General features: G+C 52.1%; 120 protein-coding genes, 1 other RNA gene and 1 other annotated feature (2 of these 122 cut by a window edge). Of the genes, 30 read left to right on the top strand and 91 right to left on the bottom strand.

Translation table 11 applies throughout. The features are described 5' to 3' along the window. Positions 1 to 304 carry the end of a tRNA(Met) cytidine acetate ligase gene (locus KNP60_RS05245; RefSeq protein WP_214797047.1) on the top strand. The gene continues 827 nt to the left of window position 1, outside the view, so only the last 304 of its 1,131 coding nucleotides appear in the window; its start codon lies beyond the left edge, outside the window; it ends in the stop codon at positions 302 to 304. Here KNP60_RS05245 and KNP60_RS05250 read toward each other — a convergent pair. From KNP60_RS05250 to KNP60_RS05270, 5 genes are read right to left on the bottom strand one after another with little or no spacing between them, the layout of a single operon-like run. After that, positions 283 to 1,275 (bottom strand): SepM family pheromone-processing serine protease, encoded by a 993-nt coding sequence (locus tag KNP60_RS05250; RefSeq protein ID WP_214797048.1) that lies wholly within the window; start codon positions 1,273 to 1,275, stop codon positions 283 to 285. The genes KNP60_RS05245 and KNP60_RS05250 overlap by 22 nt on opposite strands. Next, entirely contained in the window at positions 1,272 to 1,769 is a 498-nt protein-coding gene (gene coaD, locus KNP60_RS05255) for a pantetheine-phosphate adenylyltransferase (protein WP_034777061.1), read from the bottom strand. Before coaD ends, KNP60_RS05250 begins: the two co-directional genes overlap by 4 nt. Before the next feature lie 4 nt (positions 1,770 to 1,773). Next, complete coding sequence (gene rsmD / locus KNP60_RS05260; RefSeq protein WP_034777060.1) at positions 1,774 to 2,340, bottom strand: 16S rRNA (guanine(966)-N(2))-methyltransferase RsmD; 567 nt, start codon at positions 2,338 to 2,340, stop codon at positions 1,774 to 1,776. Between the two features lie 53 nt (positions 2,341 to 2,393). Then, positions 2,394 to 2,657, bottom strand: a complete 264-nt coding sequence (locus KNP60_RS05265) for a DUF2129 domain-containing protein (RefSeq protein ID WP_021067029.1) — start codon at positions 2,655 to 2,657, stop codon at positions 2,394 to 2,396. Continuing rightward, entirely contained in the window at positions 2,641 to 3,087 is a 447-nt protein-coding gene (locus tag KNP60_RS05270; protein ID WP_034777059.1) for a YlbF/YmcA family competence regulator, read from the bottom strand. The genes KNP60_RS05265 and KNP60_RS05270 overlap by 17 nt, the downstream gene beginning before the upstream one ends. Before the next feature lie 130 nt (positions 3,088 to 3,217). On the opposite strand from KNP60_RS05270, the gene KNP60_RS05275 reads away from it, so the two are divergent. Next, positions 3,218 to 3,973: an ATP-grasp domain-containing protein gene (locus KNP60_RS05275; RefSeq protein ID WP_214797049.1), complete on the top strand. Its 756-nt coding sequence runs from the start codon at positions 3,218 to 3,220 to the stop codon at positions 3,971 to 3,973. A 103-nt stretch (positions 3,974 to 4,076) separates the two neighbouring features. Continuing rightward, positions 4,077 to 4,439, top strand: coding sequence for a YugN family protein (locus tag KNP60_RS05280; protein ID WP_021067026.1), 363 nt, complete (start codon positions 4,077 to 4,079; stop codon positions 4,437 to 4,439). Positions 4,440 to 4,502: 63 nt separating this feature from the next. On the opposite strand, the gene KNP60_RS05285 is transcribed toward KNP60_RS05280, so the two are convergent. The 9 genes from KNP60_RS05285 to cyoE all read right to left on the bottom strand — a co-directional run bounded on the left by KNP60_RS05285 (position 4,503) and on the right by cyoE (position 11,821). Beyond that, the gene (locus tag KNP60_RS05285) at positions 4,503 to 4,775 is read right to left on the bottom strand and encodes a hypothetical protein (RefSeq protein ID WP_128122992.1); all 273 of its coding nucleotides are present in this window, start codon (positions 4,773 to 4,775) and stop codon (positions 4,503 to 4,505) included. Positions 4,776 to 4,780: 5 nt separating this feature from the next. Further along, positions 4,781 to 5,395 (bottom strand): SCO family protein, encoded by a 615-nt coding sequence (locus KNP60_RS05290; protein ID WP_214797050.1) that lies wholly within the window; start codon positions 5,393 to 5,395, stop codon positions 4,781 to 4,783. Positions 5,396 to 5,415: 20 nt separating this feature from the next. Then, on the bottom strand, positions 5,416 to 5,877 hold the full coding sequence (locus KNP60_RS05295) for a DUF420 domain-containing protein (protein ID WP_034777049.1): 462 nt from the start codon (positions 5,875 to 5,877) through the stop codon (positions 5,416 to 5,418). A gap of 23 nt (positions 5,878 to 5,900) precedes the next feature. Continuing rightward, positions 5,901 to 6,824 carry a cytochrome c oxidase assembly protein gene (locus tag KNP60_RS05300; RefSeq protein ID WP_034777047.1) on the bottom strand — a complete coding sequence of 308 codons (924 nt, stop codon included), beginning with the start codon at positions 6,822 to 6,824 and terminating at the stop codon, positions 5,901 to 5,903. Between the two features lie 134 nt (positions 6,825 to 6,958). After that, positions 6,959 to 7,288, bottom strand: a complete 330-nt coding sequence (locus KNP60_RS05305; RefSeq protein WP_034777045.1) for a cytochrome C oxidase subunit IV family protein — start codon at positions 7,286 to 7,288, stop codon at positions 6,959 to 6,961. Between the two features lies 1 nt (position 7,289). Next, positions 7,290 to 7,916, bottom strand: coding sequence for a cytochrome (ubi)quinol oxidase subunit III (locus KNP60_RS05310; RefSeq protein WP_034777044.1), 627 nt, complete (start codon positions 7,914 to 7,916; stop codon positions 7,290 to 7,292). Beyond that, a complete protein-coding gene (ctaD, locus tag KNP60_RS05315; protein ID WP_034777043.1) occupies positions 7,917 to 9,785 on the bottom strand; it encodes a cytochrome c oxidase subunit I in 1,869 nt (622 codons plus the stop codon). A gap of 38 nt (positions 9,786 to 9,823) precedes the next feature. Beyond that, positions 9,824 to 10,840, bottom strand: coding sequence for a cytochrome c oxidase subunit II (coxB, locus tag KNP60_RS05320; protein WP_214791563.1), 1,017 nt, complete (start codon positions 10,838 to 10,840; stop codon positions 9,824 to 9,826). Between the two features lie 60 nt (positions 10,841 to 10,900). Then, positions 10,901 to 11,821, bottom strand: a complete 921-nt coding sequence (cyoE, locus tag KNP60_RS05325; RefSeq protein WP_034777042.1) for a heme o synthase — start codon at positions 11,819 to 11,821, stop codon at positions 10,901 to 10,903. Between the two features lie 331 nt (positions 11,822 to 12,152). On the opposite strand from cyoE, the gene KNP60_RS05330 reads away from it, so the two are divergent. Next, on the top strand, positions 12,153 to 13,055 hold the full coding sequence (locus tag KNP60_RS05330; RefSeq protein ID WP_034777041.1) for a COX15/CtaA family protein: 903 nt from the start codon (positions 12,153 to 12,155) through the stop codon (positions 13,053 to 13,055). Positions 13,056 to 13,106: 51 nt separating this feature from the next. Here KNP60_RS05330 and KNP60_RS05335 read toward each other — a convergent pair whose 3' ends face one another. The 4 genes from KNP60_RS05335 to KNP60_RS05350 all read right to left on the bottom strand — a co-directional run bounded on the left by KNP60_RS05335 (position 13,107) and on the right by KNP60_RS05350 (position 19,584). After that, positions 13,107 to 14,462, bottom strand: a complete 1,356-nt coding sequence (locus tag KNP60_RS05335; protein ID WP_214797051.1) for a cryptochrome/photolyase family protein — start codon at positions 14,460 to 14,462, stop codon at positions 13,107 to 13,109. Positions 14,463 to 14,514: 52 nt separating this feature from the next. Further along, a complete protein-coding gene (locus KNP60_RS05340) occupies positions 14,515 to 17,952 on the bottom strand; it encodes a pyruvate carboxylase (protein ID WP_214797052.1) in 3,438 nt (1,145 codons plus the stop codon). A gap of 31 nt (positions 17,953 to 17,983) precedes the next feature. Then, the gene (locus KNP60_RS05345) at positions 17,984 to 19,219 is read right to left on the bottom strand and encodes an FtsW/RodA/SpoVE family cell cycle protein (RefSeq protein ID WP_214797053.1); all 1,236 of its coding nucleotides are present in this window, start codon (positions 19,217 to 19,219) and stop codon (positions 17,984 to 17,986) included. 86 nt (positions 19,220 to 19,305) lie between these two features. Next, complete coding sequence (locus KNP60_RS05350; RefSeq protein WP_021067011.1) at positions 19,306 to 19,584, bottom strand: Fpa/YlaN family protein; 279 nt, start codon at positions 19,582 to 19,584, stop codon at positions 19,306 to 19,308. A 172-nt stretch (positions 19,585 to 19,756) separates the two neighbouring features. On the opposite strand from KNP60_RS05350, the gene KNP60_RS05355 reads away from it, so the two are divergent. Continuing rightward, positions 19,757 to 20,224 carry a hypothetical protein gene (locus KNP60_RS05355; RefSeq protein ID WP_214797054.1) on the top strand — a complete coding sequence of 156 codons (468 nt, stop codon included), beginning with the start codon at positions 19,757 to 19,759 and terminating at the stop codon, positions 20,222 to 20,224. A 94-nt stretch (positions 20,225 to 20,318) separates the two neighbouring features. Continuing rightward, positions 20,319 to 21,530 (top strand): multidrug efflux MFS transporter, encoded by a 1,212-nt coding sequence (locus tag KNP60_RS05360; RefSeq protein ID WP_353048141.1) that lies wholly within the window; start codon positions 20,319 to 20,321, stop codon positions 21,528 to 21,530. Positions 21,531 to 21,558: 28 nt separating this feature from the next. Here KNP60_RS05360 and KNP60_RS05365 read toward each other — a convergent pair whose 3' ends face one another. Then, on the bottom strand, positions 21,559 to 22,875 hold the full coding sequence (locus tag KNP60_RS05365) for a PhoH family protein (RefSeq protein ID WP_214797055.1): 1,317 nt from the start codon (positions 22,873 to 22,875) through the stop codon (positions 21,559 to 21,561). 33 nt (positions 22,876 to 22,908) lie between these two features. Then, a complete protein-coding gene (locus KNP60_RS05370) occupies positions 22,909 to 23,358 on the bottom strand; it encodes a PNPOx family protein (protein ID WP_034777031.1) in 450 nt (149 codons plus the stop codon). 112 nt (positions 23,359 to 23,470) lie between these two features. Between KNP60_RS05370 and KNP60_RS05375 the strand changes: the two genes are divergently transcribed. Next, entirely contained in the window at positions 23,471 to 23,671 is a 201-nt protein-coding gene (locus KNP60_RS05375; protein WP_021067006.1) for a YlaI family protein, read from the top strand. A 42-nt stretch (positions 23,672 to 23,713) separates the two neighbouring features. Here the strand turns inward: KNP60_RS05375 and KNP60_RS05380 are convergent, their stop codons facing one another. After that, positions 23,714 to 24,058, bottom strand: coding sequence for a YlaH-like family protein (locus tag KNP60_RS05380; RefSeq protein ID WP_232939276.1), 345 nt, complete (start codon positions 24,056 to 24,058; stop codon positions 23,714 to 23,716). An 87-nt stretch (positions 24,059 to 24,145) separates the two neighbouring features. Next, complete coding sequence (typA, locus tag KNP60_RS05385; RefSeq protein ID WP_034777027.1) at positions 24,146 to 25,990, bottom strand: translational GTPase TypA; 1,845 nt, start codon at positions 25,988 to 25,990, stop codon at positions 24,146 to 24,148. 163 nt (positions 25,991 to 26,153) lie between these two features. Between typA and KNP60_RS05390 the strand changes: the two genes are divergently transcribed. Continuing rightward, a complete protein-coding gene (locus KNP60_RS05390; protein ID WP_034777025.1) occupies positions 26,154 to 26,330 on the top strand; it encodes a hypothetical protein in 177 nt (58 codons plus the stop codon). A 61-nt stretch (positions 26,331 to 26,391) separates the two neighbouring features. Here KNP60_RS05390 and KNP60_RS05395 read toward each other — a convergent pair whose 3' ends face one another. The 3 genes from KNP60_RS05395 to KNP60_RS05405 form a co-directional block, all read right to left on the bottom strand. Beyond that, a complete protein-coding gene (locus tag KNP60_RS05395) occupies positions 26,392 to 27,648 on the bottom strand; it encodes an inositol monophosphatase family protein (RefSeq protein ID WP_214797056.1) in 1,257 nt (418 codons plus the stop codon). Positions 27,649 to 27,727: 79 nt separating this feature from the next. Then, entirely contained in the window at positions 27,728 to 27,916 is a 189-nt protein-coding gene (locus tag KNP60_RS05400; RefSeq protein WP_015881266.1) for a hypothetical protein, read from the bottom strand. A 246-nt stretch (positions 27,917 to 28,162) separates the two neighbouring features. After that, entirely contained in the window at positions 28,163 to 28,429 is a 267-nt protein-coding gene (locus KNP60_RS05405) for a UPF0223 family protein (RefSeq protein ID WP_034777021.1), read from the bottom strand. Positions 28,430 to 28,601: 172 nt separating this feature from the next. Here KNP60_RS05405 and KNP60_RS05410 point away from each other — a divergent pair, with 172 nt between their 5' ends. After that, on the top strand, positions 28,602 to 30,083 hold the full coding sequence (locus KNP60_RS05410) for an aminotransferase class I/II-fold pyridoxal phosphate-dependent enzyme (RefSeq protein WP_214752632.1): 1,482 nt from the start codon (positions 28,602 to 28,604) through the stop codon (positions 30,081 to 30,083). 107 nt (positions 30,084 to 30,190) lie between these two features. On the opposite strand, the gene KNP60_RS05415 is transcribed toward KNP60_RS05410, so the two are convergent. Further along, positions 30,191 to 30,514, bottom strand: coding sequence for a DUF3055 domain-containing protein (locus tag KNP60_RS05415; RefSeq protein WP_052090094.1), 324 nt, complete (start codon positions 30,512 to 30,514; stop codon positions 30,191 to 30,193). 75 nt (positions 30,515 to 30,589) lie between these two features. Here KNP60_RS05415 and aac(6') point away from each other — a divergent pair, with 75 nt between their 5' ends. Beyond that, entirely contained in the window at positions 30,590 to 31,033 is a 444-nt protein-coding gene (gene aac(6') / locus KNP60_RS05420; protein WP_138859670.1) for an aminoglycoside 6'-N-acetyltransferase, read from the top strand. Between the two features lie 17 nt (positions 31,034 to 31,050). On the opposite strand, the gene lpdA is transcribed toward aac(6'), so the two are convergent. From lpdA to pdhA, 4 genes are all read right to left on the bottom strand, one after another. Continuing rightward, on the bottom strand, positions 31,051 to 32,463 hold the full coding sequence (gene lpdA / locus KNP60_RS05425; RefSeq protein ID WP_034777014.1) for a dihydrolipoyl dehydrogenase: 1,413 nt from the start codon (positions 32,461 to 32,463) through the stop codon (positions 31,051 to 31,053). A gap of 4 nt (positions 32,464 to 32,467) precedes the next feature. Continuing rightward, on the bottom strand, positions 32,468 to 33,772 hold the full coding sequence (locus tag KNP60_RS05430; protein WP_214797057.1) for a dihydrolipoamide acetyltransferase family protein: 1,305 nt from the start codon (positions 33,770 to 33,772) through the stop codon (positions 32,468 to 32,470). Between the two features lie 76 nt (positions 33,773 to 33,848). Continuing rightward, complete coding sequence (locus KNP60_RS05435) at positions 33,849 to 34,826, bottom strand: alpha-ketoacid dehydrogenase subunit beta (RefSeq protein ID WP_034777010.1); 978 nt, start codon at positions 34,824 to 34,826, stop codon at positions 33,849 to 33,851. A gap of 3 nt (positions 34,827 to 34,829) precedes the next feature. Then, a complete protein-coding gene (gene pdhA / locus KNP60_RS05440; protein WP_034777009.1) occupies positions 34,830 to 35,915 on the bottom strand; it encodes a pyruvate dehydrogenase (acetyl-transferring) E1 component subunit alpha in 1,086 nt (361 codons plus the stop codon). 330 nt (positions 35,916 to 36,245) lie between these two features. Here pdhA and def point away from each other — a divergent pair, with 330 nt between their 5' ends. Genes def through KNP60_RS05455 form a run of 3 tightly spaced genes read left to right on the top strand, consistent with a single transcriptional unit; the run spans position 36,246 to position 38,625 of the window. After that, complete coding sequence (gene def / locus KNP60_RS05445) at positions 36,246 to 36,785, top strand: peptide deformylase (protein ID WP_034777007.1); 540 nt, start codon at positions 36,246 to 36,248, stop codon at positions 36,783 to 36,785. 1 nt (position 36,786) lies between these two features. Next, positions 36,787 to 38,412, top strand: coding sequence for an alpha/beta hydrolase (locus tag KNP60_RS05450; RefSeq protein WP_214797203.1), 1,626 nt, complete (start codon positions 36,787 to 36,789; stop codon positions 38,410 to 38,412). Positions 38,413 to 38,442: 30 nt separating this feature from the next. Beyond that, positions 38,443 to 38,625, top strand: coding sequence for a hypothetical protein (locus KNP60_RS05455; protein WP_138859672.1), 183 nt, complete (start codon positions 38,443 to 38,445; stop codon positions 38,623 to 38,625). Here KNP60_RS05455 and KNP60_RS05460 read toward each other — a convergent pair. Beyond that, positions 38,622 to 40,079, bottom strand: a complete 1,458-nt coding sequence (locus KNP60_RS05460) for a phospholipase D family protein (RefSeq protein WP_214797058.1) — start codon at positions 40,077 to 40,079, stop codon at positions 38,622 to 38,624. The two genes, KNP60_RS05455 and KNP60_RS05460, sit on opposite strands and share 4 nt — an antisense overlap. A gap of 66 nt (positions 40,080 to 40,145) precedes the next feature. Next, positions 40,146 to 41,813 carry a ribonuclease J1 gene (gene rnjA, locus KNP60_RS05465; RefSeq protein ID WP_034777003.1) on the bottom strand — a complete coding sequence of 556 codons (1,668 nt, stop codon included), beginning with the start codon at positions 41,811 to 41,813 and terminating at the stop codon, positions 40,146 to 40,148. Positions 41,814 to 42,034: 221 nt separating this feature from the next. On the opposite strand from rnjA, the gene KNP60_RS05470 reads away from it, so the two are divergent. Further along, the gene (locus KNP60_RS05470) at positions 42,035 to 42,811 is read left to right on the top strand and encodes a Cof-type HAD-IIB family hydrolase (protein WP_034777002.1); all 777 of its coding nucleotides are present in this window, start codon (positions 42,035 to 42,037) and stop codon (positions 42,809 to 42,811) included. A 28-nt stretch (positions 42,812 to 42,839) separates the two neighbouring features. Here KNP60_RS05470 and KNP60_RS05475 read toward each other — a convergent pair whose 3' ends face one another. From KNP60_RS05475 to KNP60_RS05495, 5 genes are all read right to left on the bottom strand, one after another. Next, positions 42,840 to 43,502 carry a potassium channel family protein gene (locus tag KNP60_RS05475; RefSeq protein WP_034779811.1) on the bottom strand — a complete coding sequence of 221 codons (663 nt, stop codon included), beginning with the start codon at positions 43,500 to 43,502 and terminating at the stop codon, positions 42,840 to 42,842. A gap of 107 nt (positions 43,503 to 43,609) precedes the next feature. Then, the gene (locus tag KNP60_RS05480) at positions 43,610 to 44,641 is read right to left on the bottom strand and encodes a cytochrome d ubiquinol oxidase subunit II (protein ID WP_214797059.1); all 1,032 of its coding nucleotides are present in this window, start codon (positions 44,639 to 44,641) and stop codon (positions 43,610 to 43,612) included. 14 nt (positions 44,642 to 44,655) lie between these two features. After that, entirely contained in the window at positions 44,656 to 46,044 is a 1,389-nt protein-coding gene (locus KNP60_RS05485) for a cytochrome ubiquinol oxidase subunit I (protein ID WP_034777000.1), read from the bottom strand. Between the two features lie 268 nt (positions 46,045 to 46,312). After that, complete coding sequence (locus KNP60_RS05490) at positions 46,313 to 47,434, bottom strand: N-acetyldiaminopimelate deacetylase (protein ID WP_214752628.1); 1,122 nt, start codon at positions 47,432 to 47,434, stop codon at positions 46,313 to 46,315. Further along, complete coding sequence (locus KNP60_RS05495; protein ID WP_034776997.1) at positions 47,431 to 48,309, bottom strand: transcriptional regulator CcpC; 879 nt, start codon at positions 48,307 to 48,309, stop codon at positions 47,431 to 47,433. Before KNP60_RS05495 ends, KNP60_RS05490 begins: the two co-directional genes overlap by 4 nt. 110 nt (positions 48,310 to 48,419) lie before the next feature. Between KNP60_RS05495 and KNP60_RS05500 the strand changes: the two genes are divergently transcribed. Further along, complete coding sequence (locus KNP60_RS05500) at positions 48,420 to 48,809, top strand: disulfide bond formation protein B (protein ID WP_214797060.1); 390 nt, start codon at positions 48,420 to 48,422, stop codon at positions 48,807 to 48,809. Between the two features lie 304 nt (positions 48,810 to 49,113). Here KNP60_RS05500 and nadE read toward each other — a convergent pair whose 3' ends face one another. From nadE to KNP60_RS05540, 8 genes are all read right to left on the bottom strand, one after another. Then, complete coding sequence (nadE, locus tag KNP60_RS05505) at positions 49,114 to 49,929, bottom strand: ammonia-dependent NAD(+) synthetase (protein WP_214797061.1); 816 nt, start codon at positions 49,927 to 49,929, stop codon at positions 49,114 to 49,116. 117 nt (positions 49,930 to 50,046) lie between these two features. Beyond that, positions 50,047 to 50,856, bottom strand: a complete 810-nt coding sequence (locus KNP60_RS05510) for a BsuPI-related putative proteinase inhibitor (RefSeq protein ID WP_235420157.1) — start codon at positions 50,854 to 50,856, stop codon at positions 50,047 to 50,049. A gap of 100 nt (positions 50,857 to 50,956) precedes the next feature. Next, positions 50,957 to 51,151, bottom strand: coding sequence for a hypothetical protein (locus tag KNP60_RS05515; protein ID WP_021066980.1), 195 nt, complete (start codon positions 51,149 to 51,151; stop codon positions 50,957 to 50,959). 243 nt (positions 51,152 to 51,394) lie between these two features. Then, positions 51,395 to 52,486, bottom strand: coding sequence for a virulence factor (locus KNP60_RS05520; RefSeq protein ID WP_214797062.1), 1,092 nt, complete (start codon positions 52,484 to 52,486; stop codon positions 51,395 to 51,397). A 71-nt stretch (positions 52,487 to 52,557) separates the two neighbouring features. Further along, complete coding sequence (locus KNP60_RS05525; protein WP_034776991.1) at positions 52,558 to 52,797, bottom strand: hypothetical protein; 240 nt, start codon at positions 52,795 to 52,797, stop codon at positions 52,558 to 52,560. A gap of 69 nt (positions 52,798 to 52,866) precedes the next feature. Next, complete coding sequence (locus KNP60_RS05530; RefSeq protein ID WP_214797063.1) at positions 52,867 to 53,427, bottom strand: NADPH-dependent FMN reductase; 561 nt, start codon at positions 53,425 to 53,427, stop codon at positions 52,867 to 52,869. Further along, positions 53,420 to 54,133 carry an alpha/beta fold hydrolase gene (locus KNP60_RS05535; RefSeq protein ID WP_214752622.1) on the bottom strand — a complete coding sequence of 238 codons (714 nt, stop codon included), beginning with the start codon at positions 54,131 to 54,133 and terminating at the stop codon, positions 53,420 to 53,422. Before KNP60_RS05535 ends, KNP60_RS05530 begins: the two co-directional genes overlap by 8 nt. Beyond that, positions 54,133 to 54,702: a GNAT family N-acetyltransferase gene (locus KNP60_RS05540; RefSeq protein WP_034776985.1), complete on the bottom strand. Its 570-nt coding sequence runs from the start codon at positions 54,700 to 54,702 to the stop codon at positions 54,133 to 54,135. Before KNP60_RS05540 ends, KNP60_RS05535 begins: the two co-directional genes overlap by 1 nt. A 151-nt stretch (positions 54,703 to 54,853) precedes the next feature. Between KNP60_RS05540 and KNP60_RS05545 the strand changes: the two genes are divergently transcribed. Continuing rightward, complete coding sequence (locus KNP60_RS05545) at positions 54,854 to 55,585, top strand: hypothetical protein (RefSeq protein WP_034776983.1); 732 nt, start codon at positions 54,854 to 54,856, stop codon at positions 55,583 to 55,585. 273 nt (positions 55,586 to 55,858) lie between these two features. Then, positions 55,859 to 56,146 (top strand): FHA domain-containing protein, encoded by a 288-nt coding sequence (locus KNP60_RS05550; RefSeq protein ID WP_029595769.1) that lies wholly within the window; start codon positions 55,859 to 55,861, stop codon positions 56,144 to 56,146. Between the two features lie 53 nt (positions 56,147 to 56,199). Here the strand turns inward: KNP60_RS05550 and KNP60_RS05555 are convergent, their stop codons facing one another. The 7 genes from KNP60_RS05555 to KNP60_RS05585 all read right to left on the bottom strand — a co-directional run bounded on the left by KNP60_RS05555 (position 56,200) and on the right by KNP60_RS05585 (position 61,800). Next, positions 56,200 to 57,462, bottom strand: a complete 1,263-nt coding sequence (locus KNP60_RS05555; protein ID WP_214797064.1) for a PTS ascorbate transporter subunit IIC — start codon at positions 57,460 to 57,462, stop codon at positions 56,200 to 56,202. 32 nt (positions 57,463 to 57,494) lie between these two features. Then, complete coding sequence (locus KNP60_RS05560) at positions 57,495 to 57,761, bottom strand: PTS sugar transporter subunit IIB (RefSeq protein ID WP_034776979.1); 267 nt, start codon at positions 57,759 to 57,761, stop codon at positions 57,495 to 57,497. Next, positions 57,758 to 59,782, bottom strand: coding sequence for a BglG family transcription antiterminator (locus tag KNP60_RS05565; RefSeq protein ID WP_214797065.1), 2,025 nt, complete (start codon positions 59,780 to 59,782; stop codon positions 57,758 to 57,760). The genes KNP60_RS05560 and KNP60_RS05565 overlap by 4 nt, the downstream gene beginning before the upstream one ends. Before the next feature lie 170 nt (positions 59,783 to 59,952). Further along, positions 59,953 to 60,144: a hypothetical protein gene (locus KNP60_RS05570; protein ID WP_034776975.1), complete on the bottom strand. Its 192-nt coding sequence runs from the start codon at positions 60,142 to 60,144 to the stop codon at positions 59,953 to 59,955. Further along, positions 60,141 to 60,674, bottom strand: coding sequence for a hypothetical protein (locus KNP60_RS05575; protein ID WP_214763841.1), 534 nt, complete (start codon positions 60,672 to 60,674; stop codon positions 60,141 to 60,143). The genes KNP60_RS05570 and KNP60_RS05575 overlap by 4 nt, the downstream gene beginning before the upstream one ends. Beyond that, positions 60,671 to 61,255, bottom strand: a complete 585-nt coding sequence (locus KNP60_RS05580; RefSeq protein ID WP_214752615.1) for a phosphatase PAP2 family protein — start codon at positions 61,253 to 61,255, stop codon at positions 60,671 to 60,673. The genes KNP60_RS05575 and KNP60_RS05580 overlap by 4 nt, the downstream gene beginning before the upstream one ends. Further along, the gene (locus KNP60_RS05585; RefSeq protein ID WP_034779805.1) at positions 61,255 to 61,800 is read right to left on the bottom strand and encodes a phosphatidylglycerophosphatase A family protein; all 546 of its coding nucleotides are present in this window, start codon (positions 61,798 to 61,800) and stop codon (positions 61,255 to 61,257) included. Before KNP60_RS05585 ends, KNP60_RS05580 begins: the two co-directional genes overlap by 1 nt. Positions 61,801 to 61,973: 173 nt before the next feature. Between KNP60_RS05585 and KNP60_RS05590 the strand changes: the two genes are divergently transcribed. Then, a complete protein-coding gene (locus tag KNP60_RS05590; protein ID WP_034776969.1) occupies positions 61,974 to 62,483 on the top strand; it encodes a YjcG family protein in 510 nt (169 codons plus the stop codon). 2 nt (positions 62,484 to 62,485) lie between these two features. Here the strand turns inward: KNP60_RS05590 and KNP60_RS05595 are convergent, their stop codons facing one another. Continuing rightward, the gene (locus tag KNP60_RS05595) at positions 62,486 to 62,674 is read right to left on the bottom strand and encodes a hypothetical protein (RefSeq protein WP_021066964.1); all 189 of its coding nucleotides are present in this window, start codon (positions 62,672 to 62,674) and stop codon (positions 62,486 to 62,488) included. Between the two features lie 85 nt (positions 62,675 to 62,759). Further along, positions 62,760 to 63,533: an enoyl-ACP reductase FabI gene (fabI, locus tag KNP60_RS05600; RefSeq protein WP_131433674.1), complete on the bottom strand. Its 774-nt coding sequence runs from the start codon at positions 63,531 to 63,533 to the stop codon at positions 62,760 to 62,762. 149 nt (positions 63,534 to 63,682) lie between these two features. On the opposite strand from fabI, the gene KNP60_RS05605 reads away from it, so the two are divergent. Continuing rightward, a complete protein-coding gene (locus KNP60_RS05605) occupies positions 63,683 to 64,849 on the top strand; it encodes an FtsW/RodA/SpoVE family cell cycle protein (RefSeq protein WP_034776964.1) in 1,167 nt (388 codons plus the stop codon). Between the two features lie 40 nt (positions 64,850 to 64,889). Here the strand turns inward: KNP60_RS05605 and KNP60_RS05610 are convergent, their stop codons facing one another. Genes KNP60_RS05610 through yjbM form a run of 3 tightly spaced genes read right to left on the bottom strand, consistent with a single transcriptional unit; the run spans position 64,890 to position 67,213 of the window. Continuing rightward, the gene (locus KNP60_RS05610; protein ID WP_214797066.1) at positions 64,890 to 65,756 is read right to left on the bottom strand and encodes an RluA family pseudouridine synthase; all 867 of its coding nucleotides are present in this window, start codon (positions 65,754 to 65,756) and stop codon (positions 64,890 to 64,892) included. Between the two features lie 3 nt (positions 65,757 to 65,759). Further along, positions 65,760 to 66,557 carry an NAD kinase gene (locus tag KNP60_RS05615; protein ID WP_034776962.1) on the bottom strand — a complete coding sequence of 266 codons (798 nt, stop codon included), beginning with the start codon at positions 66,555 to 66,557 and terminating at the stop codon, positions 65,760 to 65,762. An 11-nt stretch (positions 66,558 to 66,568) separates the two neighbouring features. Next, the gene (gene yjbM / locus KNP60_RS05620; protein ID WP_034776960.1) at positions 66,569 to 67,213 is read right to left on the bottom strand and encodes a GTP diphosphokinase; all 645 of its coding nucleotides are present in this window, start codon (positions 67,211 to 67,213) and stop codon (positions 66,569 to 66,571) included. A 107-nt stretch (positions 67,214 to 67,320) separates the two neighbouring features. On the opposite strand from yjbM, the gene KNP60_RS05625 reads away from it, so the two are divergent. After that, on the top strand, positions 67,321 to 67,902 hold the full coding sequence (locus KNP60_RS05625; RefSeq protein WP_200881479.1) for a CYTH domain-containing protein: 582 nt from the start codon (positions 67,321 to 67,323) through the stop codon (positions 67,900 to 67,902). A gap of 85 nt (positions 67,903 to 67,987) precedes the next feature. After that, complete coding sequence (locus KNP60_RS05630) at positions 67,988 to 68,761, top strand: DsbA family protein (RefSeq protein ID WP_214797067.1); 774 nt, start codon at positions 67,988 to 67,990, stop codon at positions 68,759 to 68,761. 221 nt (positions 68,762 to 68,982) lie between these two features. Here KNP60_RS05630 and pepF read toward each other — a convergent pair whose 3' ends face one another. Genes pepF through cls form a run of 3 tightly spaced genes read right to left on the bottom strand, consistent with a single transcriptional unit; the run spans position 68,983 to position 73,388 of the window. After that, positions 68,983 to 70,785, bottom strand: coding sequence for an oligoendopeptidase F (gene pepF, locus KNP60_RS05635; RefSeq protein WP_214797068.1), 1,803 nt, complete (start codon positions 70,783 to 70,785; stop codon positions 68,983 to 68,985). A gap of 17 nt (positions 70,786 to 70,802) precedes the next feature. Further along, positions 70,803 to 71,864, bottom strand: a complete 1,062-nt coding sequence (locus tag KNP60_RS05640; RefSeq protein ID WP_214797069.1) for a competence protein CoiA — start codon at positions 71,862 to 71,864, stop codon at positions 70,803 to 70,805. 12 nt (positions 71,865 to 71,876) lie between these two features. Beyond that, positions 71,877 to 73,388: a cardiolipin synthase gene (cls, locus tag KNP60_RS05645; RefSeq protein ID WP_034776952.1), complete on the bottom strand. Its 1,512-nt coding sequence runs from the start codon at positions 73,386 to 73,388 to the stop codon at positions 71,877 to 71,879. A gap of 81 nt (positions 73,389 to 73,469) precedes the next feature. Here cls and KNP60_RS05650 point away from each other — a divergent pair, with 81 nt between their 5' ends. Further along, positions 73,470 to 74,192, top strand: coding sequence for an SDR family NAD(P)-dependent oxidoreductase (locus KNP60_RS05650; protein ID WP_034776950.1), 723 nt, complete (start codon positions 73,470 to 73,472; stop codon positions 74,190 to 74,192). A gap of 43 nt (positions 74,193 to 74,235) precedes the next feature. On the opposite strand, the gene KNP60_RS05655 is transcribed toward KNP60_RS05650, so the two are convergent. The 3 genes from KNP60_RS05655 to spxA form a co-directional block, all read right to left on the bottom strand. After that, positions 74,236 to 75,468 (bottom strand): DUF2254 domain-containing protein, encoded by a 1,233-nt coding sequence (locus tag KNP60_RS05655; RefSeq protein WP_034776948.1) that lies wholly within the window; start codon positions 75,466 to 75,468, stop codon positions 74,236 to 74,238. 68 nt (positions 75,469 to 75,536) lie between these two features. Beyond that, positions 75,537 to 76,193, bottom strand: a complete 657-nt coding sequence (gene mecA, locus KNP60_RS05660) for an adaptor protein MecA (RefSeq protein WP_034776946.1) — start codon at positions 76,191 to 76,193, stop codon at positions 75,537 to 75,539. 180 nt (positions 76,194 to 76,373) lie between these two features. Further along, positions 76,374 to 76,772 (bottom strand): transcriptional regulator SpxA, encoded by a 399-nt coding sequence (gene spxA / locus KNP60_RS05665; RefSeq protein WP_015881217.1) that lies wholly within the window; start codon positions 76,770 to 76,772, stop codon positions 76,374 to 76,376. A gap of 544 nt (positions 76,773 to 77,316) precedes the next feature. On the opposite strand from spxA, the gene KNP60_RS05670 reads away from it, so the two are divergent. Then, entirely contained in the window at positions 77,317 to 77,847 is a 531-nt protein-coding gene (locus KNP60_RS05670; RefSeq protein WP_034776944.1) for an HD domain-containing protein, read from the top strand. A 72-nt stretch (positions 77,848 to 77,919) separates the two neighbouring features. On the opposite strand, the gene KNP60_RS05675 is transcribed toward KNP60_RS05670, so the two are convergent. The 5 genes from KNP60_RS05675 to KNP60_RS05695 all read right to left on the bottom strand — a co-directional run bounded on the left by KNP60_RS05675 (position 77,920) and on the right by KNP60_RS05695 (position 83,838). Continuing rightward, on the bottom strand, positions 77,920 to 78,870 hold the full coding sequence (locus KNP60_RS05675) for an ABC transporter ATP-binding protein (RefSeq protein ID WP_034776942.1): 951 nt from the start codon (positions 78,868 to 78,870) through the stop codon (positions 77,920 to 77,922). Next, positions 78,870 to 79,943 (bottom strand): ABC transporter ATP-binding protein, encoded by a 1,074-nt coding sequence (locus KNP60_RS05680; RefSeq protein WP_034776940.1) that lies wholly within the window; start codon positions 79,941 to 79,943, stop codon positions 78,870 to 78,872. The genes KNP60_RS05675 and KNP60_RS05680 overlap by 1 nt, the downstream gene beginning before the upstream one ends. A 24-nt stretch (positions 79,944 to 79,967) precedes the next feature. Then, complete coding sequence (opp3C, locus tag KNP60_RS05685) at positions 79,968 to 80,993, bottom strand: oligopeptide ABC transporter permease (RefSeq protein ID WP_034776938.1); 1,026 nt, start codon at positions 80,991 to 80,993, stop codon at positions 79,968 to 79,970. Beyond that, positions 80,993 to 81,919, bottom strand: coding sequence for an oligopeptide ABC transporter permease (opp3b, locus tag KNP60_RS05690; protein WP_034776936.1), 927 nt, complete (start codon positions 81,917 to 81,919; stop codon positions 80,993 to 80,995). The genes opp3C and opp3b overlap by 1 nt, the downstream gene beginning before the upstream one ends. Before the next feature lie 302 nt (positions 81,920 to 82,221). Next, on the bottom strand, positions 82,222 to 83,838 hold the full coding sequence (locus KNP60_RS05695; RefSeq protein WP_214797070.1) for a peptide ABC transporter substrate-binding protein: 1,617 nt from the start codon (positions 83,836 to 83,838) through the stop codon (positions 82,222 to 82,224). 272 nt (positions 83,839 to 84,110) lie between these two features. Between KNP60_RS05695 and KNP60_RS05700 the strand changes: the two genes are divergently transcribed. Both KNP60_RS05700 and trpS read left to right on the top strand, forming a co-directional pair. Further along, entirely contained in the window at positions 84,111 to 84,479 is a 369-nt protein-coding gene (locus KNP60_RS05700; protein WP_214797071.1) for a DUF3899 domain-containing protein, read from the top strand. 46 nt (positions 84,480 to 84,525) lie between these two features. Beyond that, positions 84,526 to 84,733, top strand: a binding site (T-box leader). Positions 84,734 to 84,782: 49 nt separating this feature from the next. Further along, positions 84,783 to 85,784, top strand: a complete 1,002-nt coding sequence (gene trpS, locus KNP60_RS05705; RefSeq protein ID WP_034776932.1) for a tryptophan--tRNA ligase — start codon at positions 84,783 to 84,785, stop codon at positions 85,782 to 85,784. 120 nt (positions 85,785 to 85,904) lie between these two features. Here trpS and KNP60_RS05710 read toward each other — a convergent pair whose 3' ends face one another. From KNP60_RS05710 to KNP60_RS05780, 15 genes are all read right to left on the bottom strand, one after another. Further along, positions 85,905 to 87,560: a peptide ABC transporter substrate-binding protein gene (locus tag KNP60_RS05710; protein WP_214797072.1), complete on the bottom strand. Its 1,656-nt coding sequence runs from the start codon at positions 87,558 to 87,560 to the stop codon at positions 85,905 to 85,907. Between the two features lie 203 nt (positions 87,561 to 87,763). Then, positions 87,764 to 89,296: a peptide ABC transporter substrate-binding protein gene (locus KNP60_RS05715; protein ID WP_214797073.1), complete on the bottom strand. Its 1,533-nt coding sequence runs from the start codon at positions 89,294 to 89,296 to the stop codon at positions 87,764 to 87,766. A 66-nt stretch (positions 89,297 to 89,362) separates the two neighbouring features. Next, a complete protein-coding gene (gene fabF, locus KNP60_RS05720; protein WP_029595790.1) occupies positions 89,363 to 90,595 on the bottom strand; it encodes a beta-ketoacyl-ACP synthase II in 1,233 nt (410 codons plus the stop codon). Continuing rightward, positions 90,592 to 91,551: a beta-ketoacyl-ACP synthase III gene (locus KNP60_RS05725; RefSeq protein ID WP_214763829.1), complete on the bottom strand. Its 960-nt coding sequence runs from the start codon at positions 91,549 to 91,551 to the stop codon at positions 90,592 to 90,594. Before KNP60_RS05725 ends, fabF begins: the two co-directional genes overlap by 4 nt. 75 nt (positions 91,552 to 91,626) lie before the next feature. Then, positions 91,627 to 92,331: a 5'-methylthioadenosine/S-adenosylhomocysteine nucleosidase gene (gene mtnN, locus KNP60_RS05730; protein ID WP_029595792.1), complete on the bottom strand. Its 705-nt coding sequence runs from the start codon at positions 92,329 to 92,331 to the stop codon at positions 91,627 to 91,629. Positions 92,332 to 92,386: 55 nt separating this feature from the next. After that, a complete protein-coding gene (greA, locus tag KNP60_RS05735; protein WP_029595793.1) occupies positions 92,387 to 92,860 on the bottom strand; it encodes a transcription elongation factor GreA in 474 nt (157 codons plus the stop codon). Between the two features lie 66 nt (positions 92,861 to 92,926). Further along, the gene (udk, locus tag KNP60_RS05740) at positions 92,927 to 93,562 is read right to left on the bottom strand and encodes a uridine kinase (protein WP_034776924.1); all 636 of its coding nucleotides are present in this window, start codon (positions 93,560 to 93,562) and stop codon (positions 92,927 to 92,929) included. Between the two features lie 16 nt (positions 93,563 to 93,578). Further along, complete coding sequence (locus KNP60_RS05745) at positions 93,579 to 94,220, bottom strand: O-methyltransferase (RefSeq protein WP_138859710.1); 642 nt, start codon at positions 94,218 to 94,220, stop codon at positions 93,579 to 93,581. A 66-nt stretch (positions 94,221 to 94,286) separates the two neighbouring features. Beyond that, a complete protein-coding gene (mltG, locus tag KNP60_RS05750; RefSeq protein WP_138859711.1) occupies positions 94,287 to 95,429 on the bottom strand; it encodes an endolytic transglycosylase MltG in 1,143 nt (380 codons plus the stop codon). 71 nt (positions 95,430 to 95,500) lie between these two features. Then, a complete protein-coding gene (locus KNP60_RS05755) occupies positions 95,501 to 95,803 on the bottom strand; it encodes a DUF1292 domain-containing protein (RefSeq protein WP_034776918.1) in 303 nt (100 codons plus the stop codon). A 13-nt stretch (positions 95,804 to 95,816) separates the two neighbouring features. Beyond that, positions 95,817 to 96,239, bottom strand: a complete 423-nt coding sequence (gene ruvX / locus KNP60_RS05760; RefSeq protein ID WP_034776916.1) for a Holliday junction resolvase RuvX — start codon at positions 96,237 to 96,239, stop codon at positions 95,817 to 95,819. A 1-nt stretch (position 96,240) separates the two neighbouring features. Beyond that, on the bottom strand, positions 96,241 to 96,507 hold the full coding sequence (locus KNP60_RS05765; protein ID WP_029595797.1) for an IreB family regulatory phosphoprotein: 267 nt from the start codon (positions 96,505 to 96,507) through the stop codon (positions 96,241 to 96,243). 37 nt (positions 96,508 to 96,544) lie between these two features. Further along, a complete protein-coding gene (alaS, locus tag KNP60_RS05770) occupies positions 96,545 to 99,184 on the bottom strand; it encodes an alanine--tRNA ligase (protein ID WP_214787909.1) in 2,640 nt (879 codons plus the stop codon). Positions 99,185 to 99,494: 310 nt separating this feature from the next. Next, positions 99,495 to 101,702 (bottom strand): SF1B family DNA helicase RecD2, encoded by a 2,208-nt coding sequence (recD2, locus tag KNP60_RS05775; RefSeq protein WP_034779798.1) that lies wholly within the window; start codon positions 101,700 to 101,702, stop codon positions 99,495 to 99,497. A 70-nt stretch (positions 101,703 to 101,772) separates the two neighbouring features. Continuing rightward, entirely contained in the window at positions 101,773 to 102,459 is a 687-nt protein-coding gene (locus KNP60_RS05780; RefSeq protein ID WP_214797074.1) for a magnesium and cobalt transport protein CorA, read from the bottom strand. 118 nt (positions 102,460 to 102,577) lie between these two features. Here KNP60_RS05780 and KNP60_RS05785 point away from each other — a divergent pair, with 118 nt between their 5' ends. From KNP60_RS05785 to KNP60_RS05795, 3 genes are all read left to right on the top strand, one after another. Next, the gene (locus KNP60_RS05785) at positions 102,578 to 103,126 is read left to right on the top strand and encodes a VOC family protein (RefSeq protein WP_214797075.1); all 549 of its coding nucleotides are present in this window, start codon (positions 102,578 to 102,580) and stop codon (positions 103,124 to 103,126) included. 62 nt (positions 103,127 to 103,188) lie between these two features. Continuing rightward, positions 103,189 to 103,464: a hypothetical protein gene (locus KNP60_RS05790; protein WP_214797076.1), complete on the top strand. Its 276-nt coding sequence runs from the start codon at positions 103,189 to 103,191 to the stop codon at positions 103,462 to 103,464. Next, positions 103,461 to 103,907 (top strand): hypothetical protein, encoded by a 447-nt coding sequence (locus KNP60_RS05795; protein WP_214797077.1) that lies wholly within the window; start codon positions 103,461 to 103,463, stop codon positions 103,905 to 103,907. Before KNP60_RS05790 ends, KNP60_RS05795 begins: the two co-directional genes overlap by 4 nt. A gap of 44 nt (positions 103,908 to 103,951) precedes the next feature. Here KNP60_RS05795 and KNP60_RS05800 read toward each other — a convergent pair whose 3' ends face one another. From KNP60_RS05800 to cymR, 4 genes are read right to left on the bottom strand one after another with little or no spacing between them, the layout of a single operon-like run. Further along, positions 103,952 to 104,617 carry a tetratricopeptide repeat protein gene (locus tag KNP60_RS05800; protein WP_214797078.1) on the bottom strand — a complete coding sequence of 222 codons (666 nt, stop codon included), beginning with the start codon at positions 104,615 to 104,617 and terminating at the stop codon, positions 103,952 to 103,954. Between the two features lie 4 nt (positions 104,618 to 104,621). Then, on the bottom strand, positions 104,622 to 105,743 hold the full coding sequence (gene mnmA, locus KNP60_RS05805; RefSeq protein ID WP_214797079.1) for a tRNA 2-thiouridine(34) synthase MnmA: 1,122 nt from the start codon (positions 105,741 to 105,743) through the stop codon (positions 104,622 to 104,624). Positions 105,744 to 105,746: 3 nt separating this feature from the next. Continuing rightward, a complete protein-coding gene (locus tag KNP60_RS05810) occupies positions 105,747 to 106,883 on the bottom strand; it encodes a cysteine desulfurase family protein (protein WP_138859718.1) in 1,137 nt (378 codons plus the stop codon). A gap of 17 nt (positions 106,884 to 106,900) precedes the next feature. Beyond that, positions 106,901 to 107,308 (bottom strand): cysteine metabolism transcriptional regulator CymR, encoded by a 408-nt coding sequence (cymR, locus tag KNP60_RS05815; protein ID WP_021066920.1) that lies wholly within the window; start codon positions 107,306 to 107,308, stop codon positions 106,901 to 106,903. A gap of 60 nt (positions 107,309 to 107,368) precedes the next feature. On the opposite strand from cymR, the gene KNP60_RS05820 reads away from it, so the two are divergent. Then, positions 107,369 to 108,676 carry a replication-associated recombination protein A gene (locus KNP60_RS05820; protein ID WP_034776901.1) on the top strand — a complete coding sequence of 436 codons (1,308 nt, stop codon included), beginning with the start codon at positions 107,369 to 107,371 and terminating at the stop codon, positions 108,674 to 108,676. A gap of 23 nt (positions 108,677 to 108,699) precedes the next feature. Here the strand turns inward: KNP60_RS05820 and KNP60_RS05825 are convergent, their stop codons facing one another. The 3 genes from KNP60_RS05825 to KNP60_RS05835 form a co-directional block, all read right to left on the bottom strand. Beyond that, entirely contained in the window at positions 108,700 to 109,467 is a 768-nt protein-coding gene (locus tag KNP60_RS05825; protein ID WP_034776899.1) for a tRNA threonylcarbamoyladenosine dehydratase, read from the bottom strand. 94 nt (positions 109,468 to 109,561) lie between these two features. Then, positions 109,562 to 109,748, bottom strand: a non-coding RNA gene (gene ssrS, locus KNP60_RS05830) — 6S RNA. A gap of 75 nt (positions 109,749 to 109,823) precedes the next feature. Continuing rightward, positions 109,824 to 111,038 carry a DASH family cryptochrome gene (locus tag KNP60_RS05835; protein ID WP_214797080.1) on the bottom strand — a complete coding sequence of 405 codons (1,215 nt, stop codon included), beginning with the start codon at positions 111,036 to 111,038 and terminating at the stop codon, positions 109,824 to 109,826. Positions 111,039 to 111,383: 345 nt separating this feature from the next. Here KNP60_RS05835 and KNP60_RS05840 point away from each other — a divergent pair, with 345 nt between their 5' ends. Then, complete coding sequence (locus KNP60_RS05840) at positions 111,384 to 112,028, top strand: YczE/YyaS/YitT family protein (RefSeq protein WP_214797081.1); 645 nt, start codon at positions 111,384 to 111,386, stop codon at positions 112,026 to 112,028. Positions 112,029 to 112,075: 47 nt separating this feature from the next. Here KNP60_RS05840 and KNP60_RS05845 read toward each other — a convergent pair whose 3' ends face one another. Then, on the bottom strand, positions 112,076 to 113,096 hold the 3' portion of the coding sequence (locus KNP60_RS05845) for a zinc-binding dehydrogenase (protein WP_214797204.1). The gene runs 14 nt beyond the window's last position; only the last 1,021 of its 1,035 coding nucleotides appear in the window; its start codon lies off the right edge, out of view — the gene reads right to left on this strand; the stop codon is at positions 112,076 to 112,078.

The following is a 113,096-nucleotide window of genomic DNA, read 5'->3' on the forward strand; positions in this document are numbered from 1 at the left end:
TCGACTGTTGACGAGACGCTACACTCGGACCGCCATTCAACGTGCTCTCGTCTCTGTGCTCGTCCATTGGCGCCGCGATGAGCTGCCAGAGAGTTTCGATGAGGTGCCTTACGTCCGCCCGCTCGCGTTCAACGCGATTGGACGAACCGTGTTGAAAGGCATAAAAAAAGACGTACCGCTCATGAGCAAGTACCATCCTGACCTTGCGTTCGAGGCTCGAGTGACCGAGGCGTATCGCCTTCCTCTCGGAAATCGGTCACTCGTCGAACACGTACAAACCCCTCAATTCATTGACTCCAAATAATCGATGGCCTCCTCGACCGTCTTGACCGGAACGACTTTGATGTCACTGTCTAGGCGATCGAGCGATTCCATCGCCTCATCGTAATTTGATCCGTCCGGCACGAAGAAAACCGACGCACCGGCCCGGTCGGCGGCGACGATTTTTTGCCACGCCCCGCCGATTGGTCCCACGGTCCCGGTCTCATCGACCGTGCCGGTACCGGCGATCACAGCCCCGTCCGTCAAATCACCCGGTGTCAACTGATCAAAGATTTCAAGCGTGAACATAAGACCGGCCGAAGGTCCTCCGACGTTCGTCAGTTCGAACGAGACTTCTGGGACTGTGCGCACGTCTTGAATCGGTAACGGTTCATAAATCCCGAGACCGACCCGGTCGCCGGTCCGGTCGAGCGGCTGGATAAGCGTATCGACCTCCAGCTCCCGTTCATCCCGTTCGAGCGTGACGGACACTTCATCGCCGGCTTCGAACGAAGCGACACGTTCGATGAAGTCGAGACGCGACGCGAACGACTGGCCGTCGATGGCGGTGATCACGTCACCCGGTTTCAAGACGTTCGCCGCGAGCGACCCGCTGATCGGGGCGGAGACATACATCCCTTCGAACGAAACCGTCACGTCGGCGTCCGCCAACTCATAGGCGTATTGAATCGCCGCCTGCTGGGACGATGCCATCAACAGTTCTTGTCTTCGCTCGTAGTCTGCCTCCCCTTCTCCCTCATACAAGTATCGACTGGCCGGGCTGGCATCGGTGAACGGCGTGAACCAACTGCCGACGAGCCAAAGCGGAGTCGCCCGACGTTGCGAGATGGTCACCATCTGTAGCTCGCCGGGTTCTTTATACCCGCCTTCGACCGTCATGAATTCTTCAATCGTCGTTGCTTCCCCCGGGTAGGTGATGTAATACGGGAGCGGCACAAACAAGAAAATCAAGACGGCCACGAGCAACCCGAAGCCGATTTTGAGCGACTTCATTGTCCTTGGCTCACTTTATACTTTTGACGCAAGGCGTGCTCGACTTGTTCAGGGACGAGTTCAGCGACGGACGCCCCGTATTTGGCGACTTCTTTCACGATTGACGAACTTAGGAACGAATATTGGCTGTTTGTCATCATAAAGAGCGTCTCCACGTTCTCATTCAACTTTTTATTGATGGATGCGATTTGAAGTTCATATTCAAAATCAGAGACGGCCCGCAGCCCACGGACGATCGTTGCCGCCTCACGCTTCGCTGCATATTCGACGAGCAATCCCCCAAATGCGTCGGCGGTGACGTTCGGCAAATGGGTCGTCACTTCACGGATGAGCGACAGGCGCTCTTCTACATTAAACAATGGTGCCTTGCTCGAATTTTCGAGCACGGCGACGATGACTTCGTCGAAGATGGCTGCCGCCCGCTCGATGATATCTAAATGACCGTTCGTAATCGGGTCAAAGCTCCCCGGGCAAATCGCGATACGTTTTGACATGTTCTCACTCCTCGGTCGCCGCATACTCGTAGAAGCTGATCGTGATCACGTCCGAGTAGCGCTGCACCTTGATTTTTTCCAACTGCCCGACCTGATCCGGTAACGTCACATCGCTGCCATGTTCGCAGACGACGACCCCGTTGTCCGTCAATAGTCGGTTCGACTCAATGATGTGTAAAAACGGCACATGTTCTTCCGCATGATATGGCGGATCCATAAAAATCAATTTAAACGGCTGTCCTTTTAAGACGAGTTGGTCGAGGACCGACCGGGCGTCTTGTTGCAACACCGTCGCTTTTGACTCATAGTGTGTCGTCTTTAAATTGTCTGTGACCGTCTGGATCGCCTTTCGTTGCTTGTCGACGAACACGGCATGGTCACATCCCCGTGACAATGCCTCAATCCCTAACCCACCGCTCCCGGCGTATAGGTCAAGCGCATCTCCCCCGGCGAAATAAGGGCCGATGATGTTGAATAATGATTCTTTCACTTTATCTGTCGTCGGTCGTGTCGCCGACCCCGGGACCGCCTTGAGTCGGGTCCCTTTTCGTTCTCCTGAAATCACTCGCATCTCCGTTCTCCTTCACCACAAAAGATGAAGGCGGCACCGCCTTCATCTTTGTGTTATTTCTGCTTCGATTCGTACGTCTCCGCGACGAACGGCCGCTCACTGCGGACGACCGCTTCGACGAACGGCAACGCGCTCACTTGTTCGAGAATCGCCTCATGTCCATCGAGGTCGGTATACAAGAAGGCGTACTTCTCCCGCTTTGACACGTAATACAGGTTCGCATAGCGACGCAACGCCTTCACTTGCTTCAACGATTGGACGTAGACGACGAACCCGATTCGACCATTCAACTCAAACGTCTCAGATGGCACATCCACAGCTTCCGCCTCCACAACTTCCTCCGCCTGAACATCCGCCTTCATCGAAGAACGGGTTTCCGGTCGGGACTTTGATTTTTGGAGAAACCGAGAAGGCCAACAGCTCACTCACTTCCCCGAGCAGTTTATCTAAACTGCGTTCCGCTTTTTTAAATGCGGCCACTTCTGGCTGGACATCGAGACGCCGTTTGACGAGATGCATCTCTTTTTTAATGCGGTCGTGGTCCGGGTGATGTTTCCCGAACCGCTGTACGTACTCGTAATCTTCTTTCATCCGCAAGAACTCACGTTCCACGAGGCGCGCTTCCTCCGATTGGGCTCGCGCTTGTTTCGTGGCGATATATGTTTGGAACGACTCGCTCGCTTCAATCAAATCGGCTAACGATTCCGTTTGATCGAGCAGGGCGATCGTCTGTTCAGTAATAATCATGGCTTTCACCCTTTCTGCCATGATTTTAACACATTTGATTCCCTCTGTAAGCAATCGGCTTTATAATTGAACGTGACTGTCAAGCGTCCAACCAGAAAGGAAGTGAACAGGTGCATCCGTGTACCTCGCTATGAAAAAAGTCTCATTTAACATGATTCGTTCGGCCGGCATCAAGACCGACTATGCGAAACCTGAATATTATTACGACCAGCTCGATAAAGTAAGAGCGGCCGACCTCGTCTTGTTCCCTGAATATTGGATGGTCAACTCGATCATCTACGGACTGAATAAACCGATTTTCCCGTCCCCGGCCACGTATCACCTCGGGCACGATAAGATTGAGATGACGCGCGCCTTCAAGGCGACGTTCCCGCACCGCATCCCGAAGACGCTCATCTACGGGAAAAACCCTTACACGATTGAGCGCGTCTTGGAAGAGTTCGAGTACCCGTTCGTCGCCAAGACGGCCAAGTCGTCGATGGGACAAGGCGTCTGGCTCATCAAGCATGAACAGGACTGGCTCGAATACGTCGACAAGCACGAGACGTTCTACGTCCAGCAATACATCCCGAATGACCGCGACCTGCGGATCATCGTCATCGGTGAAGAAGTCGTCGGTTCGTACTGGCGCGTCAGCGAAGCGTTCTTGAACAACGTCGCCCAAGGTGCCCACTTCTCGTATGACGACATCCCGGAAGACGTCGTCGCGGAAGTGCTCGACATCGCCAAGACGCTTCACATCAATCACGCTGCCTTCGACGTCATCGTCACGGACGGTGAATTTTACATTTTAGAGTTCAACGTCTTCTTCGGTTCGGAAGGGCTCCTGCCGCTCGGTGTGAGGCTTACAGACAAGATTGCCCACTACCTCGACACCCAGGCTTGAGGCGTTCATCTTTTTTTCACAATTTGAACACACGTTATTCCAAGAACGTTTTCGAATATGATATGATGACATATGAGGTTTATTAGGGAAAAGGGGGATTATGATGAAATTTGAGCAGTTCCACATCGAGGGAAAAGAGATCCGCTTCGGTTTGCTCGAGACGATCATGGATCATCATCATTTCATCCGTGAAGGCGCTTGGGACTATGAGCGTGCAACGTATGACATGAAGTACGAGAAACAATCGACAGGCGAGACGTTCTACCTTCGCTTACCGGTATATGCGATTGAAGGACAAATCGAGGACCGTCATGCGGTCGTTAAAATGTTGACACCGATTCTCGGAAAACATTACTACCCGCACGGCGTCGAGTACGACGAAGAGTTCCCGGAAGAAATCGTCCGTGATTGCGAGCGTCGTCTTGCCGCACTCGCTGAGACACTCGAAGTAAAACCCCTTGCATAAGCGAAGGGGTTTTTCTTTTGTGCGCTCAAAAAAATGGAGAACCCGGCTGGGGTTCTCCATTTTTTATACTCCGATGACGTTGAGCGTCACATCGACCTGTCCGAGCAACAAGTCGAACTGATCGCGCACATACCGATACAAGCGTTCAGCCTCGACGAGCGAGACGGGTGCGATGATTTGATAATCGTATTGCTCTTTCGACAGAGACACGACTTTCACTTCACGCAATCCGAATTCGATCGCGCTGCAAGCGATCAAGTCCTCGATCGCCCGTTCGGCAATCGTCACATCTCCGTAGGAATAATCATTTCCGATGACAGCCATCGTATCATTCATCTTCTTCACTCCTTTTCTGCCGCGAGTACTAACACGTCCTCCATAATGGTTTCGATGTCGACAGGTTTTTCTCCTGCCGTCGCCATTTGGGCGACCGCGCGCACGTCATGCTTGCGATCGATGATATACATCGTCGTCGCATGCGTGACGAGGCCACTGTTCGCTTTCGAATAGTAGAACTGAAGCTGACGCGTGATACGGTCGATATCGGCTTTGTCTCCGGTCAACATCTTCCAGCCTGTCGGTTCGGCTTGGAACGCCGCCCCGTAGTTCTCTAAGACGGGGACCGTATCGACTTCCGGGTCGACCGTGATGGCGACGAGTTCAACGTCCGTCCCGTATAGATCGTTCGCTTTCAGCTCTTGCTCGAGCTTCATGAAGTCGCGCAACGTGAGCGGACAAATGTCCGGGCAGTTCGTGTAAAAGAACGTGACGATTTTAACTTTACCGTTGTCCGAATTGTACGACTGACCGTCGAGCGCGTTCGTCAGCGTGAACGGGGTCGGCTCTTGGATGACGGGCAAGTCCTCTTCTTTAAAGAATAAGAAGTACGAGGCCATGCCGATTGCCACCAAAATGGCGACCGTCAAACCGACCGTCATATAGCTATTCCGTTTCATCCTCTTCCCCCTCTCTCGATTCACCCACCGATAATGGCACGGAAGACGTTCGTCGTCTCACCTGGGTCATAGGCGACGTAGAGGAGGACGTATACCGTCACCCCTGTGATCGCCGTGAAGAACCAGACGACCGAAGCTTTCGGTCCGATTTTCCGGTGTTTCTCGACTTTGTTTTTATAGCCGAGGTAAAGCGTGATCAAGCCGAGGACCCCGCCTGTCGTCGCGAGTAAGATATGAAAGATCATGAACGCCAAATAGTATGGCTTCACTGAATCAGGTCCGCCGAAAGCGGTATTGCCGACAAAAATCGTACGCGAGACGTAAAGAATGAAGAATGTTGTCGCGGCAATCGCGGCAGCCGTCATGACTTTTTTATGTTTGTCGACGTTGCGACGATCACGCGCGATGATCGTCCATCCGATCGCGACTAAAATAGCACTGATGACAATGAATGTCACACTGATCAAGGCAAGATAGTTCATCGTAGTTTCCCCTTTGACTTAGTTCATTTTTTCTCTTTTGGTTCTTGTGGTGTGAACGACATGCCTTCATCGAGCGCAAGCGATTTTGTCCGGCGCACCCAGCCGAAGAACGTCCAGCCGAAGAAGAAACCGTAGACAACTTCTTGACCGAGCTTCATCAATACCCCACCGAAGCGTTGGTCTTCAAGGGCGCTGTTCGTCGCGCCCATGAGCGCGTTCAAATCAAGGCCGGATACGTCCCCGTTCGGCATACAGTAGCCGAGCACGGTCGCAAACGTTTCTGCGTCTGTATAGGCGTCATACAAGATGCCTTGGCTGAAGATGATGAACGCACACGCCGGCGTCAACAACACCCCGTTCGCGATGATGTATACCATCCGCTTCAAATCAGACATGCCTTCCTCTTCTTCCGAGAGGAATGGTGCAATGACCGGATACCACATCGTCAAACTGAAGACGACGAGAGCGCCGTGGAAGATGCGATGCACACCATAGTTCGTCAACACGTAGTCAAAAATGAATGGCATATGGTAGAACGTGAATAATGCATTGAACAAAACGAGTGCGATCAAAGGTTTTGTCATAAATTTGAGCGTCGGCCCAATCACCTTATAGCTAAATAATTTTTCAAACACCCAATATGGCATCCCGTACACGACGAGCGCCGGTGCGAGCACGTAGACGAGCACCATCTGTAACATATGCACCGAGAAGATGATATGCGCGAGCACATCGACCGGGCTACCGAAACCGATGTAATACAATAAAATAGCGGATAACATGCTGAACTTTTGTAGCAACGTGGTCGACTCGTACCCTCGCTTCGCCATGCTCTCTGTGACGACCGCATAGAGGACGTACAACCCTACCATCAACAATCCGAACCATGGACTCCAAAGCGTCGTCCAATCGAACTGTTTGAGTAGCTCTGATGTATTCCAGAGCATCCCTTCACCCCTTTTCTTTCTCTCCCAAACCGATGAAACCGTTCACTTCAAGATTACTATTCCTTTATTTTTGAAGTAAAGCAAAAAGGACTGAATCATCTATGTTTCCACAGATGTTCAATCCTTTGTCACATTTACCAAATGAGCAAGCGAAGGGCCGCGACCGTGATGATGGCGACAAAGATGCCGAGCCACATCATTCCGACGATCCACGTGTTGCCACGGTTGTTCATATGCATGAAGATATAAAGCTGCAAGAACACTTGGATGATGGCGAGGATGATCAAGAAGCCACCTGCCGCCCACACCGGCATGAGTTCAGCGTATACGGCGCCGAACGCGACGAATGTGAGCAAAATCATCATCGCGAAGCTAATCAACTGAAGTTGATACTCGCGTCTTGATTCGGCTTTTACTTCAAGCTCTAACTGTTTGTGCGTTTCGTTCATTGGTTGTTTTTCCATATTAGCTCACCATCCCTAAGAGGTAGACGATTGAGAAGATGAAAACCCATACGACGTCGATGAAGTGCCAGTACAGGCTCGACACGTAGAACTTCGGTGCGTTGTACACATCGATTGGACGGTTCCAGTTGCGAATCAAAAGCGTCGTGATCCAAAGGAGACCGAACGTGACGTGTGCGCCGTGGAATCCGACGAGCGTATAGAACGCAGATCCGAACGCGCTCGATGTGAACGTGTGACCGATGTGGTAGTAGTGGATGAACTCATAAATCTCTGCTCCAAGGAATCCAGCCCCGAGGAGAAGCGTGACGACCAACCAAAACTTCATGCGGCCTGGATTGTTCGCTTTCATGTTCATCATGGCGAGAACGCTTGTGAGCGAACTTGTGAGGAGGAGCATCGTCATCAAGAAGACGAGCCCCATCTCAAAGATATTGTACGAACGAAGTTCCTCTGGCGCACCAGAGTTCAGTAGACCGACGTACGTTCCGAATAGCGAGGCGAAGAGAACAGTCTCTCCACCGAGGAAGAACCAGAAGGCCACATATTTATTTTTCCCTTCCAGCGTGGCTTTCTCTGGATTGGCCGGAATACCGGTCACCGGGTGTTTTTCGACTGCATGTGCCATTTATTGGTCTCCTTTCTCACGAATCGCTTTCAAATCCGCTTCAATCTGTGATTTTGGAATATAGAAGCCATGGTCGTCGATCCATGAACGGAGGAACATCGACACGAATGTGATGAGTAATCCGATCACGATGAGTGACCAACCGACAACCGCGTTATCCATTTGGAAGATCGCTCCAAGTCCGGCGATGAAAAGACCGAGTGACATGAAGAATGGAATCAACGAGTTGTTCGGCATGTGGATATCTGCTACTGGTTCAGCAACAGAGACCCGTTTGTTGCCCGCCATTTTCTCGAGCCAGAACGTATCGAGACCTTTGACGAGCGGTGTTTGTGCAAAGTTGTACTCTGGTGTCGGTACAGGAAGCGTCCACTCCAATGTACGTCCATCTTCCCAGTGGTCTGGCTTGACGCGTTGTTTCGACAAGAATGCCTTGACAACAGCGACGAGCAAGATGATTGTCGATACACCCATGAAGAAGGCACCGATCGTCGACAGTAAGTTCATCGTCTCAAACCCTTGGTTAGGAAGGTATGTGAAGACGCGGCGTGGCATCCCGAACAATCCGAGGAAGTGTTGCGGGAAGAACGTCAAGTGGAACCCGATGAAGAACAACCAGAACTGCCAGTAGCCAAGCTTCTCAGAGAGCGCTTTGCCGAACATGAGCGGGAACCAGTAGTAAAGTCCTGCGAATAGACCATAGACAACCCCACCTACGATAACGTAGTGGAAGTGAGCGACAACAAAGTAACTATCGTGATACTGATAGTCGGCCGGTGCGACCGAAAGCATGACCCCTGTCATCCCCCCGACGAGGAACGATGGAATGAATGCGACCGAGTAGAGCATCGCGACGTTGAACTTGATTTGTCCGCCCCATAGCGTGAACAACCAGTTGAAGATCTTGACCCCTGTCGGAACGGCGATGGCCATTGTCGCGACAGCGAAGATCGAGTTGGCGACCGGTCCGAGACCGACCGTGAACATGTGGTGGACCCAAACCATGAATCCGAGGAAACCGATGAGCATCGTTGCGAAGACCATCGTTGTGTAACCGAACAGACGTTTACGAGCGAATGTCGGAATGATTTCCGAGAAAATACCGAACGCAGGGAGTATCAAGATGTATACTTCCGGGTGTCCGAAGATCCAGAAAAGGTGTTCCCAGATGACGACGTTACCGCCGGCTGCCGGATCAAAGTAGACGGCACCGAACAAGCGCTCGAACATCAACATGAACAAGCCGACTGTGAGCGGCGGGAACGCGAAGACGATCAACGCCGAAGCGACGAACGTCGTCCACGTGAAGAGCGGCATCCGCATGAGTTTCATGCCTGGTGCACGCATGTTCAAAATCGTGACGAGGAAGTTAATCCCGGCCATGAGTGAACCGAAACCTGAGATTTGAAGACCGAGGGCGTAGAAGTCGACCCCTGATGCTTCAGGTTGTGTCGAGAGCGGCGCGTACGCCGTCCACCCTGCGTTCGGTGCAGCGCCGAAGAACCAGCTAAGGTTCAGCATGACACCACCGAAGAAGAACAACCAGAAACCAAGTGAGTTAATGAACGGGAACGCGACGTCGCGTGCCCCGATTTGTAGCGGTACGACGGCGTTCATAAATCCGAATAGCATCGGCATGGCCGCTAGGAAGATCATCGTCGTCCCGTGCATCGTGATCAATTGGTTGAACGTTTCGCCGCTGACGAAGTCGTTCATCGGACGAACGAGTTGCCAGCGAATAAGTAAAGCTTCAATTCCACCGAGAAGGAGGAAGAAGATTCCTGAGAACAAATACAAAATACCGATTTTTTTGTGGTCAACCGTCGTAACCCAATCCATGATGCCATTGTATTTACGCGGTTGCTGCATAGCAGTGGTCTGTGCCACGTGAAATCCCCCTTTTCCCGTTAGTCAATCTTCTGATCGTACAAGAAGTCAACGAGTGCATCTAACTCTTCATCACTGATTTGGCCTTCACCGAAGCCAGGCATGAGCGCGCCTTGTTTCAATTCTTGTGGGTCGCGAATCCATTCTTTCAACTTCTCTTCGTTGTTTTCGAGGTAGCCCGCCAACCATTCGCGATCACCAAAGTTCGTCAAGCTCGGCGCGACTTTCCCGCCACCGTGACAGCTCAAGCAGCTCTCGACGTACACGGCTTCGCCTGTCGTCAAGTTTTGGTTATCTGCAACGAGGTTTTCTGTGTTTGCGTCCTGCTGTGCTTTCATGTCTTCGAGCCATTGGTCGTACTCTTCTTGCTCGAGTGCGATGACTTTGAAGTCCATGAGTGCGTGTGAAGGTCCGCAAAGCTCGGCACATTTCCCGTAGAACGTACCTGGTTCATTTGCATGCAACCACATTTCGTTATCAAGGCCTGGGTTCGTATCCGTCTTACCTGACAAGGCCGGTACCCAGAACGAGTGAATGACGTCTTTCGATGTCAAGTTGATGCCGACACGCTTACCGACTGGGATGACGAGTTCTTGACCCGTGACCACGCCTGCGTTCGGATATTCAAATTCCCACCAGTAAAGGTTGGCCGTGACATTGATTTCTTCTTCTTTTTTCGCTTCTTTCGCTTTCGCGAGCTCGACTGTCGTCGTGATCGTCGGAACAGCGAGAATGATCAATAAAATGATTGGAACGACTGTCCAAATCATCTCAAGCGTGCTGCTTCCTTCGACTTGCTTCGGAATCGATTCATCTTTCCGACGGAATTTCATGAGCACGTACACGTAAATAATCGTTACGATGACAAGTACAAAGAGCATGATTGCCAAACTGATGAGAATGATGCGAAGCTGAATCTCAGCTCCCTCTCCCATCGGCTTCAATGCAGACAATCCCTCTACGCCGCACCCTGATAACAGTAGTGCGAACATCATCATCGGGACGATGCCAAACAGAAGCTTCTTAAATGATTTCACAACAATCCCCACTTTCTCCCAAAATGATGTGCAATGGTTTCTATATAGTGAGTGCGACTATCAAAGTGCCGTCAATACCAGCGTGACAATCCACACGACTAAATAAATCAATGAATAAAAGAACATTTTGTTTGCCCACTTGATCTCATCTTCGGCCTTGAAACCTTTCAAGCCGAGATATAACCAGTAGCCCCCAAGACCGGCCGCGACGATCACGTAGATCAAACCGTAATGCAAGAACAAGAGCGACGCTGGAATGAGTGTCGCGATCCACCAAATGATTTGGCGCTTGGTGATCGCAAAGCCGTTGACGACCGGTAGCATCGGAATGCCGGCCGCTCGATACTCCTCGACACGCCGCATGGCGAGCGCGAGGAAGTGTGGCGGTTGCCACAAGAACATGACGAGGAACATGAGCCACGCATCGATATGAAGCGCGGGATCGATGGCTGCCCAACCGATGAGCGGTGGTACCGCTCCGGAGATGCTGCCGACGACCGTGTTCAACGTGTGCGTTCGTTTAAGCCACATCGTATAAATGACGACATAAAAAAATGCCCCGATTAAACCGAAGACTGCTGCCACATACGACACGATCAATAAGAGCAATGTCCCGATCGCGAGTTGCGTTAATCCAAGGAGCAAAATCCGTTCTCCCGAAATTTTCCCGGTGACACTTGGTCGGTTGTCTGTACGTCCCATCAAGTAATCGATATCACGGTCCACGAAGTTGTTTAGGTAACAACTCCCGGAGATGACGAGCGCGCTTCCTAACATCGTTAATAAGAGTTGTGGCCAAACTTCAAACAAATAAAGTACTGGCGTATCACTCTGATATGTTGCTGCTACAAAGAAACCGGCGAACACCAACAATAGATTGGCGCGGACGATTCCCATTTTTGCCAGAGCAACATAGTCGCGGAACGAGGCGGATTCTGTATATTCTACTTCTGCCATTGTCCCTGGGTTGACTTTTGTCATACTGACCCCCCTACTAATCACGAAATCCTCGTATTCTTTTCACAGAAAAAACACAATATGAACAAAGTTCACCTAACTCATAACAAAGATACCATATTTTCAAAAAGAATACGTCGTTTATGCTTGTAAAATAGCTAGTTTTTTGTGACAGACGTGTGATAATTGTCACAGTAAAAACGCTACGCTAATACTAGAATAACGATTTTGATAGCGATTGCAAGCTTTTCCGTTTCGTTTTTACGACGTAAAGCCGTATAATAAGTATGGCGAAAAAAATATAAACTGACAAGGCACAATTCTAGTGATTTTTCTCAAAAGCAGGTGGAAACGAATGCATAAAAAACTCGCACTATTTTCAGCACTCGTCACGCTCGGGATGATGCTCGTTCTCATCATGGGTGGAACCGTGACGAAGACCGACTCCGGCGACGGGTGCGGTACAGACTGGCCGCTCTGCCACGGGAAACTGATTCCGACCAATCCGAGCGTCGAGACGATGATCGAGTACAGTCACCGTGTCGTCTCCGGCATCGAAGGACTCCTCATCATCGCATTGACGGTTTGGACGTTCGCGGTCGTCAAAAACCGCTATGACGTCAAAGTGTTCGCGTTCCTCGCGTTCATCTTTATGCTCATCCAGTCCATCATCGGCGCCGGTGCCGTCATCTGGCAACAGTCGGACGCGATTCTCGCGCTCCACTTCGGCATCTCGCTCGTCTCGTTCGCGTCGCTTCTCATTTTGACGATTCTCTTGTTCGAAGGAGAACGTCTGCATCGGGCCGTCTCCGAACGATTGAAGATTCACCTTTACGGCTTGACGATCTATACGATGGTCGTCGTCTACACGGGTGCTTATGTCCGTCACCTCGGCGCGACGTATGCGTGCGTGGGCTGGCCGATCTGTGACCAGAACGTGTGGACGTTCGAGTCGTACGTCCAAATGGGGCACCGCATCATGGCGGGACTGCTCGTCTTCTATACGCTGTACGTGTTGTACTTGGCGCGACGGGAGACGAATCAACTCGTCGAGACCGGGATGTGGGCGTCCTTGTTCTTCATCTTGCTCCAAGTCGGCACGGGGGCGTGGATTGTACTTGGGGGACATGCCACATACGTACCGCTCCTCCACGCGTTCTTGATTACCTGCTATTTCGGGATTGTCTCGTACTTGGCATATCATGCGTATCGGAGTCAGAAGCAGACGACCGCGTCCGCTCGACAAAAATCAGTTTAATCGAACACACGAAAAGGAGCGACGTTCATCGCTCCTTTTTTCTATGCCTATTTACTGTGCATCCTTGAACCGTTCGAGCGCTCGGGCTCGCGCTTCCTTATGGTCGACGATTGGGTCGATGTATCCGTCCCGCTCGCTGAGGTCGGGAAAGTGAATCGACTTTTTGTCGAGGTCGGCGAGTTCAGGCACATACTTCCGAATGAACGTCCCTTCGGTATCAAACTTCTCGGATTGCGTCGTCGGATTGAAGATGCGGAAGTACGGAACCGCATCCGTCCCGACCGAGGCGGCCCATTGCCAGCCGCCAATATTCGAGGCTGCCTCATAATCGATCAGTTTCTGTTCGAAATAGCGTTCCCCTTTTCGCCAGTCGATCAGTAAATGTTTCGATAAGAACGAGGCGACGATCATCCGGAGCCGGTTGTGCATCCAACCTGTCTCGTTCAGTTGCCGCATCGCCGCGTCGACGATCGGGTAACCCGTCTTCCCCTCACACCACGCCTGGAAGTTCTCGTCATCGTCTTCCCAGTCGAGATGCTTATACTTGTCGTTGAACGGACGGTCTTTCAGTCCCGGGAATTGAACCATGATCATATAATAAAATTCGCGCCATAACAGCTCATCGTAATACGTGTCGCGTCCGCTCGATTTCGGCGCCGACAGCACTGCTTCCGCCACGGTGCGGATCGACAACACCCCGGTCCGTAGATATGGAGAGAGCCGGCTCGTGCCGGCGATCGCCGGGATATCGCGGTCCTCATCATAGGCGTCGATCCGGTTGGCGACAAAGTCATGCAAACGTCGTTTCCCGGCCGCTTCTCCGAGCGCTTTCCACGAACGCTCGCACCGGTCGAACTGACGCCGCAATTCAGCAGGCACGACATGTTCGGTCGCGACGAGTTGCTTCAGCGCTGTCACATCGACATCATACGGTGCGGGCGGCGTTTCGGCGTAGGCCGCCTTTTTGAACGGCGTATACACTTTGTACGGGTCCCCGTCTTTTTTCGTGAACGCGTTCGGGGCAAACAAATGCCGATCGAGCAGACGGATGACTTTGACGTCTTGCCCGAGCGCCTCGATGACGGCATCGTCGCGCTGCTTGAACGGTTCAACATACTCGGCGTTAAAGTATAGCGTGTCAAACTGACCGAGCGCTTCGACGAACACTTCGGCCGTGTCGGCGACGATGACACGCAGGCCGAGGCCGTTCTCCTTGAGCTCACCCATAAATTGTCGCATCGTCGCGAAAAAGTAATCGTGCCGCGTCTCGAACGGCTCGCAATAGTTCGGATTGAGCCAAAAGACGAACTCCAATTCATCGCCTGAAGCAGCGTCTTTCAATACCCGGTGTAACATATGATTATCAGTCAATCGAAAATCCGATCGAAACCAACAGACTCGTCTCATCTCTCCCACTCCTATCTAAAAAAGAAGCATAGCCGCGCTATGCTTCTTTCCATTATACAAACTCAATCAATAAGTCGTCACTTTGGATTGTGTCGCCTTCTTTAATATGGACCGCTTTGACTTCACCGTCTTGAGCGGCTTGGACCGTCGTCTCCATCTTCATCGCTTCCGTGACGAGGAGCTGTTCCCCGCGATGGACACGGCTACCAGGTTCGACGAGCACTTTCAACACCGATCCCGGCATCGAAGCACCGACTTGTTTCGGGTTCGTCCGATCAACTTTCGGTCGGCTCGTCGTCGCCGACTTCACGTTCACGTCTTTGATTTCGATTTCACGCGGTACCCCGTTCATCTCATACGAGACAAGACGGATACCGTCCTCGTTCGCCGCACTGATTTGAACGAGTTTGATGATGAGCGTCTTCCCGGTCTCGATCTCGACTTGAATCGTCTCTCCGACGTTCAAGCCGTAGAAGAACGTTAACGTGTCGAGGACGGATACATCGCCATACGTCGTCGAATGGGTGACGTAATCCTCGAACACTTTCGGATACAACGCGTTCGAGAGCAGTTCGAAGTCCGTCACCGGGCGCTCGAGCTTCTCGAACAACTTCGTCTGCGCCGCCTTGAAATCATACGGTTCGATCAGTTTACCCGGACGTACGTCGAGCGGTTTTTCGCCTTTCAAGATGGCTTGTTGCACGTCTGTCGGGAATCCGCCTGGAGGCGTTCCGAGCTCACCGCGCATCATTTCGACGACCGAGTCTGGGAAGTCGAGTTGGTGACCCCGCTCGACCACATCTTGTTCGTTCAAGTTATGTTGGACCATGAACAGTGCCATGTCCCCGACAACTTTTGACGATGGCGTCACTTTGACGATATCGCCGAACAACATGTTGACGCGGGCGTACATCGCCTTCACTTCGCTCCAACGGTCGCCTAACCCGACCGCTTTCGCTTGTTGTTGCAAGTTTGAATACTGACCGCCCGGCATCTCATGCTCATAAACCGATGGGTTCGAAGCACGCATATCGCTTTCGAACGGCTCATAGTTATGACGCACGTCTTGCCAGTAGTCGCTGATGACCTCGTAATGCTTCGCATCGATTTTCGGTTGACGCTCGTGATGGTCGAGCGCATAAATCAAGCTGCCGCCTGAAGGTTGTGACGTCATGCCTGACATCGAGCTCGCAGCCACGTCGACGATGTCGACGCCCGCATCCGTCGCCCGGGCATACGTGAAGATTCCGTTGCCGGAAGCGTCATGCGTGTGCAAGTGGATCGGCAAGTCGACGGCATCTTTCAAGGCTGAGACGAGCGCGTATGCCGACTCTGGCTTGAGCAGGCCGGCCATGTCTTTAATCGCAAGAATATGAGCCCCGCTCGCTTCGAGTTTCTTCGCCAAATCGACGTAGTACGGCAAGTGGTACTTCGGACGGTTGCCATCGTATAGGTCGCCCGTATAACAAACGGCCGCTTCCGCGACTTTTCCAGTCGGTAACGTCGCGTCGATCGCAAGTTGAATCGACTCGAGGTTGTTCAAGCTGTCGAAGATCCGGAACACGTCGACACCCGCATAGGCCGCCTCATGGACGAACTGTTCGATGACGTTGTCGGCATAGTTTTTATACCCGACCGCATTCGCGCCGCGAAGCAACATTTGAATCAAGACGTTTGGCATCTTCTCACGAAGACGCATGAGGCGTACCCATGGGTCTTCCGAGAGGAAACGATAGGCGACGTCGAACGTGGCCCCGCCCCATGCCTCGACCGAGAATAGCTCTGGCATGAGTTTACTCGTCGGTTCGGCGATATTGACGATGTCTTGTGTCCGCATCCGCGTCGCAAGAAGCGACTGGTGCGCGTCTCGCATCGTCGTATCCGTCAACAACAGTTCAGGTTGACGTTTGATCCAATCGGCAAGGCCGTCCGGACCGAGCTCCGTCAAAATCTGTTTCGTACCTGGTTTGGCTTCAGTCGGAAGGTCTTGCGGAATCCGGACCGAGCGGCTGATCGGCTTATCTTTCAATCCGACACCCGGGAATCCATTCACGGTGACGTCACCGATATAGTTGAGCAACTTCGTTCCACGGTCTTTCCGTTTCGGGAAGACGAACAATTCTGGCGTCTCGTCGATGAACGACGTGTTGTAGTCACCGCTGATGAAGTTCTGGTGCTTCATCACGTTAATCAAGAACGGAATGTTCGTCTTGATGCCGCGAATCCGGAACTCGTTCAAGTTACGGACCATTTTCGAAGCCGCCTGTTCGAACGTCATGCCGTGTGTCGACAGCTTCACGAGAAGCGAGTCATAATACGGTGAAATCTCGGCCCCGACGTAAGCGTTCCCGCCGTCGAGTCGGACCCCGAAGCCGCCCGGAGAGCGGTACGCCATAATTTTTCCTGTGTCCGGCATAAAGTTGTTGCCCGGGTCTTCTGACGTGACACGTGACTGGATCGCGTAACCGAGCAATTTGATGTCTTCTTGTTTCGGCATATGGATGACGTCGCCGTGAAGCGACTCGCCTTGCGCGATCATGAGCTGGGTCTGCACGATATCGAAGCCGGTCACCATCTCTGTGATCGTGTGCTCGACTTGGATACGCGGGTTGACCTCGATGAAGTAGAACGACTCGTCTTCCGTGACGAGGAACTCGACCGTCCCGGCGTTGATGTAGCCGACGTGGCGCATGAGCTTAACCGCCGCGTCACAAATCGCTTGGCGCGATTCCTCAGACAACGTCACACACGGTGCGACCTCGACGACTTTTTGGTGTCGGCGTTGGACCGAACAGTCACGTTCGAACAAGTGGATGATGTTGCCGTGGTCGTCCCCGAGGATTTGGACCTCGATGTGTTTCGGACGCTCCACTAATTTTTCTATGTACACTTCGTCTGAACCGAACGCTTGCTTCGCCTCTGACTTGGCACGTTCAATCAAATCTTTCATCTCGGCTTCCGTGCGGATGACACGCATCCCGCGGCCGCCACCGCCCATCGCCGCTTTGACCATGAGTGGGAATCCATGCTCGTTCGCAAACTCGAGCGCGTCTTCGTATGATGTGAGCGGTCCGTTCGAACCTGGAATGACCGGGAGACCGGCCGCGATTGCGCTTTGACGGGCCCGAACTTTATCCCCGAACGCATGAAGATGCGATTCATTCGGACCGACGAAGATGATACCTTCTTCGCGGCAACGACGTGCGAGCTCGATGTTCTCAGATAAGAAACCGTATCCTGGGTGAATCGCGTCAGCCCCCGACTGTTTCGCGATTCGAATCACGTCCTCGATATCGAGATAGGCGTCGATTGGCTTTTTATCGAGACCGATCAAATATGCCTCGTCCGCTTTAAAGCGGTGTAACGAGCCGCTGTCTTCTTGTGAATAGACGGCGACTGTGCGCATTCCTAGTTCAGTGGCTGCCCTAAATACACGAATGGCGATCTCTCCACGGTTGGCTACAAGTAATTTGCTAATTGGTTTCAACATAAATCCCCCCATTTAAGTAGTTCGAACCTTCTTACCTGACAACATGTAACGATGAACCTTGCACATTTTCGGCTGATTTCTCACGAATCTCAGCCCGTCTTGTCGCTTCCCGGTGCCGGTTTCGCATCGAGATGCTGCTGAGCACTCCGAGAATGCCCATCGTCATGATGAGTGACGTCCCGCCGTAACTGACGAGCGGAAGCGTGACCCCCGTCCCCGGGAACCAGCCCGACATCGCCCCGATATTGATCCCGGTTTGGACCATGATTTGGGCAGCGATGCCGAATGAGACGAACATCGCGAAGTGACTATCGCTATGGTTGGCGATATTGACGGCGCGGAACGCGATGAAAAAGAGCAGGACGAGGACGACGACGACACCGACAAAACCGAGCTCTTCCGCGATGATGGACATGATGTAGTCCGTCTCCGGTTCGGGCAGATACCCATACTTCTGATAACTGTTGCCGAGGCCGACACCGGTCAACCCTCCGTGCACGATCGAGATGATCGACATGAGCAATTGATGGCCATAGCCTTCCGGATCCATGAACGGATTGAAGACGACCTCGATCCGACTGCGCTGGTTTTCCGAAAAAATTGTCGTGAACATCAAATAGACGGCCCCAATCCCAGCGATCACCGATGGGATAATGATTCGGAGCGGCGCCCCAACGGCGAGCCACATGAGGAACATGATGGCGCCAAGGACGAACAGCCCCCCCATATCCGGTTGCCCGTTGATGGCGATCGCATACGGGAGAAAGAAATAGATGACGGGAATCACGAAGAAGGCACCGGCTTGGGCCCGTAATCCTTTTTTCGTGATCGCGGCTCGGCCGAGGCGTCCCGGCAACCCTTTCAGTTCATTGTTCCACAGTTGGTGATAATAGTTCGCGAGCAATAAAATCAACACGAACTTGGCGATCTCGACCGGTTGCACCGTGAATCCGCCGATGATGAGCCACGCCCGTGCCCCGTTGAGTGGTGGCATCGCCCAAGTGACGAACAAGAGGACGACCGACACGAGGTAGAGGCCGTACAAAATATTTGGTTTTCTAAAGTTCTCATAGCGGAACATCGTCGCAATCAAGTAGACGACAATCCCGAGTCCGGCGTAGAAGAGTTGCCGATAGAACAAACCGCTGTTCGCGTAATCCCCGCGATTCCATACGCTCGCACTGTAAATCATGATCGAGCTGATTCCGACAAGCATGAGCACCGCAATGAACAGTGAGAAATCAAAGTACCGAAACCGAGTTTTCATGTTTTCACTTCCTTATGTACAACAATCCTTGACCCATTATAAAAAAATACTCAAACAGCGCCGCTTGCACAGTTTGAGTATAAGGTTCATAAATCTGAAGCTTCCGCGAGGGCGGACAGCTTTTGTTCCAATGAATCGAGCAGTCCTTTACCTTCAATGTCTGAAATGAGTCCAAGACGGACCGCAAAATCAATTTGGCGTGATAGACCGAACATATGTGTATCAAGCACCTCTTCATAAAGCGGGCACTTCGGCATTTTTAGGTTTTCTAACTGCACTTCAATCAAACAACGGATTTTTTCAGCGTCTGCCTCTAATAGTTGAAGCGCTTGCTCCCGTTGGACTGCAGCCAAATTTGTCGCCACTACGACCCCTCCTCCGTACAATGACAGACTGTTTGTCATAACTCAACTGTACATTATATTTCATCATAATTCAATGAACAGTCTGGATTCACTATGAGTTTCTCGCAGTTTCCCTTTTTCCCCGGAAGAGCTGTATAATGTACAGTGTATCGTGAATAAAGGGGGCGTATCAATGATTTTTCCACTAGACGGAGCGGTTCGTCACGCGTTGACGATCGACCCGACCGTATGGATTTTCGACGACCGCAAGCGGAACATCGAGGAACTCGACCGCGCGGTTGAGAATGATAATGAAGCTTATTATGCCAAGATGGGGAAGGCATGGGACGACGGCCTGACACAAGGGACACGTGTCGACCACAATAAACCGATGACTCGGGCCGATAAAGACGCGGCGCTTCGCGACTCGTTCGCGATGCCGTTCGCTCCGTTCCTGCAAAACGCTGAACCAATCGCTACGGCGACACACGTCAGCTTTTATGGGGAATCGGTGCTCACGCTATCAATCGATGAGGCGCGCACCGTCTATCTCCAGTTCTCGAAGGACGGGAAAGTGCTCACGGACGGCCCGGTATACGTCTTGTATCATCAGCAAGTTTTGCGCGGCGTCCACCATATCGCGGTGCGAACAGAAGCTTGATCGAGAAGGCCATAGCGCCTTCTCATTTTTTTGGACTTTTTACTTCACAAAGTGTAACATATAGGTTATGGAAAAACTTCATGTTTGAAAGGTCGTGACGCTTACGTATCCTTTATGGAAGAAAAACTTAATCATCGTTTGGATCGGTAGCTTTTTGACGGCGGCCTCGATGAGCCTCGTCTTACCGTTCCTCCCCTTATTTATCGAAGAGCTCGGGGTCACGAATCCCGATCACGTCGTCACCTGGTCAGCCGTCGCTTTCGGGGCCACGTTCCTCGTGGCCGCCATCGTCTCCCCGCTCTGGGGAAGGCTCGCCGACCAAAAAGGCCGCAAACTGATGCTCATTCGGGCAAGTCTCGGCATGGCTGTCGTGATGACGCTCATCAGTTTCGTCCAAGACGTGTATCAACTCGTCGGGCTTCGGCTCCTCATGGGTGCCGTCTCCGGGTTCATCTCGGCGGGGATCACCCTCATCGCTTCACAAACGCCAAAAGAGAAAAGTGGCTGGGCGCTCGGTACCTTGTCGACCGGTGGCATCACCGGCGGACTCCTCGGTCCATTGATTGGAGGACTCCTCGCCGACTGGATTGGGCTTCGACCCGTTTTTCTCTTGACCGGCAGTGCCCTATTTATCACGTTCATCATCACACTCGTGTTCGTCAAAGAGGACTTCGTCCCGGTGGCGCGCGAACGGCTAGATTCGACCAAATCGATCATCGCCTCGCTCCGCCATCCGCAACTGATCTTAAGTCTCTTTTTGACGACGTTTTTAATCACCTTCTCGACGCAGTCGGTCGGTCCGTTACTGACACTGTATGTCCGGGAATTGAACCCGTATACGACATCGCTCGCCTTTATCGCCGGCATCGTCGCCTCGGCACCGGGTGTGGCCGCACTCATTTCCGCACAGCGGCTCGGGCGGCTATCGGACCGGTACGGGGCTGAACGCATCTTGTTTTGGGCGCTCATCGTCTATAGTGCCTTCTTGATTCCACAGGCGTTCGTGACGTCGACGACGCAACTCGTCGTGTTGCGATTCGGCCTCGGTTTCGCCACCGCGGCGCTCATGCCGTCCGTGCAGTCGCTTTTGCGACAACACACGCCGAGCCGAGCGGCCGGGCGCATCTTCTCTTATAATCAGTCGGCCCAGTTCATGGGTAACCTGCTCGGACCGTTGTTCGGGTCTCAAGTCGTCGCGCATTTCGGCTTCTCCGCCCTCTTCATCGTGACCGGTTTGATTATGTTGACGAACGCCTTGCTCGAAAAATCGAACGTGCAAGTGGCACTTCATCCGAATACGAAATAAACGCCGAGCAGCCGCTCGGCGTTTTTCGTTATAGTAAATCGGCGGCCAACCGGGCGAGCGACGAGCGCTCCCCTTTGATGAGTTGGACGTGGCCGAATACGTTTTGCCCTTTGAACCGTTCGACGGCGTACGTGAGACCGTTCGAATATTCATCCAAATATGGGTGATCGATTTGATACGGGTCGCCGACGAGGACGATTTTCGAATTCTCCCCGACTCGGGTCAGGATCGTCTTGATCTCGTGTTTCGTCAAGTTCTGAGCCTCATCGATGATGATGAACTGGTCCGGCATGCTGCGGCCACGGATATACGTGAGCGCCTCGAGCTGAATCGATTTGATGCCGGCCAAGATGTTCCCGAGCTCGTCTTTCGAATTGGCATTAAACAAAAACTCTAAGTTATCGTAAATCGGTTGCATCCAAGGCCGCAGCTTCTCTTCCATCTCCCCCGGCAAGTAGCCGATATCGTTCCCCATTGGGACGACCGGACGGGCGACGACGAGCTTATTGAAACGACGTTCGTCTTCAACGAGCGACAACCCGGCCGCGAGCGCGAGAAGTGTCTTCCCGGTTCCGGCTTTCCCGAGCAACGTCACGAACGGGATATCGTCGCGAAGCAACAAGTCGAGTGCCATCCGCTGTTGGACGTTGCGCGGATGGATGCCCCAGACGTGTTCGACGTCTAGGGAGAGCGGACGAAGGATCGGTTGCAGCGCATCGACGACCGCGACTGCGCTCGCTTTCGAGACGTTGCTTTTTAAAACGACGAATGAATTCGGGTACAGTTGATTTTTCGTTAACGCAGACAGCGGCAGCTGCCGGAATTTGTAAAATTCATCGATGACGGCTTGATCGACCTCGATTTCCCGGTAGCCGGCATATAGGTTCGTCGTATCGACGATATGGTCGGTCAAATAGTCTTCGGCTTCAATACCGATCGTATCCGCCTTGACGCGGACAAGTATATCTTTCGAGACGACGACGACTTTACGGGTCCGGTCGTGCTCGTATTGTTTCATCAGGCCGAGCGCCACGGTCAAAATGCGGTTATCGTTCGTCATGACGTCGAACGGGAAATCAACGGTATGTTCATGGCCGATCTCGACGAACAAGTGACCGCCATTCTCGAGCGGCACCCCGTCATGCAGTTTCCCGGTCGTGCGGAGTTGGTCGAGTACACGCGCCGTCTCACGGGCGTTACGTCCGACCTCGTCCATATTGCGTTTTTTGCCGTCAAGCTCTTCTAATACGATGGCGGGGATAACGACATCGTGCTCATCGAATTGGAACAAGGATAGTGGATCGTGTAAGAGTACGTTCGTATCGAGCACATACGTTTTTTTCATAGACTTTGCCGCCCCTCGAAAATAGGATGGTGATCAAGAATTCAAACTCTCCTTGACTTCACGGTCCAGCTTTTCTGCTGCTTCGACATCGTACGTCTTGACGATGTCCGGTTGTCCATATGTCGCCCCGTAAAAGGAGACGTTACGGACTTCTTCAACGTGCCCTTCAAAAAAGCGAAGGTGCAATCCCGGCTTCACGCTTGGCTCGAACTCGGCCACATGCGACAAGGCCACACTGTAAGCCAGGCCTCCTTCTATAAAGATGAGACTTGCGGTCCGTTCATTCCCAAGCAACGTGATCAAATGCGAATTTTTCGTCAAGGCGAAACGTATCGTTACTTCATTCGGCGCTTGCACCCAGCTGATGGCATGGGTGATCGGCCACCGTTTCGGTTCGTCAAATGTGATTAAAAATGTCAATGGCATATCATTCAACGTACCTTGTTGTGCCTTTGAGAGTTCGAACGCGGCTTTGCTCGCCATATACTCCCCTCCTCCCGAACGGGTATACGAAATGGATTCGCCCTTACAAACCTCTTTCCCTGCTTTTCTCTCCTGAAATCATGCTATAATCAACGAAGAGGAAGGTGAGACCATGCGCGTAAAGTGCTCTCTTTGTGACAAAATCGATACGATTGATTCGTGGTCGTTCGAAGCGAAACGACTTCGTAATAAACCTGCTAAAACGTACATGTGCCAGACGTGTCAAGAACGCATCACCGCGCGAACCGCGGAGCGTGCCGCGACCGGCCAATTCCACCTATATCCATCGTTCCGTCAAAAACGGAGATGGTAATCAAAAATGGACGTTTCGCCCTCGGGCGAAACGTCCATTTTTTCAGTGTGATTCGACGCCTTGTCGACGGTTCCACCAGAGGCGGCCCCGGTAGATTGCCAAGACGACAGCCATGACAAGGAGAACTTCTGGAATCGGCCATGTGAAGAAGACGAGCGCCATCGTGCCTGCCCCGAGTGCGAGCAGCATATAGACGACGAGCGACTTCCACCACGTCAATTGTTTGGCAAAACCTAATTTAAACACGAGTATCGTCAATAAGATGACCGTGATGATCAAGGCGTTAAACCCGACCGAGAAGTCGTTCGCGTCACTGCCGACGCCAAGTAGCGAGGCAATCCACGGCACATCGATTTGTGTGATGTCCATCGTTTGAGAAGCTTTCAAGCTGATAATCCCCCTTTATTTCCTTCACAATCATTCTACACTATCCAAAACAAAAGGGAACGCCTAGGCGCTCCCTTTTTTTCTGACTTATTCTTTACCAAGTTTACGACGCTTGTCAGCTTTCTCGCGTTCGTTCTTGTTCAAGACTTTTTTACGGAGACGGATTGACTCCGGCGTGATTTCACAGTACTCGTCATCGTTCAAGAACGTGAGCGACTCTTCGAGTGAGAAGACGCGTGGACGTTTCAAGACTTGTGTCGAGTCTTTTGCTGAAGCACGCATGTTCGTCAACTGTTTGCCTTTGACAGCGTTGATCGCGAGGTCGACGTCGCGGTTACATTCACCGATGATCATTCCCTCGTATACTTCTACACCTGGCTCGATGAAGATCGTTCCACGATCTTCAAGGGCACCGATCGAGTAAGCCGTCGACTTACCAGGTTCGATACAAACCATGACACCGCTGCGGCGGCCGCCGATGTCAGCAGAGATGAACGGACGGTACTCTTCGAACGTGTGGTTCAAGATTCCGTATCCGCGTGTCGCTGACAAGAACTCGTTACGATATCCGATGAGGCCACGTGAAGGAACGATAAATTCCATACGTGTTTGACCGTTGTCGTTCGTGTTCATGTTGGCAAGTTCACCTTTACGGAGACCGATTGATTCCATGACTGAACCCGTGTACTCTTCTGGGACGTCAACGATGACGCGCTCGAACGGTTCGATCTTCGTACCATCTTCGTCTTCACGGATGATAACTTGTGGTTTCGAAACTTGAAGTTCGTAGCCCTCACGACGCATGTTCTCGATCAAGATCCCGAGGTGAAGCTCACCGCGTCCTGATACGATCCATTGGTCAGGAGAATCTGTGTTCTCGACACGGAGTGAAACGTCCGTCTCAAGTTGTTTCATCAAACGCTCTTCGATTTTACGTGCCGTCACGAAATCGCCTTCGCGCCCTGCGAATGGAGAGTTGTTCGTCATGAAACGCATTTGAAGTGTTGGCTCATCGATGCGAAGGAGCGGAAGTGGCTCTTCTTTACCGACTGGCGTGACCGTCTCACCGACGTTGATGTCTTCCATCCCGGCGATGGCGATCAAGTCACCAGCTTTGGCTTCTTCGATTTCAACACGTTTGAGGCCGAAGTAACCGAACAATTTAGTGACGCGCAATTGTTTGATTGATCCGTCTGTTTTGCAAAGTGAGACTGACTCGCCAACTTTGATTTTCCCACGGAAGACGCGACCGACACCGATCCGGCCAAGGTAGTTGTCATAGTCGAGCATCGTGACTTGGAACTGAAGCGGCTCATCCGAGTTATCGATTGGTGCCGGTGTGTTCTCAAGAATCGTGTCGAGCACGTACGTGATTGTATCTTCTTGCTTCTCTGGATCAGGATCGAACGAACTTGAACCGCTGACAGCAGACGTATAGACGACAGGGAATTCAAGTTGATCTTCATCTGCTCCAAGGTCGATCAACAAGTCGACAACTTCATCGACAACGTCGAGTGGGCGTACCATCGGCTTGTCGATTTTGTTAACGACAACGATTGGACGGAGACCTTGGTCGAGTGCTTTCTTCAATACGAAACGCGTTTGTGGCATGCAGCCTTCACGTGCATCGACGACGAGGATAACGCCGTCAACCATACGCATGATCCGCTCAACTTCACCACCGAAGTCGGCGTGACCTGGTGTATCAACGATGTTGATGCGTGTATCTTTATAATCGATTGCCGTGTTTTTCGCGAGAATCGTGATTCCGCGCTCACGTTCGATGTCGTTCGAGTCCATGGCGCGTTCTGCGACCATTTCGTTTGTCCGGAAAGTACCAGACTGTTTCAATAATTCATCGACAAGCGTTGTTTTACCGTGGTCAACGTGGGCGATGATTGCTACGTTCCGAAGGTTAGTTCTTACATTCATGTAGTTAGTCCTCTCTTATTTAAAAAAGTTTCATCTTTTATTCAACTTTAAGAGTATAGCACACGTCACACCACCTTTGTCGAGTGTTATCAACTGTTAACGTTTCCAAACGCTTCATTTTTGACTACAATAAAGAAGACTAGAGAAAAAAGGGGGAATCTCCATGCAACTCATGTTCGTTTTAATCGCGACCGCGGTTGTCGCCGGTTTCGTCGGCATCGGAATTGGGGTGGCCGAAGGAAGTGCCGCCATCATCATCGGCAGTCTCGCCTTGAGCGGCATCGCCACGTTCTTCGGTATCAACTTACGCCGTCGCGTCCTCTCTGACCGACGTCCATAACAGAAGGCCCGGGCGCTGCGCCCGGGCCTTGTTTATGAGCTTGTTCTTCTGTCTGACACGCTTATAAGTCGCGTGTCAGACAGATGCGGTCACGCAAGGCGAGCAGCCCGTCCTCTTCGATTGGCGGATAACCATGGCTCGGGAAGTAGTCGCGCTCGACCGAGTCGAAGCGGAAGCCAGCTTGTTGATAAAATCGCAACTGGACGATGCTCGAGTTGCCCGTACAGACGAGCATCTGCTTCGCACCGCTTTGCTCGGCCCGACGAATCGCGTCTTGGAGCAGCCGTTGTCCGATCGTCTGGTTTTGCCGCTCCGGCTTGACGGCGATATTGACGAGCTCGAGCAGCGTTTCACTGCGCCGCACCAACATGTACGCTCCGACGCGTTCTCCGCCGAGCGTCGCTTCATATGTCTCCCCCGCTTCATACTGCTCACGCACCATCGCCTCGTTCGGATTGGCCAAGACGAGCAAGTCACGGACGCGGTCGTAAGACCCGTTGATTCCAATTTGCAAGTCCGGCTTCACTTCCGGGGTCGCGCCCTTGGCGATGACGTAATGTTTGACGACGTCTTTGACGAACGTCTCACTCCCCGCGAGAACGGACGTCTTCCCGTCATAACGGACCGGTTCCCCGTAAATTGAGACGACTCTGCCTCCGACTTCCTCGACGAGCAGTTTTCCAGCCGCATAATCCCACGGCATATTCCGCATCGTGATGTACCCGTCGACCCGACCCGCGGCGAGCCACGCGAGTTCGAGCGACGCGGCGCCATGGGCCCGCGTGCCGACCGAGTCGCGCACGATTGGGGCGAGTACTTCCGGAGCGATCTGCTGATTCGGCGTGACCCAAGTCGCATTCATGCTCAGGAAGGCGTCACGGACATGATGTTCTTGGATGGCCGGAAGCTTGCGACCGTTCAGCGTCGTCCCAACGCCGCGACGCGCCACGAACAGCTCATCCGCCATCACATCATAGACGAAGCCGTATTCGACGACCCCATCGATCATGACGGCCACTGAGATGGCGAACATGCGCTTCTGATGGATGAAGTTCAACGTCCCATCGATCGGATCGACAAACCAGACCGTTCCGGACAAGTCGTCCGGTCCTGTCGAGATCCCTTCTTCCCCGATGATGTGATGCTCGGGGTACGTTTCACGGATACGGTCGACAATCAACTGTTCGACGGCTCGATCGATTTCTGTGACCAAATCCCCTTTACCTGTCTTTCGTTCGATGCGATAGCTCTCATCGATCTTTTGCCGAATATATTCCCCTGCTTGTTTAATCAAATCAATCGCGAACCATTCCAACATGTTTATCACCTCTATTATGTATTGTACCAAACAAAAACCAGTATCCGCATGGAATACTGGTTGAATGAGTGGTTGTGGGTCAGGCTTCGAGACGCAAAAGTTCTTGGCGATATTTCTCTAACCGATGCTTGCTAGCCTGGACAGTGGCATCGTCTTGTGACGCCATCGCATCGAAGAGAGTTGCCAATTCATAATCAATCTCTAAGCGCAGCACCGGAATCCGTTTTTCTGCGTCTTTTCTTTTGAATGCCTCGATCACTTGTTTCATGAGATGCCACACTCCTTTAGTTGGGCTACAAGTTACGGTTTAGTGAGTTGAATTGAGTATATCAGATGAGATTCAAAAAGGAAAGAGAATTGTCTGACTATTTTGAATTTTTTATCTTAGTGAGTATATTCCCATTTCAACTGACGCTAAACCTGAAATAACTGTTAATAATATGTACCCTATTTAAAAGACAAATAACAAAAAAAGCATGAGAAAACTGTTCTGTTCTCCCATGCTTTCCAGCAGTTACAATTTTATAATCTTTGCATTTGATTTTAGGGCCGCTTGGACCGTACGATAGGTAGAGTATCCGGTCTGTTCGTCATGCACGGCGCTCAGTTGTTTTTCTTCTGATTTCGATGTCACGATTTGTTTGAACGACCGATACGCATCCAAAAACGTTTCGCGGTCGACACCGCCTTCATTGGCAAGGGCGACTTGATTATAGAACTCGACGACTTCTATGAGCTCATCCGTCGTCCAGTCCGGATTAATCGGATAGTTGATTTGCATATTCTTCACCTCGACAACCATTGTATCAACAAAAAAAACTATTGCAAGTTGGGATAGAAATCACTATAGTTTTTTTGTTGCATTGTTTTTTAAAACGAAACGTCTAAAATGACATGAGATTGAACTTAAACCGACAACCCATATACACACTGCTATCAAGGAGGACTTACTATTGAAACTTAAAGGTGCTACACAGCTCGAGACACCGCTCTTTGACACGTTGCTCACGCACGTGGACACGAATCCGATCGCATTCCACATCCCAGGCCATAAAGGCGGGAAAGGAATGGACCCTGAGTTCCGCGACTTCATCGGCGAGAACGCTTTGAAGATCGACCTGATTAACATCGCCCCGCTCGATGACCTTCATCATCCGAAAGCGGCGATTGCCGAGGCCGAGCGCCTCGCAGCCGAAGCGTTCCGTGCCGACGAGACGTTCTTCTCAGTTCAAGGGACATCAAGCGCCATCATGGCAATGATCATGGGCGTCGTCGGACCGAACGAGAAGATCATTGTGCCGCGCAACGTCCATAAATCTGTTATGTCCGCGCTCGTCTTGACCGGGGCCCACCCTGTCTTCATTCACCCTGAATATGATGAGACATACGGAATCGCCCACGGAATCACGGCAAGTGCCGTCGAACGCGCCCTCGAGATGCACCCTGACACGAAAGCCGTCCTCGTCATCAACCCGACTTACTTCGGGATCGCTGGTGATTTAGAACGGATCGTCGCCGTCGCCCATGCCCAAGACGTACCTGTCCTCGTCGATGAGGCACACGGTGTCCACTTGCCGTTCCACGACGAACTCCCGCTCTCTGCGATGCAGGCCGGCGCGGACGTCGCGGCAACGAGTGTGCACAAACTCGGCGGTTCGATGACCGGGAGTTCCATTTTGAACGTCCGCCGCGGACTCGTCTCACCAGAACGGATTCACGCGATGTTGTCGATGATCACGACGACATCGACGTCTTACCTCCTCCTCGCGTCGCTCGATGCGGCCCGTCGCCAATTGGCGACAAAAGGAGAGGCGATGAACGAACGTGCCCTCACGCTCGCACGATCGGCTCGAGTGGCCATCGACAACATGCCGCACTTGTCGGTCTACGGTCACGCCGAACTTCATTCAGAGTCGACGTACGCGCTCGATGAGACGAAAATCCTCGTCTCGGTCCGCGAGCTCGGGATCACCGGCTTTGAAGTCGAGAAGTACTTGCGCGAGACGCACCGCATCGAAGTCGAGATGTCAGATCTGTTGAACGTCTTGTTCATCGTGACGAGCGCCGACGACGAGTCGACGATTCAAGCGTTGATTGACGGGATGCGTGACGTCGTATCGGTCTACGACCAGTCTGGAAACGATTCGTTGTCGATCATGCTCCCTGAGATCCCGCCACTCGCGCTCAGCCCGCGTGACGCCTTCTACGAGGAAACGGAGACGATTCCACTCGAGAACGCCGTCGGACGTATCTCGGCCGAGTTCATCATGGTATATCCCCCAGGAATCCCAATCATTATTCCGGGAGAGCTCATCACGACATCGACGCTCGAATATATTATGGCCAACATCGAGGCCGGTCTACCGGTCCAAGGTCTAGAAGACGAGTCGCTCCAAATGATTAAAGTCATCCAACAAACAAAAGCTATCCGCTAAGACGAAAGCGAGCCGGTCCAATGGACCGGCTCGCTTTGTGTCATCAGAAGAAAAGGTGGCTTATGATGATCGAATTGCTTCCCCTACGTTCCATTATAAGAAAACGCTTACATTTTTTCAAGGGGTGAATTTTCAGTTTGGTTGGATTCAGTCTCATTTTCAGTTAGACAAAGGCGTAAAAACTCGGCGACGTGTCCGGTGTCTCGCAAGGCGATGCCGAGCATTGGATAGAGCTGTCTCGGTTCTTCGAGCGCATGGACGTCAAGAAGGGCAGACTGTCCGGTCTGCATGCAGACGACGAGCACTTTCCCCATAAATTGATGTGTATACACAAAACCGAAATCATAACGTGACGTCTCTGTCTCGATCCCCGTGAATCGGACGCGGCTCGTCTCAGAGACGGTGTATAACAATTCTTCATCGAACGCCATCATCGTTCCCTCCTTTCTCACTTCATTCTTTATTTTCCTTTATACTGAACGTACGAAACATAAGGAGGACGACTGATGAAGATTCGAAAAGCGAATGAACAAGATTGCCTTGTCCTGGTAGCTCTCATGCGACAACTATGGCCAGACGCACCCGTTGCTGAACTGACCCCTGAGGTCCGGCTCGGGATCCGCTCCGGCAAGATGCACTATTTTATCGCGGAAACGGATGAACCGGTCGGATTTTGTCAGCTCAGCTTCCGTCATGACTATGTCCCTGGCACCTCCACCTCCCCGACCGCGTTTATAGAAGGGATTTACGTCGTCGAAGCCGCGCGGCAACAGGACGTGGCGACACGCCTCGTCGAAGCGGCCTCCGCGTTCGCCCGGTCGAAAGGATGCGACGAGCTCGCTTCGGATACGGAAATCGAAAACGTCGGCAGCCAACAATTCCATGAACGGATCGGCTTTCAAGAAGTCGAACGGACCGTTCATTACGTGAAAAAGCTCTCTCGCGAGTAAGCGAGAGAGCTTTTGACTTATTTAACGACGTGGATTGGCATACCCATTGCGATTTCTGCCGCTTCCATTGCCATCTCACCGAGTGATGGGTGAGCGTGGATTGTAAGCGCGATATCTTCTGCAGTCATGCCTGCTTCAATTGCGAGACCAAGCTCGGCAATCATATCTGAAGCGCCTGTACCCGCGATTTGAGCACCGATCAAGAGACCGTCCTCTTTACGCGTGATGAGCTTCATGAAGCCGTCTGGCTCGTCGAGAGCGAGGGCACGGCCGTTCGCTGCGAATGGGAATTTCGATACAGTGATCTCAAGTCCTTCTTCTTTTGCGAGTGGCTCTGTGTAACCGACTGTTGCAAGTTCAGGGTCAGTGAAGACGACCGCTGGGATTGCTGAGTAGTCGAGGTATGCTGGCTTACCGGCAGCTGCCTCCGCTGCAACTTTCGCTTCGTAAGAAGCTTTGTGCGCGAGCGGTGGTCCTGGTACGATGTCGCCGATTGCGTAGATGTTTTCGTTCGACGTCTTGCACTGGTCGTCGATTTCGATGATGCCGCGGTCGCTGATTTTAACTTCCGCGTTTTCGAGACCGATGTCGCCAGTGTTTGGACGACGGCCGACTGTGACGAGGACGTAGTCCGCTTCAACAGACTGCTCTTCGCCATTCACTTCAAACTTAACTGTTACGCCGTCTTCTGTTTCCTCGACGCCTTTTGCAAGAGCGTTCGTGTGAATCGTGACGTTACCTTTTTGTTTGAGTTTCTTCTTGACGATTTGCGTCATTTGCGGCTCGAAGCCAGACAAGATGTCGCTTGCGCCTTCAACGACGACGACTTCTGTATCGAAGTTCGCGTACGCTGTGCCAAGCTCCATACCGATGTAACCGCCGCCGATGACGACAAGTTTCTTCGGTACTTCAGGAAGAGCCAATGCGCCAGTTGAAGAAAGGACGCGTTTTGACCATTTGAACGATGGGATCTCGATTGGTGTCGAACCAGTCGCGATGATCGCTTTTTTGAACTTGTAAGGAGTCGAGCTGTCTTCTGTGATAACACGAACTGTGTCTTCAGATGCGAAGAAAGCCTCACCTTGAACGATGTCAATCTTGTTACCTTTCAAAAGGCCTTTGACGCCGCCAGTCAATTTGTTGACGACCGACTGTTTCCAGTCTTGGACTTTTGTGAAGTCGACTGATACGTTGTCAGACGTGATACCCATTGACGAGTGACCTTTTGCGTGCTGGAAGTTATGACCAGCAGTGATCAACGCTTTTGATGGGATACAACCGACGTTCAAGCAAACGCCACCAAAGTTACCTTTTTCGACGATTGTGACTTTGAGGCCAAGTTGTGCGCCACGAATGGCTGCGACGTATCCACCAGGACCGGCGCCGATGACAAGCAAATCAGTTTCTTGTGCGAATTCTCCTACTACCATGTTCTTATCCCTCCATCATTAGAAGTGCTGGATCTTGAAGCAAGCGTTTCACCATGTTGAGTGCGTTTTGAGCAGTCGCACCGTCGATGAGGCGGTGGTCAAAGCTGAATGAAAGCGCGAGGACTGGTGCCGCAACGATCTCACCGTCTTTAACGACAGCTTTTTCAGCGATACGGCCGATACCGAGAATCGCAACTTCTGGGTGGTTGATGACAGGTGTGAACCATTGTCCGCCAGCAGAACCGATGTTCGTGATTGTGATCGATCCGCCTTTCATGTCGTCCCCAGCAAGTTTGCCTTCACGTGCTTTACCGGCAAGCTCATTGATGTTTGTAGCGAGTGCGTAGATTGACTTACGGTCCGCTTCTTTGACGACAGGAACAACGAGACCGTTGTCCGTATCGGCAGCGATACCGATGTTGTAGTAGTTTTTGTAGACGATCTCTTCGTTGACATCATCGATTGATGCGTTGATGGCTGGGTAAGCTTTCGCTGCAGCTGTCAATGCTTTAACGACGAATGGCAAGTACGTGAGTTTCACGCCTTGGTCAGCAGCCACTTGTTTGAACTCTTTACGGAGTGCGACGAGTTTCGTGACGTCGACTTCGTCCATGAGTGTAACGTGTGGAGCTGTATGCTTCGAGTTGACCATTGCTTTCGAGATCGCTTTACGGATTCCACGGATTTTCTCGCGCGTTTCGAGTTCAGGCGTCGCTGACTCGTAAGGCTTGATTTCCGTTTTAGCAGCTGCTGCTGGAGCTACAGATTCTGTTTTCTCTGTTGTAGCTTCGGCTGTTGTTGCTTCACCGTTTGCGAATGCATCGATGTCTTCTTTCAAGACGCGGCCGTTGTCGCCAGAACCTTTGACTTCACGGATGTCGACGCCTTTTTCACGAGCGTACTTGCGGATTGAAGGCATAGCGATGACGCGCTCCGATTTGTGAAGTTGTACTTCACGCGGGCCGTCTTCTTTTACGTCTTCTTTCACGTCTTCTTTCACGTCTTCCGTCTTCTCTTCAGCTTTTGGCTGTTCAGGAGCTGCTTCCTCTTCGCCTGCTGGCGCGTCACCTTCGATATCGAACGTGATGAGGACGTCACCGACGACCGCAACTGTACCTTCAGAGACTTTAACGTCTTTAACTGTTCCATCAACTGGAGCAGGGATTTCAACGACGGCTTTGTCGTTTTGAACTTCAAGAAGAATGTCATCTTCTTTTACTGTGTCCCCTGCTTTTACGAACCACTTGACGATTTCACCTTCGTGAATTCCTTCACCGATGTCTGGTAATTTAAATTCAAATACTGCCACTGGTTTTTCCTCCCATCAATTCATCATGTAAACACAACGAGGGAGACAATTCTCCCTCATCGTTACTTGAACACGATCAGAAGTTGATAACTTCCTTAACTTTTGCAACGACATCTTTATGGTCAGGTAACCATGCGTCTTCCCCTTGTGCGAAAGCGAAGACCGTGTCTGGTGCAGTTACACGAAGCACTGGTGCCTCGAGGTGAAGAATTGCGCGTTCTTGAATTTCAGTTACGACGTTTGCCGCAATACCTGCTTGACGTTGTGCTTCTTGAACGACGATGGCGCGACCAGTCTTTTTGACTGATTCTACGATTGTGTCGATATCAAGCGGGCTAACTGTCATAAGGTCGATGACTTCGACGTTGATGTCTTCTTTCTCAAGCTCTTCTGCCGCTTTGAGTGACGTGTGGACCATTGCACCGTAAGTGATGATCGAAACGTCAGTTCCTTCGCGCTTCACGTCTGCTTTTCCAAGCTCGATCGTGTAGTCGCCTTCTGGAACTTCGCCACGGAATGAACGGTAAAGTTTCATATGCTCGAGGAATACGACTGGGTCGTTGTCACGGATCGATGCGATCAAAAGACCTTTAGCATCGTAAGGCGTTGACGGGATGACGACTTTAAGACCAGGTGTCTGAGCCATCAGGCCTTCAAGGCTGTCCGCGTGAAGTTCTGGTGTTTTAACACCGCCACCGAATGGTGAACGGATTGTAACCGGTTGGCTGTAAGCGCCGCCTGAACGGTAACGCATACGTGCCATTTGAGCAGCGACCGAGTCGAAGACTTCGAAAACGAATCCGAAGAACTGAACTTCCATGATTGGACGGAAGCCTGTGAGACCAAGACCGATTGCAAGACCACCGATACCCGACTCAGCGAGTGGCGTATCGAAGACACGGTCTTCGCCGAACTCATCTTGAAGTCCTTCCGTCGCACGGAAGACCCCACCGTTTTTACCAACGTCTTCTCCGAAGAGAAGTACTTTCTCGTCGCGCTTCATTTCTACGCGCATCGCATCAGTAATCGCTTGGATCATTGTCATTTGAGCCATAACTTACTTCGACTCCTTTGCTGTATATTCTTCAAGCTGCTCTTTCAAGTTTGAAGGAAGTGTTTCGTACATGTTGTTGATGAAGTCCGAAACTTTTTGTTTTGGTTCTTTGTCGGCGAGGCTGATCGCTTCTTTCACGTCTGCTTTCGCTTGCTCGATGACTTCGTTTTCCATGTCTTCGTTCCAAAGCTTCTTGCCTTCGAGGAAGAGGCGGAAACGTACGAGCGGATCTTTCTCTTGGTACTCTGTATCGAGTTCTTTCGTACGGTAACGTGTTGGGTCATCCCCAGCGAGCGTATGTGGTCCGTAACGGTATGTGAGTGCTTCGATGAGCGTCGGAGTTCCATCAAGTGCGTCTTTACGCGCTTGTTGTGTTGCGGCGAGGACAGCAAGAACGTCCATTCCGTCAACTTGAATTCCGTTGATTCCCGCTGCGACAGCTTTTTGCGCGATCGTTTTAGCTGCAGTTTGCTTCTCAACAGGTGTCGAGATGGCGAAGCGGTTGTTTTGAACGACGAAGATGGCTGGTGATTTGAATGCACCTGCGAAGTTCAATCCTTCGTAGAAGTCACCTTGTGATGAACCACCGTCACCCGTGTAAGTAATGGCGACGTTTGTGTTGCCGTTGCGTTTGAGGCCCATAGCCACACCCGCAGTTTGGATGATTTGTGCCCCGATGATGATTTGTGGCATCAAGACGTTAACGTCTTCAGGGATACGGTTACCCGCGACGTGGCCACGTGAGAACAAGAACGCTTGATAAAGCGGAAGTCCGTGGAATACGAGTTGTGGGATATCACGGTAGCCTGGAAGGATCCAGTCTTGTTTGTCGAGCGCGTATTGCGTCCCGATCATCGTTGCTTCTTGACCAGCCACTGGCGCATAGAAACCTAAGCGTCCTTGACGGTTGAGCGAGATGGCACGTTGGTCCCAGATTCGAGTATAGACCATGCGGCGCATAAGCTCCTGGAGTTGCTCGTCCGTTACATCGGGCATCGCGTCTTGGTTGACGACCTCGCCCTTCTCGTCGAGAATACGGAACGTTTGGAAGTTTTCTTCCACGTTTTGAAGTACCTGAACGTTGTTCATTCGTTTCACCTCATCCTTTCAACTATGAGACAATTGTCTTTTTTGTGATCAAACACTACCTCAAATCTTAAGTGTATCTGTCCAAAAAAGCAATCTGTATTAACGTGATTCAGGAAAGTAACACTTATCCTGCCGTTTCCTAGTCAGTATAAAACGGGTTGTTATAATAACGCAAAAAATATGCTCACCTCATAAAAACGCTTACATGAGCACATCTTTCTCTTGATTTCGGCTCTGTATCATTTTCATTTCACCTTCTGTACCATCTAGGCAAAATCACTAATAAATATGATATAATTGATCATATCGCCATTGGAAAGGAAGTTTTGCATGTTAACGATGAAAGATGTGATTCGTGAAGGAGACGAGCGGCTCCGCACCCGTTCAATCGAGGTCCCGGTCCCACCGACGGCAGAAGACCTTGCGTTACTCGACGAAATGGAGACGTTCCTCGTCAATAGCCAGGATCCCGAGATGAGCGAGAAGTATGAACTTCGTGGCGGCGTCGGCATCGCTGCACCTCAGCTTGGTGTGAATCGCCGCTTCTTCACGGTCTTGCTCCATGAAGAAGACGACACGTTCAAACTATCGATTTTCAACCCGAAAATCACGAGCCACTCGGTTGAACAGACGTACTTAAACGGCGGCGAAGGATGCCTATCGGTCGATCGCGTCGTGAAAGGGAACGTCCCACGCCATCGCCGCATCACAATCGAAGGATTCGACCGTGACGGTGCCCCGATCAAATTGCGTCTCCGTGGGATGCGCGCCATCGTCTGTCAGCATGAGCTCGACCATTTAGATGGGGTCTTATTTTACGACCGCATCAATCCGACCAACCCGTTAGAGACTTACGGTGAGCCGATTTGAGGTGACGAGCTTGAAAAAAAAGGCGCTGTTGTTAGTATTCCCATTTTTATTTCTTTTAATCGGCGGATGTGTCCGGATTGAGTATGATGCCACCGTTCATTACGACCAGTCGGTCACGTTAGAGACGACGTACGCTTTCCGCGACCATCCCGTCATGAAGTTGCTCAATTTGCGGCTTGATTGGGAAACATGGAAACAACAAGCGACTGAGAACGGCTACGCAACGCGTGACTATTCGAGTGAGGACGATTACGAGGGCATGGTGCTGAAGAAGACGTTCGATCATGTCGATGACCTTCAAAACATCAAAGAAGAATGGAAAACCGGGCCGGCCGGTATCCTTGTCCCTCCCGATGTGAAATTCGATGTCGCAAAAGAGGACGGGATATGGTTTGACTCGTATGTGCTCAATACGAATCTCGACCTTCGGCTTGACCGTGTCGACCTACCCGGCGTGAATTTGAGCGGCTCGCCGAAGCAATTAGCAGAGCGGTACGTTCGTCAAGCCGATATTCGGTTCAATTTGACGGTGCCGACCGGCGTGTTCGTCGAAGACGGAACCGGACTCGATTTGCGTTCCATGAAACATGTCGAATGGCAAGTGTACGGCGGCCGTCAAAACAATATGACACTCGTCGCCCACGTGCCGAACGTCAAAGCATGGATCATCACAATCGTCGTCGGCCTCGCCCTCGCCCTGATCGGTTTTTTCGTCTGGCGGAAGTACCGCAAAAACGTCGGCAATCCAGACAAGACATCGATTCGGTCCCGTATTTTTGGTGGATTGATTCTCGTCTTGACACTCGCCTTGATCATCGTGACGATCCGCGAAGAATTGACGACCGAACGGAAGACCGAAGCAATTCGCCAAGCGGCCCAAACGGACGAGTTCATCCCGACGTTCGCCGTGCACGGGTTGCTCGGGACAGACCGAACTTTCCTCCGCCTCTCGCAGTATATGGAACAGCGCGGATTGGCCAAAGATGGGGCGCTCTGTACCGTGACGGCGAAAGGTGCGGTCGACTGCGTCATCAACGACTATAATTCGATGCGACCGATTGTCCGCATCGAATACGAGGATGCTGAGGCATCGCTCAACAATCAGACGAAATGGTTGAACGCCGCCATCGAACGCTATAAGGACGAGCGGAACCGTTCGTTTGATCGAATGTACTTGATCGGCCACAGCATGGGCGGCGTCGCGGCAGCGAACTATATCTTGAATCAAGAAGACTACATCATCGACAAGTTCGTGACGTATGATAGTCCGTTCGCCGGCACGCGCCTCGCTAACTTTGGTTTATCCGCTAGCAACTTCGGAATCAATACGGGAAGCCCTGCCATCCGCGACTTGTCCCCGACCTCCGATGGTCTGCAAGCGTTCCAAGCCAAGCTCGAGACGTGGCCACGTTCCGTCCAGGTGTTCTCCTTCTCAGGGCGCGGCGGCGAGTTCAACTTGATCGAGCCGTCCAGCTCGCTCCTACTCGAAGAATACACGAACAATATCGACACGGAGACCGTGCCGTACGATCACTTCTCGCTCCACCGGAAGACAGACGTCCTCCGGGAGACAGGACGCTTCTTGTACGAGTATTCGAACGAGTTTAACCCTGTCGAAACGAATTGACGAAAACCCGCCTTCTCATGAGGGCGGGTTTTGTTCGGTATCATGATTATAGGTACTCGTCCGGTCATCATCCTCGCATTACGTGGCAAGTTATTTGGATTGACCGGCGTCTGTCGACCGAAGCAAACGCCGGTGAAAGCCAAAATGACGTTCACCAACATCCACCATCCGCAAACAAAAACCCGCCTTCCTGCGAAGGCGGGTTCGACTTAATAGGTCATCGTCCACGTCAACTTCTGCAACCAATAAATCAAATACTTCCCGATTGGTAAATCGGTCTGAATCTCATCATAGGCGAGCGTGTACGTCCCTTGTTCGTTGTTCCATAGCTGTTTGAAGTAGCCGTCGACTTCGCGAATGAATTCCGTCTCCGTCGTCGTCACGACTTCAACGTCCGCTTCGAGGTTATAGTCGTTCATGTTCCGGGTCGTATAGTTCCCTGACCCCATGACGACGACACGCCGGTCCCCTTCAACGTACAGCATCTTCGGATGATATTGTTCTTTGCCGACCTCGTACCACCGGATTTCGATTTGCTCCGGGTTCACCGAGTTCAATTCCGCTGCGACAGGCAAGTTCGGCAAACCTGATTTGTCGCGACCGAACGCGTTCGTGTTCGGGTCGAGGATCAGTTTGACGAACACACCGCGCTCAGCGGCCTCATGGATGGCTTGAATGATGTTACGGTCGGCCAAATAGAACATGCCGATCCAAATCGTCTCGCCTGCTTCAGCCTCTTCCATTGCTCCGATGACCGCTTCTTGAATTTTTGATTCCGTGACATAACGGATTTGCATCGGACCGGATGATTCCTCTTGGCGCAGGTTGGCGAGCTTCTCCTCGCTCGGGAAACGCTCGGCGTCCCCTTTCGAAAATGTCGCAATCGCTTCTTCCCCTTCGAGGATGTCCGCTAAAATTGGACCGTCGAGCCGGACGCCTACGTTCGAATGGTAGCCGCTCGCATCGTGTGGGTTAGCCGATAAGACGAAACCATCATTCTCGGTCACCATCACTTTGCGGTGATTCGCTTTCACGTTCAAGAGTCGTAAATACGACCGGATCGTGATATCCGGGGCCGACTTGGCCATCGGGTTCGGGAGCCACCCGTTCTGACTGTCACCGAACCATTGAAACCCGATGCGATACAGCGTCGAGTATAAGATATTCGGGTCACGGAGCGCATCGAGGTTCGTGTAGACGATCTCGGCGCCCGCTTCTTTCAACACGTCTAAATGATCGGACGCATGACCGTTATACGTCGTATTGATCTCATCAGTGATCAACACGACGTTCATGTCCGGATACGCTTCCATCTGTTCTAACAAGGCCGACGACAGGCTAGCCGTGATGTCGGGATACTGACGGTCTTCGTTCGAATAAGGATTGAATAAGAAAAAGTCCATGACGATATATTCCCGTGCCTCGCGGATTGATTGTTCGACATCTTGAAAAATCTCTTGCTCATTGATTTCAGTGTCTTCGCCTTGATACGTCAAATCAGATAAAAAATCGATTTGGTCGTCTGAAATCGCGACCGGCTCCGACGCCCGGGACACACCGTCCGGTAGCGGTTTGACTTGATGGTAAACCATCGTGATGAGGAAAAGTAAGGCAAACGCGGCAAGCCCCCATTTCACCCACCCTTTCTTCCGTTTTGGTCGTTCCATTCAGCACCATCTCCTTTTATTATAGTCCTCTAAAAAACGGGCTGTAGTCACCTACAGCCCGCTCGGTCATACTTCCATGATGATCGGAAGAACCATTGGGTGTCTTCGTGTTTTTTGTGCCAAGTATGGCGTGAGCGTGTCCGAGACGAGTTGTTTCATCTCCGACCACTTCATCTGCTTGTTCGACAATCCTTGTTCGACCGTCTTCTTGAGCAAGCGCTCCCCATCACGGATCAAGCTACCAGATTCACGCATATAGACGAAACCGCGTGAAATGATGTCTGGACCGGAGACGAGTTTGCGTGTCTTGCCGTCGATGCTGATGACGACAACGACGAGCCCATCTTCTGAAAGGATGCGGCGATCGCGTAAAACGATATTGCCGATGTCCCCGATGCCGTTCCCGTCCACATAAACCGCGTTAGCCGAGATTTTACCCGTGATGGCCGCCGAGTCGGCGTCGACCGCGAGCACTTCTCCATTATCCATGATGAAGCTGTTTTCTTTCGGGATGCCGACCGACTCTGCGAGTTCAGCGTGTTTCACCAACATGCGGTACTCGCCGTGAATCGGCATAAAGAATTTCGGGTTCAGCAAACGGATCATGAGTAATTGCTCTTGTTGCGAACCGTGGCCCGACGTGTGGATGTTCGTCAACTTGCCGTAGACGACGTCCGCGCCGGCTTTATACAATTGGTCGATTGTCTTCCCGACCGAGATGGCGTTCCCCGGAATCGGTGACGACGAGAAGATGACCGTATCTCCAGGAATAACCGATACTTGGCGGTGCGTCCCGTTGGCGATGCGACTGAGCGCTGCCATCGGCTCACCTTGCGAACCGGTACAAAGGATTGCCACTTCATGCGGCTCATAGTTCCGCATTTGATTCGCTTCGATGATCATGCCTTTTGGCACATTGATGAAGCCGAGCTCTTGCCCGATCGTCATGACTTTGTCCATCGATCGACCGAAGATAGCCAAATGGCGGCCTGTCTCGGCACAAGCATCGACGACTTGTTGCAGACGATAAATGTTCGAGGCGAACGTGGCGAAGATGATGCGGCCTTCCGCTTTCCGGAACGTCTCGCTGATCGTCCCGCCGACGACTTTTTCACTCATCGTGAAGCCTTCGACTTCTGCGTTCGTCGAATCAGACAAGAGACAGAGCACGCCTTCTTTCCCGATGTCTGCCATCTTCGCGATGTCAGCCGGTTCGCCGACCGGTGTGAAGTCAAATTTGAAGTCACCTGTATGAACGATATTTCCTTGTGGTGTCTTGACGACGACACCGAGTGAGTTCGGGATCGAGTGGGTCGTCCGGAAGAACGAGATGCTCGTCTTACGGAATTTAACGATCGTATCCTCATCGATTTCGTGAAGTTCCGCTTCGCGGAGCAATCCATGCTCCTCTAACTTCACTTTAATCAAGCCGAGCGCGAGCTTCGTCGCGTAGATCGGCAATTTCACTTGTTTCAACAGGAACGGGATACCGCCGATGTGGTCTTCGTGACCGTGGGTGATGAACACCCCTTTGACTTTATCTTTGTTTTTAATCAAGTACGAGTAATCAGGGATCACGTAATCGATTCCAAGCAAGTCATCCTCCGGGAACATGATGCCCGCATCGATGACGATAATCTCATCTTGGAATTGAACGACGTACGTGTTCTTCCCGATTTCTCCGAGTCCGCCTAAGGCAAACACAGCTGTTTGGTGGTTCTTTACAAACTTCATTTAATCTCTCCTTACTACAAGTAGTTGATGTTCATCTATGTGATACATAAGTGATTCTCGCTATAAAAATTATGTCTCCGTAAGATTCTTTCTTCATTATAGCTTATATTGTGACAATATTTCACTAATGACGTTAGATTGAGGGCGGTTTCTCAATTTCATGTTATGCTTTTTAGTATAAAACTGACTTCATAAAGACAGAGAAAGCATGGTGAAACAACATGGAAGATAAGAAAGTAGTCTTTTTTGATATCGATGGGACGTTGCTCCACGAAGGATCGTACATTCCACCTTCGACAATCAAAGCCATCGAACAACTCCGCGCGAACGGCGTCGAGACGTTTATCGCGACCGGTCGCGGTCCAGCGATGCTGTCGGACATCCCCGCACAAGTCGGGATTGAGAGTTTCGTCTGTTACAACGGACAAATCGTCGTCCATCAAGGTGAGGTCGTCTACCGAAATGCCTTACCGACAGATGCTCTCCACCGCCTGACAACGCATGCGGGCTCGAACGACCACACGCTCGTCTACCTCGGCCAAGATCGGGGCGGAGCGACGAAAGCAAATGACCATGTCGTCGAACAGTCGCTTGGAGAACTCGATATGCCGATCCCGACTTACGAACCGAACTTCCATATCGAACAAGCCGTCTACCAGACGTTACTTTACTGTACACCAGAAGAAGAGCATCATTACTTGGACGCATACGGCGAATTTGATTTCATCCGTTGGCACCCCCACGCCATGGACGTCATCAATCGCGGGGCGAGCAAGGCCGATGGCATTCGCCACTTCATCGAGGCGAACGGGTACAGACTCGAAAACACGTATGCGTTCGGCGACGCCTTGAACGACTTGGCAATGCTCGAATACGTCGGGACCGGTATCGCGATGGGCAACGCCCGGACCGAGGCGAAAGAAGTTGCCGACTTCGTCACAAAGTCGATTCTCGAGGATGGCATCGAGTACGGCTTAAAACAAATGAAGCTCATCTAAAAAAACGAGAGGCGCGCGCCTCTCGTTTTTATCTAGACCGAAGGGTACGTTCGAGTCGGTCCAAGTCTGTATCTTTGCCGATAATAATCAAGATATCTTCTGGCAGAATCATCTCGTCGGCTTGCGGGGAGATGATGACGTCGTCGTCGCGGCGAACGGCGACGATGTTAACGCCGTATTTAGCACGGAGGTCCAAGTCGATAAGCGACTTGTTCGACAACTTATCCGACGCTTTGATTTCAACGATTGAGTGCTCGTTCGAGAGTTCGAGGTAGTCGAGGATGCTTTGACTCATCAACCCGTTCGCGATCCGAACACCCATGTCGCGTTCCGGGTGGACGATGTTATCGGCTCCGATGCGGCGCAACACTTTCTCGTGATAATCGTTCGTCGCCTTCACGGTAATGATTTGAACGCCGAGCTCTTTCAAAATGAGCGTCGTCAAAATCGAGGCTTGAATGTTTTCCCCAATCGCCACGATGACGTGCTCAAAGTTACGAATGCCGAGACTCTTCAATACGTTCTCGTCTGTCGTATCCGCGATGACCGCATGTGTCGCCAATCCCATAAACTCGTTGACGCGTTCTTCATCGGCATCGATGGCCAACACGTCATAACCGTTCGCCGACAATTCACGAACGATTGAGCCGCCAAACCGTCCTAATCCGATGACTGCAAATTCACCTGTCATAATTTCATACATCCCTTTCCTACGCTGTTTCTGTTCCCGATTCTTCGTACAGTGTAACCGATTCCCTCCAAAAAAACTATACAAAAAAAGACCGGAATCATCCGGTCTTATGCTTTACCACTCGAACGCTTTCCGCGTACATAGTCATTGTCGAACAAGAACAGGCGAAGTAAGAGATACAGCGCCGGTACGAGGAGGAGCAATCCGAGGATGAAGACGACGACGAGCGCGACCGCCATCGATTCGTTGACGACGCTTCCGTTGATGTCGATGTACGGATAAAGGATATATGGCAAGTGCGTATAACCATATCCGAACCAAGCCATGAAGAATTGACCCATGACCATCAAGAAAGCGAGGCCGTAGTTCCGCTTCAAGTAGACGAATGAAACCGCTACGACGAAGAAGATGAAACTTGCGGCGAACCACCACCAGTTGCCTGCCAAAATGCTCTCATAATGCCAAGCCGCCTGCGACTTCAACCCGAAGAAGACGAGGCCCGAGCCGATAATCGTCGGCACGCTCCAGAACAAGGCCCACTTCCGAACGAGCGGGACCGCTTGAACGTCACGCGCTTTGTCCGCGTAGAATAAAAGGAACATAGCACTGATGTAGAGCACCGACACGATTGCCAAGAAGACAACGGTCCATGAGTAGAAGTTGGTGAACAACTTCATGCCGTCAAAGAAGACGCCGGACTCGGTCTCATTGATGAACCCGCCTTGACTGACCGTGAGGACGGTCGACATCGAGGCTGGGATCAAGAGGCCGGTTGCCCCGTACAAGAACATGTAAAACGTGCTCTCTTTTGAACCGTAGTTGGCGAACGCATAGAAGCTCCCGCGAATCGCCAACAAAATCAAGACGACCGAAGCCGGAACGAGAAGTGCTGTCCCGTAATAGTAGGCCGTATCCGGGAAGAACCCGACGATTCCAACGAAGAAGAAGACGAAGAAGACGTTCGTCACTTCCCATGTCGGTGACAAGTACCGCTGAATCAGACGGTTGATCATGTGGTCACGCTTCGTGTACTTACTATAGAAAGCGAAGAAGCCGGCACCGAAATCAATCGATGCGACGATGAGATAGCCGTACAAAAACGTCCATAGTACGGCAATCCCTAGTTCTTGAATCTGCATGTCATACCCTCCGATCACACTTCATCCGCGAACATCGCTTCACCGCGATGCTCCGATTGTTTTAGTTCTTTCCCTACTGGGTTGTCCTTGAACAGACGAGTCAAGACGAGCACCGTGACTACGCCAAGAACTGCATACAGGATCGCAAAGGCGATAAGCATCCAACCGACGTTCGCTGATGTCGTGGCCGCTTCACTCGTGCGCATCAAATCATAAAGCGCCCAAGGTTGACGACCGAACTCGGCGAAGAACCAGCCGAACTCGATGGCCATCATCGCGAGCGGACCACCCGCTGCGATGGCGATGAGCATCGGTTTACTGAATTGCGGTAGCCGCTTGATATAGCGTCCGAGGACGAACAAGAACGAAATCAGTGCGAGGAGCATTCCGATCCCGACCATCGCATCAAACAGATAGTGGATGAATAGCGGTGGCTGGTCTTCTTTCGCGAATTCATCAAGACCTGTTACCTCGTAGTTCGGTACGCCGCCAGCTAAGATGGACAAGGCGTATGGAATCTTCAAAGCGCCACGTACTTCGTAACCGCCTTCCCCGTCTTCCTCGAGCCAGCCGCCTAGGATAAGCTCAGCTTCCGAGGAGGTTTCAAAGTGCCACTCCGCAGCCGCCAATTTGTCCGGCTGGTACTTCGCCAAGTATTTCCCTGAGAAGTCCCCGACAAGAGCAGTCGCGATTGCGAAGATGAGTGCGACGGTCATCGTCAAGCGTAGTCCTTTTTTGTGATACTCGATTGACAACTTGTCGAGCTGGTTCCGTCGCTGACGGAGCAACTGGACGGCCGCGATCGCCGCAAGGATGAACGCCGACGTCAAGATAGCCGACGTCAAGACGTGCGCCATTTTCGTTGGCATCGCTGGGCTGAACATCGCTTCAAGCGGGCTCACGTTGGCAAGCCGTCCGTCGACGATATCAAATCCGACCGGTTGGTTCATGAAGCTGTTCACGGTCGTAATGAAGAAACCTGAGAACAAGGCACCGACCGCGACCGGAATCCCGAGAAGCATATGGTGCCACGGGTTTTTAAATCGATCCCACGTGTACAAATAAATTCCGAGGAAGATCGCCTCAAAGAAGAACGCGAACGTTTCCATGAACAATGGGAGTGCGATCGTTTGACCGGCTACCCGCATCAAGTTCGGCCAAAGTAAGGACAGCTGAAGCCCGATTGCCGTACCCGTCACAACACCGACCGCTACTGTGACAACATAGCCCCGTGACCAACGACGGGCCATCAAGGTATATTTCGGATCTTTCTTTTTAATGCCTAGAAACTCTGCCAATAAAATTAAAAGTGGAACCCCGACGCCGATTGTGGCAAAAATCACGTGGAAACCCAACGTGAGTGCCGTTAACGCCCGGCTCATCAGGACAGGATCTTGAAACATCTATTGATTACCTCCTATCTCTCTCTAGCGCTTTAAACCAATGTCTATCGCGCAACATCACAGATGATTTCCCTTGGATACCCTTATCATAATGATTTTATATAGCGCTGTAATGTCTCAATGCTTGAGTTCGCAAAATGTTCACATTTGAGCATGATTAACAATATCGACGCTTTACAAGTCTTATTTATTTCCCGAATTTTTAACCGTTCACGCACAATTCAACACATTTCGCACAAAAAAGCGGACACCGTCGTGTCCGCTCCCTTCATTTAATGATTGCTGTTCGAAAGAAATGATCGAACAGCTCGATGGCGACATCGATCGCCCGCTCGTCCGGATTGAGCGTTGATTGATGGAGCCCTGAACCCATATCGTTCACGCCGAGCCAGACCATGAAGCCCGGTACTTGCTTCAACATGTAACCAAAATCTTCGCCGGTCATGGCGGGGACACACGTCTTGTACGAATACCCGACTTCTTCGACTACTTCTTCAAACTGGAACAAATAACGTTCGTCATTGACGACCTCGTGATAGCGATTGCCGAACTCAAGGTCGATTTGAACGTTATACGTCATCTCCACTCCGGCGATGATTTGACGGATACGCCCTTCGAGCACGACCATCTCCTTATCCGACAGCGCACGGATCGTCCCGTCGAGTTTCGCCGTATCGGCGATGATGTTCTCTTTCGTCCCGGCCGCGACCTTACCGATCGAGATGACAGCACTCCCCATCGGATCGATGTTCCGTGAGATGACCGTTTGAAGTTGCATGATTAAGGCAGCTTGGACGATCACGGCGTCAATCCCGGCATGCGGGAAGGCCCCGTGCCCGCCTTTTCCGTGAATCGTCAGATGCAGTTCACGCGCACTCGCGAACAAGACACCCGGGCGCGAGGCGATTGTACCGACCGGATATTCCGGAGCCACATGAAGGCCGAACATCGCATCGGGACGGAAATGATAAAACAGTTCCGACACGGCCATCGGCTCGGCACCGCCCGGACCTTCCTCTGCCGGTTGGAAAAAGATGACGAGGTCGTGGTCGAGCGGCTCCTCGACGGCACGTTTGATTAACCCAAGGGCGATCGCCATGTGAACGTCGTGACCACAGGCGTGCATCATCCCCTCATGGACCGAGGCGAACTCGAGTCCTGTCTCTTCTGTGATCGGCAAGCCGTCCATGTCGGCCCGGTACCCAATCGTCTTCTCACCGACAAGACCATCAATGCGGACGAACAGGCCGGTGCGCCAGTGTGAGATATGCACACGTGGCGAGTTCAAGGACCGGATCAACTCCTCAAGCGTCGCCTGTGTCTTGAACTCTTCATAGCCTCGTTCTGGAATCAAATGTAACTGCCGTCTTGCTTCAATTGCCCAACTCATTCCACACTCTCCTTTGTCACTTCATCCACGATTTCCCAAAATGCCTTCACTTGCGCCAACTCGAGCATCGATTCGGTCGACAACATCCACGTATCTCGGACGAGCGGTGTCCCGTTCGACGAGGTGAGCGGAATCTTATTGATCGCCTCGACATCGCGGATCGTCGACTCCGGCAAAATCGCGAAGCCGATTCCATGGAGCGCCATCTGTTTGCACGTCTCAATCTGATCAACGACGAGCGTCGTCAGCGGCGGGCTCGAGAACCGTTCCTGCCACCATTCGAGAATCTCTTGATAATAGGTCGAGTCGCTCTTGAATTGAATGAATGAGCGCTCGTTGTTTTTGAGTTGCTTTAAATCGGTCATCCGCATATCGACCAAGTGGAGCGAATCTGAGAACAGTTTCATCTTCTCGCCGCGCCAGTCAGGGTTCCCCCGGATGATACCGATATGAAAATTTTCTTCTAGCATATAGCGCATCATCTCGCTTGACCAGCCCGTGACGAGTTTGACCCGGACCGACGGATACCGCTCCATGAATCGTTTCAAGACGCGGGGCAGCCAATACTGTCCCATGATGGATGCGACGGCGATTTTTAATGTACCGTACACCTCACCTTGTTGCGCCGTCAACTCCCCACGCAGCTCCTGTTCTTCGCTGTACATCTTCTTTGCGAAGTCGATGATCTTTTCTCCGTCTGGTGTGAGCGCGAGCCCGCGCGTCGAACGGACGAATATCTTTTTACCCCATTGGTGCTCGATCGTGACGAGACGTTGACTGAGTGCGGGCTGGGAGACGAATAACCGCTCCGCTGCTTTGCGCATGTTCAACTCCTCGGCGAGGACGATCAACACTTCCACTTCTGATACTTGCATGACGTCACCTGTTTCTCTATCGTTTCAAAGATTGTATACTGGATACGTTATTGCTTCACTGTATCATATCATGTTTGTCGATTAGTTTTGAATCGTCAGGAGGAAATCAGATGCAACGTCATCATTTTGCCTTTATTGTCGCCACCATCGCGACGCTCGGCAGTCTTTATTTCTCGGAAATCATGCTGTACGTGCCATGCAAGTTATGCTGGTTCCAACGCATATTTATGTATCCGCTCGCCATCTATTACTTGACGGTGCTCCTCTCGAACCGTTCCGTGAACAGATTGTTCGTCGGTCTCATGGCCGGGGCGGGTTGGGCGATCGCCCTGTATCACGTCGTTCTCGAACGCATCCCGAACGGCGACGCGTTCTGCAGTAACGACTGTTTGATTCGTTGGGTGAACTACTTCGGGTTTGTCACGATCCCGCTTCTCAGCTTGATCGCGTTCACGCTCATCTTGCTCATCCAATTCGTGCCGACACGCTCGAAGCGCTAATACGTGATACACAAAAGAACCGGTCTAAAGATCGGTTCTTTTGTGTGATTAAATCGCGCGTCCCTTTCGGCGCCCATGCTTTCCGCGGGCAATCCCGGTGCCGCATCGCGACGGTCTGACTGTCCAGTGCCAAGGCCGGCACCCGAACTCCTAGGGGAGAGCGATGCAAGGATGACCCCGTAAAGCGCGATTCGCGCTGCGGAGGCATCCGCATCGCCCCAGGAACGGAGGGTGCCGGCAAAGGCAATACAGAACTTGGCTCATCATATCAAAAAGAACCAACCCGGGGGCTGGTTCTTTTTGATTACTGCCACCACTCGTCGTAGAGCGAGGCTGGCATATGATGCTTATGGCGCGACCGCTTGAAGATCGTCTCGATCCGCTCGGCGATGGCCGGGTCGATCTCTTTGCCTTCTAAGTAGTCATCGAGCTGATCATACGTCATCCCGAGAGCGACCTCGTCCGGGAGTTCCGGCTTGTCATCTTCTAAGTCAGCCGTCGGCACTTTATAGATTAAACTCTCATGCGCTTCAAGTTCATGGAGCAACGCCTTGCCTTGGCGTTTGTTGAGTCCGGTGAGCGGCGTCAAGTCGGCAGCCCCATCGCCGTGCTTCGTGTAAAAGCCGGTCACATATTCAGCCGCATGATCCGTACCGACGACGAGCGCGCCGAACGTGGCGGCGATATCGTATTGAACTTTCATCCGCTCGCGTGCTTTCGTGTTCCCTTTATGGAAGTCACCGAGTTCAAGACCGGTCGCTTGTGCGAACGCTTCAGCCGAGGCGTCGACGGCCGGCTTCACGTTGACCGTGAACGTCTTGTCCGGACGGATGAATTCGAGGGCGCGCTTCGCATCCGCTTCGTCATGTTGTTCCCCATATGGAAGACGGACGGCGTAGAACGTGTACTCCGCGCCCGTTTCTTGACGCAACTCTTCCATCGCCTGCTGACAGAGTTTACCGGCGAGCGTCGAGTCCTGTCCACCCGAGATGCCAAGGACGAGCCCTTTCGCACCGGCCCGTTTAACATAAGCCTTTAAAAAATCGGTCCGAAGACGAATTTCTTCGGCTGGGTTAATCGATGGTTTGACATGTGTCGATTCGATAATATGTTGCTGCATACTCAACTTCCTCCCTAACTGATATCGGTTTGCCTAATTGTCTGACAATCCGTGGGTGCCGTCAACTTGTTTCATTCCCGAAAAAAAACGACGGAAACCTCAGTTTCCGTCGTTCGCTTATTGGATGCGGAACGAGGCTACGTCTCCGCCAATCGGTGTCATCTCCAAGAACAGCGTTTTCCCGACCGGAGGTTCTTCGTCCAATAGAACGCCGAACGTAAAGCCGCCGCTCGTCACTTCTGCCGCGCCTTGAGCATACAGGTTATGACCGTCCGACACACTCCACTCAAACTCTTCGACGTCCGTGTAGCCAGACACGTCAATCGCGTTACCGTTCAGTTTGATGGCGACATCGCGGAACGCACCGTTCGTTTGGGCCGGCTGATCGCTCGGCTCTTCCGTCGGCTCTTCCGCCGGTTCTTCGCTCGTTCCCTCTTCTGCCGGTGGCTCCGCCGCTTCGACCGTCAAAGTCTGTTGATCCGTGACCGCCATTTCAGGTGCACCGTCGACTTGGGCCAGTCCGACGAAATCGACTGTATAGTCCCCGGCTTCGAGCGTGAGCGGGAACACTTCATCGAACACTTTCTTCTCGCCTGGCTCCCACGTCTCTTCGATAATCGATTCCGTGAACATATATTCACTGCCGTAATCGAAGACGGTCGTATCACCGTTCATCACCGTCATTTGAAACCGTTGAGACGAGTTGAACGTTACCTTGACCGGTTCTTCGTTCGGGTTTGTCATCGACACCGTCGTCGACAGTTGTTTCGATTCGGCATCGTAGCTCACGTCCGTATCGAGCGTCAATAAAGCAGGCGGTGTCGACGCGGTGTCGTCCACATCGCTCGGGTTCGCTTCTTCTTTGCTGCACGCCGCCACAACCAATATCATCGCCGTGACGATGGCCAATAACCAAGTCTTCTTCACGTATCCCACTCTCCTCTGAAAAATAAAAAAACGTCTATAGCACTAGTGTAAACGTTCGTGCAGACGTTTGTAATGGGTTTACGTATATTATTCACCTTTATTATGAAACTTGGACGTTTTCCACGTACTGTTGCCAACCAGTCATGAACAACGCGTCGGCGACGTCGATGTCGGAACGAACTTGTGCAGAGATTGAGAACGTCTCACTGTGAATCGACTCAAAGATGACCGTGATCATACCATCGACGACTTCCTTATAGGCTACGAGTTCTGGGGTTTCTGCAAAAAGCATCATGAGTATGGCTCCTTTGTTGGTATAAGATATGTTTAGTGTATCAACGATTCGCAAGGAAAAACGTCCCATCGTTCGACAGGCCAAAAGACCCGTTTACCCAACTGTCGAATAACTGGTATCGATTGTTAGTCATTTGGATGAATTATCAAATTGAATACGAGAAAAGAGAGACGAATCGCATGAGGATTCGTCTCTCTTCCCTGTAACTGTAAAAAAATTAAATATTTGTTTGTCGAATGATTGTTACTTCGTTCGATTCGAAATTTGTTGCCACACCGTCCCAAGCGCAGTCTCTCCACTCGTGATTCGCTCTTTCGCGAGACGGGCTTGAAGAGAAACCTCGAACTCGCGGTCGTCCTCGGCAATTTTCAATGCCGGCACCGCTTGCTCATCTCCACAATCGAACAAGAACCGGGCGGCCCGCCAACGGACAAGCTTGCTCTTGTCTTTGAGCGCCTCGATCATCGACGGCTGCGACTGCGGCAACGCCCAATCCGATACCGTATCGCCGGCCGTACGACGGACGATCGGTGACGAGTCCACGAGCGCCTGTTCGATATACGTGACGTACTCTTCACGGTTTTCTTCGAACATGCCGATCATGACGACCGCTTGTCGACGGATCGCCATCACTTTATCCTCGAGCGCACGGCGGAAGTACACCATGTCGTCCGGAACGATCTCGAGTTCGTCCAAGAACGCCAATCGCGCTTTCCAATCGTCTGATTGCAACTGGTTCGCATTCGCTTCATAGTCGCCTTCCCGGCCGAACGCACGGGCGACGATGCGCGCGACCCGTTCTTCGGGATAAGCCGCCTCGAGTTCTTCTTGCGCGACGACGCTCACGTCCTCGAGCTCTCCGTAACGCGGAGCTTGCTCGACCCAACGCCGGTCTTGAATGACGTTTTTCACTTGTGCTTGCACGTCGAGCGCCGCGTCGACGAACCGCTTCGACAGACCGACACGTTTTTCGGTGTCACCTTTGACGAGTTTTAACTGCATCGGGACGTCGAGTACGAACTGGACCGATACGTGGACCGGTTCATAGTCCGCCGCCATCTGGTTTGCCTCGACTTCCGGGACGTCTTCCCCGAACGCGCGACGAATCTCGTTCATAACGTCGTGCCAATCATGTTTTGGATGGCGTTCGACGGCGAGGAAGTCGGAAACCGCATAGACCGACTTGACCCCTCGCAACCCGACGATGTCCTCGATAATCGGAGGCATGTCACGGCTCGCCTTGTCATACGTGACGCCTCGGCCAGTGAAAGCCGGCTCCACGATAATCTTCAAGTTATTTGGACTTGGAGTTGGTTCAATTGCTACTAGTTTCATCCTCATCACCTCACCTTCAATCGTGACGAAAACGACAAAAAAACGCAAGCGAGTCGCTTGCGTCGTGAACATCAAAATAGGGCGATGAACTGTTGGAGCGAATAACGATCCCCTTCGACGATGAACGTATCGTCCCCGGCGACCGGCTCGAGGAAGAAACGTTTCTCTCCATCGGCCTTCACGTATCCGAAAATATGGCCCGTCTGATAGAATAATTCCACAATCGTGACCCGGCCGAACGTCATCCCGTCATTGATGACTGCCCGGTCCTCTAACTCGCCGCCATTGTACAGTTCAATATACGTTTCCATTTTTGCTGTCGCTCCCTTTGTGTTTGTTTTCACAATTCATTTCTATCAAACAATCAGGGCGACTTCAAGTTAATTTTTTGTTTGACGCTTCCAAAATTCAATCCAATTGTAATACTCCGATAATACTCGGTCGATTTGTTGCCGCGACTTTTCATCATGCAATCCAGTATCATCAATCTTTTCTTTACAATGCGTGATAAAGATTTCATTTCCTGGTAAAACGTTAGCACGATTTGTGGCAAATACTTGACGGAGATGAATTTGACATCGCGCCGTCCCGAGCATCCCTGGAGACGCCCCGGCAATCATGACCGGTTTCTCACGGAGCGGCGTGCCTGGTTCGAGCGACAGCCAATCGATTGCGTTCTTCAACACACCCGGGATGCTGTGGTTATATTCCGGGGTGACGATGAGCAGACCGTCCGCCTCACGCACAGCTCGTTTGAAGTCGCGCACGACTTCGGGTTCATCCGGGTCAATCAAGTCGTCGTTATAGAGCGGCATCTCAATCGAAGCGATTTCGACATCGAAGCGGTCACGGCCGAGCTCGATAATCGAGTGGAGCAACGCCGTATTGAACGACGCTTTCCGAAGACTCCCTGACACGGCGACAAGTTTGAATTTAGACATGTCGCACCTCCTTAAGCCAATCGTTGATGAGTCGCGCTTCTAATTCAGGCTCCTCCATCATCCCCATATGGCTGCTTGGGACGGTTTGTTTCGTGTGATGTTCTGCGCCTAAGAAAGCACGATCCGCGCCCATGTTCGGATCCTTGTCCCCATAGAGGAATAGTCCGGGCAATCCCGTTTCACGCACGGTCTCCGTTTCGTCGCCCCGATCGCGGATCGCGAGCTGGGCAGACATGACCCCTTCCTTCGACATCTCATACCCGATTTGTTTCGCGCGTTCAATCAAGCTAGTGTCGGAATCAGCCGCAAACACGCCGGGAATCATCGTATCGATGAACGGATGGACCCCTTCTTCCATTACTCGTTCGATCGCTTGATTGCGTTTGGCTTTTGCTTCTTCCGGGTCAGCCGCTGCCGTCGAGTGGATCAAACCGAATCCCGACAACTCGGTCGGATAACGGCGGACGAGGTTTGTCGTGATGTAGCCGCCGAATGAATGGCCGAGCACGATCGGCCGGTCGAGTTCTCGGAGCCGCATCTCGGCGACCACCCAATCTGCGAACTGGTCCATCGTCTCAGGTCCTGCTTCGGTTCCAGCATGACCTGGCAGCGTCAGCGCATATACTTCCGCATCAAGCAACGGGATAAGTTCCTCAAAATAGTCAGGTGACCCACATAAACCGTGTAACAGCACAAGTTGTCTCATCATCTTTCCTCCCTCTCATTCCATTCCTCTTTCAAGAGACGATACATCGTCAAGTCCATGAAACGGCCATGACTATAGGCATAATCATGAAGTAGCCCCTCTTCCGTGAATCCAAGCTTCTGCACCAACCGGTTCGACCCTTCGTTTTCCGGGGCGACGAGCGCCGAGATGCGATGAAACTTGAACTCGTCGAACCCGTGCCGGATGACGGCCGATGCCGCCTCATGCGCAACGCCGCGACGCCAGTGGTTCGGCGCAACCTCAAAGCCGATCTCGGCACGAAAGTATTGGGGCGTCCAGTTATGAAAGCCGATGGTCCCGACCAGTTCGTTCGTCTCACGGTCGCAGATCGCCCAGCGGATCGCTTTACCTTGTTGAAACTGGTCTTTGAAATAAGCGATAACGTTCTTTGCCTCATATACGGCCAATAAAGGGTCAGACCCGTAATAGCGCATTACTTCCTCGGTCGAGAGAATCACATAGAGCGCCCTCGCGTCACGGGGTTCGAGTTCTCTTAAGATGAACCGACTCGTTATGAGTTCAGGAAAACTTTTTTTCAACCCCCACATATGGAATCCGCCTTTCTGGTTCTTTTCCTCAATTATAACCATTTTCCCAAAAAAACCATCATCTCAATCCTCCCGAACCGCTCAAACATGGCGCACTCGATAGGGATTTGCTAAAATCAAACTATAGTGACTTTGAACTGAGGGGATAAACATGTCAAAACAGTTGTTCTATATTAAACAAGACCGAGAACTGCAACGTTTTACACTTCACGGCGTGACGCTGAGCGATGTCACCGAGGCGCTATCACTCGCTCGCCCGATGATCATCTGTCGCACGGACATAAAAGGGATGAGACAGTCCTCCCGGACCCGGTTTCGCTATATCGAGGCGCACGAACTGTCGACGTTCTCGACGAAATACTTAAACAATCAAACAAGCTTCACTGCTATCGACTTTCCCGACTACCACCTGCTCGAATCGTTATCAGACCATGAAATCGCCGAGATTTTGTTCCTCAGCCACATGGAACGAGGTTTGAAGGGGCCGTTCCTCAACTCGATTCAAAACGAGATCGCTTTCTTCAACGAGTCGAACGACCGTCACAGCAGCCTCTACATCAGAGACTGGTCGACGATTAGCCAGTTTCTCCAAAGTGTCTTGCAAAGCAAACTCGATCGGGACATCCGTAACATCAGTTTCGTCCCCATCCCCCTCCCGGTCATCGATGAAATTTTGGCGTTGTCACCGCAAGGCCTGATCATCGACTTTGACCATACGAAACGGAGTCTATTCAATCGCCAAGTGTCGATCGCCTTCTATGTCGCGGGACGTTACGAGGACATGTCCGTCCTCGAGGAAGACTTTGACGCGAAGAAGGAATCGATTGCGTTGAAGGGACAATTGACGTATCGCCGGCGCACGTGGGAGATCGAACGCTTTTGAGTTCATCCCTGCATGAATCTTTGTCGAACCTGATCCCATCAGGTTCTTTTTTGTTATCCCGCCCATACGGATTACACCTTAAATCCCTTAGCGATGCGCCTGTGACACTATTTTTAAAAATTGATAACAAATTGTCTTAATTTTTCGTTAAATTAAGTCTTTTCTTTTATCGCGAGGACGGTATACTAGGAATAACCTTCTGGAGGAATGGAAGGCAATATAGAGAAAGCGAGGTGAAAATCTATTCATCATGCGGATGGATAGATACACGAGATGGAACAACTGAAAGTACAGGGAATGTCTTCGTTCACCAAGTTTGCGACGAATGGAAAAATGCTGAAACTAAAAGATGCAGTAGCCGGCGAGCAACGGATTTCGCTTCAAGAAGCGACCGATATTCAAGTATCGATGCTCGACGAGGACCATTCGCGCTTCACTATATTCGGTCAGTCACACCCGCTCGTTGAACTGACCCTTCCTCACCATTCTTGTGAAGTGTTACATGCCTGGTTATTACACAAGTTAAAACGACAAAAAATCAAGTTGGCTTCTAACGCCTAAAACAGTAGAAAGACCACGTCCGAACGGACGTGGTCTTTCGTTTGGATTCAACTTCATGTGAACAATGAGACGAACCAGCTGATGAGAATCCCGACGAGCGCGAAGTCTGAGTCTCCGAACGTCGTGCTCTCAAAGCCGAGGTTCCCGAGCAACGGTAGGAGCAGTGCCGGCAGAAAGCTGATGAGCACGCCGTTCGCGAAGGCACCTAAAATTGCCCCGCGGCGCCCTCCCGTCGCGTTGCCGAACACGCCTGCCGTCGCTCCCGTGAAGAAGTGCGGGACCAATCCCGGGACGATGATCGCGAGCCCGAACAGCGGGAGGAAGAACATCGAAATCAACCCGGCCGCAAAGCTGACCAAGAAACCGATGATGACCGCGTTCGGAGCGAACGGGAATACGGTCGGACAGTCAAGCGCCGGTTTTGCGTTCGGCACCATCTTGTCGGCAATCCCTTTGAACGCCGGTACGATCTCGGCGATCAACATCCGAACCCCGGCGAGGACGATATACACGCCGGCCGCGAACGTAATCGCTTGAATGATCGAGAAGACGATATAGTTCGAACCGCCCGATAATTCACTCTCGACAAAACCGGGACCAGCGAAGATTGCCACGACCACAAACAAGAGCGTCATTGTCAAAGAGACGGCGACCGATGTGTCACGCAGGAATCCGAGTTGCTTCGGCACTTGAATGTGTTCCGTCGAATGCTCTTTGTTGCCCGCATACTTGCCGATCGTACCCGAGACAAAATATCCGAGCGAACCGAAATGCCCAATCGCGAAGTCGTCCGAGCCTGTGATTTGACGGACGAACGGTTGCAACAGCGCCGGGAACAGGACCATACATAACCCGAGCAACAGCGAACCGACCGCGACGAGGACGACTCCTTCAAGGCCTGACACCGACAAAATCGCGGCGAGCAAACTCGCCATGAACAACGTGTGGTGACCCGTCAAAAAGATATATTTGAATGGTGTGAATCGGGCGAGCACGATGTTCATGACCATCCCGAACACCATGATCATCGCCGTCTCGACGCCGAACGCGTCTTGGGCGACCGCGACGATCGCTTCGTTATTCGGGATGACCCCGCGAATACTGAACGCTTCGTCGAACATCTGCCCGAATATATCAAGTGCCGCGATGATGACCCCGGCCCCGGCCCCGATAATGACGAAGCCCATGATCGTCTTCAACGTCCCAGAGACGACCGATGCCACATCTTTCTTTTGAAGCACAAGACCAATCAAAGCGAACAGACCGACCAAGATGGCAGGTGTCCCTAGTATGTCTCGCATAATTAAATCAAGCATTCATTGTTCCCCCTTCCGACCCCCGAAGTCGTTTACAGTTTACCTTCTAGTTGCGCCTTGATTCCTTCAATGTCCATGACGTTCTCAAGAGCCACGATTTCACGCGTCCCGTCATCGAGCGTACCGATGATGTCTTTGGCCCCCAGATAAATATCGGCCGGTTCCGTACGTGCCGTCGCGATATCCGTGTGCGACACTTCTGCCTCGGCACCCATTTGATCAAGCGCCTTCTTCACATTCAACTCCATGATGAAACTTGAACCGAGCCCGTTTCCACATACAACTAAGATTTTTTTCATGATTGTTCCTCCTCTGAATATTTGTTGATGACTGGTAACATGTCGTCACTCGTCTGGGCGGACAACAACGTCGCCAAATCGGCCTCGTTGCCGAGCAATTCCGTCAGTTGGGCGAGCGCCTTCAAATGTGTCGTCTGGTCGATGGCCGCAAGTACAAAGAAGAGCCGGACCGATTTGTTTTCGGGGAAGACGACCGGGTCTCCCACTTTCAATACGCTCATGCCGAGCTTTCGGACCCCGTCCTCGGGTCGGGCGTGCGGAATGGCCACGTCAGGCATGAGGACGATATACGGTCCGTGTTCTTCTACGTTGTCAATCATCGTGTCGATATAACTCGTCACAATCGATTCGTTCGCTTCGAGCGGCTTGGCCGCTAGACGGATGGCCGCTTGCCAATCCTCGACTTTGTCTAGCACTTGAATATTTTCTCGCGTGATCAGTTCATTTAGCACCGGCTGTCCCCCCTGGTGTACAGTTTGAGTCGTGTCTGCATACAGCAACGCCCGCAAATCTTGGCGCAGTTGCCGTTCGTTCGTGACGGTCGCATGTTTTTTTACGACTTGCAACACGTCGTCGAGTTGAACTGTGACGTGCTCGCCCCGTTTTAAAAATCGTTGCTCGATTTGACGCTTCAACTGGATTTGTTCAAGCCGTGTCGGCAACGCTGGGACAAGTGTCACATTCGCCAACTCATGAATCGTTCGCGGCAACGGGACGGTCGTGAAAATCAAGTCGACGAGCGGCGCGTACTGCTCGACGTCCCGCTGCGAGATCGGTGGTAAAAAGACGATCTCAGGAAATTGATTCTTCAAAATATGGTCGAGCATGTGCGAGACGCTAATCCCGCTCGGACAGACGACGATGGCTTTCATCTGCTCATCGAGGTGCTGTCCTTGTTGATGGAGATGCGCAGCAAAATGGAGCGTATAATACATGACTTCCGTCGCCGGAACGTCTTTGCCGAGACGTTGCCGGAACGGCTCGAGTGATCGCTCTACGAGAACGTTCAACACTTTGTGTTCTTTCATGACATAACGTTCGAGCTCTTCGGGTGCTTCGAGCCCTGTGTAGACGCGTTGCATCGTCGCTTTCGAATGAAGCACGAGTTTCTCGCACAGTGCTTCCCGCTCGATGATGAACGTGCAACTGAGAAGTTCGAACCGTTCGATCACATCCATCATGACGCTAGCCAATTCGTGTTGTGTCGCCTCATCCATCTCTTCCTCGACTTTCGGTCCGCTCTTGATCAGCATATCGAGCGTCACCCAGAGATGAGGCATTTGACTGAAGTGGTGCCGGAGCGCGTCGTCCGTGTTCTCCGCCATGACGTGATCTTCTTCGTCGGTGGACGTAGGCAACGCCATTCGGCTTCCGAACAAGAGGAAGTAGGCGAGTTTTTCTCGATGGCTCTCGACCAAGCGGAACTGTCGAACCGTCTCGTACGTTTCGAGTTGGTGAAGCAGCTCTTCATATTCCATCTCCCAATCCGCGAGCACGGCACTGACAAGACGCTCCTTCGTCGAACGGGTGACGAGACGTTCAATCGTCCGATATAAATACAAGGCGATTGTTTGTGGATGTCCGTTTACGTGATACCCCGACTTCCGGGTATAGGCGAAATCGAGACCGAAATGCGCCGCACTTTTCTTCACACCGTTCAAACTTTCTTGCACCGTGAATTTGGAGACGTCAAGGAGTTGTTGAAAATGGAACGCCGATAAAAACTCTCGGTTGACCAATGTGAAGAACACGATCAGCAATTCGCGCTCTTCTTCAGCCCAAATCAATCCCGCTTGTTCAAACCGCTCCGTCAGCTCGGGAGTGAGCGTCAATTGAATCGTCGCCCCGTCCGTGTGCATGTCCGGCAGTCCACAATCGACCAACCATTCTTGAATCCGCTCCAGCTCATACTCGATGGTCCGTCGTGAATACGGGAGCATCAGCTCGAGCGATTCAATCGTCACTCGTTGTTCGTGCATGATGACGCTCAGGATTCGCTTGCTCTTTTCATTCAATAACATGGTAGTGGCCTCCTACACGTTTAGTATAAGCGAGTTTCGTCTAGATTATGTAAGCGTTTACGACAGAGTTTTCGGGTCGCCGTCCCCAAACTTCTGTCTCTCGTCGTGCGACCAAAAAAAAGAGGCACAGGACCTCATTTGTCCTTTGCCCCTCCTTTATCCGTAGCCGCTTATTCTGTCGAACCGGCTTCGTTCTTCCGATAAATTGTGACGCCCCCGTGTTTCGCTTCCCCGACGACTTCAAACATCCAGCCCTTGTCAATCAACAGCGAGCGGACCGTCAAAAAATCGTCTTTTGGCACGAGTAACTCTTCGACCGAACCGTCGAGTAGTGCTTGGATCTTTTGTTCCCACTCGTTCATCGTACGTCACCTCTCTCCGCTTGTTGTCGGTTCGCCCAAGCGAACAGCCGTTCACTTGTCTGCATCACATTTCCCGGTACGCATACGTCATCTGGCACGCGGGGATGCGACGTGATCGCCTCATCGATGGCGAGTATGACCGGTTCACCAAGTTCCCGTTCAAGGTAATCCGCTGCGAACGCGATCCGCTCTCGGTCTGTCGTGACACCTGCGTCGCGCAGGGCGCCTTCATAGGCCTCATCCCGCTCATTGTCCTTCATCAATACATGTCCCGATTCAAGGATGGCGAACGGAGGCTTGGCATCGACATGAAACACCTCGTAGGCTCGATAAGCCGCTTCATCACATGACAAGAGCGGCACGAAGCGGTGTTGCCCTGTCCATTTCTTCAGTTGGAACAATGTCCGCATCGCGGTGAACGATTTGGCTCCGGACGCATCCTTTTCGACCAGGATCGTCGGCGCTTCCGCCGCATCAGCCCGGTCGCGGTCCATAAACAACCATGTTTCGACTTGTGTTACAAGAATCAAATTTGTTTCCTCCTTACCATTTCTGATCCCGCCACGATGACAAGGGCGACGAGCCAGCCCCCGATGACGTCACTAAAATAATGGACGTTCAAGATGACCCGGCTGAACGAGACGGCCAACGTCAGTGTGACGAGCAGAATCAAGCCGGCGACGGTCTCATTCCGTCGATACACCAATACGGCGAGCAGTCCATACAACGCGAGTGACCCTGAGGCATGACCGCTTGGGAAACTGTACGTCGTCGCGTCGAGCGCCGCATCAATCGACGGCCGGTCGATACCATAGATGAGTTTCAGCCCTTGCGTCACAAGTAGCGTCGTAATGACGACAATCGGTAAACGAAACGCCTCGAACCGGTCGCCCCGCCACAAAAAATAAAGCATGCCGATAAACGACAGGCCGATCAATACCTTCACGCTGCCGAGCTCGGTCACATAGACGAACAGCGGACCGGCGAGCGGGTCAAGCGTAGACGTGACGAACCGATCAACCGGCACCACCCAACCTAAAACAACGACCACCGAGAAGAGCACGAAACTGATCGCCCCGGTGATCGCCAACATGTTTGAGCGCGGTGTCATTAATACAAGCCTTTCCGTTCCCGCATCTCGTCTTCGCCAAAGTCGGTCATATCGCGCAAGCGGTGCGCCAAGCGTCCCGATGCGTTCGCCGCGATCGCGCCGACGAGGTCGTCCATAAACGTATGGACTTGACCATCTTCCATTTTCGTGTCGAGCTGTTTGATGATGCCGATTTTCGCTTTGTCTAAGTATCCGAACGTCGTGACGGCGATGGAACCATATGTGTTGACGGCCCCGATGGCAATCGTCTCATCGACACCGAACAAGCCCTCGTCCGATGCCACGATTGACAACAGTGGCTCGGACAACTGTCCGCGTTCGGCGAGAATATCAAGTTCTGATCCGACGAGAATCGCATGTTGGAGCTCTCGTTTATCTAACACGGCCTCGACCGATTCCGTGCAGTCTTTCAATGACAAGTGTGGCGAATACGGCGCCTGCATTTGATAGACGATCTCGGCGATCGATTCAATCGATACGCCCCGTTCAATCAAGCGAGCCCGTGCGGCCTCGCGTACGTCTCGTGAGTGTGGTACATGTTTCATCATCTAGGCGGGAACACTCCCGCTACACATCCTTTCATCTCGAGAAGGTTTCTCCCGAAGTACTCAACCTCTATTATACTGAAAACTCGAAAAAAAGACTAAGCCCGCTTTGACTTCATTCAATAAATCGGTCATCATAAAAAAGTAGACCACTTTATAAAGGGGGAACTGGAATGAAGATTGGGGTAGTCTTATTTCCATCAAAACAAGTTCAAGATTTCGCCAACTCGTATCGGAAGCGGTACGATACGAAGTACGCCTTGATTTCACCACACGTGACAATCAAGGAACGCACGGAGATTGACGAAGCCGATTTACCGAAAGTGCTCGAGTATTTGCAACAAGTCGCGGACTCGACCAAACCGATCCAATTAAAAATCGATGGGGTCCGCTCGTTCGCACCGACGAACAACGTCCTCTACTTAAAAGTGTTGCCGACGCGCGAACTGTCAGCGCTCCAAGACAAGCTCCACGAGGGGCTTCTCAACCAGCCTCCCAAATACGAGTTTCTCCCGCACATCACCATCGGGCAAGATTTGACCGATGCCGAACTGTTCGACGTGCTCGAACGGATGCGCATGGAGCAAGTTCATTTCGAGGAAACGGTCAACCGTATGGCCGTCATGTATGAGCTCGAAAACGAAACATGGAACGTCTATGAGACGTTCCGGTTCCGCGGATAAGATTACACGCTCCGGTCGACAAATCGACCGGGGCTGTTTTGTTGTTCGGCTTCTAGCCATTCTTCTTGGCGCGGCCGGATTCGTTGGACACGCTGAATCCGCGTGACCGGCTCGATATTCGCCCGTTCTGTCGGTTGAACTTGGCGATTTCCATATTGGACGACCGTGAAATCAATCTGATAAGGACCCATGATCCAACCTCCTTCACAGGTCCTTACCCGAAATCAGGTCGGAATAATACAAAAAAGAGCGCATCGCTGCGCCCTTCCCCTATATTTACAAAATATGATAACCGCTGTCGACGTGGATGACTTCTCCTGTCACACCGCTGCCCATGCTCGATAACAAGAACAAGCCCGTCGAGGCCACTTCTTCTGCCGAGACGTTGCGACGCAGTGGCGCCTTCTGTTCAAGCTCAGACAAAATGCTGTTAAAGTCGCCGACTCCTTTGGCCGATAACGTGCGAATCGGTCCTGCCGAGATCGCGTTAACGCGGACGCCGTGAGGTCCGTACTCGTTCGCCAAGTATTTGACGCTCGAGTCGAGGGCTGCTTTCGCGACACCCATCAAGTTGTAGTTCGGGACGACGCGCTCACCGCCGAGGTACGTGAGTGTGATGACCGAAGCGTCTTCTGCGAAATACGGCTTGGCCGCTTTGACGACTGCCGTCAAACTGTACGCCGAAATGTCGAGCGCTTGCGCGAACTGCCCGCGCGTCATTTCCGAGAATTCGCCGCGTAGTGCTTCTTTGTCAGCGAATGCGATTGAATGGGCGATCCCTTGAATCGGCCCTGCTTGTTCGTGAATCGTACGGAACGTCGTATCGATCGCTTCGTCGTTCGTGACGTCGCATTCTAAAAGTAGTGCCTCTCCGTTCAAATCGGCCGCAAGCGACTCAAGACCTGATTTGAAGCGTTCGGCCGCATACGTAAGGACGAGCTTCGCACCTGCCGCGTCGAGCGTCTTCGCGATCGCCCATGCGATCGAGCGTTTATTGGCAATTCCCATGACGACATACGTCTTATTCGTTAACGTTGGATAGATTGACATCGTAAACTCCCCTTTTTAGTACCTGGTTATAACATCTGTTATCAGATTACAGAATGGTGTCTGTTTTGTCAACTAGCGCGTAACGTATTGCGATTTTTTTAACTTACGGTAAGATAAAATACGTATAGAAAGGGTGAGACGACTTCATCATGAACCGCATTCAATCTTATTTAAGAAGTTTAGACACGACACTTTTGACAATCGTCTTTTTCTTGATGGTCATAAGCCTAGGCGCCATTTACACGGCACAACCGATGTTGCCGACACGATTACAACATATCAACTTCGCATTCGATCAAGGAATCCGTTACATCATCGGGTTCGTGGCCATGTTCGCCATCATGACGATCGAGTACGAACAGTTGCGAAAAATTCACTGGTATCTCTATTCCTTCGGGCTCTTGCTGCTAGTGGGCTTGATACCGCTCCGGGATACGACACTCGTTCCAAACATCAACGGGGCGTACGGCTGGTACAACGTGCCAGGTTTCAGTTTTCAACCGGCCGAATTCATGAAGTTGTTTTTGCTCATCTCCATGGCGACGATCGTCTACGACCATAATAAACGCTACGGCTCATCCCAACAGGACACGTGGCTGTTAATGAAGCTTGTCCTACTCGCCATTCCGCCGCTCGGACTGATTGTGACGCAACCGGATTTAGGGACCGGACTGGTTCTCATCACGATGCTCGGGGCCATCATCATCGTCTCCGGAATCGGCTGGAAATGGTTGCTCGGTCTGTTCAGCGCCGCTGCCGTGACGATCGGCGGTTTCATGTACTTGTTCTTCTCCCATTTCGAGGTGTTGCAAAGCTTTGTTCCGGGACACGCCTTGAATCGATTCCAAGCGTGGATTTATCCGTATGAGTATTCCGACGACTTGGCGTTCCAATTGATTAAATCGCTTCAGGCGATCGGGTCCGGTCAAATGTTCGGGGCCGGCTACGGTCAAGGTTTGGTCTATTTGCCGGAGTCGCAGACCGACTTCATTTTCGCCGTCATCGCTGAACATTATGGGTTCATCGGTGCGGCCATCGTGATAATCGTCTTCTTCCTGTTCTTATACCGGATGATTCATATCGCGCTTGAGGCAAGCAGTCCGTTCGGCAGTTACATCGTGACCGCAGTCATCGCCATGTTCACGTTCCAAATTTTCCAGAACATCGGCATGACGATCGGTGTCCTTCCAATCACCGGTCTGACGTTACCGTTCATCAGTTACGGCGGGACCGGGATCATCATGAACATGATTGCCATCGGCCTCGTCATGAACGTCGCGTCGAAATCAAAATCGTATATGTTCGACGACGATTGAAAAACAGTCCCGCGCTCAGCTGAGTGCGGGACTGTTTGTATTATGCTTCAAGTCGAAAATCATGCGGGTATGTCGCCTCAATGACGAGTCTCTCGCCCGTCATCGGGTGGCAAAACGTCGCCGAGGCGCTGTGGAGCGCGTGACGGTCGAGTACGGTCTTACCACCGTACATCGTATCCCCGAGGAGCGGATGCCCGATATGGCGCAGATGGACGCGGATTTGATGCGTCCGTCCGGTCTCGAGGGCGATCGTCAGCGCTGTATATGCCTCGTGTGGCTCTACTTCGAGAATATGGGTCACGGCGTGCTGTCCGTCTGCCGTCACGATTCGTTCCATGATTGAATCCGGGGCACGGCCGATGGGAGCGTCAATCGTCTGTGGGAAAACCGGTCCTTCGACGAGAGCGAGATACGTCCGTGACAAGCCCCCGGTCTGTTGCAATTCACTGAACCGATGGTGCACGTACGCATATTTTGCGAACAAGACGACGCCGCTCGTGTCACGATCGAGTCGATTGATGACGTGAATCGCCGACTGCAATCCGATTCGCTCGTAATATCCGAGCACCGCATTGGCAAGCGTGTCGTCGGGATGAAGCCGGGACGGGATCGTCGCGATCCCAGCCGGTTTATCGACGGCGAGCAAATAGTCGTCCTCAAACAGGATCGTGAGCGGGCGTGACGAGCGGACCATCATCTCCGCCGGCTGTTCGACCGGGAAATGGACCGTCACATCATCTCCTTCGCTGATGTCATAACGTACCGTCCGCGGCTCTCCGTTGACGAGGATGAGCCCCCCTTGTTTGATTTGGGTCAACATCTTGCGCGAGATGCCGCAGTCTGTCATTAAAAAATCGCGCAGCGGGACGTTCGTCCCCGCGACGCGATGCAATGTGAATCCGTACATCGGTTACTTCCCTTCCTCAATGAACGATTCCCGGACCCGTCGCCAAAATGGGAACGGGCGGAACCGGGCAAATGTCACTTTTTCTTTCGCGACCGCACAGCGAATCGAGCGCACGTTCGACCACGACAATGCTTCTTGGTGATCGAACGCGAGTTCGAATTCTGTTTTCGTGTGCGGCTCGATCTTCACTTGATGATGCTTCGGCAACAAGAGCGGTGAACCGATCGTCCGGTACACCAAGTTATTGATTGACGCCATCTCCGTCACTTGGATTGCTTCAATCGACGGATGGACGATGGCACCCCCGAGTGCTTTGTTATAGGCCGTCGACCCGGATGGTGTCGAAATGCATAACCCGTCACCGCGGAACGTCTCGAAATAATCGTCGCGAATCGACAAGTCACAGACGAGCGTACGTTTATAGTTTTTAATCGTACACTCATTCATGGCGAGTTGTCGTTCGGTCGTCCCGTCCTCGTAATCGATGAGCACCTCGACGAGCGGATAAGACACCGGTTCGAACGATTCGCTCGTGATCATTTCCGTCAACTCGTCGAGCTCGTCTGGTTGCCAGTCGGCGTAAAAACCGAGATGGCCCGTATGAATCCCGACGAGCAGCGTATCATCGAGCCGGTCGATATATTCGTGGAACGCTTGGAGCATCGTCCCATCCCCACCGACCGAGACGACGATCCGCGGCTCTTTCGAGACCGAATGCCCCGCTTCGGTCAATTTATTCGTCAACTCGCGCGCAATATCGGCCGAACGCGCGTCTCCCCGTGCTACAATCGCAAACTGCATGCCTTGGCCCCCTAGTCTTGGTCCGTTTGGACGTTCATTTCTTTATCCCGGAACACTTGCTGTGCATCTTGAATCTCGACGCGGAGCTGACTCATCTCGGCATCGAGCAAAAATGCCGCTTCAGCCGCCCGGCGCAGGCGCTCCTGCACCTCGACCGGCATATCCCCGTCGTATTTATAGTTGAGCGAGTGTTCGATCGTTGCCCAAAAGTTCATCGCAAGCGTCCGCACTTGGACTTCGACAAGCGTCGGGAACTCGCCATGAATCGTTTGAACCGGGTATTCGAGAATCAAATGGTAAGAGCGGTAGCCCGATTCCTTTTGGTTCGTGATATAGTTACGTTCCTCGACGATTTTAAAGTCGGTCCGGTGATGAAGCAGTTCAAGGACGTGGACGATATCGTCCACGAATTGGCACATGATGCGGAGTCCGGCGATGTCTTGCATCTCCGTCGACAACTTGTCGTAAGGAATTTGCTTTCGCTTCGCCTTCTCGAGAATGCTACCGACCGGTTTGACCCGTCCCGTGACAAACTCGATCGGTGAGTGGTCGTTTTGAGATTTATATTGTTTCCGAATCGCCTTGAATTTAACTTTCAGTTCATCGACCGCGATTTGATACGGCACTAAAAATTGATCCCAATCCATTGATTGCATATGCTGTCACCACTTTCGTTCATTTCGGAAAACCCTGCTTTTTCCGTATGTATCCGATTGTATGGTATCATAAACGAACAATTGTTCATAGAATGGAGCGATGATTTATGACCCAAGAAGTGGAAATTGAATTCAAATCGATGTTGACGAAAGACGAGTATGAGACCTTGCTCACCGCCTACGATTTAACGGACAAAGTGAAATGGCAAGCGAATGACTATTTCGATACACCGACGTTCGAACTGAAGAAGCACGGCGCCGCCCTACGAATTCGCGAGAAAAAACATGGCCAAGTGTTGACACTCAAACAACCGCATGACGTTGGACTGCTCGAGACGCATGCCCCAATCAATGAGGCAGAGGCCGAAAACTTGTTCAAATACGGCATCATCCATGACGACCAAATGAAAGAGGCGCTCGCCGCGTTCGACTTGTCCGGCCCGCTCGAACATCTCGGTCGCCTTGAGACGAAACGCGCGGAAATCGAGACGCCAGACGGTCTGCTCGTCCTCGACGAAAGTCATTATTTGGAGATTCACGACTATGAAATAGAATTTGAAGTGACCGATGAAGCGAAGGGCAAACTCGCGTTCGAACAGCTTCTTCATCGCCATGGCATTCCCCTCCGGCCCGCCAAAAATAAAATCGTTCGATTCATGGAAGAAAAGATGCGTCGAAACCAAGGTTGAGCAGATACGTTGCCAACCTTTTTTTTTCGTTGCTACAATGAGCATACGATATATTTGATTTTTGTTTACGAGAGGAGGCGACACAATGGAACTTGAACAATGTAATGAGTCATCCTGTTCATTGGAAGAATCTTCTATCCAAGTAACATATAAGCCATTAGAGTTATTCTATTTCATGGACATCTCAGATCCAGACGGGCTTCACGTGATGACACTCATTAAAAAACTCGAACTTGAATACGGGCACTTGATTCGTTTCCGTATGGTTTCGACGGTTCCTAGTTGTGTTGGCGGATGTCAAGAAGAGGTTCGCCTTCTCACGATGATCAAGGCTATGGAGTTACAAGGGAAACGTCATGCGATGCGCTTCATGCGCCATCTGCATATTAACGATATCTTTTTGAAGGATGGCTCTAGCGACAACGACTTATGGGAAATTGCCCGCTCGTTCGTCAGTTATGGACTCGACATCGATGAGTTGGCTGCCGATATCCAATCCAATCAACTGCTGAGCGCACTGGCGGTCGATCATGAGATCTTGAAAGACTGGGAAATCGAATCGCTTCCCGCCTTGACGTTCGTCACGCGTGACGAGGCGCTCAAAATCGAAGGACTCTATCCGTATGACGTCTATCAGGCTGTCATGGCCGAACTGCTCGGCTATGTACCGACCCGTGAGACCGATTGGAACGTCGAGAAAGTGTTAGGACACTATGACGCCTCGACGATTACCGAGCTCGCTTTCATTTTAGAGCTCGACAAGCCTGTCATCGAAAGAGAATTAAAAAAACTGTCGCTCCAACAACGTTGCCGGCCTGTCCCGGGCTGCAGCGGCGAAGCTTGGGCGACGAATAAATGACACAACAAAACCCACGGCCGGGGAGCCGTGGGTTTTTTCGATGTTTCCCGCGGGGACGGAAAACATCGTACCCGAGTATCTATACAGATCACAGGTTGGGAGAAAGTTTACGGTCAATAAAGGGGTTTGTGATTGATTTCACACTTATAATATACCGAGACGAGCGCACCGTGACAAGCACTTTGTTCATATTGTCACATAATGTTCACGCCCCGCTTCTTTTATTGGAAAAGTAACGCTTCCATCTCGTCTAGCACGGCCTCGAACTGATCGAGCGCTGCGAGCACCGGTGCTTTCGTCGTCATATCGACTCCAGCCGCCTTCAATACTTCAATTGGATAATCGCTCGACCCGGCCTTCAAGAACTTGTCGATGTAACGACGGACGGCCGGTTCCCCTTCGTCCATGATCTGTTGCGACAATGCGGCTGACGCCGAGATGCCCGTCGCATACTGATAGACGTAGTAGTTGTAATAGAAGTGCGGGATCCGTGCCCATTCGAAGGCGATTTCCCCATCGATGACGAGCTCGTCTCCGAAATATCGCTTGTTGAGCTCGAGGTACGTCTCATTCAAGTACTCAGGTGTGAGCGAGACGCCATCTTGGGCCGCTTTATGGATCATATGCTCGAACTCGGCGAACATCGTCTGACGGAACAACGTGCCACGGAACGTCTCGAGCTGATTGTTCAAGAGATAGAGCCGCTCTTGGCGGTCTGTGCGCGTCTTTAATAAATAGTCGTTCAAGAGCGCCTCGTTCGTCGTCGATGCCACTTCGGCCACGAAGATCGAGTAGTCCCCGTATGGATACGGCTGCGACGCCCGCGTGTAATGGCTATGGACCGAATGACCGAACTCATGGGCGAGCGTGAACAAGTTGTTGACGTTGTCTTGCCAGTTCATCAAGATGAACGGTTGCGTGTCGTACGCGCCTGAAGAGTAAGCACCGCTCCGTTTGCCACGCGTCTCACGGACGTCGACCCAGCGTGAATCGAGACCGTCCTTGACGATTTGGACGTACTCGTCACCGAGTGGTGCGAGTCCCTCGACCATCAAGTCTTTCGCTTCGTCATATGGGATTTTCATGTCCACGTCTTTCACGAGCGGTGTATACAAGTCATACATATGCAGCTCGTCCACACCGAGTGCCCGTTTCCGGAGCGCGACGTAACGATGCAACAAGTCGAGGCGCTCGTTCACCGCTTCGACGAGACCGTCGTATACCGCTTCCGGGATGGCGTTATGATGGAGCGCCGCTTGACGGGCACTCTCGAACTTACGGACCGTCGCATAGAAGTTATCCTTCTTCACGCTGCCTGACAACGTCGAGGCGAACGTGTTCAAATATTGCTCGTACGTGCCGTACATCGCCTTGAACGCCCCTTCGCGGACGCTACGGTCGCTCGACTCGAGGAATGTGATGTAACGGCCATGCGTCAATTCGACGTCTTCACCTTTCTCGTTCTTCACTTTCGGGAATTTCAAATCGGCGTTGTTGAGCATGCCGAACGTCGAACTCGACTGGCCGAGCACGTCACCGGCTTGAGCGAGAATCGCCTCTTCGGCTTCCGTCAACACGTGCGGACGCTCTTGCGCCAACTCGTCGAACGCATGGCGATAGACGTTGAGCGATTCGTGTTCCGCCATGAACGCCTCGATTTGACTCTCATCGATGGCGAGCAGTTCCGGCGTCATGAATGCGAGCTGAGCCGAAATTTGGGCCGCGAGCGAGCCCGCCCGGTCGTTCAACGCTTGATAATGACTGTTCGACGTATCTTCGTCATAACGCATATGGGCGTATGTATACAGTTTATGCAATTGACGCGAGATGTCGTCGCGAAGTTGCAGGCCTTCAAACAAAGTAGAGGCTGATTCCCCGAGTTTACCTTTAAACTCGACCAAGACCGGCACGTTTGCTTTCAATGCCTCAAAATCGTGTTCCCACGCCTGATCGTCCGCATAAATCGTCTCCAAGTTCCACGTCTCCTCGACGGGTACTTGTTTTCGTGTGAGTACTTCTGACATATGTCCACTTCCTTTTCCTAGTTTGTATACGATTTCGCCATGAATCGCTGAAACCCTTGAAATAATCGAAGATCGTGGAGAAGGGCCGTCTCTAGCGTCTTTGGGACGTGCCAATCCCGCACCGACTCCGTCATATCAAACACGTTCAAGAGTTGTCTCCATTGTACTTCAAACGCTTGGAGAAAGTCGCTTGTCGGGGTCACGTCAAACTGGCGGCACGTCTTTTCGATACTCCATGCGACGGAGTCGTCGGGACGCTCACGCCGATTCAAATAAAGCACCGTCTGAAACGTGAACGGATGGACGTGGATGCCCCAAAGCGAGGATAACGGCAAGTAACAGCAACTCGGCATAAGAGACGGTAGCATTCCGATCGGATACAACCGGTTCAAGACGAGCCGGCGGTACTGCGGTGTCGGATAGGGCGGGGTCATGCGGCGCCGCCGGACGAGTTGAACCCATTGCTGGGCGTCGAAACGATAATAACATTCGAACGGCGAACTCGAGAATGACGATACGGTCTGCCAATGACCAACGCCACGTCGAACCGATATCGGGAAGCCAATGAAACGATAAAGTGATTGCTTGCATGGGACAAGGAGGCCATGCCGTCTAAACAGTTCGTGACGCATCCAAGGCTGCAATGAAGGCCAAGCACTAGGTTCTAATCCGCTCGCCAGCCAGACGACATCGAGTCCGTTGTCGCGATAATGTCTCGTCCGCTCGACGTAAGACTCGATTGTGAGCGTCGACGCCTGAATTTCGATGACGAGCCTCGTATCGTCGCGTCGGGCCAGCAAATCGGCACGACGTGCGCCGATGACGACTTCTTGTTCGACGGCGTAACCTTGTGTCTGAAGCCACTGCCGAACACCCCATTTGTCTTCGTGGTGCCCCGTCGACTCGCCTCGTCCACACGGATGGACATGTGCGAAATGAAGCCGTCGCCTCACACCTTGCTTGACGATGACCCGTTCCCCGCATTCTGGACACACAAAAGGGGCAAACGGTTCGATCCGCCCCCGACTTAACGTAAGGGCATCGACATACCCCCCTGTCCGATCGATGGCAAACCGCATCCCGCTTCCCCCTCATAGTAGTGGTGAAAACATTCGGGCCAATGACTCGACGAGTTTGATGAAGTATGACCGTTCCGAGAACGCTTGCAACTCCAACTCGTGTGACCCTTCAAAGTCTTTATAGAGATCTTGCTTGAGTTGATGGACGGAATTCGTGTTGTATAAGAGCGCATTCACCTCGAAATTGAGGTGGAAGCTCCTGAAGTCCATGTTCGCCGTCCCGATTGTCGCCAGCCCATCGTCGACGACGATGACTTTCGAGTGCATGAACCCTTCTTCATACAGATAAATCTTCACACCGGCGCTGAGCAGCTCCTCGAAGTACGACCGGCTCGCATAAAACACGATCTTATGGTCCGGATAACTCGGGAGCACGATCCGGACATCGATTCCGGATAGCGAGGCGGTCTTGAGCGCGCTCATGATGTCCTCATCGGGAATCAAATACGGCGAAGAGATATAGACCGATTTTTTCGCGGCGTTGATCAGCGCGAAATAGATCGACTTCATCGTCTCATACGGTTCATCCGGTCCGCTCGCCACGATCTGTACACCCCCGCTCGCGCTGCGTACCGTCTCGAGCGGTTCGAGATAAAACGGAGTGAACAGGCGCTCGCCCGTCATATAGTACCAGTCCTGCAAGAAGATCAGTTGCAGTTCCGACACCCCTTCCCCTCTGACGTACAGATGCGTGTCACGCCAGAAGCCGAACTTCGAATGTTCGCCCAAATACTCGTCACCGACGTTCAACCCGCCGGTGAACGCCTCCGTGCCGTCGATGACGACAATCTTCCTGTGGTTCCGATAGTTCGTCTTGCTCGACACGAGCGGTAAGACGACGGGGAAGAAGGCTTGGACGTGGACGCCTGCTTGCCGCATCTCGTCGAAGAACGTCCCGCTCGTATGGATCGAGCCGACGGCATCGTACAAGAAGCGGACCTCGACCCCCGCCCTCGCCTTGTCGATCAAAATGCGTTGAATTTCCCGAGAAATACGATCTTCCCGGAAAATATAATATTCGAGATGGATGTGGCGGGTCGCCCCTTTCAAGGCGGGCAACAGTTTCGAAAACTTTTCTTGCCCGTTCGTCAGCACTTGCGTATACGTGTTCGATGAGACGGGTAATTGATTGAGTGACGACGTCAAATGGAGCAATTTCTCATAATCATCGTGGGAGAACATGAGTGACGGCGACAACGTCATCGCCTTCTGCCGATAGGCGAGGTACGTCTCTTCATCGAGCATCGCTTTCTCTTTGAACATCCGCTTCCGGCGATAGTTCTGACCGAACACGAAATAAGCGAACAGACCGACGACCGGGAAGCCGAGCATGACGATCGCCCAAATGAGCGTCCGTTGCGGATTGCGGTTCTCGAGCAAGATGACGAGCAAAATGCTGAACGTCGTCAAAAAGACGAGCACCGAGAACAAGCCGATCACTTGGGAGCTCCAGTAATATGATAATACGGCAATGAGACCTGCGAGCAAAATCAGGGATAAAAGGACTTGTATGCGTCGCAACATATTATAAACTGACCCCGTTTCTATCTTGTATTATCATAATTATACAACTTAACGCCATCTTTTGAGGGGAGCGAACGAAATATGGGCACATTTTTGATTACGGGAGCGACGAGCGGGATTGGACGGGCCGTTGCCCTCCGGTTAGCAGAGGAAGGACATGACGTCATCGGCATCGGCCGAGACGAGGCACGAGGCGAAGAAATCGAGGCGGCATCCGCTCGCGTCACGTTTATGGCATGCGATTTGTCCCAACCCGACGACATCGAGGCGATGATGGACGAACTCAAAGACCGGGCCATCACGTTAGACGGCCTATTCAATAACGCGGCGACGTTCGGGCGCCCCGGGACACCAGAACGGTTGCCTGCGTCCGCGTTCGATGACGTCTTTGAACTGAACGTGCTCGCGACAAATCGACTTATCCAACGCGCTATCCCGCTCCTCGCGAATGGAGCGAGCGTCGTCAACAACGCTGCCATCGTCGGCCACGTCAAATTCCCACCGATGCTCGGTCCATACGCCGCCTCCAAAGCGGCCGTCATCGCCTTGACGAAGACGTTCGCCCATCGAATGAAAGGCAAAATCCGCTTCAATGCGGTCTGTTTCGGTCCGGTCGACACCCCGCTCAGTCACAAGTTGTACGGCGGGGAAGCCAAGTTCCAAGAGGCGATGACCCATCATTTCCGGGGACATGCCGCTAAACCGGATGAAGTGGCGCCGGTCGTGACCTTCTTGTTGAGTGAGGCGTCGAGCTATATCAACGGCCAAGCCATTACGGTCGATGGGGGCTATACCCTCTCATGATGCACAGAAAGGAAGGTGTCTTCTCGGACCCCTTCCTTTCTCGTCAATCACGTATTTTCCGTGCTTTCGTCATCTGATTCGTCAAGAACGCTTTCTCTCGTGGATGCAACTCATCCAAGTCGAGCGCTTCCTCAAAGTAGTCGATAAAGTCCTCGAACGTTTCATCATGCGAGGCGTGTGCCTGAATCCGCGCGATTCGGATCGCCTCGAAGACGGATGCCATCACGAAAATGTCGTGACTCGCATACGTCTTCACAGGAGCGAACGCCTCGAACAATGTCGCTTCCATCGTTTTACGTTTGGCATGCCAATTGCTCTTGTCGTTGGAGAATAAAAAGTCGCCTGCCGGCAATCGGCTCAGTTCGCGTAAAATATCGCCGATGTAGTGAATCGCGTGAATCGCCGTATTCGGATCATTGATGCCCGGTGAGACACCTTTCAGCGCGATCTCACTCAACTTCTCGATGACGAACGCCGGGTCTTGAATCGATGAACGGATTTCACCGATTTGGAACACGTCGATATCGGGCGCTTCTTCTGCGAGCCAATAGCCGAGAATATCTCCTTCCGCTACAAAGTCCCCGACGGCCACGACCGATTCGAAGTCGACGTCACGGCTCTCCTGCTTCTCGCTCGAGAACAGTTGGACGTAGCCCGTTCGAGAGGCATAGACCGCCTGTCCTTCGAACGTGTGCACCGTTCGTTTCGGGACGATATACATGTCTTCCTCTTCGACCGCCCGTCTCTGGTTTTCAATGACGGATAGCGCTTCGCGGTGCAATGCCGATAAGAGGCGCTCCGCTTGAATCGAGACGCTGATCGTTTGAATGAATTTAACGAACGCCCAAATCGAGCTGACGACGAGCAGGACACTGATGCCTGAAGCGAGTACGACGTCTTCATCCGATGTCCGGATAAGGAACAAGTTCGTAATGCCGTACACCGTCGTCATGATGAACAGGCCGAGTGTATGCTTCGACGCCGAGTTCGTCAAAAAGTTATTGATCGTCCGAGGCGAGAACTGCGACGAATACGTCGTCAAGACGACGAGGATCGTCGAAAAGCTGAACGTCATCATCGTCATGAGGCTCGTGAACGACGAAGACAGGACAGAAGCTGCTGAATCCTTGTCTAAATAAATGATTTCCGGTAACAGCTCCCGAAAGAAGCTTCCAAAATATTGAGTCAGGAACGTTAATGTGATCCCTCCCACTCCGTATAAAAACGGGACGAACCAGGTGCTATCTTCCAACTTTAATTGAATCCGCTTGAGCATCACGACACCTCTTCATATGTATAAATTGGTAAAAAAATCGCCTGTCCACATGAACAGGCGATTAGGGTTTAGAAATAGTGACGGACTTTTGAGAAGACATCCCCGTCGAGAATGAGCTTGCCGTATTCTTCAAGCATCGCTAACGTCTGCGTGCTGAACGTCAAATACTCGGCTAAGAGACTTAATACGTTCTCTTCTTCTTCCGGTTCCATCTCGTCTGGGAAGTCAATCCACAAGTAATACCGATTGTCGTAATGGAATAACTTAAGGTTGACGTTGTTCAACGCCTCTCCTGCTCGTTTACTGAGCGAGATGATCGCCTCAAAGTCATCCGTTTCCATGGCGAGCGGAGCCCACGCCTCCGGCTCAGCTTCGATTTCATCAAGTTCACTCAATTGATCAAGCACCGATTGCTGATCGCGCGCCTCATCGATTGCCGAGCGCAGCAGTGACCCAAGCTCAGAATCGTCTTCAGAGTCAATCACATTTTTCGCGATCGTCACGGTCACTTCAAGTCCTTTTTCAAACGCTTGTACTTGTATCCATAGTGGACCATCAAACGAGATATCTTCTCGTTCGTGCGCTTCGTCCATCATCTGCCAGAACAGCTGCTCACCACGTTCTCGGTTATACCAGATTTCATCACGAGCGAAACCGCGTTTCTCGATATCGACATACGTAATGAAAAATTTGACGGTGTTGTCGTTGATGCGCTCAATTTTCACGATTGTCCACTCCCTTCTCACCTCACTCCTACTTCAACAATTAAGGAGGAGAGGGGAAATTGTCTTGTTATCATAGTACCCTTTTTTTAACGTGTCAATCTATTGATGATGGGGTTGTTACTATTATTTTATCGGAAAAACGGAATAATAAAAAGCACACTGCTTAGACAGTATGCTTCCTCACTCGTTGACGAGTCGTTGCGCTTCTTGAAGTTGGAACGTCCGGACCTTGCGCGGCAAGAATCGACGAATCTCATCTTCGTTGTACCCGACTTGAAGACGTTTTTCATCAATCAGAATCGGACGGCGGAGCAATCCTGGATATTCTTGAATCAAATCATATAGTTGTTGGAGTGAAAGCGCATCGACCGATACGTCGATTTTCGAGAAAACTTTAGATCGGGTCGAGATGATTTCATCTGTCCCATCTTCTGTCATACGTAGGATTTGTTTGATCTCATTGAGTGAGAGTGGTTCTGAAAATATGTTCCGTTCCGTGAATGGAATATCATGCTCCTCGAGCCATGCCCGTGCTTTTCGGCACGATGTGCAGCTCGGAGACGTGTACAATGTGACCATTTTCGTTCCTCCCTGATCAAGTGTTCGTTCATCTTTTTCAAGTGACTCTATTTGTATACCCAAAAATTCGTCCACTTAATTATAATAATTCTTATTTATTGAAACTTCAATGATAACTTTTCTCACTCGGGTAAGAAAAGAGGACGCATTCAGGAGAATGCGACCCTTGATCGACCGTTCTAGGACGCCGGCATTCGAGAAACCGGTTGTGATACCGTCTCTTTGCCAGGCTTCACTTGTAGGTCTTTCAATTTCTTCTTGAGGACTTCCTTCAGAAGTTTCTTTTTCTGTTGCAATACTTTGTCACGCTCTTTCATGGTCTCTCACCCCCAACGCCATAAGGACTCGACCCACCGACCGTTACTGAATCTGAAAATCTTGAACTTGCACTAATCTACAATTAAATTATAGCACATTCTTATGAAAATGGTTGAACAATCTCGAAGATTTTCATCATTTCACACGTTCCAAATTTGCTTTTCTTTTTCAATTCCCGTATAGTTAATAGAAATAACCTTTGAAATCACCAAGGAGGAGAGCGAATATGAGAATTACGCTAGAGACGATTATGCAACATCCGGTCACCCAAAAATATTTGACCCGTTCCGGTCTGAAACACGCCGTCGACGTGTGTGAACGCGCTCTCGAATTGGCGACGCGACGAGGGCTTGATACGGATTTAGCGACGAAAGCCGCTCTGCTCCATGACATCGGTCACTACGAATGGTACACCGAAGGCAAATGGAACTACGATTTATACCGTCAAAACGACATTCATGCCATTAAAGGGGCCGAACGCGCCCATAAGCTATTGATTCGTCTCGGGGAAGACCCGGCGCGCGCGAAAGAGATCTCGGTCATGATTTTGCTTCATACCGATTCCTATCTCCCGCCTAACCGGATTCAACGTACCCCACTCCAACAGCTCGTCCATGATGCGGATACGTACGTGGAACAACCTGGCGGACTGCATCACTATGAGACGATGGAAATCGAAGATGCCCTTGCCCGTGTCCGCCTGATTGACGCGGTCGTCGAACGGCTCTCGAACTTGCCACGCATCTCAAACGCCTGACACCGTCCTTGGATGGTGTTTTTCTTTGCGTTCAAAAAAGTCCCGAATCCGGTTGGATTCGGGACTTTCTAATTATACGAGTTGCGCTTTATACGCTTCGTATTCTTCGTCTGTCAATGAGACGTAATGGCCTGGCTCGACTTCACGGAGCGGTGGGATGCTTGAATCCTCATCCGAACGTCCGACGGCACCGAGTGACTTCGACTCATACACGATCCGCTTACGTGTGCGCTCATGCTCTGGATCCGGAAGCGGGATCGCCGAGAGAAGCGACTTCGTATAGGCGTGAATCGGGTTCTCATACAAACGCGCTGCTGGAGCGAGTTCGACGAGGTGACCTTGATACATGACACCGATCCGGTCTGAGATATACTTGACCATCGACAAATCGTGGGCGATGAACAAGTACGTCAAATCACGGTCGCGTTGCAATTCTTTCATCAAGTTGACGACCTGAGCTTGGATCGATACGTCGAGAGCCGAGATTGGCTCATCGGCGATGATGAAGTCTGGTTCAACCGCGAGAGCGCGGGCAATCCCGATCCGCTGACGTTGACCGCCCGAGAATTCGTGCGGGTAACGGCTCGCGTGCTCTTTCGTAAGACCGACCGTTTCGAGAAGGTCATAGACACGGTTCATCCGGTCTTCTTTCGTCTTGGCAAGGCCGTGGATATCAATGCCTTCAGCGATGATATCAGCGACCGTCATCCGCGGGTTGAGCGATGCGTAAGGATCTTGGAAGATCATTTGCATGGCCCGGTTGAATTTCAACTTCTCCGCTTTCGACTTCTTGCCATGAACGTTTTCGCCTTTGAAGACGACGTCACCGTCCGTCGCGTCATAAAGACCGATGATGGTACGACCTGTCGTCGATTTCCCACAACCTGACTCCCCTACGAGACCGAGTACTTCACCTTTGTAGATATCAAACGAGATGCCATCGACCGCTTTAACGACGCGGCCTCGGCCAATTTTAAAGTGCTGCTTCAGGTCTTTTACTTCGAGTAATTTCTCGCGTTCCATTATTCAGCACCACCTTTCAAAATCGATTTGGCGAACGCGCTGTCCGGACGATACTTGAGTGCAAGGTCACGGATTGCTTTCGGCGGGCTCACTTGCGGTGCTTGCGGGTGCAATAACCAACTTGCCGCATAGTGCGTGTCGCTAATTTGGAACATCGGTGGTTCTTTTTCAAAGTCGATCTTCATCGCATACGGGTTACGTGGTGCGAACGCATCGCCTTTTGGCGGGTCGAGCAAGTTCGGCGGCGTACCTGGGATGGCCGGAAGCGCCTCGTTCGGGTCATCAGATGGGCGCGGCATCGATCCGAGCAGTCCCCATGCGTATGGGTGACGCGGCTCGTAGAAGATCTCATCGACCGTTCCCTTCTCGACGATTTTACCAGCGTACATGACGGCAACACGGTCAGCCATGTTCGCGACGACACCGAGGTCGTGCGTGATGAAGATAATCGCTGTGCCGGTCTTTTGTTGGATGTCTTTCAAAAGCTCCAAAATCTGAGCTTGAATCGTTACATCGAGAGCTGTCGTCGGCTCATCGGCGATCAATACTTTAGGGTTACATGCGAGCGCGATCGCGATAACGATCCGTTGACGCATACCACCTGAGAGTTGGTGCGGATATTGCTTAAGACGTGCTTCTGGGTTTGGAATCCCGACGAGTGTGAGCAATTCAAGCGTACGCTTCTTCGCATCCTCACCCGTAAGACCTTGGTGTTGCTTCAATCCTTCAGCGATCTGTTTGAAGATCGTCATCGTCGGGTTGAGTGATGTCATTGGATCTTGGAAGATCATGGCGATATCACGGCCACGGATCTTCAACATTTCTTTTTCCGACAACTTCGCCAAGTCTTTACCTTCGAACAAGATTTCTCCATTCGTGATTTCACCTGGCGGGTTCGGGATCAGACGCATGATCGCTTTTGAAGTGACGGATTTACCAGAACCCGATTCACCAACGATGGCGAGCGTCTCGCCTTTTTTCAAATCAAACGATACGTTGCGAACAGCTTGTACCGTTCCAGCATACGTATGGAACGAGACCGCTAAGTCTCGGACAGATAAAATCGTTTCCATTCACGAGTCCCCCTGTTTCTATAATTATTTACGCATTTTCGGGTCAAACGCATCACGCAAGCCATCGGCGAGCAAGTTGAAGCTGACCATGAGCAAGACGATGATGACTGACGGGATGACGAGCAAGTACGGGAATGTCCGTAGCTCTTTGTATCCGTCGTTGATCAACGTACCAAGTGACGCTTGTGGCGGTTGAAGTCCGATCCCGATGAAACTGAGGAACGCCTCGAAGAAGATGGCAGATGGAATCGTGAACATGAGTGTGATGATGATGGCGCCGAGCGTGTTCGGGATCAAGTGTTTGAAGATCAAACGGTTACTTGAAGCACCGAGCGTACGAGCTGCCAAGACGAACTCTTGGTTTTTAAGTTTCAAGATTTGACCGCGGACGAGTCGACTCATCCCAATCCAGCCGGTGATCGTCATCGCGAGGATGATCGTGAACACCCCTGGGTCAAAGATCAAGATGAACAAGATGATCAAAATCAAGTTCGGAACACCTGTCAAAATTTCAACGATCCGCTGCATGATGTTATCTGTGCGGCCACCGAAGTAAGCCGAAATCCCACCGTATGCGACACCGATGACCGTATCAATGATCGCAGCCATCAAACCGATGAAGAGCGAGATGCGCGTTCCTTCCCAAACACGTGACCAAAGATCACGGCCGAGGTAGTCCGTACCGAACCAGAAGTTCTCTTCGACATTTTTCTGTTCATAGAAATCGATGTCGCGTCCACCGAGGTTGGCCATCCCATCAAACCCTGCCCACTCAAGTCCAGTGACTTTAGGTGGAAGTTTTGCTTGTGAGATGTTTTGTTCATAAGCGTCACGGCCTGAAAGCATCGGACCGAACAACGCGAGCAAAACGAGAATGACAATGACTGACAACGAGAGGATGGCGGCTTTGTTTTTCTTTAGGCGCATCCAAGCGTCTTGCCAGAAGTTCAAACTTTTACCGGCAATACGTTCACCGAGCTGTTCATTCATCTCGACACGTTGGAACATGTCTTGGTCGAACTGCTCGAAATTCTTTTTATTTTCAATCATCAGTTATCCCCCCCAAGACGAATACGTGGGTCAACGACTCCGTAGAGCAAGTCGACAAGTAGAATGATAATAATGAACAAGGCCGAGAAGAAGAGCGTTGTGCCCATGATGACCGAGTAATCATTCAACGTAATTGATGTAACGAACAACTCACCAAGTCCCGGAACCGCAAAGATCTTTTCGATAACGAACGTACCTGTCAACAGGCCGGCCGTCATTGGTCCGAGAATTGTGATGGCAGGAATCATCGCGTTACGCACCATGTGTTTCCAAACGATGGCGTTTCCGGTCAATCCTTTCGCCTTAGCGAGCGTGACATAATCTTGTCCGGTCACTTCTAGCATCTCGGTCCGGACGAAACGAGCGATCGCCGCCGTGACACCGAGCGAGAGCGAGATGGTCGGCAAAATCGTATGAGCCGGTGAATCCCAGAACGCGACAGGGAGGATTTGCAACTTAACCCCTACATAGTACTGAAGGAGGGCTGCAAATACGAATGATGGGACAGAAATCCCGATTACCGATACGAACATTGAACCATAGTCGATGTACGTGTTATGACGGATGGCCGCAACAATCCCGAGGAGCAATCCGACAAACGTCCCGAGGACGAGCGCTTGAATCCCTAGTTGAGCTGAAGGTCCGATCCGTTCCATAATCAAATCCGTCACTGGCCGGTTGGCCGTACGGAACGATACGCCGAGGTCACCTTGCACAAGGTTCCCTAAGTAAGTCGCATAACGAACTGGAAGTGGATCATTGAGTCCGTAACGATCGTTCAAGAGTTGAATTTGTGATTCAGTCAATTTCTCCTGGTTTTGGTACGGCGAACCTGGAAGCAGGTCCATCAGGAAAAACGTGAACGTCGCAATCAAGAAGAACGTGATGAGGCCGTAAGTCAGCCGTTGCAGAATATAACGTCCCATAAATAAATACCCCCTGTTTTTCTAATGTGTCTATGCTTGCACCAACAGCGTCACTATGACATATTACCCTTTTCTTGAATTCACAAAATGAAAGGAATTTTCTGAAAGAATAGGTCAAACGTCATCTCAAGGCTCTTAGCACAGCACATGAAAATTGAAGAATCCTTAGTTTGTAAAGTATTCTGAATTTTCACTGTTACTACATTATACTTTACCAACAAAACATTTGAATAGTATTTTCTCTCATTTCAGGATTTTTTTTAGAAAAGGGGGGACATGCACGTTGCATGCCCCCTTCTCATTTAGTTGATATCGACGTATTTGTACTGGTAATCAGCACCGAATAGTTGACGGTTGAAGTTTTCGACGTTTGGACGGAGCAAGTAAGCGACACCAGCTTGGTAAATCGGCATGATGGCTTGGTCTTGCTCGATCAAGAGCGTCTCTGCTTCTTTAAATTTGTCATAACGGGCATCGATTGCTGTTTCAGCAGATGCTTCATCAATCAACTTGTCGTAGGCAGCAGACTTGTAGTTGATGTCGTTTTGACCGTTGTCAGACGTGAAGATGCCAAGGTTTGTGAGCGGATCTTGATAGTCAGGTCCCCAAAGGGCGAATGACATTTGGTACTCTCCGTTCGCTTCGAGCTCGAGCTTGTTGTTGAACGGTTGTTGTGAGATGTTCACGGTCACGTTCGGCAAGTTCGATTCGATTTGGCCTTTCATGTACTCTGAGATTTGTTTCGATACTTCGCTGTCGAATGAGAGAAGTTCGATTGTAGCAGCTTCGCCGCCAGTCGCTTCTTCCCAAAGTGATGCCGCTTCGTCAGCGTTCGTTTCAAAGTGCGTCACGCCTTCCGTGTAATCCGTGCCGTCTTCATACTTGATGAAGTCTTTCGGGATGAACGAAGTCGTGGCGATTGAACCGTTGTTCAAGAGTTGGTCGATGATTCCGGCTGGGTCGACCGCACGAGCGATTGCTTTACGGGCATTGACGTCAGCGAAGACTTCATCTTCATGGTTGAACTTGAAGTAACCGACGCTTGAACGAAGGCCTGTGTTATAGTCGTCGTTCTCTTGGAAAGCAGCAACTTGTTCAGATGAAAGGCCGGCGTAGTCGACTTCTCCTGCTTCATACAAGTTGACGACTGTCGATGTGTCTTTGACGACACGTACGTCTACTTTTTCCAAGGCGACGTTTTCAGCATCCCAGTACGCGTCGTTTTTCGTCAACACGTACCCTTGCTCACGATCCCACTCCGACCATGTGAATGGACCGTTGTAAATGTGGTTCTCTGGAGTCGTTGAGAAATCCGCACCCTTTTCAGTAGCGAACGCTTCGTTGATCGGTGTGAATGTACCGAACGATGTGAGCGAGATGAATGATGGGTCCGGACGCTCGAGTGTGACTTCAAGCGTCTTCTCATCGATTGCTTTCACCCCGAGGTCTTCTTTTGGAAGATCTCCTGTGTTGATGGCTTCAGCATTTTTTACTGTGTTCATGATGTACGCGTATTGTGAACCAGTTTCTGGATCCACAGCGCGTTGCCAAGCGTAGACGAAGTCGTTCGCTGTGACAGGTTCGCCGTTAGACCATTCCGCGTCGCGGAGTGTGAACGTGTAGACCGTTTCGTCTTCGTTCACTTTTGGTTCTCCTTCGGCGATTGCAGGAACGGCATTCCCGTCTTGATCCAGACGGTAAAGACCTTCCATCGTGTTGGCGATCAAGTTGAACGCGACTGCGTCCGTCGCGAGCGCCGGGTCAGCCGTTGTAATATCAGACGTGTCCGTCAAGCGGAGAACTTTTTCTCCGTTCGAAGACGAACCGCCGTCAGAGTCTCCGCCAGTCGAGCAAGCGGCGAGCACTGAACCGAGTGCCAAGATGAGTGTCATCATGAGCAAAATCGATTTTTTCTTCATTGCGATGTCCCCTTTCTGAATCGTGAAGCATGGCGTTTCGTCGGACGATAACATCTTACTTTTTCTTTAATTTTCTGAATATTTCATTTTGTATCCGACGAAAGAACGTTAGGGCTATTGTAAAAAATTTTTAATCAAACTGTCAACTCCCTAATAAACCGCTGTCATTTTCAACACGAACTTCTCGCCTTCTCCACCAAGCAACAGGTATCATAGAGCCATAGGGCGGATGACTCGATGGAGCACATCCAAGCTGAAAGGAGTTTGTCACATTGAAAAATTTTAGAAGTATATTAATCGTTTGGGGGATTGTCACAATTACCTACACGGTCTGGTCGAGCCTCTCTTATTACCAGGATGAAACGTTATTGTTTCATTTGAGCGGCGGTCTGTTCGTCGCCGGGATGCTCGTCTTTGCAATCGGTATGTTCTCTCAAATGAGCGCGTCCGGACTATTCGACGGCATCATGTACGGGTTCAAACGTAACCGACGCGCCAAGTTGAAAGAGATTGACCCGGATTACGAGGAAGACGAAGAGGCGACACCGGAAGAACGGGCCGCTCAAAAACATTCGGCTTCGCGTTGGGTGTACGTCGGCGTCGGTAGCATCATTCTCTCCTACATCATCACCCTCGTTTGACCTTCCGATTTTTCAGACGATATGCTACACTATGGCTAGAACAATAGGAAACACGATGAAGAAGACAAGTACCTCGATCCCCCTTTCCCCCAGAGAGTCTACGTTGCTGCGAGTAGATGGAGAGCGTCGAGCGAATGGACTTCGGAGTGGCTCACCTGAACGATAGTATGGTGAGACGGTCACGCCCGTTAACGCGATCAAGTGGCATGAGCTTCATGCAAATTTGGGTGGCACCGCGGTTATTCGTCCCGATTTTTCGGGCGGGGAACCGCGGTTTTTTTTATATTCTATGGAGGTGCAATCATGGCAAAAATCTTTTCTGGCATTAAACCGACCGGCGTCGTGACGCTCGGTAACTACTTAGGGGCGATGAAACAGTTTGTCGAGCTCCAAGACGAGCACGAAGCGTTCTACTGTGTCGTCGATCTCCATTCGATCACGGTCCAACTTGACCGGGTCGAGTTGATGGACAACACGCGTAAACTTGCGGCGCTTTATCTCGCTTGTGGTCTCGACCCTGAGAAGTCGACGATTTTCGTCCAGTCGGAAGTGAAGGCGCACGCCCAGCTCGGATGGATGTTGACGTGTATCGCCGGCATGGGTGAACTGAGCCGGATGACGCAGTATAAAGACAAATCCCAAAACAGTGAAAATATCGGTGCCGGCCTGTTCGTCTATCCGACGCTCATGGCGGCCGATATCCTCTTGTACGGGACAGAACTCGTCCCGGTCGGTGATGACCAAAAACAACACGTCGAATTGACGCGTGACTTGGCCGAGCGCTTCAACAAGCGATACTACGAGACGTTCACGATTCCTGAGCCGCTCATTCAAAAAGAAGGCGCCCGCATCATGAGTTTGACGAACCCGGTGAAGAAGATGTCGAAATCGGATGCGAACGTGAAAGGCTTCATCTCGATGCTCGATGAGCCGAACGTCATCCGCAAAAAAATCAAGAGCGCGGTCACAGACTCGAGCGGGATCATCAGCTTCGACCGAGAGAACAAGCCGGGAATCTCAAACTTGCTTGAGATTTATTCACTCTCGACCGATACGCCAATCGACGAACTCGTCGAACGTTATCAAGATTCGAACTACGGGACGTTCAAACAAGATGTCGCTGAAGCGGTCGTCGCCATGCTCGAGCCGATTCAGAATCGCTATCATGAACTCGTCGATTCAGCTGAGCTCGATGCGATCCTCGACGCAGGTCGTGAAAAGGCAGAAGCCGTCGCCAACAAAAATCTCGCGAAAATCGAGAAAGCGATGGGACTCAACCGGAAACGGGCCAAAGTGAAGAAATAAAAAGTAGCCGCCCTTTGCATGCAAAGGGCGGCTTGTTCGTGCAACGTGATTGGTCAAACTGAAGACACAAAAAAAGAGACAGGCGTCCCCGTCTCTTTTTTGTATGCGTGTTGTTTCTTATTACTCTTTGCCTTCGATAGATGCCCACTTGTACGAGTAGTCAGCGCCGAACGCGTGTTCAACGATTCCTTTAACGTATGGCTTCGTGAGGCGAGCCGATCCACGTTGGTAAACTGGCGAGATCGCGTTCTCTTCAAGAACGATTTTCTCTGCAGCTTGAAGGTCAGCCCAACGCTGTTCAGCATCTGTGCTTGATTTCGCAGATTCGATGAGCTTGTCGAATTCTTCGTTCGACCACTTACCACGGTTGTATGGTCCGTCAGTGACGAAGAGGTCAACGAATGTCATTGGATCCTGGTAGTCAGGGCCCCAGCCAGCGAATGTCAACTCGAACTCACCTTTGTTCTCAAGGTCAAGTTTGTTGTTGAACGGTTGTTGCTTGATTGTAAGCGTGATCCCTGGAAGGTTCTTCTCAAGTTGACCTTTGATGAACTCACCGATTTGCTTCGCAGATTCTGAGTCATAGTTGAGGAGCTCGATTTCGACAGAGTCTTGACCGAGTTCTTCAAGTCCTTTTTCCCAAAGCTCTTTCGCTTTGTCCACGTCGTAGCCACCGATGTCGCCGTTCGCTTCACGGAAGTCCGCGCCGTCTGGTCCAGTGACGAAGTCTTTAGGTACGAGGTAGTTGGCAGGGACTGAACCGTTCGCAAGGAGCGTTTCAGAGATCGCTGCTTTATCGTATGCCGCGTCAATCGCGTTACGGATGTTTTGGTTGTCGAGCGCTTCAACCTCAGTGTTGAACTGAAGGTAGAAGAGTGTTGGCTCAACGACAGTCGAGAAGTCTTCGTTGTCTTGGTATTGAGCAACGAGTTCAGAAGTCAAACCAGTGCGGTCAACGTCGCCGTTTTCGTACAAGTTAACACCTGTTGAAACTTCTTTAACGACTTTAACGTTGATTTCTTCAAGTTTGACGGCTTCAGCATCCCAGTAGTCGTCGTTTTTGACCATTTTCCAGCCTTGCTCGCGCTCCCAGCTTTCGAGTTTGAACGGTCCGTTGTAGAGCGTTGTTTCTGCAGACGTACCGAAGTTCTCGCCTTGCTCTTTGTCGAACGACTCAAGTTTAGGCATGAATACGCCGAAGCTTGTGAGGCCGAGGAAGTAATCTGCTGGTGCAGTCAATTTAACTTCAAGTGTCTGATCATCAAGTGCCTTGACGCCGACAGCGTCGCGCTCGCCTTCGCCAGTGTTGTAGGCTTCAGCACCTTCGATGATTGACATGACATAAGCATATTGTGAAGCGTTGTCCGGGTTAAGGACTTCTTTCCAAGCGTATTCGAAGTCGTTCGCTGTTACAGGCTCACCGTTAGACCAAGTTGCGCCTTCACGGATTTTGAACGTGTACGTTTTCCCGTCTTCAGAGACGTCATGATCTTCCGCGATCCCCGGTGTAGGGTTATCTTCGTCGTTCATACGATAGAGACCTTCGTTAACGTTGTTCAAGACGTTGAACGAAACCGCGTCAGTCGCGAGTGTAGGGTTAAGTGAAGGGATGTCAGAACTATCGAGCAAGTTGAGGACTTGCTCCTCGTCTGCGCCGCCTTCAGAACCTTGATTATTTGATGATGTCTCTTCTTCCCCACCCGAGCAAGCTGCTAGGAATGCGCTAGATAGAAGCGTTACCGACGTTGCTAAAGCAAAACCTTTTTTCTTATTCATTGCGATGACCCCCTGATTTTTTTCGGTTTAACGAAATGAACGATGGTAGAAAATTCAGATATCTCACTTTACAAAATTTGCTACCACAATCCCGTTGAAGCAATAATACAATATTCTGATAATTTTGCAAAGTGTTTATTTTGATTTTTCTAAAAAATTTTTATTATAGGCTAAAAGCCCGCCTAGGGAGACGGGCTTTAAGCTCATTTTTCATAAACTTTAGAAAAAGTTAGGACGTACGAAGGACCGATGACCGGAAAACCGATTTCCGCATATTTGGAATCGACTGCGTAAGATCTTCCAGCTTGGTAGATTGGGATAACGACAGCTTCTTCCAACAGCCGTTTTTCCGCCTGTCGATACGTCTCGTTCCGGTCCGCAAGTACTTCTGTCGAGCGGGCCTCATCCATCAAACGATCGAACGTTTCGTCCGTGTATCCGCTCGAATTCAAATAGTTATTTGTCTCGAATTGGGTCAAATAGGCACTGAATGCCGGGTAGTCCGGTTGCCACCCTGATAGTGACAACGCGTAATCGCCTGCGACTTCTTTCCTAACTTTGTCACCGAGCGGCAACTCGACGACGTTCACTTGAAGACCGGGAAGTTGTTCAAGCTCTGTTTCAATCGTCTGGGCGATTTGTCTCGCCTCTTCATCGACAAAGCTGAGCAACTCAATCTCGATTTCCTCTTCTTCGAGCCGATCAAGCACGTCTGCGAACAGTGTCGCCGCCTCTCCTTCAAGCGTCGGCTCCGTCTCCGTTTGATCGGTGACGAGCAATCGTTCTGTCGTCCGTTCGGCTCTTGCGAGTGACCCTTCCACTGCTTCGCGATCTAAGGAGAGCGCGAGCGCGCGTCGGAAATCGGCATCATCGAACGGATACTCGTCGACGTTCGGTTTTAAATAGAAGACGCCGCTTCGCGGAACATCAACGAGCTTACCTTCGAGTGATTCGATTGTCCCCTCGTCCGTGCCGTAAGGGATCGGGTGAATACCGTCGGGCTCTGAACTTAGACCTTCATCCGCCCAGATGATAACCTTTTCGAGCGTGACGCGATCTGCATCATAATAATCCTCGTTTTTTATCAACGTCGCCTGGGCCGCGTCGATTGACTCGATTTGGAACGGTCCGTTCGCGTCGAGTTCTTGCCACTCCCCAATCATCGTCTGCGGCAGAAAGGCCGGCATCGCTAACATCTGCTCGAACCCTTCCATCGGACGCTCGAGCGTCAGTTCAAATGTCTGTTCGTCAATCGCTTTCACGCCGAGCGTCTCTGGTTCTTTCGTCCCGAGACTGATCGCTTTCGCGTTCAATACATCTCCGAGGAGGAAACTGAACGGGGAATTCGTATCGTCATCGGCGAGCATGCGAAAATGCTCGACGAACGTTTCAGCCGTGATTGCATTTCCATTCACAGTTTGACTTGCCTTCAAGTTAAACGTATAAGTCGCCCCGTCCTCGGAACGCGTCATCGTCTCAACGAGTCCCGGTTCAATCTCACCGTCCGCTCCGAAGCGATACAATCCTTCATAAATATGCGATAACACAGTTTGCGAACTTGGATCGATCGCGAGCAGCGTGTTCGGTTGCTCCGGCAACGTCTCTCCATGGATCGTCACGATTTGTTCTTCTGGTGGTAGTAACTCTCGTGCCTGCTCTCGTTGTCCGTACCAAATAACTAAAAAAAGGATAAGGACTGAACCCAACAAGGCGGCACCGATGAAAAATCGTTTCATCTGACATTCTCCTCTCTGTTAGACCAACCCTTATACCCTACCCGTTTTTGTCACTTTTTTCTACTATTAGTCGTTCACTTTCGCGAATGCGAGCGTCGCGTTGTGGCCCCCGAAGCCAAGCGAGTTGCTCAGTGCGTACTGGATATCAAGTTCCCGATTTCCGTCACGGACATAGTCTAAATCACAATCATCAGCTGGTGTCTCACAGTTGATCGTCGGATGAATCCGTCCCTCATGAATCGATAACGCCGTGATGACGGCCTCGACTCCGCCGGCTGCGCCGAGCAAGTGCCCGATCATCGATTTAGATGAGTTGACGGCCAAGTTGTGCGCGTGGTCACCGAAGACGTTGTGGATCGCTTTCGTCTCGAGCATGTCATTGAGTGGTGTGCTCGTCCCGTGTGCGTTGATGTATTGAACGTCTTCTGGACGAATTCCCGCGTCACGAAGCGCCTCGTTCATCGCTTTTGATCCACCTTCTGCCTCAGGTGACGGCGCCGTGATGTGATAAGCGTCCGAACTCATGCCATACCCGACGACCTCCGCATACATTTTGGCTCCGCGCGCTTTCGCATGCTCATATTCCTCGAGAACGAGCACGCCCGCGCCTTCACCCATGATGAAGCCGTCACGGTTCTGATCGAACGGGCGGCATGCCGTGTTCGGGTCTGGATTCGTCGATAGTGCCTTGTTGGCACAGAATCCTGAGAATGAGAGCGGCGTGATTGGTGCTTCGGCCCCACCTGCGAACATCGCGAGGGCATCACCACGTTGGATGACTTTAAACGCCTCACCGATTGAGTTCGTTCCAGACGCACAAGCTGTGACCGAGCAGTTGCTCGGCCCTTTTGCTCCGAGGTAAATCGAAACTTGACCGCTCGCCATGTTTGGAATCATCATCGGGATGAAGAATGGGCTGATGCGACGTGGTCCCCGTTCATGCAAGATGCTCGCTTGTTTGTCGATTGTTTCGACCCCACCGATCCCGCTTCCGATCCAAATCCCGACATCGTCCGCGATTGCTTTCACATCTAGACCGCTATCCCGATGCGCAGCGTCAGCCGCAAGAATCGAATATTGAATGAATGAATCCATCTTGCGTGCTTCCTTCGGTTCGACCAAATGATCGATGTTCCATTCCTTTACTTCCGCCCCGACTTTCGCCGGATACTGGCTAATATCAATCTTTGTTAACGTATCGACTGCATTTTCCCCGTTCAACAGTCGCTCCCACATTGCCGTAACGTCGTTCCCGAGTGGGGAAACGACTCCTAATCCTGTGATGACTACTCGTTTCATGCGTTAATCTCCTCCGTGATGTTAGCGTTATTCCATGTTAAACAGCTCGCTCCCCATGTGAGCCCGGCGCCGAAGCCGGCGACGACGATCGTTTGACCGTTTGAGATTTTCCGTTGCTTGACCGCTTCGGCCAAAGCAAGTGGAATTGAAGCAGCTGACGTGTTCGCATGGTCTTGAATCGTGACGACAACTTTTGCTTCGTCAATCCCTAACCGTTCAATCGCTGCGTCAATGATACGACGGTTCGCCTGGTGCGGCACGAGGACGTCGAGGTCTTCAATCGTCTTCCCGGCCCCTTGCAACGCCTCTAAGACGATGTCAGGCATCTTACGGACGGCGAATTTGAACACTTCACGACCGTTCATGACAATCTTACCTTCTTCATTCTCATATAAGAACTTTCCGCCGGTTCCGTCACTTCCGAGAATGACCGACTCGATGGCGGCCACCTCGTCTTCGCCGAGAACGACGGCACCCGCCCCATCACCGAACAAGACGGCGGTCGAACGGTCGTCCCAATCGATCAAGTTGCCCATCTTCTCAGCTCCAATGACGAGTGTGCGCTTCAACCCTTTCGCGAACATCATGCTCTTCGCCGTATCCATCGCGAAGATGAAGCCGCTACAGGCGGCGCTAACGTCGAAGGCGACCGCTTGCTTTGCCCCAAGGTTGGCTTGCACGAGACAAGCCGTCGCCGGGAATGATGGCGCCGTCGCCGTCGCGCAAATGATCGCGTCGATATCTTCAATCGACACACCCGCACTTTGAAGCGCCCGTTCGGCAGCCTTTGTGGCCATATCGGCAACGCTCAAATCAGCGTCTGCCAAATGGCGCGCCTCGATCCCGGTCCGGGTCCGAATCCATTCGTCGCTCGTATCCATTCGTTTTTCCAAATCGATGTTCGTGATCCGGTTGTCCGGAAGGAACGAACCGATGCCAATGATTCCAATGTTCATGTTGATGACCCCTATTCTTAGTATCTGGTACTAATATAAGGGAATAAAAAAGGGATGTCAACGCATCCCTCTCGATTATTCGCTTTGACCGAGTCGTTTTGTGACGGCCATGACCATTTTCGCCGAGTTAATCGATGCCGTCTCCAAAAATTCGTCGAACGACAAGTTCGCTTCCTCATCGGCGCTGTCCGAGATTGAACGAGTCACGACGAACGGGACACCAAACTGGTAGCACGTCTGCGCGATTGGAGCGGCTTCCATCTCGACGGCGGCGACGCCATCAAAATGTCCGAGGATGTCCGCCACCCGTTTCGAGTCATTGATGAATGAGTCGCCCGTCACGATGAGGCCCGTATGGACGTTCACGTCATGGAGACTCTCGATGACTTCTTTACAGACGTCCATCAAGTGCGCATCGGCCGTATATGCCGCCGGCATGCCTGGAACTTGCCCATACTCATAGCCGAACGCTGTCACGTCGACATCGTGGTGACGGACTTCTGTCGAGACGACGACGTCGCCGACTTTCATCCCTTTTTTGAAGCCGCCGGCTGAACCGGTGTTGATGACGACGTCCGGTTTGAACTTATCAATCAAGAGCGTCGTCCCGATGGCCGCGTTCACTTTGCCGATGCCTGACTTTAAAATGACGACTTCGACGTTGCCGAGGTATCCTTCATAGAAGTGATAGTTGGCGATTTCCGTGTCTGTCCGTTCTGTCAATTCGTTGCGGAGCAAGTTTACTTCTTCTTCCATCGCTCCAATGATTCCGATTTTCATGATATGTGCCTCCTCAGAAAGAGAGCGACCTCCAGATGGATGTCGCTCGTTAGTGTTACTTGATTTCTTTAATTTCGACGACCATGTCGCCGCCTGGCGTTTGAACGTTGACCACGTCTCCGACCGTACGGCCGAGAAGCGCTTTGGCGATTGGTGATTCGTTTGAGATTTTCCCTGTGAATGGGTCGGCCTCGGCGCCACCGACGATTGTGTACGTCTCGTCTTCGTTATCTTCTTGAATGAAGAACGTTACCGTTTTCCCGATGGCGACCATCGAGTTGTCGGCTACGTCATCTTGGATGATGACGGCGTTACGAAGCATCTCTTCAAGTTGGGCGATGCGTCCTTCGACCATTGCCTGCTCTTCTTTCGCCGCATCATATTCAGCGTTCTCAGACAAGTCTCCGAAATCGCGGGCGATTTTAATATTCTCAACGACTTCTTTACGGCGCACCGTCTTCAGTTCGTTCAATTCATTTTCGATCTTAGCTTTTCCGTCTAACGTCATGTAATGTTGTTTTTCAGCCATTTCTGTCACTCCTTCATTGTCTCCTAGTATATTACAGCTAGGTTAAATTGAAAACGATTTATTTTCTTATGCCCGGTTGCGTTCTGTGAGTACCCAGCGAATCTTCGTCACGAGCAAATCGATGGCGACAAAGTTTTCTCCACCTTCAGGTACGATGATGTCCGCATAACGTTTCGTCGGCTCACAAAATTGAAGATGCATCGGCCGGACGACATTCGTATATTGGGCGACGACCGAGTCGATTGACCGGCCCCGCTCATTAAGATCGCGCTGCATCCGGCGTAGGATGCGGACGTCCGCATCCGTGTCGACGAACACTTTAATGTCCATCAAGTCTCGGAGACGATCGTCCTCGAGCGCCAAAATACCTTCGACGATGACGACGTCGACCGGCTCGATCAAGATCGTCTTGTCCGAGCGCGTGTGCGCCGCATAGTCATACACCGGTTTCTCGATGGCCTTGTGCTCTTGTAACTGCTTGATATGCTCGATCAAAAGATCGTTATCGAATGCGAACGGGTGGTCATAGTTCGTCTTATATCGTTCTTCCATCGTCATCTCTGACTGGTCTTTATAATACGCGTCTTGCTCGATCATGACGACCGATTGTCCTTTGAACGCATCCACGAGCGCGCGGGCCACGGTCGTCTTACCTGATCCGGTCCCCCCGGCCACGCCGATAATGACGGGTTTATGTTGCATCAAAGTTAAGTCCTCCTCATCGTAATTTACGACTGATTGCTAGGCCATCACCAAGGGGCAAAATTGCAGTATGATAATCGGTCCGTGCCATCAATTGCTCAGTAAACTCTTTTACGAGACGAACGAGCCGGCGGCGTCGACGGTCAAGCACTGACACATCCTCGAGCAGGACGTCCCCTCGTAAAAATAAATTATCGCTGTAAATCGTACCACCAATTGGTACTAAAGCGCCATACCCATCAAAGAATTTTTGATACTGACCTTTGGCCGCGTCGATAAAGACCGCATCGAATTCTCCTTCAATCGTCCCGATCAACTCCACCGCATCACCATGAATGACAGTGATTCGGTCCGATACGTCCGAGCGTCCGATAAAGCCGAGTGCCTCTTCGTGACGTCGTGCGTTTCGTTCGATTGTGACGATTTCTGCGTCCGGCAACAGTTCAGCCATTCGAATCGCACTGTATCCGATTGCCGTACCGACCTCAAGGATCCGTTTCGGACGTTGCATCGCGAGAAGCGACAGCAACACTTCAGATCCGGTCAAGTCCATGATTGGCACGTGATGTTCTCGGGCGAACGCCTCCATCTCCGCCAATAACGGCGATCGGGGCGTGACCAAGTTCTCCACGTAACCTTCATAGGATGAATGTTCCACGTCGTACACCTCTTACTCTCTAATCATTCAAACGACCGGAAGCCAAGGCTTCCGGTCGCATATCCGTCAATTGTTGTTTGCTTCTTCGAACGCTTCCCATTCTGGACGATACTTGTTGACGTTCTGTTGGTGCGCCTCGTACTCCACTTCGAACAAGACTTCCCCGTTCGGGAATCCTTCACGCGGTGGTCGGGCGTAGAAATAAACGTTATCCGTATCGTTCGGATTGAGCGTGGCGACGAACGCGTCACGACTGACCGCAGCGATTGGTCCGATTGGGATCCCTTCGTAGCGGTATGTGTTATAAAGTGAATCGTTTTGGAGATCGTTGAACGATGTGAAAATCGAAGTCTCCCCGGTACCGTACCAGACGGTCGGGTCGGACTGCAACTTCATGCCATCGGCCAGACGGTTCTCGAACACACCTGCGATCTCTTGACGGTCTTCCGTCGAGACCGCTTCTTTCTCAACGATCGAGGCGAGCGATAACGTCTCATGGAACGTGCGTCCCGACGCTTCGACCGCATCGCCGTATTCGAGATAGAGCTGTTCGGTCGGCTTGAGCATCTCATCGATGATCTGAGTGAGCGTCACACCTTTATCGAACTCATACGTTGCCGGGAACAAGTAACCTTCGAGCGGGTGATAAATTCCGTCGGCGAGCACTTCGTCCGTCAGCATCTCATGCTCATTGACGAGCGAGCGGATATACTCCTCGTCGCTCAGTTGGTCCGAAATCTCTTCTTTCGGAATATCAGCCTGTTTTGCGAGACGCGAGATGACTTGGTCGATCGTAAAGCCTTCCGGGATCACCAATTTGATATCCGGGACGACGATGACTTTCCCCGTCTTCAACGTGGCGATTAACTCGTCAAGTGATTGTGACGGAGACAACGTATACGTCCCCGCTTGGAACGATGATTCATTTTTAAACCGTGTGTAAAAACGGAAAATCGTGCTATTCCTCACGAGGCCATTCTCTTCGAGTAGTTCGCCAATGTAACCAGAACCTGCACCGAGTGGAACCTCGACCTCGACCGTTTCGGTCGAAGCTGGGTCAACGGGTTCAAGCGATCGTTTCACGAACGCATAAGATACCGCGGCACCTGTGGCGATCACTAGAAGAAAGACAGCAAGGATGATAACCGTAATTCGCCGAACAATCCGGTTACGTGCACGCTTCTCATCAAACATCGATGGATGGTTCATGCGCATTTCTCCCCTGTTCTTCTGTTATGAAGATGGGCGACGAGGGTTTCCCCTAGTCGCCCGTCCACGTATTAGTCTAAACCAACTTCGTCATTGACGATATCGAACGCTTCCATGACTTCCTCGAAGTCATCATCGTCTTCGACGAGCTTCAAGATGAACTCGCCATCTTCAAGTTCTTCGATTTCAAACGCGTACACTTCGATTGTGTCGTCATCTTCGTCTTCTGTTTCTGGATTGCCGACCGGCTCAAGAACGACAAACGTCTTCTTCGAGCGGTCGCTCGTCATCCGGAAAATTTCTGCAAATAAATGCTCGTCTCCATTTTCGTCTGGAATACGGTACATTTCTTCTTCACGACGGATTTCTGCCATGAGTAATTCCTCCTTATTTGCCTGCACGATCCAGGTAATTTTGTAAAATCATGACGGCTGCCATCTTATCGATGACGGCCTTTCTCTTTTTTCGGCTGACGTCTGCTGAAATGAGCATCCGCTCCGCTTGCATCGTCGTCAAACGCTCGTCGACGAGAACTGTCGGCAAACCGGTCGCTTCGGTGAGGGCCGCGGCAAACGCCTGTGACGCCTCGCCCCGAGGTCCGATTGTCGCGTTCATGTTCTTCGGGAGGCCGACAACGACTTCTTTCACATCGTACTGCTCAATAATCGGTTGAAGCAGACGGACAGCTTCCTCAAAGTCCGGCTCGGTCCAGTAGACCGTCTCCACACCTTGCGCCGTCCATCCCATGAGGTCGCTCACGGCGACCCCAATCGTCTTCGAACCGACATCGAGCCCCATGACTCGCTTCATATTAATCCTCTCTACGATCGTTCAAATACGATTTGACCAGCTCTTCGAGCAGCTCATCTCGTTCGATTTTGCGAATTAAGTTTCGCGCATCGTTATGACGCGGGATGTAGGCAGGGTCACCTGACAACAAGTATCCGACGATTTGATTGATCGGTTGGTAGCCTTTCTCCTCGAGTGCTTGATACACCGTGATCAGTGTCTCCCGAGTGTTGGCTCGATTATCATCTTCTGGAAAATTGAATTGCATCGTGCGATCCATTTGGCTCACAAGAATCCACCTCTTTCCGTTTGCACTTCACACTCTATTATGCCAGTGATTGAACGTAATGTGAAGCGAACTTCAATGCTTCATCCAGTTTTGTCGCATCACGGCCTCCGGCTTGCGCCATGTCAGGACGGCCTCCGCCGCCTCCGCCACAACGTGTCGCCACTTCTTTGATCAATTTCCCGGCATGGAAGCCACGGTCGTTCAAGTCTTTCGTCACACCTGCGACGAGGTTGACCTTGTCGCCGTTCGCCGAGCCGAGCAAGATGACGGCCGAGCCGAGCTTGCCTTTCAATTCGTCGACCATGCCACGCAGCGCGTCCATATCTTGTCCGTCGACGCGCTTAGCGATCAATTGGACATCACCGAACGTCTCGATGGCGTCTGTGAGTGACGATGCTTCGATGTTGGCGAGTTTCGCTTTGAGCGATTCGCTCGCGCGTTCAAGTTCTTTCATTTCAGTTTGAAGCGCTTGGACACGCGTCGGCACTTCAAGTGGTTTTGTCTTGAGCAGTTTCGCTGCCGTCTCGAGCGTCTCGATGTGCTGGTTCATCACTTCGTAAGCACCAGCTCCTGTGACCGCCTCGATGCGACGTGTACCGGCTCCGATTCCTGATTCCGACAAGATTTTGAAGAGACCGATTTCCGCCGTGTTGCCGACGTGGCAACCACCGCAAAGTTCGACCGAGTCACCGGCAGCGACGACGCGGACGACATCCCCGTACTTCTCACCGAAGAGCGCCATCGCACCTTTCGCTTTCGCATCGGCGATGTTCATTTCTTCGATATCGACAGCGATTGACGCCCAGATGCGTTCGTTCACTTGACGTTCAATCGATTGGAGCTCTTCAGCCGTCACTTGGCCGAAGTGAGAGAAGTCAAAGCGAAGACGGTCTGGTGTCACGAGCGAACCTGCTTGGTTGACGTGCTCACCGAGCGTGTCTTTCAACGCGCGATGCAACAAGTGCGTCGCTGTGTGGTTTTTGATGATCGCTTGACGCGAGCTTTGATCGACCGTAGCCGTCACCGCGACTTCTGCCTTGGCGACACCTGACGTGACCGTGACCGTATGCAAGTTTTGGCCATTCGGCGCTTTCGAGACGTCTTTCACGTGAAGGACGAAGTCCGACCCGACGATTTGTCCTTTATCGCCGATTTGACCGCCGCTCTCAGCGTAGAATGGCGTCTGATCGAGGATGACTTGTGCTTCTTCCCCTGCCGCGACGACGTCAACGAGCTCTCCATCATGAATCAAGCTGATGATTTTCGCTTCAGTTCCGAGGTTCGTGTACCCGACGAATGATGATGGAAGCGTAATTTCCGCAAGAACGCCTGACTGGATTTGCATCGACTCAACGTCGGCACGGGCAGTCCGAGCGCGTTCACGCTGAGCGTTCATCGCTTGTTTGAATCCATCCTCGTCGACCGTCAATTTGTGGTCTTCGGCGTACTCGATCGTCAACTCGAGCGGGAAACCGTACGTATCGTAGAGACGGAACGCATCTTCACCGCTGATGACGTTCGAACCGGCCGCTTTTTGTGCTTTCGCGACTTCGTTCAAGATAGCAAGACCGTCATGAAGCGTCTCGTGGAAACGCTCTTCTTCATTCTTGACGACTTTCTTGATGAAGTCTTTCTTCTCACGGACTTCAGGGTAGAAGTCGACCATGATGTCGCCGACGACGTCGACGAGCTCATACATGAACGGACGCTCGATGCCTAGCATCTTCGCATAGCGGACGGCCCGGCGGAGCAAACGACGAAGCACGTAGCCACGGCCTTCGTTCGATGGGAGCGCCCCGTCGCCGATCGCGAACGAGACGGTGCGGATGTGGTCAGCGATGACTTTGAACGCCACATCTTTGCTGCTGTCGGTGCGGTACGTCTCGCCGCTGATTTTCTCTGTCTCGCGGATGATTGGCATGAACAAGTCCGTGTCGAAGTTCGTCGGTACGTCTTGCATGACGCTCGCCATCCGCTCGAGACCCATCCCTGTATCAATGTTTTTCCGTGGGAGCTCGGTATAGTTGCCGTGCCCGTCATGGTTGAACTGACTGAAAACGATGTTCCAAATTTCAAGGTAACGCTCGTTCTCGCCGCCCGGGTATAGTTCTGGGTCGGTCGGGTCGTCGCCGAACGCAGGTCCGCGATCGAAAAAGATTTCTGTGTTCGGGCCAGACGGGCCTTCCCCGATTTCCCAGAAGTTCTCTTCGAGTGGGATGATGCGGTCGGCCGGCACGCCGAGTGCGAGCCAAAGTTGTTTCGCTTCTTCATCTTCCGGGTGAATCGTCACCGACAAGCGATCCGGGTCGAGCCCGTACCATTCGTCGCTCGTCAGAAGTTCCCAGCCCCATTTGATCGCGTCTTCGCGGAAGTAATCACCGACCGAGAAGTTCCCGAGCATTTCGAAGAACGTATGGTGACGCGCCGTCTTCCCGACGTTCTCGATATCGTTTGTCCGAATCGACTTCTGCGCGTTGACGATGCGCGGGTTGGCTGGAATGACACGGCCGTCAAAGTATTTTTTGAGCGTCGCGACGCCTGAGTTGATCCAAAGAAGCGTCGGATCTTCGACCGGTACGAGTGAGGCACTCGGCTCGACACTGTGTCCTTTCGATTTGAAGAAATCTAAATACATTTGGCGAATCTGTGCGCCAGTTAATGGTTTGAGCGGTTTCATCAACAATTCCTCCTTCAGTTTAAACGAAACGAAAAAAAGCGATGCTCATCCCTGTGGAAAGGGACGAAAGCATCGCTTCGTGGTACCACCCTCGTTCGCACGGCAAAGCCGTGCCTCGAACATCCGATAACGCGGATGAGGCGCCCAGGGTGAGTGGGGACTCCAGACTAGCTTCGGTCGACCGGACCCCCATCTTCTCACAGCCTAGGAAGATGTCTCTGGTGAGGCGGTTACGACGTACTCATTTCCTTCATCGTCTTTAATCGTTTCAGTTTTCTATTCGTCATTATCACACGTCAATCGGGAGACGTCAAGACTTGCCGCCTAGCCGCTCGACGAGTTTCGTTCGCCGCACCGGCTCTTCTTCTCGCGTCGCCGCCTCGAGGGCACGGACGTCTCCGAACAAGAGCAAACTCTTCTTCGCCCGGGTGACGGCCGTATAAATCAAGTTGCGCGACGAGCGGAAGCCGCCGTTGAAGAAGACGGGCATGAGCACGATCGGGAACTCGGAACCTTGTGACTTATGGATGGTGATGGCATAGGCGTGGGTGAACTGGTCCCATTCGCTCCGGTTATACTCGACCTCGGTCTGATCGAAGCGGATATAGATTTTGTCGACCTTGTCGACGTTTTCTTTCGCATAGAAAATGTTCGTGATTTCACCGATATCGCCGTTATAAACGTTCTCCTCGGCGTTATTGACGAGTTGGAGCACTTTATCCCCGTTTCGGTACGTCCGGTTGCCGTGTTTCACTTCACGGGCCGCCGATTTCGGATTGAACACGTTTTGGAGCGCCTCGTTCAATCCGTCGATGCCGCATACCCCACGGTACGTCGGCGCGAGCACTTGGATATCGAATGGGGAATAACCTTTTCGCAGCGCGGCCCCGGCCATTTGACAGATCGCCTGGAGCGCCGTCTCTTGGTTGGCCGTATAAAAGCGGCGGTCCGGCAGTGCCGCGAGCAAATCGTCCGGCATCTGTTTCGCGTTGAGTGCGTGCGCCAAACGCAGGATGCTCGACTCGGACGCCTGCCGATGGACGACATCGAGCCGGACGACGGGAATCCCGTCGGTCGCCATCAAATCGGCGAGCACTTGGCCCGGTCCGACCGAAGGCAATTGATCCCGGTCACCGACGAAGAGGATTTTCATCCCGTTCGGCACGGCCCGAAGCAGGCTGCGGAACAAGAAGATATCAATCATCGACGCCTCGTCGACGATGAGCACTTTTCCGACGAGCGGATTCGTGTCATCGACTTGGAACGAGCTACCATCAAACTTTAAGAGACGGTGAATCGTCGAGGCTGGCAAGCCCGTCGACTCACTGAGCCGTTTCGCGGCCCGGCCGGTCGGTGCGGCGAGCACGAACGGGAACGGTTGGTTCTGTACCGGTTCAAGCTTCCAGTCGAACACGTCGCTGAGCGCGTGGATGATACCGCGGACGACGGTCGTTTTACCGGTCCCGGGTCCGCCTGTCAGCACCATGAGCGGTGACTTCAAGGCAAGCTCGATCGCCTCTCGTTGTTGCTTGGCATACTCGATCGAGAACATCTCCTCGACGCGACCGACCGCATCAAAAATCGTCGTCATATCGACATCTTCCGTCGTCGATGTCGACATGATGCGCGCGAGTTCCTCGGCCGCTTTTTGTTCGGCCCGGTACACGCGTGGATGATAGACGACCCCGTCCTCGACGATGACTCGTTCGTCATTCGCGAGCGTCTCGAGCGCCGAGACGAGCGCCTCGCCCGGGTCGCCGCCGATGATGCGCGGCATCTCATTCGCGAGCTGATCGGCCGTGACGAACAAGTGCCCGTTCCCTTGCTCGAGCTCGAGCACGTACAACACGGCCGCCGCGATCCGTTCCGGGTGAATCCCTTGGATGCCAAAGTGGGCGGCAATGGCGTCGGCCGTCTTGAAGCCGATGCCTTGAACGTCATACATGAGGGCGTATGGATTTTTCTCGATCGTCTCCATCGCCCGACCTTCATACTCTTTATGAATCTTCGAGGCGAGTCGCGGTGTGACGTCGAACGGCGCCAAAAACAACAGCAACTGATCGACCCCATACAACACGTTCAACCGCTCGGTGATGACGCGGGCCTGCTTTTCTTTCAAGCCGTCGACGTTCGACAAGATACTCGGATGCTTAACGATTTGGTCGATGCAGTCGTCTCCGAGTGCGTCAGCAATCTTTTGGGCCGTTTTTTGCCCGATTCCCGGGAAAGAGCCGTTCGTCAAAAACCGGACGGCCGCCCGTTTCGTCATCGGGACGACACGGCGGATCCATTCCGCTTTCATCTGTTTCCCGAATCGGGGATGGTCGACGAGACGCCCGTGCGCTTTATACGTCTCTCCTTTTTCAATGCCGACGCCGACACCGGCGATGACCATCTCGGTCTCGTCTGTCTCAAAGTTCTTTTCTTTTATACGTACGAGCGCGATCGTGTGCGCTTCTTCTTCCGATTGAAACAGGACGCGGATGACTTTTCCTGTCAACTCGTAAGGTGCTGCCATCATTCGAGCCACCTCCAGCTAGTTTTCCATCCCCCATTATAGCCCGAGTTTGAACGGTAGGACAAATCGCCTAACTGAACAGGTTGAGGATGCGCTCGAGCTGGTCGAGGTCGACACGTTCAAGAATCCGAATCAGCTGATCGACATCGATTCGGTTCAAGATGCGCTCAAGTTGCTCCAAGTCCACGGTTTCAAGCAGTCGTTCGAACCGTTCCAGCTCCCCCGAATTAACATAACCTTCGAGCCGCTCGAACAGCTCGGTCCGCTCGACACGAAACAGTTGCTCAAGCGATGGTCGCTGAATCAACAGCACAAGTCCCGCGGCGATGACTTGGACGCCCCAGTTCAACACGACGTGACCGAGCCGTACCGTCTGTCCGACAAACGGGACGAGCGGGATGAACGACAGCTGCAACACGATGATCCCTAGCTGGACGTACGGGTTCGGGATGAACCAAGCCACGAGGGCAAGCAGGGCCGGGACGACCCACGCCACCCCGACCGCACCAAACGTCACGGACCAGGACTTGTTCGCCGACAATACCCAATGCATGACGACACCGATCACAAAAAATGTCGCAAACAGGAGTAACAGCACGGTCGTCGCCCGTTCCGACTCGACGACGACCCGGAACAAGAGATTATTCGTCCACTCGCCCGTCGCGAGACGATTATCGACTTCGATGAACAGACGACCGAGCATGAACCATTCGATGATGAAAAAAATAACGACGCTGACCAAACTAAACATCCGCATATGATTTCTCCCCTCTCACATTGCTAATCCATTTCCCGAACACTCGGACGGCTATGCACGTTTTTCGTCGAATCAAAGCGGGAACTGTTCGAGTGAACCTATGAAGGAGGGATTATGTATGATGAACCGTATTCCAATCAGTGGCCTGTGTGAACTCGTGTTAGAAGTGACCGACATGACCGAGGCCGTCGATTTTTGGCACGGCAAGCTCGGACTGCCCGTCGTCGAACAATGGGTCGGTGATGATGCCGAGCCGAGCGAGGCACAGGAGCACGCGGACGAACCTTGGGCGACGTGGCTCTATGTCGGTGGGAATACGCGCCTCGGCCTTTGGCTGAAACGAGATTTCACGTCAGAAGAAGAATCGAATCGCCAAGAGGACGTGACCGAGTGGGACACGCTCTATGATGAAGGCGGCGCCCACGTCCACTGCGCATTTTTCGTTCCGATGGAGTCGTTCGACCAAGCGCTCGAAGTGTTAGAGGCGTCAAACATCCCGACGAAACTCCGGACGTGGGACGAGGACGAGACGGTCAACGGCAAAGAGCGCTCGGCCTACTTTAAAGACCCGAGCAAGAACGTCATCGAGCTGTATACGAAAAACATGGACGAGGCGTACGAGAAGTTCGGCGGCGAGCCCGTAAAAATCACGACGAAGCAACTCTGATTCACATATACGCTCGACACCCCACATGATAAGATGAGAGAAAATGGAAAAGGTTGTGTTTTATGCGTTTCTTCCCACTTCTGATCATGACTGGGTTAACCATTCTCACGCTCGGACTCTATTTCGTGATCGATGCGTTTCCTACGCTCGACCGGCCGACTTCGTTTGCCGCCTTATCGTTCTTTTCATTCGGGGCCATGTTGCTCATCTTAGCGGATGGGGTCCGTCGGGCCAAATCAGGAACGGGCGTCGCGTGGAGTTATATCGCGCTCGCCGGCACGTTGTTCGTGACGATTTTTAATGTTTCGGTTTGGGTCATCGGGGAGGTGGCTTCATGACGCTCATCTTACCAACATGCATCACCGGTTTTTCATACGGCGACTGCCCTACCCCCGAGTTTGATGATCAATCGTTCCGAACGGTTTGTTTCGATTACGCCCGTCGTAAAGGTGGGACGTGTAGCATCATCCTCGGGGACTCGGTCACCCCGAACTATGATCAAGCGACCATCACCATCCGAGGACGCAGCATCTATGTGCTGCTCAGCAGAGTTTATCCCGTCATCGGCATCTCAAAATATGAACCGTTTGAGTACGAGTACATCGATGTGCCCGAACTGACCGATTTATTTCCTGATTTATATCAAATCCCATCAGCGGCGGAGTTGAATGAGCGGTTCGATTTGTCACTACAGCCGTTTCTGAACAAGGCGGAACGCGAAGAAATCGAATATTGGGAACCAGAAACAATTGGAAACGTCATCTTCCATTATTGGGACTAACAAAAAGCGCCTCTCGCAAACACTGCGAGAAGCGCTTTATTGATTCAGTTACCGAGCAGCTCATCCATTTTCGCTTTCGCGTCAAAGGCGAGCGCATGGTCCGGTTGCAACTCGAGCACACGCTCAAGCTCGGCGTACGTCTTATCTTGTTCACCGAGGAACGCGTAAGCGATCGCCAAGTTGTAGCGGGCGTCCGTATGGCTCGCGTCGAGGTCGAGCGTATGCTCGAGCGCTTCGACGGCCTCGTCGAGCTGTTCGTTCTGCGCGAGCGCGAGCCCGTATTGGAACGAAATCTCGACGTCTTCCGGCGCCTGCTTCATCGCTTCCCGGAGACGCGGCAACGCCCGGACGAAATCGCCCATCGCCTTGTACGTCAAGCCGAGCATGAAATGAAGGTCGGCGTCGTCCATCCCGGCGAGGAGCGCCTGACGCAGAGATGCCTCGGCCAAGTCGAGCTGTTCGAGCTCATAGGCGAGCGCTCCCTTCGCATAATGCGCCGCGCCGAACGCGTTGTCGAGTTCGAGCGCCTTATCGTAAAAGACGACGGCCCGTTCATGGTCGCCGATCGCTTGCAAGAGCGTACCCATGTTGACGTAACCGGTCGGGTCCGTCGGGTCCGCTTCGATGGCAGCATTGAACTGCTTGGCCGCCTGTTCGAACTCACCTTGTTGCATCGCTTGGATGCCTAATTCGTTTGCGTTCAAAGTCATCACCTCATCCGATATAGTCGAGTCGTTTTCCGTTTCGATACGCTTCGTCAATCGTCGCACCACCGAGGCAGATCTCACCGTCATAGAAGACGACAGCCTGTCCTGGCGTGATGGCACGTTGCAGCTCATCAAATTTGACGAGCACTTCGCCATTTTCAAGTGGCGCGATTGTCACAGGCACGTCTTGTTGACGGTAGCGGAATTTCGCCGTCGCCCGGAACTCGCCTGTTGGTACGGCCCCTGTCCATGACAGCTTCGATGCGAGCAACGCGTCCGAATAGAGCGCGTCATGATGGAACCCTTGGCCGACGTAGAGGATGTTTTCTTCCACGTTTTTGCCGACGACGAACCATGGGTCCCCGTCGCCGCCGATGCCGAGGCCGTGGCGTTGACCGAGCGTGTAATACATGAGCCCGTCATGGTTTCCTTTTTGTTCCCCATCGAGCGTCTGCATGATGCCTGGTTGTGATGGCAAATACTCCGAGAGGAACTCTTTGAAGTTTCGCTCTCCGATAAAGCAAATGCCCGTCGAATCTTTTTTCTTCGCTGTCGCGAGTCCCGCTTCTTCGGCGATGACACGGACGTCTTTCTTGTCCATATGACCAATCGGGAACATCGTCCGCGCGAGTTGGTCTTGTGACAACTGGTTCAAGAAGTACGTTTGGTCTTTGTTGTCATCTTTCCCACGAAGAAGTCGATGCTCACCGTCGACGTACTCGACCCGTGCATAGTGCCCGGTCGCGACGAAGTCGGCACCGAGGCGAAGCGCGTGGTCAAGGAACGCCTTGAACTTGATTTCCTTGTTACACATGACGTCCGGGTTCGGCGTCCGCCCGAGACGGTACTCGGCCAAGAAGTATTCGAACACACGGTCCCAATATTCTTTCTCGAAGTTGACCGCATAATAAGGGATCCCGATTTGGTTCGCGACCGCGATGACGTCTTCATAGTCTTCGGTCGCCGTACAGACACCGTTCTCGTCCGTATCATCCCAGTTTTTCATAAAGATTCCGATGACGTTATACCCTTGCTCTTTCAGCAAATGGGCCGTCACCGATGAATCGACGCCGCCTGACATCCCGACGACGACCGTCGTCTCGGCAGGGGCTTTTGTGCGTAAGTTCATGATTTATCTCACTCCGTTCGTGAATGTCGAGACGACCTCAGAGAGTCGTTCGGCGAGCCGCTCCACGTCTGCGACCGAGTTGCCATGTCCAAAGCTGATGCGGACGGACTGTTTCGTCCGATCCGACGTCCCGAACATCGCCGTCAATACGTGTGACGGTTCAATCGACCCTGCCGTGCAGGCACTGCCGCTCGAGATGGCAAAGCCGCGCATGTCCATCATGATGAGGAACGGTTCAAGTTCGATGCCCGGGAGATACAAGTTGACGATGTGCGGTAAGCGGTTCGCCCCGTTCACGTCATACTCGACTCCGAGTTCATCGAGTCGCTTGAAGAGCGCCTCGGTCATTTGCTGGTACGCGCCCACTCGTTCGACCTGTTCGATTTTGGCCAGTTCGGCTGCTTGTTGGAACCCGACGGCACCCGGAACGTTTTCCGTGCCGGCTCGACGTTTCCGTTCTTGTTGTCCTCCAAAAGAACGCGTCGCTAATTTTACACCTGTTTTTATAAAAAGAAAACCGATACCTTTCGGGCCATTGATTTTATGGGCCGAGGCCGACAATAAATCGACCCCGAGCGCCTTGACGTCAATCGTTTCCGTGCCGAGCGCTTGGACCGCGTCCGTATGGAAATAGGCCTGATGGTCGGCGAGGAGCGCACCGATTTCCGCAATCGGTTGAAGTGTGCCGACCTCGTTGTTGCCGTACATGACCGAGACGAGGATCGTATCGTCCCGGAGCGCAGCACGAACGGAGTCAAGCGTCACCGCACCCGTCGCGTCGACATCGAGATACGTCACTTCGAATCCTTCCCGCTCGAGTTGCTCCATCGCGTGCAAGACGGCGTGGTGTTCGACTTTCGTCGTGATCACATGTTTGCCTTTATGTTGATTCGCGTAAGCCGTACCGAACAACGCATAGTTGTCCGACTCGGTGCCGCCCGATGTGAAGACGATCTCGTTCGGGGTCGCCCCGATCCACGTGGCGAGCGTCCGGCGCGAAGTATCCAGTGCGGCGCGCGCCGTCCGTCCGATGCCGTGGATGCTCGACGGGTTGCCATAATGTTCGAGCATATAAGGTGTCATCGCTTCGAGCACTTCCGGACGCATCGGCGTCGTTGCGGCATGATCAAAATAGTTCATATTCGTTCACCTCATCTTTATATATAGAACATATAGCCATCAGAATCTTCTTCAGCGAGATCGGCGAGTGTCGTCTCTTCGAGCACTTTCTCGATCGCCGCTTTGATTTTATCCCAAAGCTTCCGTTTCACGGCATCGTCCGCTTCTGAGTCTTCGACGATTGTGAGCGGCCCTTCGAGCAAGCGGATGATTTCTCCCGCCGTGATGTCCGTTGCCGGTTTGACGAGCTGATAGCCGCCGTACGCCCCGCGGACGCTCTTGACGAGACCGCCGTTGCGAAGTGGACCGATCAACTGCTCTAAGTAATGTTCCGGCAAGTCATGCCGGGCCGCAATCTTTTTCAAGCTGAGCGGTTTATTGTCCGTTTCCCGGGCCAGTGCGATCATGATCGTCAATCCATAACGACCTTTTGTAGATATTTTCATCTTCATGTCTCCTTCTGCTATACTAGTCGAACAAACGTTTGTCGAAAGGAATGTGTACGTATGAGTGATTTATTTCAGCAATCGAATAGCGGCCCGCTCGCCAATCGGATGCGGCCTGAAACGTTAGACGAAGTCATCGGTCAACGCCACATCATCGGCGAAGGCAAATTGCTGCGGCGGGCCATCGAGGCCGACCGCCTCGGCACGATTATCTTGTATGGACCGCCGGGAACGGGCAAGACGACGCTCGCCCGCGTCATCTCGAATTATACGAAAGCGACGTTCGTGCAATTGAACGCCGTCACGGCCAAACTCGATGAACTCCGGAGCGTCATCCGCGAGGCCGAGTCCCGGTTTGATTTCGAGCAAGAACGAACGATTTTATTTTTAGACGAGATTCATCGTTTCAATAAACTGCAACAAGACGCCCTGCTCCCGGCACTAGAGGCCGGGAAGCTCATCTTGATCGGGGCGACGACCGAAAACCCGAGTTTTGAGGTCAACGCGGCGTTGCTGTCGCGCGCGACCGTGTTTCGGCTCGAACCGCCTGGACCAGACGAACTTCGTGTCGTCTTGGAGCGGGCTCTCGCTGATAAAAAGGGACTCGGCAACTATCCCGTCCAAATCGAGGAAGCTGCCGTGGACCATTATATCAAAATGGCGGACGGTGACTACCGTGTCCTGTTGAACGCCCTCGAGCTGGCCGTATTGACGACGCCCGAGGTCGATGGCAAGATTCAAATCACACTCGACGTCGCCGAGGAGTCGATTCAACAAAAAGCCATCAAGTACGACAAGACGGGTGACCGGCACTATGACGTCATCTCGGCGTTCATTAAGTCGATTCGCGGCTCGGACCCGGACGCGGCACTGTACTGGCTCGCCGTCATGATCGAGGCCGGCGAATCACCGCGCTTCATCATGCGCAGGCTCTATGTGCATGCGGCCGAAGATATCGGGCTCAGTGACCCGAACGCGCTCGTCATCGTCGATGCGGCCGCTCGCGCGAGCGAACACGTCGGTTTCCCGGAAGCACGCATCCCGATGGCACAGGCCGTCCTATATCTCGCGACGGCACCGAAATCGAACGCGGTCATCACCGCCATCGATAAGGCGATTCATCACGTCCGGACGGTCGAAGGCGGTCCGGTACCGGTCCATCTCCGTGACGCGCACAGCCCAGGCGCCCGTGAGCTCGGCAACGGTGCCGGATACAAATACCCGCACGACGAGAAAGACGGCTACGTCGCGCAAAACTACTGGCCGGAGAACTTGGCCCGAAAACGTCCTAAATATTATACACCGACGAGCCGTGGCTTCGAGCAACAGCTGCAAAAACGACTCGATTATTGGGAAAAACGACGCTGACTCTTTTGAGCCGCGTCGTTTTTTCATTTCTGGATGCGGTTGATCTCGACACCAGCTGTCTCAAGCATTTGGTTGATGACGTACCCTGCTGCGACGAGGCCGGCGACCGATGGGACGAACGCGTTCGAACTCGGCGGCATCTTCGCTTTACGGATCGGGGCATCTTTCTTCCCGACGACCTCGTTCACGTCTTCGCGTGTCACGATCGGCGACTCGTCTGAAAAGACGACCGGGACGCCTTTATGGATGCGCTCTTTACGGAGACGCGTCCGGACCATTTTGGCGATTGGGTCGTATGTCGTATCCTTGATGTCGACGACTTTGATGCGCGTCGGGTCCATCTTGTTGGCCATGCCCATGCTCGAGATGACCGGGATGCCACGACGTTTGCACTCGACGATCAAGTGGATCTTATAGATGATCGTGTCCGAGGCATCGATGACGAAGTCGAGGTCTTGCGCGAAGAATTCCTCGAACGTCTCTTCCGTGTAGAACATTTTTAATTTGACGAGCTCGAGCTCAGGGTTGATATCGAGGAGGCGTGTCGCCATCGCTTCGACTTTCGGTTGCCCGACCGTCGATAAGAGCGCGTGAATCTGGCGGTTGACGTTCGTGATATCGATATCATCTTTATCGACGAGCACGATTCGTCCGACGCCACTGCGTGCGAGCGCCTCGGCCGCGAACGACCCGACACCGCCGACACCGAGGATGGCGACCGTCTTCCCTTTCAATGTTTCTAAACCTTCTTGACCAATGGCCAACTCATTACGTGAAAACTGGTGTAACATACTCTTCCTCCAAATGAATCCTATTTTCTCACACTATTTTACTCGGAATTATAATCAAAAAAAAGACGCCTAGCGACGTTTTACAATAAAATCGATGGGACCCGGAGTGCCGTGACGATGCCCTGCTTTTGAACCTGCTTAAGCAGGTGGGTGACCTAGCGTCCCCTTCACAAGTCCTCCTGCACGTGATGAGGCAGTTGATCTGGATAGCAGTTCGGTCTCCCGTATTCAAAGTGTTGGCTCAAAATAACGAAGGCGGCTCTCGTACACCTCAGGTATCCCATCTGTTGACCTTACTATAGCACTGTCTGTAAAAAGAAGTCAATCAGAAACGATGACTTCTCGTGACAGTTTCGTCACAACCACATGTTACGAAACGCACCGGTCGGGTCGTACGTATCTTGTTGCCGACTGACGTTGAAATGCCGGTCGCGTGAGTCGTTGCCGACACCGGCCTGGTACGCCCAATTACCGTAGTTGCTCGCGACATCATAGTCAATTAGCGTCGATTCGAAATAGGACGCGCCGATGCGCCAGTCTTGCCCGAGTTCTTTCGCGAAGTAGCTCGCGACGATTTGACGGCCCCGGTTCGACATCCATCCCGTCGCGTTCAACTCACGCATGAACGCATCGACAAAGTCGACGCCTGTCTCACCCGCCTGCCAACGCGCGATGACGTCAGGGTCGACGCGCCACGTCTTTCGTTTCGAACGGATGCCTTGGGCCCGGAACAGTCGTTTCCCTTGCTCGAGTGCGACCCATTGAAAAAATTCACGCCAGAGCAATTCAAAATAGAGCCAATACGTCGACTCATTCGCCCCCTGTGACCGCTCATGTTGCTCGAGCTCGTGTAGCACCCGGCGCGGTGAGAGCGACCCGTTGGCGAGATAAGCCGACAGCTTCGACGAGTCGTCGACCCCGAAGCCGTTTCGTGTCTCTTTATACGTCCGGATTGGCCCCGCCAAATAGGCCGTGAGCCGCTCCCGCCCTGCCCGTTCCCCGCCCTTGAACGGGAACGCGGTATGCTTGCCCTGCTCGGCCCGTTCATAGGCGACAGGGAAATCAATCGGATATGCTTCCCCTTCACGCGGCCGGTCGAAGCGCTTTTCCGGTCTCGCTTCAGCTTCGACAGCTTTTCGAAACTCAGTGAAGAGGAATGGCATGCGCTCGAACGGGATTTCTGCCCGCGGATAGAGCGTGAAGCCGTCAAACGCCTGACTCGAGCCGCGCCACGCGGTAATGATTTCTCGTTCGCGCAGCCGTTCGTTAAAGCCAATCGATCGCTGGAACAATAGCCGGTCGTTCGGGTCGAGCACGTCGAGCGGATGCCCGACATGGACAAACAGAGGGATGCCGAGTGCTGCGAGCGACCCGCCCAAATCTTCGAGCGAATCGTTCAAAAATTGGAGCCGTCTCGGTCCTAGCGGGGTATGCCCGAATCGGTTCTCTGAGAGCTCATCTTCCCGGATGAAATAATGCCCTTCAATCGTGTCCTCGTGCCGGAGCGCCTCCTCGAGCGGACGATGGTCATCGACCCGCAAATCGTTTTGATACCAGATAATCGTCTTCATTGATTTCGCCTCCTGACCTCATTATGGGTCATGAATGCTTGTCTTACATAAGGTGAAGCTGTCCAAAACATGTTTTCATTTCCGCAACGGGTGGAATATACATCATTAGAAACAGAAAGGGGTGCAGCAACATGGCTAGAAAAGGTAAATTTGGTACACTCATTAAAGTCGCGACAGCGGTCGCACCGTTCGTCTACGATTACTATAAAAAGAACAAAGCAAAAAAAGCCTCGACACCTAAAAAGTGAGCAAAGCGCTTCGGACTTCGTCTGAGGCGTTTTTTTCTTGTCGTGAAACCAACTATGATATGATGATGGAACATTTTAGGGAATCGAGGCGACGAACATGCACGCGGTATGGGTACAATCTTTACGAATCAGCTTGAAGTGGACGTTGTTTATGAGCGGTCTATTCCTGCTCGCCCTCGGGTCATCGATGATGATCACGGCCGACCTCGGCGTATCGACGTGGGACGTGCTCCATCTCGGCCTCGCCCGCCACACGCCGATTTCCGTCGGGACGATCATCTTGCTCGTCGGTCTCTTGCTCGTCTTCTGCAAGTACATACTGGACCGGATTCGGCCCCAGTTCGGGACGCTCGTCAACGCCGTCTTCGTCGGGGTGTTCATGAATTTGATTCTCGAGCGCCACTGGTTGCCGCAACTGGACGGCATCGCGCTCAATATCGCCTGGCTCGTCCTCGGCATCTTCGTCATCGGCATGGGTGCCGGCTTGTACGTCGCCATCGGCTACGGAGCCGGCCCACGGGACGGATTGACACTCGCCTTGGCCGACCGGTTCAACACGTCGGTCCGCATGATGCGGACGTGGATGGAACTGACGGCTTGCCTCATCGGCTGGGTACTGGGCGGACCTGTCTTTTTCGGGACTTTGCTGTCGATTTTCTTGATCGGTCCGTTCTTCCAGTTTTGGCTTGAACAGTTCCGGCGTCTCGTCTCGGTCATCGACCGGGCGAAAGTGGCGGCATAAAAAAGAGAGGAAATCGGATGTCAGCGTCCGGTTTCCTCTCTTTTTGGTTATGGGACGAGGACGATCTTCCCGAACTTGCCGCGCTGTTTGAAATACGTCTGCGCATCCCGTGCCTCAGCGAGCGGGAACGTCCGGTCGACGATCGGCCTGACCTTACCAGCTTTAATCGCCTCGAGCATTGTTTGGAACTCCGCGCGTGTGCCGAGCACGGAACCGTACATGGTGATGTGTTTCAAATACATCGTCCGGAAGTCGAGGTTCGTCTGTTGTCCCCCGGCCGAACCGGAAATACAGAACTTGCCGCCATTCTTCAACACCTTGAGCGCTGTCGCGAACAAGGCATCGCCGACGACATCGAGCACGGCATCGACCGGTCCTCCGTTCGCCTCGAGAATCTCATCGGCAAGCCTCTCGGAGCGGTATGAAAAGACGTGGTCCGCCCCAAGTTCCTTCAGCTTCGCTTCATCTTTCAAGTCCCCGACGATGGCGAACACGTTCGCCCCATGCACGTTCGCCGCGATTTGGACGTTGAACGAACCGACGCCACCGCTCGCACCCGTGACGACGATCGTCTGCCCCGGCTGAATCTCAATCTGTTCGTTCATATGCCACGCCGTCAACCCGCTCACCGTGAAGACGGCGCTGTCAACGAAACTGTCGAGCGGCATATCGAAACAGAGCTCTGCCGGCCAGACGACAGATTCGGCGTATCCGCCGTCGTACTCGGAGCCGATGAACGACATATCGTCAGCGATATGCTCGTCCCCTTCCGGCCCGCTCGATGTGAACGGGAATAGGACGACGCGGCGTCCGACCATCGTCTCCTCGACCCCACTGCCGACCTCTACGACTTCACCCGTGATATCGGAACCAGGAATACGTGGGAATTGGACCCCTTCCGGCCGCCAGCCCGACTCTTTGTCCGTCCCATACGCGCCTTCTCGCATCCAAATCTCGGTATTGTTAATCCCGCACGCTTTCACGCGCACGAGCACTTCTCCTTGTTTCGGGCTCGGAATCGAGACATCGACGACCTGTAATTGATCGACGTCCCCGTAACCGATGACT

Source organism: Exiguobacterium sp. s5 (genome assembly GCF_018618075.1).
In the GTDB taxonomy this organism is placed as follows: domain Bacteria; phylum Bacillota; class Bacilli; order Exiguobacteriales; family Exiguobacteriaceae; genus Exiguobacterium; species Exiguobacterium mexicanum_A.

Excerpts from the sequence above, each read along its gene's own strand:
- KNP60_RS05250 (WP_214797048.1), bottom strand. The coding sequence starts at position 1,275 with ATGAAGTCGCTCAAAATCGGCTTCGGGTTGCTCGTGGCCGTCTTGATT.
- coaD (WP_034777061.1), bottom strand. The coding sequence starts at position 1,769 with ATGTCAAAACGTATCGCGATTTGCCCGGGGAGCTTTGACCCGATTACG.
- rsmD (WP_034777060.1), bottom strand. The coding sequence starts at position 2,340 with ATGCGAGTGATTTCAGGAGAACGAAAAGGGACCCGACTCAAGGCGGTC.
- KNP60_RS05270 (WP_034777059.1), bottom strand. The coding sequence starts at position 3,087 with ATGATTATTACTGAACAGACGATCGCCCTGCTCGATCAAACGGAATCG.
- KNP60_RS05275 (WP_214797049.1), top strand. The coding sequence starts at position 3,218 with ATGAAAAAAGTCTCATTTAACATGATTCGTTCGGCCGGCATCAAGACC.
- KNP60_RS05280 (WP_021067026.1), top strand. The coding sequence starts at position 4,077 with ATGAAATTTGAGCAGTTCCACATCGAGGGAAAAGAGATCCGCTTCGGT.
- KNP60_RS05285 (WP_128122992.1), bottom strand. The coding sequence starts at position 4,775 with ATGAATGATACGATGGCTGTCATCGGAAATGATTATTCCTACGGAGAT.
- KNP60_RS05290 (WP_214797050.1), bottom strand. The coding sequence starts at position 5,395 with ATGAAACGGAATAGCTATATGACGGTCGGTTTGACGGTCGCCATTTTG.
- KNP60_RS05295 (WP_034777049.1), bottom strand. The coding sequence starts at position 5,877 with ATGAACTATCTTGCCTTGATCAGTGTGACATTCATTGTCATCAGTGCT.
- KNP60_RS05300 (WP_034777047.1), bottom strand. The coding sequence starts at position 6,824 with ATGCTCTGGAATACATCAGAGCTACTCAAACAGTTCGATTGGACGACG.
- KNP60_RS05305 (WP_034777045.1), bottom strand. The coding sequence starts at position 7,288 with ATGGAAAAACAACCAATGAACGAAACGCACAAACAGTTAGAGCTTGAA.
- KNP60_RS05310 (WP_034777044.1), bottom strand. The coding sequence starts at position 7,916 with ATGGCACATGCAGTCGAAAAACACCCGGTGACCGGTATTCCGGCCAAT.
- ctaD (WP_034777043.1), bottom strand. The coding sequence starts at position 9,785 with ATGCAGCAACCGCGTAAATACAATGGCATCATGGATTGGGTTACGACG.
- cyoE (WP_034777042.1), bottom strand. The coding sequence starts at position 11,821 with ATGACAAAAGTCAACCCAGGGACAATGGCAGAAGTAGAATATACAGAA.
- KNP60_RS05330 (WP_034777041.1), top strand. The coding sequence starts at position 12,153 with ATGCATAAAAAACTCGCACTATTTTCAGCACTCGTCACGCTCGGGATG.
- KNP60_RS05335 (WP_214797051.1), bottom strand. The coding sequence starts at position 14,462 with ATGAGACGAGTCTGTTGGTTTCGATCGGATTTTCGATTGACTGATAAT.
- KNP60_RS05340 (WP_214797052.1), bottom strand. The coding sequence starts at position 17,952 with ATGTTGAAACCAATTAGCAAATTACTTGTAGCCAACCGTGGAGAGATC.
- KNP60_RS05345 (WP_214797053.1), bottom strand. The coding sequence starts at position 19,219 with ATGAAAACTCGGTTTCGGTACTTTGATTTCTCACTGTTCATTGCGGTG.
- KNP60_RS05355 (WP_214797054.1), top strand. The coding sequence starts at position 19,757 with ATGATTTTTCCACTAGACGGAGCGGTTCGTCACGCGTTGACGATCGAC.
- KNP60_RS05365 (WP_214797055.1), bottom strand. The coding sequence starts at position 22,875 with ATGAAAAAAACGTATGTGCTCGATACGAACGTACTCTTACACGATCCA.
- KNP60_RS05370 (WP_034777031.1), bottom strand. The coding sequence starts at position 23,358 with ATGGCGAGCAAAGCCGCGTTCGAACTCTCAAAGGCACAACAAGGTACG.
- KNP60_RS05375 (WP_021067006.1), top strand. The coding sequence starts at position 23,471 with ATGCGCGTAAAGTGCTCTCTTTGTGACAAAATCGATACGATTGATTCG.
- typA (WP_034777027.1), bottom strand. The coding sequence starts at position 25,990 with ATGAATGTAAGAACTAACCTTCGGAACGTAGCAATCATCGCCCACGTT.
- KNP60_RS05390 (WP_034777025.1), top strand. The coding sequence starts at position 26,154 with ATGCAACTCATGTTCGTTTTAATCGCGACCGCGGTTGTCGCCGGTTTC.
- KNP60_RS05395 (WP_214797056.1), bottom strand. The coding sequence starts at position 27,648 with ATGTTGGAATGGTTCGCGATTGATTTGATTAAACAAGCAGGGGAATAT.
- KNP60_RS05400 (WP_015881266.1), bottom strand. The coding sequence starts at position 27,916 with ATGAAACAAGTGATCGAGGCATTCAAAAGAAAAGACGCAGAAAAACGG.
- KNP60_RS05405 (WP_034777021.1), bottom strand. The coding sequence starts at position 28,429 with ATGCAAATCAACTATCCGATTAATCCGGACTGGACGACGGATGAGCTC.
- KNP60_RS05415 (WP_052090094.1), bottom strand. The coding sequence starts at position 30,514 with ATGGCGTTCGATGAAGAATTGTTATACACCGTCTCTGAGACGAGCCGC.
- lpdA (WP_034777014.1), bottom strand. The coding sequence starts at position 32,463 with ATGGTAGTAGGAGAATTCGCACAAGAAACTGATTTGCTTGTCATCGGC.
- KNP60_RS05435 (WP_034777010.1), bottom strand. The coding sequence starts at position 34,826 with ATGGCTCAAATGACAATGATCCAAGCGATTACTGATGCGATGCGCGTA.
- pdhA (WP_034777009.1), bottom strand. The coding sequence starts at position 35,915 with ATGAACAACGTTCAGGTACTTCAAAACGTGGAAGAAAACTTCCAAACG.
- def (WP_034777007.1), top strand. The coding sequence starts at position 36,246 with ATGTTAACGATGAAAGATGTGATTCGTGAAGGAGACGAGCGGCTCCGC.
- KNP60_RS05460 (WP_214797058.1), bottom strand. The coding sequence starts at position 40,079 with ATGGAACGACCAAAACGGAAGAAAGGGTGGGTGAAATGGGGGCTTGCC.
- rnjA (WP_034777003.1), bottom strand. The coding sequence starts at position 41,813 with ATGAAGTTTGTAAAGAACCACCAAACAGCTGTGTTTGCCTTAGGCGGA.
- KNP60_RS05470 (WP_034777002.1), top strand. The coding sequence starts at position 42,035 with ATGGAAGATAAGAAAGTAGTCTTTTTTGATATCGATGGGACGTTGCTC.
- KNP60_RS05475 (WP_034779811.1), bottom strand. The coding sequence starts at position 43,502 with ATGACAGGTGAATTTGCAGTCATCGGATTAGGACGGTTTGGCGGCTCA.
- KNP60_RS05480 (WP_214797059.1), bottom strand. The coding sequence starts at position 44,641 with ATGCAGATTCAAGAACTAGGGATTGCCGTACTATGGACGTTTTTGTAC.
- KNP60_RS05485 (WP_034777000.1), bottom strand. The coding sequence starts at position 46,044 with ATGTTTCAAGATCCTGTCCTGATGAGCCGGGCGTTAACGGCACTCACG.
- KNP60_RS05490 (WP_214752628.1), bottom strand. The coding sequence starts at position 47,434 with ATGAGTTGGGCAATTGAAGCAAGACGGCAGTTACATTTGATTCCAGAA.
- KNP60_RS05495 (WP_034776997.1), bottom strand. The coding sequence starts at position 48,309 with ATGCAAGTATCAGAAGTGGAAGTGTTGATCGTCCTCGCCGAGGAGTTG.
- KNP60_RS05500 (WP_214797060.1), top strand. The coding sequence starts at position 48,420 with ATGCAACGTCATCATTTTGCCTTTATTGTCGCCACCATCGCGACGCTC.
- nadE (WP_214797061.1), bottom strand. The coding sequence starts at position 49,929 with ATGCAGCAACATATTATCGAATCGACACATGTCAAACCATCGATTAAC.
- KNP60_RS05515 (WP_021066980.1), bottom strand. The coding sequence starts at position 51,151 with ATGATGCTTTTTGCAGAAACCCCAGAACTCGTAGCCTATAAGGAAGTC.
- KNP60_RS05520 (WP_214797062.1), bottom strand. The coding sequence starts at position 52,486 with ATGAAACTAGTAGCAATTGAACCAACTCCAAGTCCAAATAACTTGAAG.
- KNP60_RS05525 (WP_034776991.1), bottom strand. The coding sequence starts at position 52,797 with ATGGAAACGTATATTGAACTGTACAATGGCGGCGAGTTAGAGGACCGG.
- KNP60_RS05530 (WP_214797063.1), bottom strand. The coding sequence starts at position 53,427 with ATGTCTAAATTCAAACTTGTCGCCGTGTCAGGGAGTCTTCGGAAAGCG.
- KNP60_RS05535 (WP_214752622.1), bottom strand. The coding sequence starts at position 54,133 with ATGAGACAACTTGTGCTGTTACACGGTTTATGTGGGTCACCTGACTAT.
- KNP60_RS05540 (WP_034776985.1), bottom strand. The coding sequence starts at position 54,702 with ATGTGGGGGTTGAAAAAAAGTTTTCCTGAACTCATAACGAGTCGGTTC.
- KNP60_RS05545 (WP_034776983.1), top strand. The coding sequence starts at position 54,854 with ATGTCAAAACAGTTGTTCTATATTAAACAAGACCGAGAACTGCAACGT.
- KNP60_RS05550 (WP_029595769.1), top strand. The coding sequence starts at position 55,859 with ATGGAACAACTGAAAGTACAGGGAATGTCTTCGTTCACCAAGTTTGCG.
- KNP60_RS05555 (WP_214797064.1), bottom strand. The coding sequence starts at position 57,462 with ATGCTTGATTTAATTATGCGAGACATACTAGGGACACCTGCCATCTTG.
- KNP60_RS05560 (WP_034776979.1), bottom strand. The coding sequence starts at position 57,761 with ATGAAAAAAATCTTAGTTGTATGTGGAAACGGGCTCGGTTCAAGTTTC.
- KNP60_RS05565 (WP_214797065.1), bottom strand. The coding sequence starts at position 59,782 with ATGTTATTGAATGAAAAGAGCAAGCGAATCCTGAGCGTCATCATGCAC.
- KNP60_RS05570 (WP_034776975.1), bottom strand. The coding sequence starts at position 60,144 with ATGAACGAGTGGGAACAAAAGATCCAAGCACTACTCGACGGTTCGGTC.
- KNP60_RS05580 (WP_214752615.1), bottom strand. The coding sequence starts at position 61,255 with ATGACACCGCGCTCAAACATGTTGGCGATCACCGGGGCGATCAGTTTC.
- KNP60_RS05585 (WP_034779805.1), bottom strand. The coding sequence starts at position 61,800 with ATGAAACATGTACCACACTCACGAGACGTACGCGAGGCCGCACGGGCT.
- KNP60_RS05590 (WP_034776969.1), top strand. The coding sequence starts at position 61,974 with ATGAAGATTGGGGTAGTCTTATTTCCATCAAAACAAGTTCAAGATTTC.
- KNP60_RS05595 (WP_021066964.1), bottom strand. The coding sequence starts at position 62,674 with ATGGGTCCTTATCAGATTGATTTCACGGTCGTCCAATATGGAAATCGC.
- fabI (WP_131433674.1), bottom strand. The coding sequence starts at position 63,533 with ATGTCAATCTATCCAACGTTAACGAATAAGACGTATGTCGTCATGGGA.
- KNP60_RS05605 (WP_034776964.1), top strand. The coding sequence starts at position 63,683 with ATGAACCGCATTCAATCTTATTTAAGAAGTTTAGACACGACACTTTTG.
- KNP60_RS05610 (WP_214797066.1), bottom strand. The coding sequence starts at position 65,756 with ATGTACGGATTCACATTGCATCGCGTCGCGGGGACGAACGTCCCGCTG.
- KNP60_RS05615 (WP_034776962.1), bottom strand. The coding sequence starts at position 66,557 with ATGCAGTTTGCGATTGTAGCACGGGGAGACGCGCGTTCGGCCGATATT.
- yjbM (WP_034776960.1), bottom strand. The coding sequence starts at position 67,213 with ATGCAATCAATGGATTGGGATCAATTTTTAGTGCCGTATCAAATCGCG.
- KNP60_RS05625 (WP_200881479.1), top strand. The coding sequence starts at position 67,321 with ATGACCCAAGAAGTGGAAATTGAATTCAAATCGATGTTGACGAAAGAC.
- KNP60_RS05630 (WP_214797067.1), top strand. The coding sequence starts at position 67,988 with ATGGAACTTGAACAATGTAATGAGTCATCCTGTTCATTGGAAGAATCT.
- pepF (WP_214797068.1), bottom strand. The coding sequence starts at position 70,785 with ATGTCAGAAGTACTCACACGAAAACAAGTACCCGTCGAGGAGACGTGG.
- KNP60_RS05640 (WP_214797069.1), bottom strand. The coding sequence starts at position 71,864 with ATGCGGTTTGCCATCGATCGGACAGGGGGGTATGTCGATGCCCTTACG.
- cls (WP_034776952.1), bottom strand. The coding sequence starts at position 73,388 with ATGTTGCGACGCATACAAGTCCTTTTATCCCTGATTTTGCTCGCAGGT.
- KNP60_RS05650 (WP_034776950.1), top strand. The coding sequence starts at position 73,470 with ATGGGCACATTTTTGATTACGGGAGCGACGAGCGGGATTGGACGGGCC.
- KNP60_RS05655 (WP_034776948.1), bottom strand. The coding sequence starts at position 75,468 with ATGCTCAAGCGGATTCAATTAAAGTTGGAAGATAGCACCTGGTTCGTC.
- spxA (WP_015881217.1), bottom strand. The coding sequence starts at position 76,772 with ATGGTCACATTGTACACGTCTCCGAGCTGCACATCGTGCCGAAAAGCA.
- KNP60_RS05670 (WP_034776944.1), top strand. The coding sequence starts at position 77,317 with ATGAGAATTACGCTAGAGACGATTATGCAACATCCGGTCACCCAAAAA.
- KNP60_RS05675 (WP_034776942.1), bottom strand. The coding sequence starts at position 78,870 with ATGGAACGCGAGAAATTACTCGAAGTAAAAGACCTGAAGCAGCACTTT.
- KNP60_RS05680 (WP_034776940.1), bottom strand. The coding sequence starts at position 79,943 with ATGGAAACGATTTTATCTGTCCGAGACTTAGCGGTCTCGTTCCATACG.
- opp3C (WP_034776938.1), bottom strand. The coding sequence starts at position 80,993 with ATGATTGAAAATAAAAAGAATTTCGAGCAGTTCGACCAAGACATGTTC.
- opp3b (WP_034776936.1), bottom strand. The coding sequence starts at position 81,919 with ATGGGACGTTATATTCTGCAACGGCTGACTTACGGCCTCATCACGTTC.
- KNP60_RS05695 (WP_214797070.1), bottom strand. The coding sequence starts at position 83,838 with ATGAAGAAAAAATCGATTTTGCTCATGATGACACTCATCTTGGCACTC.
- trpS (WP_034776932.1), top strand. The coding sequence starts at position 84,783 with ATGGCAAAAATCTTTTCTGGCATTAAACCGACCGGCGTCGTGACGCTC.
- KNP60_RS05710 (WP_214797072.1), bottom strand. The coding sequence starts at position 87,560 with ATGAATAAGAAAAAAGGTTTTGCTTTAGCAACGTCGGTAACGCTTCTA.
- KNP60_RS05715 (WP_214797073.1), bottom strand. The coding sequence starts at position 89,296 with ATGAAACGATTTTTCATCGGTGCCGCCTTGTTGGGTTCAGTCCTTATC.
- fabF (WP_029595790.1), bottom strand. The coding sequence starts at position 90,595 with ATGAAACGAGTAGTCATCACAGGATTAGGAGTCGTTTCCCCACTCGGG.
- KNP60_RS05725 (WP_214763829.1), bottom strand. The coding sequence starts at position 91,551 with ATGAACATTGGAATCATTGGCATCGGTTCGTTCCTTCCGGACAACCGG.
- mtnN (WP_029595792.1), bottom strand. The coding sequence starts at position 92,331 with ATGAAAATCGGAATCATTGGAGCGATGGAAGAAGAAGTAAACTTGCTC.
- greA (WP_029595793.1), bottom strand. The coding sequence starts at position 92,860 with ATGGCTGAAAAACAACATTACATGACGTTAGACGGAAAAGCTAAGATC.
- udk (WP_034776924.1), bottom strand. The coding sequence starts at position 93,562 with ATGCAACATAAACCCGTCATTATCGGCGTGGCCGGGGGGACCGGATCA.
- mltG (WP_138859711.1), bottom strand. The coding sequence starts at position 95,429 with ATGAACCATCCATCGATGTTTGATGAGAAGCGTGCACGTAACCGGATT.
- KNP60_RS05755 (WP_034776918.1), bottom strand. The coding sequence starts at position 95,803 with ATGGCAGAAATCCGTCGTGAAGAAGAAATGTACCGTATTCCAGACGAA.
- ruvX (WP_034776916.1), bottom strand. The coding sequence starts at position 96,239 with ATGAAGCGAGTCATGGGGCTCGATGTCGGTTCGAAGACGATTGGGGTC.
- alaS (WP_214787909.1), bottom strand. The coding sequence starts at position 99,184 with ATGAAACCGCTCAAACCATTAACTGGCGCACAGATTCGCCAAATGTAT.
- recD2 (WP_034779798.1), bottom strand. The coding sequence starts at position 101,702 with ATGGCAGCACCTTACGAGTTGACAGGAAAAGTCATCCGCGTCCTGTTT.
- KNP60_RS05780 (WP_214797074.1), bottom strand. The coding sequence starts at position 102,459 with ATGCGGATGTTTAGTTTGGTCAGCGTCGTTATTTTTTTCATCATCGAA.
- KNP60_RS05785 (WP_214797075.1), top strand. The coding sequence starts at position 102,578 with ATGATGAACCGTATTCCAATCAGTGGCCTGTGTGAACTCGTGTTAGAA.
- KNP60_RS05790 (WP_214797076.1), top strand. The coding sequence starts at position 103,189 with ATGCGTTTCTTCCCACTTCTGATCATGACTGGGTTAACCATTCTCACG.
- KNP60_RS05795 (WP_214797077.1), top strand. The coding sequence starts at position 103,461 with ATGACGCTCATCTTACCAACATGCATCACCGGTTTTTCATACGGCGAC.
- KNP60_RS05800 (WP_214797078.1), bottom strand. The coding sequence starts at position 104,617 with ATGACTTTGAACGCAAACGAATTAGGCATCCAAGCGATGCAACAAGGT.
- mnmA (WP_214797079.1), bottom strand. The coding sequence starts at position 105,743 with ATGAACTTACGCACAAAAGCCCCTGCCGAGACGACGGTCGTCGTCGGG.
- KNP60_RS05810 (WP_138859718.1), bottom strand. The coding sequence starts at position 106,883 with ATGAACTATTTTGATCATGCCGCAACGACGCCGATGCGTCCGGAAGTG.
- cymR (WP_021066920.1), bottom strand. The coding sequence starts at position 107,308 with ATGAAAATATCTACAAAAGGTCGTTATGGATTGACGATCATGATCGCA.
- KNP60_RS05820 (WP_034776901.1), top strand. The coding sequence starts at position 107,369 with ATGAGTGATTTATTTCAGCAATCGAATAGCGGCCCGCTCGCCAATCGG.
- KNP60_RS05825 (WP_034776899.1), bottom strand. The coding sequence starts at position 109,467 with ATGTTACACCAGTTTTCACGTAATGAGTTGGCCATTGGTCAAGAAGGT.
- KNP60_RS05835 (WP_214797080.1), bottom strand. The coding sequence starts at position 111,038 with ATGAAGACGATTATCTGGTATCAAAACGATTTGCGGGTCGATGACCAT.
- KNP60_RS05840 (WP_214797081.1), top strand. The coding sequence starts at position 111,384 with ATGCACGCGGTATGGGTACAATCTTTACGAATCAGCTTGAAGTGGACG.